Source organism: bacterium, assembly GCA_022763185.1.
Lineage (GTDB): Bacteria > Bdellovibrionota_G > JALEGL01 > JALEGL01 > JALEGL01 > JALEGL01.
In genome coordinates this window covers 288357-403699 of the sequence record JALEGL010000006.1, presented here as the reverse complement: position 1 = coordinate 403699, position 115343 = coordinate 288357, and the positions used below count along the sequence as shown (strand labels likewise).

The 115343-nt window shown below is 37.5% G+C and carries 114 protein-coding genes, 3 tRNA genes, 1 other RNA gene, 1 pseudogene and 1 riboswitch (2 of these 120 cut by a window edge); of the genes and pseudogenes, 52 read left to right on the top strand and 67 right to left on the bottom strand.

Features of this window, described 5'->3' with window-relative positions; translation table 11 throughout:
• The 7 genes from MRY82_04645 to MRY82_04615 all read right to left on the bottom strand — a co-directional run.
• Window positions 1-427 carry the 5' portion of a lytic murein transglycosylase gene (locus MRY82_04645; protein ID MCI5072217.1) on the bottom strand. Its footprint begins 524 nt before the window's first position, so only the first 427 of its 951 coding nucleotides appear in the window; its start codon is at window positions 425-427; its stop codon lies off the left edge, out of view.
• Window positions 420-797, bottom strand: coding sequence for a DUF309 domain-containing protein (locus MRY82_04640; GenBank protein ID MCI5072216.1), 378 nt, complete (start codon window positions 795-797; stop codon window positions 420-422). The genes MRY82_04645 and MRY82_04640 overlap by 8 nt, the downstream gene beginning before the upstream one ends.
• A gap of 129 nt (window positions 798-926) precedes the next feature.
• Window positions 927-1961 carry a response regulator gene (locus tag MRY82_04635; GenBank protein ID MCI5072215.1) on the bottom strand — a complete coding sequence of 345 codons (1035 nt, stop codon included), beginning with the start codon at window positions 1959-1961 and terminating at the stop codon, window positions 927-929.
• 164 nt (window positions 1962-2125) lie between these two features.
• Window positions 2126-3064, bottom strand: a complete 939-nt coding sequence (locus MRY82_04630; GenBank protein MCI5072214.1) for a hypothetical protein — start codon at window positions 3062-3064, stop codon at window positions 2126-2128.
• A gap of 7 nt (window positions 3065-3071) precedes the next feature.
• Window positions 3072-3413: a PadR family transcriptional regulator gene (locus MRY82_04625; protein MCI5072213.1), complete on the bottom strand. Its 342-nt coding sequence runs from the start codon at window positions 3411-3413 to the stop codon at window positions 3072-3074.
• Between the two features lie 75 nt (window positions 3414-3488).
• Window positions 3489-3929, bottom strand: coding sequence for a hypothetical protein (locus MRY82_04620; protein ID MCI5072212.1), 441 nt, complete (start codon window positions 3927-3929; stop codon window positions 3489-3491).
• On the bottom strand, window positions 3926-4597 hold the full coding sequence (locus MRY82_04615; protein ID MCI5072211.1) for a hypothetical protein: 672 nt from the start codon (window positions 4595-4597) through the stop codon (window positions 3926-3928). Before MRY82_04615 ends, MRY82_04620 begins: the two co-directional genes overlap by 4 nt.
• Window positions 4598-4736: 139 nt before the next feature.
• Between MRY82_04615 and MRY82_04610 the strand changes: the two genes are divergently transcribed.
• Window positions 4737-5351 (top strand): thymidine kinase, encoded by a 615-nt coding sequence (locus tag MRY82_04610; protein ID MCI5072210.1) that lies wholly within the window; start codon window positions 4737-4739, stop codon window positions 5349-5351.
• A 58-nt stretch (window positions 5352-5409) separates the two neighbouring features.
• Here the strand turns inward: MRY82_04610 and MRY82_04605 are convergent, their stop codons facing one another.
• On the bottom strand, window positions 5410-7245 hold the full coding sequence (locus MRY82_04605) for a hypothetical protein (GenBank protein MCI5072209.1): 1836 nt from the start codon (window positions 7243-7245) through the stop codon (window positions 5410-5412).
• A gap of 182 nt (window positions 7246-7427) precedes the next feature.
• Between MRY82_04605 and MRY82_04600 the strand changes: the two genes are divergently transcribed.
• From MRY82_04600 to MRY82_04585, 4 genes are all read left to right on the top strand, one after another.
• Window positions 7428-8129 (top strand): succinate dehydrogenase cytochrome b subunit, encoded by a 702-nt coding sequence (locus tag MRY82_04600; protein MCI5072208.1) that lies wholly within the window; start codon window positions 7428-7430, stop codon window positions 8127-8129.
• A gap of 27 nt (window positions 8130-8156) precedes the next feature.
• Window positions 8157-10073: a fumarate reductase/succinate dehydrogenase flavoprotein subunit gene (locus MRY82_04595; protein MCI5072207.1), complete on the top strand. Its 1917-nt coding sequence runs from the start codon at window positions 8157-8159 to the stop codon at window positions 10071-10073.
• Window positions 10073-10819, top strand: coding sequence for a succinate dehydrogenase/fumarate reductase iron-sulfur subunit (locus tag MRY82_04590; protein ID MCI5072206.1), 747 nt, complete (start codon window positions 10073-10075; stop codon window positions 10817-10819). Before MRY82_04595 ends, MRY82_04590 begins: the two co-directional genes overlap by 1 nt.
• 103 nt (window positions 10820-10922) lie before the next feature.
• Window positions 10923-11513: an iron-sulfur cluster assembly accessory protein gene (locus MRY82_04585; protein MCI5072205.1), complete on the top strand. Its 591-nt coding sequence runs from the start codon at window positions 10923-10925 to the stop codon at window positions 11511-11513.
• Between the two features lie 6 nt (window positions 11514-11519).
• On the opposite strand, the gene MRY82_04580 is transcribed toward MRY82_04585, so the two are convergent.
• Entirely contained in the window at window positions 11520-11834 is a 315-nt protein-coding gene (locus MRY82_04580) for a 4a-hydroxytetrahydrobiopterin dehydratase (protein MCI5072204.1), read from the bottom strand.
• Window positions 11835-11914: 80 nt separating this feature from the next.
• Window positions 11915-12259 carry a DUF2853 family protein gene (locus tag MRY82_04575; GenBank protein ID MCI5072203.1) on the bottom strand — a complete coding sequence of 115 codons (345 nt, stop codon included), beginning with the start codon at window positions 12257-12259 and terminating at the stop codon, window positions 11915-11917.
• A gap of 255 nt (window positions 12260-12514) precedes the next feature.
• Here MRY82_04575 and MRY82_04570 point away from each other — a divergent pair, with 255 nt between their 5' ends.
• The 10 genes from MRY82_04570 to MRY82_04525 all read left to right on the top strand — a co-directional run bounded on the left by MRY82_04570 (window position 12515) and on the right by MRY82_04525 (window position 19585).
• A complete protein-coding gene (locus MRY82_04570; protein MCI5072202.1) occupies window positions 12515-13024 on the top strand; it encodes a Na+/H+ antiporter subunit E in 510 nt (169 codons plus the stop codon).
• On the top strand, window positions 13021-13317 hold the full coding sequence (locus MRY82_04565) for a monovalent cation/H+ antiporter complex subunit F (GenBank protein MCI5072201.1): 297 nt from the start codon (window positions 13021-13023) through the stop codon (window positions 13315-13317). The genes MRY82_04570 and MRY82_04565 overlap by 4 nt, the downstream gene beginning before the upstream one ends.
• Complete coding sequence (gene mnhG / locus MRY82_04560) at window positions 13314-13628, top strand: monovalent cation/H(+) antiporter subunit G (protein ID MCI5072200.1); 315 nt, start codon at window positions 13314-13316, stop codon at window positions 13626-13628. Before MRY82_04565 ends, mnhG begins: the two co-directional genes overlap by 4 nt.
• On the top strand, window positions 13625-13879 hold the full coding sequence (locus MRY82_04555) for a DUF4040 domain-containing protein (protein MCI5072199.1): 255 nt from the start codon (window positions 13625-13627) through the stop codon (window positions 13877-13879). The genes mnhG and MRY82_04555 overlap by 4 nt, the downstream gene beginning before the upstream one ends.
• Window positions 13876-14187, top strand: a complete 312-nt coding sequence (locus tag MRY82_04550; GenBank protein MCI5072198.1) for a hypothetical protein — start codon at window positions 13876-13878, stop codon at window positions 14185-14187. Before MRY82_04555 ends, MRY82_04550 begins: the two co-directional genes overlap by 4 nt.
• Entirely contained in the window at window positions 14184-14606 is a 423-nt protein-coding gene (locus MRY82_04545) for a cation:proton antiporter (protein ID MCI5072197.1), read from the top strand. Before MRY82_04550 ends, MRY82_04545 begins: the two co-directional genes overlap by 4 nt.
• Window positions 14603-14950 (top strand): cation:proton antiporter subunit C, encoded by a 348-nt coding sequence (locus MRY82_04540; protein MCI5072196.1) that lies wholly within the window; start codon window positions 14603-14605, stop codon window positions 14948-14950. The genes MRY82_04545 and MRY82_04540 overlap by 4 nt, the downstream gene beginning before the upstream one ends.
• Window positions 14951-14954: 4 nt before the next feature.
• Window positions 14955-16451 (top strand): hypothetical protein, encoded by a 1497-nt coding sequence (locus MRY82_04535; protein MCI5072195.1) that lies wholly within the window; start codon window positions 14955-14957, stop codon window positions 16449-16451.
• Entirely contained in the window at window positions 16448-17878 is a 1431-nt protein-coding gene (locus MRY82_04530; protein ID MCI5072194.1) for a hypothetical protein, read from the top strand. The genes MRY82_04535 and MRY82_04530 overlap by 4 nt, the downstream gene beginning before the upstream one ends.
• Before the next feature lie 126 nt (window positions 17879-18004).
• The gene (locus MRY82_04525; GenBank protein MCI5072193.1) at window positions 18005-19585 is read left to right on the top strand and encodes a hypothetical protein; all 1581 of its coding nucleotides are present in this window, start codon (window positions 18005-18007) and stop codon (window positions 19583-19585) included.
• Between the two features lie 12 nt (window positions 19586-19597).
• On the opposite strand, the gene MRY82_04520 is transcribed toward MRY82_04525, so the two are convergent.
• A complete protein-coding gene (locus MRY82_04520) occupies window positions 19598-21280 on the bottom strand; it encodes a tetratricopeptide repeat protein (GenBank protein ID MCI5072192.1) in 1683 nt (560 codons plus the stop codon).
• A 129-nt stretch (window positions 21281-21409) separates the two neighbouring features.
• Between MRY82_04520 and MRY82_04515 the strand changes: the two genes are divergently transcribed.
• Together MRY82_04515 and MRY82_04510 are read left to right on the top strand one after the other, a co-directional pair.
• Window positions 21410-22537, top strand: a complete 1128-nt coding sequence (locus tag MRY82_04515) for an alpha/beta hydrolase (GenBank protein ID MCI5072191.1) — start codon at window positions 21410-21412, stop codon at window positions 22535-22537.
• Between the two features lie 10 nt (window positions 22538-22547).
• A complete protein-coding gene (locus MRY82_04510; protein MCI5072190.1) occupies window positions 22548-23918 on the top strand; it encodes a PilZ domain-containing protein in 1371 nt (456 codons plus the stop codon).
• Window positions 23919-23949: 31 nt separating this feature from the next.
• On the opposite strand, the gene MRY82_04505 is transcribed toward MRY82_04510, so the two are convergent.
• The 5 genes from MRY82_04505 to ileS form a co-directional block, all read right to left on the bottom strand.
• The gene (locus MRY82_04505; GenBank protein ID MCI5072189.1) at window positions 23950-25281 is read right to left on the bottom strand and encodes an OmpA family protein; all 1332 of its coding nucleotides are present in this window, start codon (window positions 25279-25281) and stop codon (window positions 23950-23952) included.
• Between the two features lie 110 nt (window positions 25282-25391).
• On the bottom strand, window positions 25392-25772 hold the full coding sequence (locus MRY82_04500) for a hypothetical protein (GenBank protein MCI5072188.1): 381 nt from the start codon (window positions 25770-25772) through the stop codon (window positions 25392-25394).
• 104 nt (window positions 25773-25876) lie between these two features.
• Window positions 25877-26689, bottom strand: coding sequence for a DUF481 domain-containing protein (locus tag MRY82_04495; protein ID MCI5072187.1), 813 nt, complete (start codon window positions 26687-26689; stop codon window positions 25877-25879).
• A gap of 126 nt (window positions 26690-26815) precedes the next feature.
• On the bottom strand, window positions 26816-27754 hold the full coding sequence (locus tag MRY82_04490) for an L-threonine 3-dehydrogenase (protein ID MCI5072186.1): 939 nt from the start codon (window positions 27752-27754) through the stop codon (window positions 26816-26818).
• Window positions 27754-30909, bottom strand: a complete 3156-nt coding sequence (gene ileS / locus MRY82_04485; GenBank protein MCI5072185.1) for an isoleucine--tRNA ligase — start codon at window positions 30907-30909, stop codon at window positions 27754-27756. The genes MRY82_04490 and ileS overlap by 1 nt, the downstream gene beginning before the upstream one ends.
• 166 nt (window positions 30910-31075) lie before the next feature.
• Here ileS and MRY82_04480 point away from each other — a divergent pair, with 166 nt between their 5' ends.
• Window positions 31076-32758: a formate--tetrahydrofolate ligase gene (locus tag MRY82_04480; GenBank protein MCI5072184.1), complete on the top strand. Its 1683-nt coding sequence runs from the start codon at window positions 31076-31078 to the stop codon at window positions 32756-32758.
• On the opposite strand, the gene MRY82_04475 is transcribed toward MRY82_04480, so the two are convergent.
• Complete coding sequence (locus MRY82_04475) at window positions 32755-34158, bottom strand: sodium:solute symporter family protein (protein ID MCI5072183.1); 1404 nt, start codon at window positions 34156-34158, stop codon at window positions 32755-32757. The genes MRY82_04480 and MRY82_04475 overlap by 4 nt on opposite strands.
• Window positions 34159-34283: 125 nt before the next feature.
• Window positions 34284-34395, bottom strand: a riboswitch (TPP riboswitch).
• Window positions 34396-34486: 91 nt separating this feature from the next.
• Window positions 34487-35116 carry a thiamine diphosphokinase gene (locus MRY82_04470; protein ID MCI5072182.1) on the bottom strand — a complete coding sequence of 210 codons (630 nt, stop codon included), beginning with the start codon at window positions 35114-35116 and terminating at the stop codon, window positions 34487-34489.
• A gap of 157 nt (window positions 35117-35273) precedes the next feature.
• Here MRY82_04470 and MRY82_04465 point away from each other — a divergent pair, with 157 nt between their 5' ends.
• Window positions 35274-35417, top strand: a complete 144-nt coding sequence (locus MRY82_04465; protein MCI5072181.1) for a hypothetical protein — start codon at window positions 35274-35276, stop codon at window positions 35415-35417.
• Window positions 35418-35419: 2 nt separating this feature from the next.
• Here MRY82_04465 and mazG read toward each other — a convergent pair whose 3' ends face one another.
• The 6 genes from mazG to MRY82_04435 form a co-directional block, all read right to left on the bottom strand.
• Window positions 35420-36202, bottom strand: coding sequence for a nucleoside triphosphate pyrophosphohydrolase (gene mazG / locus MRY82_04460; protein ID MCI5072180.1), 783 nt, complete (start codon window positions 36200-36202; stop codon window positions 35420-35422).
• On the bottom strand, window positions 36199-36939 hold the full coding sequence (gene recO, locus MRY82_04455) for a DNA repair protein RecO (protein MCI5072179.1): 741 nt from the start codon (window positions 36937-36939) through the stop codon (window positions 36199-36201). The genes mazG and recO overlap by 4 nt, the downstream gene beginning before the upstream one ends.
• Window positions 36932-37861, bottom strand: coding sequence for an NAD(+)/NADH kinase (locus MRY82_04450; protein ID MCI5072178.1), 930 nt, complete (start codon window positions 37859-37861; stop codon window positions 36932-36934). The genes recO and MRY82_04450 overlap by 8 nt, the downstream gene beginning before the upstream one ends.
• Window positions 37862-37868: 7 nt before the next feature.
• Window positions 37869-39491, bottom strand: a complete 1623-nt coding sequence (locus MRY82_04445) for an NAD+ synthase (protein MCI5072177.1) — start codon at window positions 39489-39491, stop codon at window positions 37869-37871.
• A gap of 115 nt (window positions 39492-39606) precedes the next feature.
• Window positions 39607-39921, bottom strand: coding sequence for a helix-hairpin-helix domain-containing protein (locus MRY82_04440; GenBank protein MCI5072176.1), 315 nt, complete (start codon window positions 39919-39921; stop codon window positions 39607-39609).
• A gap of 193 nt (window positions 39922-40114) precedes the next feature.
• Window positions 40115-41104 (bottom strand): hypothetical protein, encoded by a 990-nt coding sequence (locus MRY82_04435; GenBank protein MCI5072175.1) that lies wholly within the window; start codon window positions 41102-41104, stop codon window positions 40115-40117.
• A gap of 144 nt (window positions 41105-41248) precedes the next feature.
• Between MRY82_04435 and MRY82_04430 the strand changes: the two genes are divergently transcribed.
• The 6 genes from MRY82_04430 (at window position 41249) to arsB (ending at window position 44272) form a co-directional block, all read left to right on the top strand.
• Window positions 41249-41343, top strand: a tRNA-Ser gene (locus tag MRY82_04430).
• Window positions 41344-41590: 247 nt separating this feature from the next.
• Entirely contained in the window at window positions 41591-41899 is a 309-nt protein-coding gene (locus tag MRY82_04425; protein ID MCI5072174.1) for a lysozyme, read from the top strand.
• A 131-nt stretch (window positions 41900-42030) separates the two neighbouring features.
• The gene (locus MRY82_04420) at window positions 42031-42360 is read left to right on the top strand and encodes a metalloregulator ArsR/SmtB family transcription factor (GenBank protein MCI5072173.1); all 330 of its coding nucleotides are present in this window, start codon (window positions 42031-42033) and stop codon (window positions 42358-42360) included.
• 14 nt (window positions 42361-42374) lie between these two features.
• Window positions 42375-42827 (top strand): DUF6428 family protein, encoded by a 453-nt coding sequence (locus tag MRY82_04415; GenBank protein MCI5072172.1) that lies wholly within the window; start codon window positions 42375-42377, stop codon window positions 42825-42827.
• Between the two features lie 48 nt (window positions 42828-42875).
• Complete coding sequence (locus MRY82_04410; protein MCI5072171.1) at window positions 42876-43238, top strand: arsenate reductase ArsC; 363 nt, start codon at window positions 42876-42878, stop codon at window positions 43236-43238.
• A complete protein-coding gene (gene arsB, locus MRY82_04405; protein MCI5072170.1) occupies window positions 43235-44272 on the top strand; it encodes an ACR3 family arsenite efflux transporter in 1038 nt (345 codons plus the stop codon). The genes MRY82_04410 and arsB overlap by 4 nt, the downstream gene beginning before the upstream one ends.
• Window positions 44273-44869: 597 nt before the next feature.
• Here the strand turns inward: arsB and MRY82_04400 are convergent.
• Window positions 44870-46036, bottom strand: a complete 1167-nt coding sequence (locus MRY82_04400; GenBank protein MCI5072169.1) for a hypothetical protein — start codon at window positions 46034-46036, stop codon at window positions 44870-44872.
• A 118-nt stretch (window positions 46037-46154) separates the two neighbouring features.
• Here MRY82_04400 and MRY82_04395 point away from each other — a divergent pair, with 118 nt between their 5' ends.
• Complete coding sequence (locus MRY82_04395) at window positions 46155-46859, top strand: hypothetical protein (protein ID MCI5072168.1); 705 nt, start codon at window positions 46155-46157, stop codon at window positions 46857-46859.
• A 664-nt stretch (window positions 46860-47523) separates the two neighbouring features.
• Here the strand turns inward: MRY82_04395 and MRY82_04390 are convergent.
• Window positions 47524-48498 carry a hypothetical protein gene (locus tag MRY82_04390; GenBank protein MCI5072167.1) on the bottom strand — a complete coding sequence of 325 codons (975 nt, stop codon included), beginning with the start codon at window positions 48496-48498 and terminating at the stop codon, window positions 47524-47526.
• Between the two features lie 222 nt (window positions 48499-48720).
• Between MRY82_04390 and MRY82_04385 the strand changes: the two genes are divergently transcribed.
• On the top strand, window positions 48721-49536 hold the full coding sequence (locus MRY82_04385; GenBank protein MCI5072166.1) for a M48 family metallopeptidase: 816 nt from the start codon (window positions 48721-48723) through the stop codon (window positions 49534-49536).
• A gap of 11 nt (window positions 49537-49547) precedes the next feature.
• On the opposite strand, the gene MRY82_04380 is transcribed toward MRY82_04385, so the two are convergent.
• Window positions 49548-50165: a hypothetical protein gene (locus MRY82_04380; protein MCI5072165.1), complete on the bottom strand. Its 618-nt coding sequence runs from the start codon at window positions 50163-50165 to the stop codon at window positions 49548-49550.
• A gap of 2 nt (window positions 50166-50167) precedes the next feature.
• Complete coding sequence (locus MRY82_04375) at window positions 50168-51235, bottom strand: PLP-dependent cysteine synthase family protein (GenBank protein MCI5072164.1); 1068 nt, start codon at window positions 51233-51235, stop codon at window positions 50168-50170.
• Between the two features lie 205 nt (window positions 51236-51440).
• On the opposite strand from MRY82_04375, the gene MRY82_04370 reads away from it, so the two are divergent.
• Together MRY82_04370 and MRY82_04365 are read left to right on the top strand one after the other, a co-directional pair.
• Window positions 51441-51989, top strand: coding sequence for an ATP-binding protein (locus MRY82_04370; protein MCI5072163.1), 549 nt, complete (start codon window positions 51441-51443; stop codon window positions 51987-51989).
• 97 nt (window positions 51990-52086) lie between these two features.
• A complete protein-coding gene (locus tag MRY82_04365) occupies window positions 52087-52521 on the top strand; it encodes a high-potential iron-sulfur protein (protein ID MCI5072162.1) in 435 nt (144 codons plus the stop codon).
• Window positions 52522-52547: 26 nt separating this feature from the next.
• Here MRY82_04365 and MRY82_04360 read toward each other — a convergent pair whose 3' ends face one another.
• The 4 genes from MRY82_04360 to MRY82_04345 form a co-directional block, all read right to left on the bottom strand.
• Entirely contained in the window at window positions 52548-53429 is an 882-nt protein-coding gene (locus MRY82_04360) for a hypothetical protein (protein MCI5072161.1), read from the bottom strand.
• A gap of 135 nt (window positions 53430-53564) precedes the next feature.
• A complete protein-coding gene (locus tag MRY82_04355; GenBank protein ID MCI5072160.1) occupies window positions 53565-54230 on the bottom strand; it encodes a hypothetical protein in 666 nt (221 codons plus the stop codon).
• On the bottom strand, window positions 54223-55179 hold the full coding sequence (locus MRY82_04350) for a rhodanese-related sulfurtransferase (GenBank protein MCI5072159.1): 957 nt from the start codon (window positions 55177-55179) through the stop codon (window positions 54223-54225). Before MRY82_04350 ends, MRY82_04355 begins: the two co-directional genes overlap by 8 nt.
• A complete protein-coding gene (locus MRY82_04345; GenBank protein ID MCI5072158.1) occupies window positions 55172-55792 on the bottom strand; it encodes a glutathione S-transferase family protein in 621 nt (206 codons plus the stop codon). The genes MRY82_04350 and MRY82_04345 overlap by 8 nt, the downstream gene beginning before the upstream one ends.
• A 60-nt stretch (window positions 55793-55852) precedes the next feature.
• On the opposite strand from MRY82_04345, the gene MRY82_04340 reads away from it, so the two are divergent.
• A complete protein-coding gene (locus MRY82_04340) occupies window positions 55853-56539 on the top strand; it encodes an RluA family pseudouridine synthase (GenBank protein MCI5072157.1) in 687 nt (228 codons plus the stop codon).
• Window positions 56540-56590: 51 nt separating this feature from the next.
• Window positions 56591-56929 carry a hypothetical protein gene (locus MRY82_04335; protein MCI5072156.1) on the top strand — a complete coding sequence of 113 codons (339 nt, stop codon included), beginning with the start codon at window positions 56591-56593 and terminating at the stop codon, window positions 56927-56929.
• Window positions 56930-56941: 12 nt separating this feature from the next.
• Here MRY82_04335 and MRY82_04330 read toward each other — a convergent pair whose 3' ends face one another.
• The 10 genes from MRY82_04330 to rho all read right to left on the bottom strand — a co-directional run bounded on the left by MRY82_04330 (window position 56942) and on the right by rho (window position 67262).
• The gene (locus MRY82_04330) at window positions 56942-57553 is read right to left on the bottom strand and encodes a M15 family metallopeptidase (GenBank protein ID MCI5072155.1); all 612 of its coding nucleotides are present in this window, start codon (window positions 57551-57553) and stop codon (window positions 56942-56944) included.
• Window position 57554: 1 nt separating this feature from the next.
• Complete coding sequence (gene dut, locus MRY82_04325; GenBank protein ID MCI5072154.1) at window positions 57555-57971, bottom strand: dUTP diphosphatase; 417 nt, start codon at window positions 57969-57971, stop codon at window positions 57555-57557.
• A 478-nt stretch (window positions 57972-58449) separates the two neighbouring features.
• Window positions 58450-58539, bottom strand: a tRNA-Ser gene (locus tag MRY82_04320).
• Window positions 58540-58567: 28 nt separating this feature from the next.
• Window positions 58568-59857 carry a serine--tRNA ligase gene (gene serS / locus MRY82_04315; GenBank protein ID MCI5072153.1) on the bottom strand — a complete coding sequence of 430 codons (1290 nt, stop codon included), beginning with the start codon at window positions 59855-59857 and terminating at the stop codon, window positions 58568-58570.
• A gap of 36 nt (window positions 59858-59893) precedes the next feature.
• Window positions 59894-63253, bottom strand: a complete 3360-nt coding sequence (locus tag MRY82_04310; protein ID MCI5072152.1) for a tetratricopeptide repeat protein — start codon at window positions 63251-63253, stop codon at window positions 59894-59896.
• Between the two features lie 8 nt (window positions 63254-63261).
• Window positions 63262-64146, bottom strand: a complete 885-nt coding sequence (locus MRY82_04305) for a hypothetical protein (GenBank protein ID MCI5072151.1) — start codon at window positions 64144-64146, stop codon at window positions 63262-63264.
• Between the two features lie 14 nt (window positions 64147-64160).
• A complete protein-coding gene (locus MRY82_04300; GenBank protein MCI5072150.1) occupies window positions 64161-64772 on the bottom strand; it encodes a hypothetical protein in 612 nt (203 codons plus the stop codon).
• Window positions 64763-65179, bottom strand: a complete 417-nt coding sequence (locus MRY82_04295) for a hypothetical protein (protein ID MCI5072149.1) — start codon at window positions 65177-65179, stop codon at window positions 64763-64765. Before MRY82_04295 ends, MRY82_04300 begins: the two co-directional genes overlap by 10 nt.
• Before the next feature lie 119 nt (window positions 65180-65298).
• Window positions 65299-65616: an integration host factor subunit beta gene (locus MRY82_04290; GenBank protein MCI5072148.1), complete on the bottom strand. Its 318-nt coding sequence runs from the start codon at window positions 65614-65616 to the stop codon at window positions 65299-65301.
• A gap of 398 nt (window positions 65617-66014) precedes the next feature.
• Window positions 66015-67262, bottom strand: coding sequence for a transcription termination factor Rho (gene rho / locus MRY82_04285; protein ID MCI5072147.1), 1248 nt, complete (start codon window positions 67260-67262; stop codon window positions 66015-66017).
• Between the two features lie 412 nt (window positions 67263-67674).
• Here rho and MRY82_04280 point away from each other — a divergent pair, with 412 nt between their 5' ends.
• Window positions 67675-68502: a hypothetical protein gene (locus MRY82_04280; GenBank protein MCI5072146.1), complete on the top strand. Its 828-nt coding sequence runs from the start codon at window positions 67675-67677 to the stop codon at window positions 68500-68502.
• Between the two features lie 14 nt (window positions 68503-68516).
• On the opposite strand, the gene MRY82_04275 is transcribed toward MRY82_04280, so the two are convergent.
• Together MRY82_04275 and MRY82_04270 are read right to left on the bottom strand one after the other, a co-directional pair.
• A complete protein-coding gene (locus MRY82_04275) occupies window positions 68517-69122 on the bottom strand; it encodes a CvpA family protein (protein MCI5072145.1) in 606 nt (201 codons plus the stop codon).
• On the bottom strand, window positions 69122-70564 hold the full coding sequence (locus tag MRY82_04270) for a Do family serine endopeptidase (protein MCI5072144.1): 1443 nt from the start codon (window positions 70562-70564) through the stop codon (window positions 69122-69124). The genes MRY82_04275 and MRY82_04270 overlap by 1 nt, the downstream gene beginning before the upstream one ends.
• A gap of 252 nt (window positions 70565-70816) precedes the next feature.
• Here MRY82_04270 and MRY82_04265 point away from each other — a divergent pair, with 252 nt between their 5' ends.
• Both MRY82_04265 and MRY82_04260 read left to right on the top strand, forming a co-directional pair.
• Window positions 70817-71221 carry a PilZ domain-containing protein gene (locus MRY82_04265; GenBank protein ID MCI5072143.1) on the top strand — a complete coding sequence of 135 codons (405 nt, stop codon included), beginning with the start codon at window positions 70817-70819 and terminating at the stop codon, window positions 71219-71221.
• Between the two features lie 32 nt (window positions 71222-71253).
• Window positions 71254-71664, top strand: a complete 411-nt coding sequence (locus MRY82_04260) for a PilZ domain-containing protein (GenBank protein MCI5072142.1) — start codon at window positions 71254-71256, stop codon at window positions 71662-71664.
• A gap of 38 nt (window positions 71665-71702) precedes the next feature.
• Here the strand turns inward: MRY82_04260 and MRY82_04255 are convergent, their stop codons facing one another.
• Window positions 71703-72164: a peptidylprolyl isomerase gene (locus MRY82_04255; GenBank protein MCI5072141.1), complete on the bottom strand. Its 462-nt coding sequence runs from the start codon at window positions 72162-72164 to the stop codon at window positions 71703-71705.
• Between the two features lie 218 nt (window positions 72165-72382).
• Here MRY82_04255 and tkt point away from each other — a divergent pair, with 218 nt between their 5' ends.
• Window positions 72383-74359, top strand: a complete 1977-nt coding sequence (gene tkt / locus MRY82_04250) for a transketolase (GenBank protein MCI5072140.1) — start codon at window positions 72383-72385, stop codon at window positions 74357-74359.
• A 90-nt stretch (window positions 74360-74449) separates the two neighbouring features.
• Here the strand turns inward: tkt and ftsY are convergent, their stop codons facing one another.
• Complete coding sequence (gene ftsY / locus MRY82_04245; GenBank protein ID MCI5072139.1) at window positions 74450-75307, bottom strand: signal recognition particle-docking protein FtsY; 858 nt, start codon at window positions 75305-75307, stop codon at window positions 74450-74452.
• A 125-nt stretch (window positions 75308-75432) separates the two neighbouring features.
• Between ftsY and MRY82_04240 the strand changes: the two genes are divergently transcribed.
• The 4 genes from MRY82_04240 (at window position 75433) to MRY82_04225 (ending at window position 78233) form a co-directional block, all read left to right on the top strand.
• Window positions 75433-75663 (top strand): KH domain-containing protein, encoded by a 231-nt coding sequence (locus MRY82_04240; GenBank protein ID MCI5072138.1) that lies wholly within the window; start codon window positions 75433-75435, stop codon window positions 75661-75663.
• Between the two features lie 131 nt (window positions 75664-75794).
• The gene (locus tag MRY82_04235; protein ID MCI5072137.1) at window positions 75795-77201 is read left to right on the top strand and encodes a hypothetical protein; all 1407 of its coding nucleotides are present in this window, start codon (window positions 75795-75797) and stop codon (window positions 77199-77201) included.
• A 54-nt stretch (window positions 77202-77255) separates the two neighbouring features.
• Complete coding sequence (locus tag MRY82_04230; GenBank protein MCI5072136.1) at window positions 77256-77645, top strand: hypothetical protein; 390 nt, start codon at window positions 77256-77258, stop codon at window positions 77643-77645.
• 63 nt (window positions 77646-77708) lie between these two features.
• On the top strand, window positions 77709-78233 hold the full coding sequence (locus MRY82_04225; protein MCI5072135.1) for a hypothetical protein: 525 nt from the start codon (window positions 77709-77711) through the stop codon (window positions 78231-78233).
• 187 nt (window positions 78234-78420) lie between these two features.
• Here MRY82_04225 and MRY82_04220 read toward each other — a convergent pair.
• A pseudogene (locus MRY82_04220) lies at window positions 78421-78747 on the bottom strand (single-stranded DNA-binding protein).
• Between the two features lie 327 nt (window positions 78748-79074).
• Between MRY82_04220 and MRY82_04215 the strand changes: the two are divergent.
• From MRY82_04215 to MRY82_04195, 5 genes are read left to right on the top strand one after another with little or no spacing between them, the layout of a single operon-like run.
• Window positions 79075-81237: a protein kinase gene (locus MRY82_04215; protein MCI5072134.1), complete on the top strand. Its 2163-nt coding sequence runs from the start codon at window positions 79075-79077 to the stop codon at window positions 81235-81237.
• A gap of 6 nt (window positions 81238-81243) precedes the next feature.
• Complete coding sequence (gene alr / locus MRY82_04210) at window positions 81244-82344, top strand: alanine racemase (protein ID MCI5072133.1); 1101 nt, start codon at window positions 81244-81246, stop codon at window positions 82342-82344.
• 4 nt (window positions 82345-82348) lie between these two features.
• Complete coding sequence (locus MRY82_04205) at window positions 82349-83173, top strand: ABC transporter permease (protein MCI5072132.1); 825 nt, start codon at window positions 82349-82351, stop codon at window positions 83171-83173.
• 18 nt (window positions 83174-83191) lie between these two features.
• A complete protein-coding gene (locus tag MRY82_04200) occupies window positions 83192-83935 on the top strand; it encodes an ABC transporter ATP-binding protein (protein MCI5072131.1) in 744 nt (247 codons plus the stop codon).
• Window positions 83935-85320 (top strand): MlaD family protein, encoded by a 1386-nt coding sequence (locus MRY82_04195; GenBank protein MCI5072130.1) that lies wholly within the window; start codon window positions 83935-83937, stop codon window positions 85318-85320. The genes MRY82_04200 and MRY82_04195 overlap by 1 nt, the downstream gene beginning before the upstream one ends.
• Here MRY82_04195 and MRY82_04190 read toward each other — a convergent pair.
• Both MRY82_04190 and MRY82_04185 read right to left on the bottom strand, forming a co-directional pair.
• Window positions 85317-86102 (bottom strand): phospholipase A, encoded by a 786-nt coding sequence (locus MRY82_04190; GenBank protein ID MCI5072129.1) that lies wholly within the window; start codon window positions 86100-86102, stop codon window positions 85317-85319. The two genes, MRY82_04195 and MRY82_04190, sit on opposite strands and share 4 nt — an antisense overlap.
• Window positions 86092-87588, bottom strand: coding sequence for a carboxypeptidase M32 (locus MRY82_04185; protein MCI5072128.1), 1497 nt, complete (start codon window positions 87586-87588; stop codon window positions 86092-86094). Before MRY82_04185 ends, MRY82_04190 begins: the two co-directional genes overlap by 11 nt.
• Window positions 87589-87757: 169 nt before the next feature.
• Between MRY82_04185 and purH the strand changes: the two genes are divergently transcribed.
• The 3 genes from purH (at window position 87758) to purD (ending at window position 92729) form a co-directional block, all read left to right on the top strand.
• Window positions 87758-89347: a bifunctional phosphoribosylaminoimidazolecarboxamide formyltransferase/IMP cyclohydrolase gene (gene purH / locus MRY82_04180; GenBank protein MCI5072127.1), complete on the top strand. Its 1590-nt coding sequence runs from the start codon at window positions 87758-87760 to the stop codon at window positions 89345-89347.
• Window positions 89348-89697: 350 nt separating this feature from the next.
• Window positions 89698-91383: a hypothetical protein gene (locus MRY82_04175; protein ID MCI5072126.1), complete on the top strand. Its 1686-nt coding sequence runs from the start codon at window positions 89698-89700 to the stop codon at window positions 91381-91383.
• A gap of 56 nt (window positions 91384-91439) precedes the next feature.
• Window positions 91440-92729, top strand: coding sequence for a phosphoribosylamine--glycine ligase (gene purD / locus MRY82_04170; GenBank protein MCI5072125.1), 1290 nt, complete (start codon window positions 91440-91442; stop codon window positions 92727-92729).
• On the opposite strand, the gene MRY82_04165 is transcribed toward purD, so the two are convergent.
• Genes MRY82_04165 through MRY82_04145 form a run of 5 tightly spaced genes read right to left on the bottom strand, consistent with a single transcriptional unit; the run spans window position 92721 to window position 97835 of the window.
• Complete coding sequence (locus MRY82_04165; GenBank protein ID MCI5072124.1) at window positions 92721-93482, bottom strand: uroporphyrinogen-III synthase; 762 nt, start codon at window positions 93480-93482, stop codon at window positions 92721-92723. The genes purD and MRY82_04165 overlap by 9 nt on opposite strands.
• Complete coding sequence (gene hemC / locus MRY82_04160; GenBank protein ID MCI5072123.1) at window positions 93469-94413, bottom strand: hydroxymethylbilane synthase; 945 nt, start codon at window positions 94411-94413, stop codon at window positions 93469-93471. The genes MRY82_04165 and hemC overlap by 14 nt, the downstream gene beginning before the upstream one ends.
• Window positions 94406-95671 (bottom strand): glutamyl-tRNA reductase, encoded by a 1266-nt coding sequence (gene hemA / locus MRY82_04155; protein MCI5072122.1) that lies wholly within the window; start codon window positions 95669-95671, stop codon window positions 94406-94408. The genes hemC and hemA overlap by 8 nt, the downstream gene beginning before the upstream one ends.
• Window positions 95668-96471, bottom strand: a complete 804-nt coding sequence (ccsA, locus tag MRY82_04150) for a cytochrome c biogenesis protein CcsA (protein MCI5072121.1) — start codon at window positions 96469-96471, stop codon at window positions 95668-95670. Before ccsA ends, hemA begins: the two co-directional genes overlap by 4 nt.
• The gene (locus MRY82_04145; protein MCI5072120.1) at window positions 96471-97835 is read right to left on the bottom strand and encodes a DnaJ domain-containing protein; all 1365 of its coding nucleotides are present in this window, start codon (window positions 97833-97835) and stop codon (window positions 96471-96473) included. Before MRY82_04145 ends, ccsA begins: the two co-directional genes overlap by 1 nt.
• 79 nt (window positions 97836-97914) lie before the next feature.
• Between MRY82_04145 and trxA the strand changes: the two genes are divergently transcribed.
• The gene (trxA, locus tag MRY82_04140; protein MCI5072119.1) at window positions 97915-98250 is read left to right on the top strand and encodes a thioredoxin; all 336 of its coding nucleotides are present in this window, start codon (window positions 97915-97917) and stop codon (window positions 98248-98250) included.
• Window positions 98251-98314: 64 nt separating this feature from the next.
• On the opposite strand, the gene rodA is transcribed toward trxA, so the two are convergent.
• From rodA to MRY82_04115, 5 genes are read right to left on the bottom strand one after another with little or no spacing between them, the layout of a single operon-like run.
• A complete protein-coding gene (gene rodA / locus MRY82_04135; protein MCI5072118.1) occupies window positions 98315-99412 on the bottom strand; it encodes a rod shape-determining protein RodA in 1098 nt (365 codons plus the stop codon).
• Window positions 99405-101231, bottom strand: a complete 1827-nt coding sequence (gene mrdA, locus MRY82_04130; GenBank protein ID MCI5072117.1) for a penicillin-binding protein 2 — start codon at window positions 101229-101231, stop codon at window positions 99405-99407. The genes rodA and mrdA overlap by 8 nt, the downstream gene beginning before the upstream one ends.
• Window positions 101218-101808: a hypothetical protein gene (locus tag MRY82_04125; GenBank protein ID MCI5072116.1), complete on the bottom strand. Its 591-nt coding sequence runs from the start codon at window positions 101806-101808 to the stop codon at window positions 101218-101220. Before MRY82_04125 ends, mrdA begins: the two co-directional genes overlap by 14 nt.
• Window positions 101805-102614, bottom strand: coding sequence for a rod shape-determining protein MreC (gene mreC, locus MRY82_04120; GenBank protein MCI5072115.1), 810 nt, complete (start codon window positions 102612-102614; stop codon window positions 101805-101807). The genes MRY82_04125 and mreC overlap by 4 nt, the downstream gene beginning before the upstream one ends.
• Before the next feature lie 9 nt (window positions 102615-102623).
• A complete protein-coding gene (locus tag MRY82_04115) occupies window positions 102624-103583 on the bottom strand; it encodes a rod shape-determining protein (protein MCI5072114.1) in 960 nt (319 codons plus the stop codon).
• A gap of 337 nt (window positions 103584-103920) precedes the next feature.
• Between MRY82_04115 and MRY82_04110 the strand changes: the two genes are divergently transcribed.
• A complete protein-coding gene (locus MRY82_04110; protein ID MCI5072113.1) occupies window positions 103921-105795 on the top strand; it encodes a SurA N-terminal domain-containing protein in 1875 nt (624 codons plus the stop codon).
• Between the two features lie 49 nt (window positions 105796-105844).
• Here MRY82_04110 and gpmI read toward each other — a convergent pair whose 3' ends face one another.
• Window positions 105845-107431 carry a 2,3-bisphosphoglycerate-independent phosphoglycerate mutase gene (gene gpmI, locus MRY82_04105; protein ID MCI5072112.1) on the bottom strand — a complete coding sequence of 529 codons (1587 nt, stop codon included), beginning with the start codon at window positions 107429-107431 and terminating at the stop codon, window positions 105845-105847.
• Between the two features lie 14 nt (window positions 107432-107445).
• Between gpmI and MRY82_04100 the strand changes: the two genes are divergently transcribed.
• A complete protein-coding gene (locus tag MRY82_04100) occupies window positions 107446-108243 on the top strand; it encodes an alpha/beta fold hydrolase (protein MCI5072111.1) in 798 nt (265 codons plus the stop codon).
• A gap of 22 nt (window positions 108244-108265) precedes the next feature.
• On the opposite strand, the gene MRY82_04095 is transcribed toward MRY82_04100, so the two are convergent.
• The 5 genes from MRY82_04095 to ffs form a co-directional block, all read right to left on the bottom strand.
• Window positions 108266-108853 carry a GTPase domain-containing protein gene (locus MRY82_04095; protein MCI5072110.1) on the bottom strand — a complete coding sequence of 196 codons (588 nt, stop codon included), beginning with the start codon at window positions 108851-108853 and terminating at the stop codon, window positions 108266-108268.
• Between the two features lie 3 nt (window positions 108854-108856).
• Window positions 108857-109342 (bottom strand): roadblock/LC7 domain-containing protein, encoded by a 486-nt coding sequence (locus tag MRY82_04090; protein MCI5072109.1) that lies wholly within the window; start codon window positions 109340-109342, stop codon window positions 108857-108859.
• A gap of 174 nt (window positions 109343-109516) precedes the next feature.
• A complete protein-coding gene (recR, locus tag MRY82_04085) occupies window positions 109517-110122 on the bottom strand; it encodes a recombination mediator RecR (GenBank protein MCI5072108.1) in 606 nt (201 codons plus the stop codon).
• Complete coding sequence (gene dnaX, locus MRY82_04080; GenBank protein MCI5072107.1) at window positions 110119-111804, bottom strand: DNA polymerase III subunit gamma/tau; 1686 nt, start codon at window positions 111802-111804, stop codon at window positions 110119-110121. Before dnaX ends, recR begins: the two co-directional genes overlap by 4 nt.
• Window positions 111805-111840: 36 nt before the next feature.
• An RNA gene (gene ffs / locus MRY82_04075) (signal recognition particle sRNA small type) lies at window positions 111841-111938 on the bottom strand.
• 297 nt (window positions 111939-112235) lie between these two features.
• Between ffs and MRY82_04070 the strand changes: the two genes are divergently transcribed.
• Window positions 112236-112327, top strand: a tRNA-Ser gene (locus MRY82_04070).
• Between the two features lie 204 nt (window positions 112328-112531).
• Here MRY82_04070 and MRY82_04065 read toward each other — a convergent pair.
• Window positions 112532-113449, bottom strand: coding sequence for a M15 family metallopeptidase (locus MRY82_04065; protein MCI5072106.1), 918 nt, complete (start codon window positions 113447-113449; stop codon window positions 112532-112534).
• Window positions 113450-113578: 129 nt separating this feature from the next.
• On the opposite strand from MRY82_04065, the gene MRY82_04060 reads away from it, so the two are divergent.
• Entirely contained in the window at window positions 113579-114187 is a 609-nt protein-coding gene (locus MRY82_04060) for an alpha-ketoglutarate-dependent dioxygenase AlkB (GenBank protein MCI5072105.1), read from the top strand.
• Window positions 114188-114424: 237 nt separating this feature from the next.
• Here MRY82_04060 and MRY82_04055 read toward each other — a convergent pair whose 3' ends face one another.
• Window positions 114425-115343, bottom strand: partial view of a DEAD/DEAH box helicase gene (locus MRY82_04055; protein MCI5072104.1) — the 3' portion only. Its footprint extends 176 nt past the window's final position; only the last 919 of its 1095 coding nucleotides appear in the window; the start codon falls outside the window, past its right edge; the stop codon is at window positions 114425-114427.

Here is a 115343-nt window from a genome sequence, read left to right as displayed (position 1 = left end):
ATGCATTGTAGGCGGTTTCAATATAGAGCACACCTGCTATACCGGTTGCATTGACCTGATATTTTTTTTCACTATCTTCAAAAGCTCTCTGGTGTTGCTGTAAAAAACTTTTAATCCTTTTTTGTGACTGTTTATTGATATATGAATCTAAAATATCACCTCTAGGGGCCCCCATGATATGATTCATAAGTTTAAATTTTAAAGCTACTTTTTGAAAAAAGATCTTGTCTGCACTTAAGGCATCAATTTGGGCATCTTTTATTTTCCCTTTGTATGGACGTTTTTTTTGTTTTTTCTTTAACTCAGACTGAACTGTTTCAACCGCCTTCTGCCAGAGAGCTTTATCTACTGTATGATACTTGGCCTTGGCAGAACAGAGCAAAGGCAAAAAAACTGCACAGACTGTCAACAAAACAGATTTATGCATTGTTGATGTTTTGCAAAGTTTGAATTTTTGGGACCAGTTTAACCAGATCTCCAGGTTCCATTTCCGTTAAGTCTGAGCGCTGATAGAGCGCATCCAAGGCATCTCTAAGTTTTTTTAATGCAATGTCATTGTGCTCATCCCCATACTTTAAAATCATATCTCTTGCTCTAGAATATATTTTTGCTGCACCCCTGGGATTGTCTTGGGTAAGATGGTACAAAGAAACGGCTATTTGAATTAAACCGCCATAAAAGTCTTTATCTTTTGATTGATCTTTTAACCATAATTCATCCAAAGTTGTCTGAGCTGACATAAACTTAGATTGATTAAAATATTCTATAAACAATAGATAGCGATCTTGGTAAGCCACGTAGATCTATTATGCCCTAAAAGTCAGAATATTCAAAAAAAAAGTATGCTATTTTATTTACGGACCAAGCTTATCAACACCAACCTTGGCGTTGCACTCTAAATAGCTGGGCATGTTTTTGGAACATGTTCAAGCTGCGATACTTTGGATAACCTCTTCCAAGGCTTTTTCACCAATGAGTTTTTCTTCTTTAAGCACATCAAACAGAGCATCAACAACACTCCCTTTGAATTGTGTGCCTTTGTTTTTTGCAATTTCAGTAACAATATCTTTAATGGCCCAGGGCTCTTTATAAGGACGCTTGGCACTGAGTGCTTCAAAAAAATCTGCCAAAGCAACAATAGAAGTTAATAAATCAATTTCATCTTCAACTAGGCCACGAGGATAACCTTTTCCATCTGGACGTTCATGGTGGTCTCTGGCCATGGGAGCTAAATCTCTTAACTGCGGTATGCTTTCTAAAATATCTCCACCTCGGCCAGGATGTGTCTGAATGATTTTTCTCTCTAAAGCACTGATCCGACCAGGTTTCTTTAAAATATCATCGGGAATACTGATCTTACCAATATCATGGACCATGGCGCCTTCTTGCAAACGCATCAACTCTGTTTTACTTAAATCCATTTTTTTACCAATTTTCATTGCCCATTCACAGACACGTTTGGAATGTCTATGGGTATGACCATCTTTATCATCAATGAGCATGGCTAAAAGTTCAAAAGTACCTTCTCTGTAATCTAACTTGGTTTTTTCCAGTACATATTTCTCTAAACCTCTAACCAATTTTTGACTCATTTCAAAGGAACCAAAGTCAACAGGCTTTTCGACAAAATCCCAAAAAGTATTGTCTTTGACTGCTTCAATGGCTAACTGCTTGGTTGCATTACCGGTTATCATCATACAAATCATCAAAGGATTGTTTTCTTTGGCCTGCCTTGCCAACTCTAAACCACTCAGTCTAGGCATGACCTGGTCAACAATTAAAATAGCTACTCTAGGTTCATTTTGAACATAGTGTAAAGCCTCGATTGGATCTGCAAAAGTTTTAATGACAAAATCCATTTCTAGATGCATTTCAAAGCTGGTTAAATTGTCTTGCTCATCATCTACATAAACAATGATATTATCGGTAAATTTTGATGCGGTTAAATGGGCGTCTTTCATGCTTGTCGATCTCCATAGGTCTGTTGCACATTCTATACCCATTATACATAATTTTTACATTTATCGTAACTTTTATTAAAAATAATAATTTTATTAAACCAATAAAATTAGTAACTTAAAAAAATACTGTTTATTTTTATATAAAGCTGTCTATTTTTTACCCACTATTTACTGATAACGCCGTTTTTTACCCTAACTTTTATTTGCACAGCTTCTTTGCTGGATGAAGACACAAAGTCATCCATTTTTCCTTGATTGACTTGTAAATCATAGCGATACTTAACTCCATATTCAGGGTCAATCTCACACTTACCGTTAAGTAAGGCTATATCTGCATCCTGCTTGGGCTCAATCAATTCAACCTTGCCATTTTTACCTTCAACTTTTAATTTTAGGTCTTGCGGCATACGAATACTGCATTTGGCTTTTTCAGAGCTTGTTAGGTCTATCAACAAAACCTCGCCTTCCTCCTTAACAGTATTATTTACCGGCTCTCCTCTTAATTTACATTTCCATGCAAGCTCGGCTTCATCATGATTGCTCAACTCCATCATGCCGTTGTTGAATAAAATATGTAAAAGCTTAAATTGCTGTATATCAACTTGTCGAGCATCTTTTAGCCAATGATGATCATCATCATCTGAACTAAAGTTAAACTTAAAGTCAACATCATCACCATCAAAAGAGAATGTATCTTCATCAACGTCAACTTTAAGCATCCCTCCCAAAAGCTCTACTTTTTCTCTACCATCAACATCATGCACTTTTATCAAGGGTGTAAACTTCCAAATAAGAACCAGTGCAAACAACAACACCATAGCAACCGTCCCCAAAAAACCAAGCGTTAGCCATTTTACAACCTGTCGTTTAGCGGGTGTAGCCGGCTTTAAACCTCTCTCTGTTAAGTAGCGCGTGGCCACCGCTTCTGGTTCACCAAAAGACTTTAAAATAGAGGACATGCTTTTTTCTGGATTGTTTTCTTGTGCATCTAAAACATGACTTTTTATTTCAGAAACAATCTCAGCTTTTTCACTGACAGAGATTGGCCCTAACGCTTTATCCAGCTGGGTTAAGTACACTTCTAATTTTGGATTGATGGACATATTCACCTTACCTTTTTTTTGTTAACTGTTTGAACACCTTGGACATACGGCTAAACTCTTCTTGCATCAACTGCAAAAATGCTTCACCTTCAGCTGTCAAGGCATAAAACTTTCTTGGGTGACCCTTATTACCTTCTGTTTGCCAATGGGTTTTAAGTATTCCTTCACTGCTCATTCTATTGAGCAATGGGTACAAGGTTCCTTCTTTGACATTTAAATCCAAGTTATGCAGCTTTTCTATTAAGTCAAAACCATACAGGCTCTTATGAGTTTGTATCACCAACAAGATGCACATTTCCAAGTAACCTTTTCTAACTTGTGTTTTCCAATTGTCTAAACCGCTTGGCATAAAAAGATACCTAGCATTACAAAGTATAAGGTGTCAAAAGGTTTTTTATGTTTTTTAATTTTTTATCGATTGCACTTATAGGTTTATTTTTTTACTTAAATAAACAGGCTTAATGTTTGGGATTGTCCAAGCTTCTGGGCTTTTAATCTCATATTCATCACCATCTATTTTAAGCCACACCGTAAACTGCCCAAATAACTCATAACGTAATGGAACCGCGGTATACTCCGCATAAACCGAACCTGGTTTCAAACTCAGTGCAGTATAATTTTGTTTCTGATTAACCCAATAGTTTGGATCAGCGCACATAGGAGAGTTATGATGAAATTTAGCAAATATTTCTTTTGGCGCCTCTTCCTTTGCAATTGGCGTTTTTCTATCCGCATCTTCATACAAAGAAATGCTAACATTCATTTTAGGATTATTGTGGGGTCGATTCACTTTGATAGAAACATAAGTTTGAGCGCTCACATGCCCCAAAACCAGTAAATTCAATACTAAAAAAAACTTTTTCATAACCCCTCCCAATGATAGTCAATATCTTTATCGTCAACATTTAACGATGTTGTAAATTCTGATACGACATCTCCTTCGTAATTCAAAGTAAATTTGGTTTTCCACACGCCTTTCATGGCAAAGTTAATGGAGTACAAAGAATAAATATTGCTTTGTAGAGTTTCTATCTTTGCTGCAAAGTCATTATGCCCCATGGCTTGCGCATCTCCATCCATAGAAAAATTCACGGTTAAATCATAATCTAAATGCACATAATCTGGCTTTTGACCGGGACTATCAAGGTTCCAAAAGTACAAACATAATATTTGATTTTCACCAACAACGTCCTTTTGGCTTGATTGCCAGTATAGGTCAGCACATAAGCCAACATCATCAAATAAAAGGTTGCAGTTTAATTGATCTTTATCTTGACCAAATTCCTCAAAGTTTTTGGCGTATTCCAATTTTGGACAAACGGTTTCAGGCGCTTCACCATTATCAGCATGTTTTTTGTGCATTGGCATTGCATCGTTATCTTTCCCATCATCTTCTAGACAGTCATCTCCCCAACAAGGCTTATCTTTAACAACAACATATTTTATGACTGGAACCGTCACTTTCTTTACCCGCTCTTTTGGGGTTTTCTCATTATTACACGCAGTCAACAGCACCATCAAAAGTCCACACATGCACACCTTTTTCAACATAGCTTGCTGATGACACGATACACAATAATTGTCAACCGTCTTTACGTCGCAGCATATAATTTTTTTTTAATGCTTTAAGAAAGGCTTGTGAAGAAACCTTTAATATCTTATAAGCATTTTTATGCTTAATTATCAGACAGGGTGGATAGAAGTCATTTGTGGCAGCATGTTTTCTGGAAAAACTGAGGAGTTGATCCGGCGCATACGCAGGGCCAATATTGCTAGGCAAAGGGTCATTTTATTCAAACCTGAAATTGATAATCGCTATGCTGAAAGTTTGGTCGTAAGTCACAGCCAACAAAAAATTGAAGCGGAAGTGGCACGCAACACCCAAGACATTATTGAAAAATCTCGCAGCTATGAGGTTGTAGGCATTGATGAAGCACAGTTTTTTGGCTTATCTTTGGTAGAAACCTGTCAAGCTTTAGCAGATGAAGGTAAACGCGTGATTGTCTCTGGATTGGATCAGGATTACCAGGGCAAACCTTTTGAACCCATTCCTCAACTTTTAGCCATTGCGGAGTATATCACCAAAAACCTGGCCATCTGCATGCGCTGCGGCAACCCTGCCAACCGCAATCAACGCTTAAGCAAACACAAACAAAGAGTCATGCTAGGTGGCCAAGACAGTTATGAAGCAAGGTGCCGACGTTGTCATAGCGTAAGCCCTCATTCAAAAACTTCCTTATCTGAAGGGCAAACAGAAAAACACGATACTTCATTATTAAAAGCTTAATAAAACATAAGGCTAAACCTTGGGTATTCGTGCTGCATCACTTTTAATCAAAGCAGGATTAAGCTTTAGGTTTATTGTAAGCACAATAAAGTTTTAATTCCATTGAGCAGCTCATAAGACCTGTTACACTGGAAAGAAAACTGTTTTTAACTCCTTCTAGAGAGAGCCTTAAGTAGCTGTCTAATGCAATGCCCATGGTCATGATATTGTCTTCTTGAGCTGATGTCCATGAGTTGCAAGTCGCATCTTTTTCAAGTTCACCCGAACCATTACTCCCGGTAAAAACTAGATTTGAAAGGACATCATGGATAATCATTTCTTTCATCTGATCATCGTTTTGATAGTCATCTTCAGAGTAACGCTCATTTTTTAAGGCAAGATAACTCCCCTGCTCAGTCATGGTTACTGGAGCTTGAAGTACTGTTTTTGGGTCAAAAAAACTTTTTAATTCATCAACTAACTTTACACCATTGGGAAGGTGATACGAGCCCGCCTTATAAGCTGCTGGAGTAAATCTATCTTTTGCATTTTTATCCTTTCCATCTTCTTGGCCGGATAAAACCGCAATATAGTGCTTATAATTTTTCTTAAAACTAGCCCTAGCGGCTTCAGGCAACCGATTGTCTGTATCATTGGCAGCTTCTTTAACCAAATTAGAACAAACAGCATCTGCGGCTTTCAAACCAGAAAGGCTGGCATCGCCACCTAGTGCGGCTAGCGCTTCGCCTAAATTAGCGCTCACATTAACTGAACTGACGAACATATAATTATCCCCGGTATAGTTTTGGCCATCTTCTTTAGGACTCCATGCCGCTGATTCACTATTTTCAATAGCAGAAGCAGATTGAAGACAAATAATTCTTGCCTTTTTTGCACAATTGCATGTTTCTGATGCACCAAAAGCAAACAATGGGATTTTATTTCGGAACAGTGAACCTGTTACATTATAATCATTCGCTGTATTCCAGTTTTCATCCTCACCGCAAACCTCATCTTCAATATCAGAATAAGCCAAATTAAACCCAGTAAAGGCCATAAAACTCTCTTGCATGGCCATTCCATCACCATTAAAACTATATGGAACCGACTGACCATTGGCCATAACATCAATAGGCAAAGAAAAAGACGGGTGCAACATGCCATCTGTTCTACTTAACTTAACTTGCCCAACTCCATCAGCACGAACATAATCTGTCATGGTATCAAGAAATGCATAATCATCTTTTTGCTCTTCTAACAGCATTGGATGCAAAAACAAAGCTCGGTATTGCCCCAGCAACCCATGTTGACTGGCTTCAGCTTGACAAAGCTCATTAGGGACTTGGTAGCCTTCCGATGCAGACGGGGGCGACATGAGGTTTTTCAAATTTCCATCGGAGCTGGCTTCACTGACAAAAATCATACGCGAACCTTCTGGAATAATTTCATGGCTGGCTGATGTTAGTTTTGCTGAAGATGTTTCTAAGCCATTGATGATTAATGTATATTTCATGGACAAAAGACGTTTGCTCAAGGTCAATTCAAGTTTTTTAGGCTCTAAAACGTTTACAGCAATCACCTTGATATTTTTTGCACCAGGGTTTCCCTTTTTTGCCGCCTCTATTTTATACACATCAAAATTGGCTGCTGCGTCTTGATCTATTTCATGGCTTAACTCAATCTCAATACTTCTGTAACCTGTGGCTTTTGCATTGACTAAAGTCATCGATTCTTTTGACTTGGCTACAACTTTATTGATTTTTGGGATAACAATACTCCCACCACCGTCTTCTGTGGGAGCAAGCTTGGTGTTTGTACATTGCGCTATTAACACACACAACACCATCGCAAAAAAACTCTTTAAATTATTGATTATTAACTGTTTTCTAAAAGATTTTGAGCTATTAATTTTCACTGTATCACCTCGTCAAACTTAAAATACTCAAGATCCATAGCAAAGCAGCTTTAATAATGCAAGGCATTATTTGCTGTTTTGCAGCATTGCTCAATAAAAAAAAAGTTTGGTATAAAGCTTAGAAATTATCATCATTACCAAGATTCACTTTTCTTTTTTAGCAACTTAGGTATTAAGGGTGCATGATGAAAAATCTAGGATTATTGTATTGTCGATTTTTAAAGTTTTATAATTCTTCTATTGGTAAAAAGTGGATTGTGGCCATTACCGGGCTAGCCATGGTTGGTTGGCTTCTAGGGCATATGCTAGGCAATTTACAAATATACGCCGGTCGAGGAGCCACGCCTGAAGATACACTTATCAATCAGTACGCGGCCATGCTTAAAGGTAACATTGTTTTATTATGGGCTGTAAGAATTATCATGCTTAAAATGATTGTTCTGCATGTGGTGTGCACCATTTCTCTGACCAGACACAACCGTGCAGCCAGACCCGTTGGCTATCAAAAAAATACTCCTACCAAAGCAAGTTTCGCTTCGAGAACCATGATTTATGGCGGTCTTTTTTTGTTGCTCTACGTTATTTATCACTTGGCGCATTTCACATTTGGACAAGTCCATAGCAGTTTGCTCAATCACCATGATTTATACAGCAGCATGATCAATAGTTTTCAAGTTCCGCTTATAGTTGCTATTTATTTAGCTGCTCAGATTTTTTTAGGTTTACACCTTTATCATGGTGTTCAAAGCACAGCTAGAACACTTGGTTTAAGCCACCCTTTCTATCTTAAGCTTGTCAATAGCTTGGGAGTATTTATAGCACTACTAATATCACTTGGCTTTGCCTCTATCCCTATTGCTGTCTTGAGTGGAGTCATTTCTTAAAGTTTTAACAGGAGTAAGGAGTATACGATGTCATTAAAATCAAACTGTCCAACAGGTCCGGTTGAAAAACGTTGGGAAAAACATAAATTTAATATGAAGCTGGTTAACCCAGCCAATAAGCGTAAATATGAGGTTATTGTTGTAGGGACTGGTCTGGCTGGAGCTTCCGCATCTGCCAGTATGGCTGAACTGGGCTACAATGTTAAAACTTTTTGCTTTCAAGACTCTCCGAGAAGAGCTCACTCTATTGCTGCTCAAGGTGGCATCAATGGTGCAAAAAACTATCAAAATGATGGTGATAGTGTTTATAGGTTGTTTTACGACACGGTCAAAGGTGGAGATTATCGATCCAGAGAGTCAAATGTATACAGACTTGCTGAAAACAGTGTAAAAATTATTGACCAATGTGTTGCTCAAGGGGTTCCTTTTGCCAGGGACTACAGTGGACTCTTGGATAATCGATCTTTCGGTGGCGCACAGGTCTCTCGAACTTTTTATGCTCGAGGCCAAACAGGCCAGCAACTATTATTGGGAGCTTATCAAGCTTTGGCAAAAGAAATAGACAACGGTAAGGTTCAGATGTTTCCTCGAACTGAAATGCTGGATGTTATTGTTCACGATGGCAAAGCCAAAGGAATAGTGGTTAGAAACTTGGTCACAGGCAAAATAACGTCTCATACAGCAGACGCAGTGGTCTTGGCTACTGGCGGATACAGCAACGTATATTATCTAAGTACCAATGCCATGGGCTGCAACGTTACAGCAACTTGGCGTGCTCATAAAAAAGGTGCTTTTTTTGCTAACCCAAGCTTTACACAAATTCATCCAACTTGCATTCCAGTCGCAGGTGAGCATCAATCAAAACTTACTCTAATGAGTGAGTCATTACGTAACGATGGAAGAATATGGGTACCTAAGAAGAAAGGGGATACTCGTAAAGCTAAAGATATTCCGGAAAATGAGCGAGATTATTACCTGGAACGTCGTTATCCAGCTTTTGGGAACCTTGTTCCTAGAGATGTGGCTTCACGCGCTGCCAAAGAACGATGTGATGCCGGCTATGGCGTAGGTAAAACAGGATTAGGTGTATATCTTGATTTTGCTGATGCAATTGCACGCTTGGGCAAAGAAACCATCTCTGCCAGATATGGAAACCTATTTGATATGTATGAAAATATCACTGGTGAAAATCCTTATGAAACGCCTATGCGTATCTTCCCAGCCCCTCACTATACCATGGGTGGCTTATGGGTCGATTACAACCTCATGAGCAATATTCCCGGCTTATTCGTGATTGGTGAAGCAAACTTCTCTGACCATGGTGCCAACAGACTTGGAGCAAGCGCACTGATGCAAGGCTTGTCTGATGGTTATTTTGTTTTGCCTTACACCATAGGTAATTACCTTGCTGATGTTGATCCCAAACAGCGTCTAAATGATGACTCACCTGAAGCAAAAGCCGTTGAACAGACTCAACTGGACAAAATCAATTCTCTGCTTAATATCAAAGGATCCGTATCGGTTGACAGTTTTCACAGAGAATTAGGACGTGTCATGTGGGATTATTGTGGTATGAGTAGAAATGAAGAAGGACTAAGAGGTGCTCTAGGAAAAATAGAAGATGTTAGAGATCGCTTCTGGAAAAATGCTTCTGTTACAGGCACCGGTGAAGAGCTCAATCAAAACTTAGAAAAAGCTGGTCGCGTGGCCGACTTTTTAGAATTTGCTGAACTTATGGTTCATGATGCTTTAGATCGTAAAGAATCTTGTGGCGCTCACTTCAGAGAAGAAAGCCAAACAGAAGATGGTGAAGCCAAGCGTGATGATGAAAACTACTCCTATTCTTCTGCATGGGAGTTTAATGGTGTTGGAGAAACTCCTCAATTGCACAAAGAAACACTAACATTTGAAGATGTTCAACCAACACAAAGGAGCTACAAATAATGAAACTATTGCTTAAGGTATGGCGTCAGAAAAATGCTGCAGCTAAGGGTTATTTTCAGGACATTGAAGCTAACGATGTAAGTGAAGACAGCTCTTTTTTAGAAATGTTGGATATTGTCAATGAAAGTCTTGAAGCAAAAGGGGAAGAACCTATTGTTTTTGATCATGACTGCAGAGAGGGAATTTGTGGATCTTGCTCTTTAGTGATCAATGGCGTAGCACATGGCCCCAAAAAAGCTACCACCACCTGTCAATTGCATATGCGTACTTTTTCTGATGGAGACACAATTATTATTGAACCTTGGAGAGCAAGAGCCTTTCCAGTGATTAAGGATTTGATGGTTGATAGAAGCGCCTTTGATAGGATTATTCAAGCTGGCGGTTATGTAAGTACATCTACGGGCAACGCTCCCGATGGCAATGCAATTCCTATTAAAAAAGATATTGCCGATGATGCTTTTAATACCGCAGCATGCATTGGCTGTGGAGCTTGCGTTGCAGCTTGCAAAAATGCCAGTGCACAACTGTTTGTATCTGCAAAAATCAATCACCTTAATAGCTTACCGCAAGGAAAAGTAGAAGCGGAATCAAGAACATTAAAAATGACTCAGCAAATGGATAAAGAAGGTTTTGGCGCCTGCACCAACACGCAAGAATGCGAAGCTGTTTGCCCTAAAGAAATTGAAATGCGCAATATCATTAAAAACAACCGTTGGTTTACTAAGTCGTTTTTCAGCCAAGACTAAGTTTGTCTGGGGACACACACGTGTCCCCCATTTAGAGTTAGCGTATAGACAAAAACAATCTGGTGCCTAAATTGGGTTGATTAAGAAAAAAGAGACCATGACCATGAAGAATACTTTAAAAATAGATTTCACAGATAAAGCAACAGAGAAGATTTTGGCCTTCATTGAAAAAAGAGCTGAGCCAGAAAATACTTTATTGAGGGTAACCATTCCCAGTGCCAACGCTTCAGGTTACAATTATCAATTTTTTTTAGATGAAAAATCCAAGCTTACAGACCACGATGTTACACTTGAATTAGAAAAATTTAATGTTGTCCTTGAAAAAAAACTGACTGAAAAAATGGATGGCGCCACAGTTGATTGGGTAGAAAGTGTTTCTGGATCAGGTTTTAAGGTCGATAACCCCAACAGACCCCATATTGACCCTGATCAAAGCAGTGAAGCTAAAATTCAACAGGTTTTTGAACATGAGATCAACCCGGCCTTGGCATCTCATGGTGGAAAAGTGGAGTTGGTTGAAATTAAAGACCTTAAAGCCTATGTTAAGCTTAGTGGTGGCTGTCAAGGCTGCTCAAGCTCTACAGCAACGCTCAAACACGGTATTGAAAAACGGATTAGAGAACTTGCACCAGAGATTATCGAGGTGGTGGATATCACTGATCACGCTTCTGGTGAAAACCCTTATTTTAAATGAGCCGCCTCAAATCAGTCGATCTATCTTTGAGGCCACAATAAAGTCGTTGATACTTAATCCCCCTCGATCATGGGTGGATAACATCAATAAAACCCTGCCCCAAGAAAGATAAATGTCTGGATGGTGATTTTGCTCTTGGGCAATGGCTCCCACCTGATTGACAAAATTCAGAGCTTGCTGAAAGTTTGCAAAACTAAACTCTTTCTCAATACAAGATTGATCTCCAGAAATCTCCCATGAATCAAGCTCTTTAAAGTATTGATGAATGGCTTGCTTATTTAACTTTTGTGCTGCAGGCGTGCATTGATGATTATTTAACATTCTTACTCCTATGCTAAAGAATATTGCCATAAAAAAAGGGGGCCTACGCCCCCTTTTTTAATCAATCGTTCATCCGCAATTTATGCGTAAATTGACTCTTTGTTGAAGTGTTTGGTTAACATGTAATAAACCACTGGACGATATTTATTTCTGTTAGATTGTCCGTAAGTATTCATGACAGTTTCAATGGCTTGATCCAGCTCTGGACCATCAGTTAAACCCAATTTGTTGATAAGAAAGTTTTTTTTCACCGTTTCAAGTTCTGATGAGTCTGAAGAAGATACCGTTGCTGCATCTGCATTAAAAATTGTTGGCCCACATGCTACAGTTACTTTTTCTAGCAAATCCATATCAGGGGTTACACCACATTTTTCTTTTAAATCAACCGCAAACTTTTGAATCAGTTCATCTCTTTTTTCGCTCATTATTCTTTCTCCTTGATACGTTTAAATATAGACAGCTTATGCTGTGCAGTCAAAACTAGATATATTGGCTCATTGTTATTCTGTCAAATCCTTACTTTCACTTTTTAACTTTGCTTCAGTTCTTATCATGAAGATTTTATTTAACGATTAACCTATTAAAAACTATAATAAAACCATTGATTTTTCTATTGAAAAAACTTTTCAAATTATTGTTTTAGACTTTATCTTTTTTTTGACTTCCATTATGAAGCAAGCGTGTTTACTTTTTTAACATTGTTTGGTTTTTGGCTAACGCTTTCACAAAAATTTGATCTATTGCACGTTTCTGAGGGGTTTATTCTTTGTGCAATTGTTAGTTTTATTACGCTAAACTACATCTTTCCAAAATCGCAAAGGCCTCCATTTTCATTGCTAAAAAGTCTTGCATTCCTTCGCTATTGTTTATGGCTCATATGGCAAGTGATTGACTCTAATCTTAAGATGATACCAGTCATTTTAAAACCCATCATGCCCATCAATCCATCAATCATTAAATTTGATCAAAAGTTGCCACATGTTTTTGCCCAATTGACACTGGCCAACTCAATTACACTGACCCCAGGAACCGTTACCCTGGATATTGAAGGTGATACATTTGTGATTCATGCATTAACCCATGATGCGGTCAAAAGCCTTTTACCCGATGGTTTACAAGGAGAAATGCAAGAAAGAGTGCATAGACTTTTTGAACACTCGGATCTTCATAACAAAAAGGAAGTGGCATGAGTTTCTTTCAAATCATGCTTTATATTTTATGCGCCGTTATGGCCCTTTCACTCTATAGAGTTTTTACTGGACCAACCTTGTTTGATCGATTGACAGGCATTGGCTTAATTGCAAGCAAAACGCTGGTTATTCTTTTACTGATAGGCATTGTCACCAATCAACTCACCTACTATATTGATATTGCCTTAAGCTACGCTATTTTAGGCTTTATAGGCCCCTTGGTTCTGGCTAAATTCATGCAAGACAAACAAGACCTTGAGCAGGATACACAGATAAAGGAAAACATAAAATGATTGCTCTACTTGGGAAAGTACTTTTTTTGATTGGCTTCTTTTTCACTTTTTTAGGCATCATTGGCGTTTTACGCTTTCCCGATTTTTATTCACGATTACATGCCGTAGGAAAATCAGATACTTTAGGCATAGCTCTAATGCTTATTGGCATTGCATTGCAACATGCTTTTAGCCTTGATACTTTAAAGATCTTATTCATTCTTGTTTTTATATTTTTTGCCAACCCTTTGCTAACGCATGCACTTTCCAGAGCAGCTTTAAAGTTTGGCTTAAAACCCTGGAAATTAACCGATGAAGAGAAACTTAAATGAATATTGATATTATCCTAGATCTGCTTTTGATTTTTCTGTTCTTGTGTGGAGCTTTTGCATTGTATGGCTCCAGTCTACTTAATGCAGTGATTATTTTTGGTGCTTTTAGTTTCTTCTCCGCGCTTATTTTTACTCTAATGGGCGCTTTAGACGTAGCCTTTACAGAAGCTTGTATTGGAGCTGCCATCACCACAATCTATTTTGTTACTGGGATATTTAAAACATCCAAACACAATGAGGTAGAATCGTGAAGCCAGGCCTATTTTTAAACTACGTCAGCAGAATAGGTAAGTTTGTCTTGCTCACAAGTTTTTTTTTGGTCCTGGCTTATGCAGCAAGTCAATTGCCAGATTTTGGTGACGCACAATCTCCTGCTTCGCGCCACGTTTCCCCCCATTATATCGAACATGGTTATGAACAAACTGGAGGTCCCAATCTGGTTACCGACGTACTTGCAGACTATAGATCCTTAGACACCTTGTTTGAAACTGCAGTTATCTTCACCTCAGCACTGGCTTGCTTGCTGGTATTGGGTTTTAGAAGGGATCGTCAACAATGAAATCATTTGATAGCAACATACTTAATCTTGGTGCAAAAATAGTCACACCACCCATGATTGTCTTTGCGTTCTATGTCTTTTTTCATGGCCACTATGGCCCTGGTGGAGGTTTTCAAGCTGGTGCTATTTTAGCTGCCGCTTATATGCTCAATAGAATGTGCTTAAAACCTCAACAAAACTTTGCTATTCCTTTACGTTTGCTCTTATTTGGTGCAGCTCTTGGAACTTTGACTTATTTTTTCGTTGGTGCCTTGAGTATGCCAACGTCTTTTCTGGATTACAGTATTCCTTTTGGTAGTGGTAAACACCGTGCTCTAGGTAGTCTACTTATTGAGTTGGGGGTTACTATCACCGTACCCAGTGCTCTGTGCTTAATTTTTGAATTATTAACCCGTGCCGCGATGGATTCAGAATCATGACTCAATACTTACTGATTTTTTTAATTTTATGTTTAGGGTTAAGTGGAGTTCTGTTTTGCAAAAACCTGATGAAAAAACTGATGGCGCTTAATATCATGCAAGTATCCATTATTTTGTTTTTTATAGCTATGGCTTACAAGAAGCATGGTTTAGCTCCTATAGCTCAGCATGCTCATGATATCAGTCATATTATCAACCCTCTCCCCCATGCCCTCATGCTAACAGCTATTGTTGTTGGGGTTGCAACCACAGGCTTAGCCTTAAGTTTATTGATTAGAATTCACCGTGCTTATGGCACCTTGGATGAGCAAGCGCTCATTAAAAAAGTACAAAAGGAATCATAACGTTATGGAATCACAACTGCCTATTGTTATTTTATCTATCCCTTTTATTGTTGCTCTTGGCTCTGCTGTTTTGGGCGCATTAAAAAAATCTAATGTCTTTCGTATTTTGTCTTGGGCTTATTTAATCAATATCGTTCTATCTTTTAAACTGTTGCAAAGCTGTTTATCCTATGGTTTTGTTAGCAATCATTTTGCAGGATGGATAACCCATCTGGGCATAAGTTTTAAGGTTAATCCAATTTTTGCCGTCTTGGCCATACTCATCAATTTCATTGCTTTTATAGTTGCGCTTTTTGCGTACCGTCGCTGGTCAGAGTTAAGCTTTAGTTTGTTTTCTATTTTATGCACGGCCTTTTTAGGTTTACTGTTTAGCAATGATTTATTCAACATTTATGTATTTATAGAAGTTTCAGCATTGAGTGCTTACGCACTTATGGCCATTGGAGGGGACAAAGCCACCTTGGCTGTATACAAATACTTGATTTTAGGTGTCTGTGCAGCTACCTTCTACCTTCTAGGTTTAGGCTTACTTTACTCACAAACGGGTTACCTTAATATTGATGCCACTGCTCACTTCTTGAGAACAGAAGTCATCAACTTAAGCATTATCCATATTTCTATCCTATGTTTCTTTGTTGGTTTAGCCATTAAATCCGCTCTTTTCCCAATGCATACCTGGATGCCTTCTGTCTACACATTTGCTCCAAGCTATATGGTGGCTTTTATTTCATCTTTGATGACTAAAATGAATATTGTGGTTTTTTTTAAATTATTTTTCATTGTTTTTCCACAAAACCTGATTCCGCACACGTTTTGGCCGGTTGTTCAAACATTGGCTTTACTTGGTGTGTTCTATGGTGCTTACCACGCTTACAAAACATCAGATGCCCGGCAAATGTTTGCCTACTCCAGTATTTCACAAATTGGCTTAATCTTTCTAGGTTTTTCTTTACAGTCTGACCTTGCGCTTTTTGCGGCTTTTTTTCATATTGTTATTCACGCTTTGATGAAAACAGCATTTTTTCTTATCAGTGAACAAACCATCAGCCATTCAAGAGATCAAAACTTATCTGACTTTAAGGCTCTATCTAAACAATCTAAATGGTTAGCAGGCCTAGCCATTATCAGTGGGGCTTCTATGGTTGGCTTACCACCATTCCCTGGCTTCTTTTCAAAGTTTTATTTGGTTTTAACTGCCTTAGACCAACACAATTATATCTTATTGGTACTCTTGGTTTTTGCCAGCTTAGCAACAGCCAACTATATTTTTAAATTCATTCAAGTTTGCTTTGAACCCAGAGAAGAAGCTGAAGAAGAAACCGTCCATAAAAGTTTAAACCTATCTAAAAAACTTATTTTTTCATGTTTGTTTTTTATTTTATTAGGAATTAGCGCTTATACCCCATCTTTGAAAAAACAATGGATGCATTATATAAAAAAACATAACCCTTCTTCTGTTACGCTAAATTCAACAGAGCATAATGTGGAGCATAGACCATGATATATCTATTGATTATTTTAATGTTGTTTGTTTCACTCATTGCCACCAGTACAATTCTTGAACGCAAACAGTTGAACTTGTTGCATACTGCCTTTGCCAGCATCATCACTTGTATTTTAGCCTACCTTTTTTATAACTTTCACTTTTTTCAATACAGTGAAATAAATTTACTCAACTTCTCTAAAAACTTCTCACTTGGTTTCTTTATGGATCGTCTAGGGCTTAGTTTTGCTTTACTGGCCAGCCTTTTGTGGACACTGACTTTGCTGTATGCCAAACCTTATTTTAAAAAATACATCGATGCCCCATTAAAAACTTTTTATATTTGTTTTGCGCTTTCTTTAATGAGCCTCTTTGGTATGTGTTTTTCAAAAAACCTATTCAGCTTTTTTATCTTTTTTGAATTACTCAGTTTGGTCACTTACCCACTGGTTATTCATAAACGCTCAGAAGATGCCTTTAAAGCTGGACGGAAATACCTAAGCTATACTTTAATGGGAGGGCAAGCCGCTTTGTTAGGAATGCTTTTTCTCTCGCAATCTATTGACTTAAGCTTTACACAAGACCCAACAATTGATGCTTCATTGGTTTACAATAAAGTTTTTATTGCTGGTTACCTTTTACTTTTCTTAGGTTTCTCAGTTAAAACAGCCTTGATGCCCTTTCATGGTTGGTTACCTTCGGCCATGATAGCACCCACGCCTGTATCTGCACTTTTACATGCCGTGGCCGTTGTAAAAGCCGGAGCTTTAGGTATTTTTCGACTCAACATTAATTTATTATCACCGGATATCATTGCTCAACTGCCTTACTATTATATTTTAATCATGCTGACAGCAGTCACAATTGTTTTGGCATCTCTGATTGCCATGACCCACCAACATATTAAAAAACGCTTGGCTTATTCTACAATTGGGCAAATCTCATACATTACTTTGGGTACATTGATTGGGTCTCCTTTAGCCATCATGGGTGCTTTTTATCACTTTTTTGCGCATGCTTTACAAAAAATCACCTTGTTCTGGGTTGCTGGTATCTTTCAAAGTCAAGAAGGGAAAAACTATATTGAGGAACTCAAAGGTTATGGTTATGCCTATCCAGTAGTCAGTATTTGCTTTTTTATCTGTTCTTTAGGTTTAGCTGGTTTGCCGGGAATGATTGGCTTTATCAGTAAAGAAAACTTGTTGCATGGTAGCATAGAGGCACATAAACCTTATTTATTGGCCGTGTTTTTGATCAGTGGTTTTTTAAATCTTCTATATTTAATACCCATCACCTTAAAATCTTTTGAAACCAGTGCAAACCAAGAAAAACCTCAAAAAGTTAAACTTGCTTTAGGTATGCTGGTTCCACCTATTATAACCACATTGATTGCTCTTGTTTTTGGTTTCCACCCAGAACTCTTAGAAAAGGTTTTATTGCCATGAGTCCATTCATCATAACGTTGCTTAAACAGTTTATTTTAGGTTCTAGCGTAATGCTTGCCATTATGATCCTGAGCAATTGTTTAATCTGTAAAAAACAATCTTCTAATAATGCCGAAGGTATAGACCATGATTAACTTGATTCACTATTTACCTGTTATTTTTGTTGTATGTCTATTTGTCAAACCTCCTTATTTTTCATGGCTATGGTTAGGCAATTGTTTGTTGCTTGTAGCTACGGTTATAGCTGAACATGCAAGCGGCTTACAAAACCTTATCTTGCTAAATTATACAGCTGTTGCTCCTCATCATTATTTCCAACTGACACTACTTATTGCTCTATCTTTTTCAGCCCTGATAAGTTTTAAACAGGTCAATAAACTTGCTGCATTGGCTGCTTACTTTATTGCATACTATGCTTTTGAACTATTAAGCACCTCAACATGGACTGAGTTTATTTTACACTTTGAACTGGTTGCTGTATTTTCTGCCTTGCTTATTTTTTCACGCAATACCTATACTGCTCAAAAAGCTGCATTTTCTTACCTATTGTTACAAGTTTTTGCCGCTTCTTGCTTAATTGCAGGCAGTTTAATTGTTCATGACAATACCTTGTTACACTTTAAATGGGGATATGATTTACCCACTTATCTTATCTTACTGGGTTTTTTAATCCATGCCGCTGTTTTTCCCTTTCACTATTGGTTCATTCATACTCAAGAAAAGTCTTGTATCAACAGCAAGCTACTATCTCACATCACCTTACCGCTACTAAGCATTTTTGCCATGACCCAGCTTCTCTCTGGTCACCCTTACCTTATTTATGTGGGAATTTTATCCAGTCTTTATGCTGCAATTTATTTATTGATGCAAAACACTTTGCCAGCAATTGTTTCTTATTTTAGTCTTGTTTTACTGGGTTTGGTTGTAAGCGCTGTCGGTGTTGGAACTGCTTATTCTACACAATCAGCATTTTTTTTAATTATTACCACTTGTTTTTCATTTTTGGGTTACTCAGCACTTATAAAAAATCAGGATTCTGAAGACCAAAAATCTTCTGATTTATTTGAACTAGACAACAAACAACAGACGCTGTCTCCTCTTAACAGCGTTTTTTGGCTTGTGTTTTCAGTCTCTGCTCTCGGCATTCCTTATTTGGGTTACGGATCTACTGCAATCACATGGTTTTACAAAGCTTTAGATGCTCAAGAAAGCTTAACCTGGCTCAATTATGCATTGGCCTTTATCTATATAACTTTACTTTATAGTTTGGTTTTAAAACCGATGCGCTTTTTCAATTTTAAAAGAATTTTAAAGCAAGGGTCTCTCCATAGAGCTTTGGAATATATCTTGGCGGTATTACTTTTGTCGCTTACTGTTTATACGCATATCAATGCCCCACAAGATTATCTTACCATTTTCTCTGAATATGCCGCCAAACATTTTGCCCTTCTTTTTGGTGCTTTACCGCTATTTTTTATCTTTAAAAAGATGCTTACACAGTATAGCCAACAAAGTCCTACAGATATTTTTACAAAACTAAGACTACCCATAATCAGCAAAGACCCAACAAAAGTGAGACGTTTTCTCTACTCACCCAAAATATCTGCGCCTCGTGTAAAACTGTTTTACTTTGAATCCATTGAAAATAGCATGAGCTATGTATTGGTTGTTTTTATTGTCTGTATGGTTTTATTTTTATGGCTTTAAATAAGTTATCTCTTACTCAGAGACCTGCTGACGCTTGATTTGTTGTAAGTACTGCTGGGCAAAGCCATTTTGTGGGTTAATTTTTAACACTTGTTGAAAAAAAACACTGGCTTTTTTATAATCTTTTTGGGCATGGTAGAGTTTTCCTGCGGTATACAACAACCGTTCATTATTCTGAAAGCGGTTGATGACCTGACCCAAAAGCCACTGCGCTTTTTCAAAGTCCTTCATCATAATAAATAAAGTTAAAAAATCACTAAACTCTTCAATATTCAGTTGCTTATAATCTAAAGGCTTTAGTACAGCATACACTGCTTTTTTATTGTTTTCTTTTAACCAGACTGATCGTGCAATTTTAATTCGATAATATGGCTTAGCACTTATGGCTAAAGATTTTTGATAATGTTCAATAGATTTTGCATACTGTTTTTGATTAAAATAAATATCACCCAACTCACTATGCGCAAAATCACTATGATCATAGGCTGATGCAACATCCGACCAGATGACCTGTGGACTGTAGTATTTTATATTTTGTAAACAAGTTAAGGCGATAAAAACAACAGTGATCGGGATAAACACGTATTCAATGGATAGCTTACTTTTCCATTTTTTCAATGCCCCTTCAACAAGCAACACGCTTAACACAGCCAAGGAAGCAACGGCAAAATACATCCTGATTTGATCTTCTATATTGTACAAGGGATAAAAGGAAGTATGTGGCAGCATGGACAACCAAAAACCAATAATAAAAAACTTGGCAATAGGTAAAACGTTTTTCTTAAATAGCACAAAAAAACTGACGCCAATTAGTATAGTATACAGCGGAGTATAGCCGTTGATCAACTTGGTCACAGGTAAGGGATCATTCATTAAAAAAGGCTCAGGATTAAAAAACCACATGATATAATGCAACACAGAGCGCATTGAACTTAAAAAATAAATATCTTTATCAAACACTCTATTTTGAGTCATTTGCCCTAAACTTGGTGCCAACAATTCTTGAATGTAAAACAATCTAAACCACAACAATATTCCTGCAAAAATAAAAAGACTTAAAAACAGGAACCTTTTTTGTGCAAACGTCTGCTCCTGATTTTTTTGATTCAATACCGCATAGCTAAACAATAATGCAGGGTAGATAATGGCTATTTCTTTACAGAAAAACGCCAGTGAAAATAAAACCACTTGCAGCAATACAGAAACATACTTATACCAACGACAATAAGCATAGTGACACAAACCTAAAAACATAAAAAAAACAGCAAAACTTGTACTGCGTTTCCACACAAACTGTACTGCCAGAGTCTGTATAGGGTGAATTAAAAAAAGTAAGGCCATGTAAAAAGCATATTTAGGCTTCACTTTAAAAGAACGGATAAAGTAATACAACAAGATACCGTTGCTGATATGCACCAACAAATTAATCACACGCCATGAAAAAAAGTTAGCGCCAAAAAGTTGAGTATTCCACTGTGATAGTTGCATTAAAATAGGTCTGTAGCCGGCAAAGCTTTGCTGACCATCTAAAAATAAAACATGAAACCAAGATGGCTTTGGTCCGGATAGCAGCCAATGGTTGTTTTGAAAAAGAACAATGTCATCAAAGTAAGCTGGAGCATTTAAAAAAAAGACATAAGTCAATAACGGCGTTAAAAAAAGTAAGTATTTGTATTTATTTTCTTTTTTAAACATAGCGTGCCCAATCAATCTAAAGCATAAAAATCTTTACTGTTAAAACTTGTCACCAGGATAAAACAATAAATATTGATCAATTGCCTACTCTGAGGAATAATGGCATCCATGATCAGAGAAAAGCAATTTTTGATAAAATTAACAATTTTAGCATTGTCTCTTTGTTTGTCCGCATGTGCAAGTAAAGCGCCTCAAAAGCATAATATTTTTAAACGCCACTACGGCAATGATGCCATAAAAAATGAACTAAACCAACTGCTTGAAGATAATTATGCTGAAACTCAAGCCATTTCTGTCTACTACATGACCAATAGAAAACAAGGTGATTTTAGTTATAACTGTGGCCCCAACACTTTTGAGAATAATGTCGATAAAACAATTCATTTTGGTGCGTGTAAGGTAAGTGTCCCCACCAACCATCTTGTGGGTGATATCAGTTACTCTCAAGACCCAAGAGCCAGCTCTCATCAGAATTATAAATTTTTGCAACACAATGCTATGCAAGAACATGAGCTAAGTTCACAATTGAGTACTTTTCAAAATGATATTCTGGTTTTCGTACATGGATTTAATGTTCCCTTTGAACAAGCTGTGTTAAGGGCAGCACAAATTAAATATGACCTAAAATTTAAAGGCGAAATTGTCCTGGTATCATGGCCGGCCGGCGCCGAAGGTAGCAGTTATATGATTCATAAAACTTATGCCAAAAATAAAGACAACAGTTTAAAATCATATGCCTTGATTCATCGCATGGTAGATATTTTAGTACAATCCCAACATAAAGCACATATTTTAGTTCACTCGATGGGACATCAAGTATTCTTGCCTGGATTGGTGAGTTATTCTCAGAAAAACCCTGAAATCATTAAACAGGCACCCATCTTTGCAGAAGGTATTTTTCATGCTCCAGATATTGCTACCCAAAAAGCTGTTTTGTACTTTAAAAATATACGTCAATATTTTGATAGAACGACAGTATATTGTTCGCACAAAGATTATGCGATTACAGCTTCAAAAATTTACAATGAAAATCAACGTCTGGGACACTGTTTTAACCTTGCAAATACTGATGTTATTAACGTATCCTTGTTGCACGAGCAGTTGCAAAGCTTAGATTATTTGGGACATAGTTATTATGCTTCAAGAGCTCTTTTAGGTGATATGTTTCAAGTACTCTTAAGTTTAGATGCAAAAAAAAGATTGTTTATCCGTAGTGCGGAGCCATATGCTCCAGAAAATTATTTTTTAAGACCTTAATATAATAACTTTGACTGTTCTAAGAAAAAGTAAACGTTTTACAAGTTCAATTCCAGCATACTTTTATGCCTATGGGAAAAAACGATCTGCTGTTATTGAAAATTTTTCACATACAGGTATTTTTTTAAACGCTCAAACTATCTTGAAAAATAACAGTTCTATTACCGTTTTTTTTAGTCACAATGGTTTCCAACACAAAGTACAATATAAAGTGGTTCGCCCACAACTGGAAGTTAATTTAAAAACCAATAAAACCTACCCCAGAGGAATGGGCCTTGAACTTAACGATCACAAAAACCCTTTTCCTATTTTTGCCAACTACACAAATATTACACCTGATACTCAACAAATCTCTAAGCATGAATCCTCTCATATCATAGTTTTTAACCATGTTTTTGATTTTATTAACCTTTACCATGCACAAATTACCAATCTAAATTTAACATTTTTAAACAAACAAAAAATTCCTGTAAGAACAAACATCAATATTGTTATCCGAACTAAAGATCAAAATTTTAGCTGTAGTTTTAGTGTCTCGGTTACCAAACTTGTTAAAGACATTTATAGTAAGCACTACTATGTCTACTGTGAGGTTGATCAAAATACTCAAAAACAATTGCAATTGCTTGTTGATGAAACACTCAGTCAACATAAGCTATACAAAAATCAACCTATTGCCAATAAAGGTAACTTACTTCAACATCCTTTGGCTAAAATAATCTTAAACTCTATTGACATGAAATACTCCGGGATGCTCAACATCTCAAATTTTGAAAAACAAAGCATCGCATCTTTTTATTTTAAAGATGGTCAATTGCTGCATGTGGAAACCAATAGCAAACAACGTTTATTAAAGGTTATTCTCAACTCAAACTCCATTTCTGCTAAATCAAAGCAAAGTATCTTAAAGCAAAATTTGAATTTAAAAAAGCCTATAGATCTTAGAGATTATCTCATTAGAAAAAACATTCTGTCTGCTGATTTAATGTTTAATTTATGGAAACAGTATTTATTAAAAAACTTTCGCCACTTGGCCAATATGTTGAACTTAAATTACTACTTTATTAAAAAGTTACCCAAAGAAATCATTGCGCTTAATGAAACTTTAGAAATTAAAAATAATATTTTTGCTCTACTCAATGGCTACGATGACATCTTCTTAAAACATTTTAGTCATTTCTCAACTGAAAAACATTTCACTATACACAAGCAAAAACTTTATCTTTGGCCACAAATGATTTTAAACCTTCATCATCTAATTACCGAGCAAACAATTTATGATCAAGAAAAGCTAGCCAAGGCGCTCTCTATCTCACAAAAAGAAAGTCGCGCCTTGATTTGCTATTTAAGTTTTATCAATGAACTTATTGTCATTGACTAAAATAACTATGTTATATCCTCAAAAGATAGGATCAATCAACCCACTTCAATTCAACTCTTCTGTTTTGAGCTCTGCCACCGGCTGTTTTATTGCTTGCTATAGGCTGACTTTCACCATAGCCTTTGGCAACCATTCTATCCTGCGGTACACCTTTGCTAACCAAATAAGTCATCACAGACTTTGCTCGTGCATAAGAAATTTTTTGATTAAATTCTGCGGCACCAACGCTATCGGTATGACCTTGTATCTCAATACGCACCCTTGGAAATTCTAAAAGTTCTTTTGCCACATCTTCTAAAATAACCATTGAGTTTAAAGTGAGTTCTGAACTTCCAGATTTAAAGTTAACTCCTTTTAAAACACCTCTTGATTTAACCACTTGGGGACAACCCTTGATATCCACGGATTGACCTTGTTCTGTGTTTGGACATAAATCTTCTACATCAGAAACCCCATCTTTATCACTATCTCTTGGACAGCCTTTTTCATTAACGGCAATACCATTGGGCGTATCCGGACAAGCATCGTCTTTGTCTTCCACCCCATCTTCATCTGCATCCAATAGACAGCCTTTTTCATTCACTTTACTACCTGCAGGTGAATTTTCACACTGATCAATACCATCAAACACACCGTCTTTATCCGTATCAATGCCACAACCTTTGGTATCGACTTTAGCTCCTTGGGGTGTTTTATTGCATTGATCAATACCATCAAATACGCCATCTTTATCCATATCTATTCCACAGCCTTTGTTATCAACTTTAGCACCCATGGGTGTTTTTAGACATTGATCAACATTATCTCTGACTTTATCTTTATCTGCGTCTTTATGACCACCGGTTAAGTAAGAAATACCTCCAGTAAATTCATAGTTCTGCTGATGTTCCGTTAACACTTCAGCATAAACATAACGCGCGTCTGCTCTAAATGCCCAATTTTCACTGAAGAACACTTTAAAACCCAAACCAGTATTAATTGCCAAATCATTACTTTGATTGATGATTGGATCAATATCGGTTCTTAGCCACCCCATACCCAAAGTAAGGGTGGGTGTGAATCGTACATTTCTAAAAAAATGGTACATATAATTAACATTGAGTGTATTTAATTTTGCATTGGATGTGGTTAATGCCTCTGTGGGTAACATCTGGTAAGCCAATTCAAAACTGGTTTTATCTGAAGCAAAAATTCCAAAACGAAGACCATACAAAGCCGCATCTTTAGGCTCAGTTTGACTAAAAGAGTCTAACGTCGCATAACCACCATATGCACCAAACTCCATTTTTCCCTGAGTTAAATATTGAGCAGGCGCATTGACTGCCAAAAGAACGATTAAACCATAGATATATTTTTTAAACATTTTAAAACCTTTCAATGTGTTTTGTACGCTCAGAGTCTACTATATTCACTGCAGAAATAAAAAATTTTAAGCTCTCTACAAAAAATGATTTTGCCATTTAAACCAACAGCCTAATACTTTTTACCTCCATGCCGATATGCTCTAAAAATGTTGTAATCCATTTTAAGCTGTAAAACTTGTTCCAAATCCCAGTCTTTATACGCAAAATAATCGACAATACGAATCAAAGCATCCACCAATTCAACAGCCTCGCCTTCAGGCTTTAAGCTCTGCTTAGCAATAGCCTCTATATCGGTGACCTTTACCCCGGATTCTGTTTGAGCATAAACCGATGGAAGGTCCTGACGCACACACTCTGTGGCTTCAGACAACTCCGTTACCATTAACATATGCATTTCTAAAGACGACCTGTCCTTGTCATACCAACCTTTTTCTTTGGCTGTATCATGGACAGCTTTGGCTAATTCATTGATTGTCATGACTATAAACATACTTAAAAATAAGTTCTTGGTCTAATTTATCTTTTACTCAATAAAAAAGGGCCTAGCAATAAAGCGCTAGGCCCTTAAACATAATTAGAACAATGTATTATTTTTTATAAAAAGTTAACCGTCAAACCTGCTTGCGTTTGAGTGTCTAATTTTTCGGCTCCAGTCACTGGATCATTGTCAAATCTCATGGCGTAACCTACTTGGAAACCAACTTTATCTGTTAGTTTCGTAATGAGGCCCGTTAAAGTATTAAACCTAAAGTCATCACTTTTTTCCAAGTTGTACAATAATTCAACGGTCTGAGAAAAGTCTGCCCAATCAGAAATTTTACGTTTGTAAATCCCAAATACACGGGCAGAATGAATATCCGCTTCTACGCCAGTTGTTCGATCTTCACGGGTATAGTCATAACCCAGTTCATAACGTAAAAAGTCTTTTTCTTTTTTAATGACTTCATGAGCAAAACCAGAACCACCACCAAAACGCCATTCAAATCCGGCAGGTCTATCTTGACCCAAATGCCCATAGCCAAATACGGCCATGCTGTCATTCAAATAACGATCATATCTTAGTTGTGTTCTCCAGTTTTCCGTGTTGGTACTGGTCACACCTGCATCGTCTTGTGCACGACCATAGGCACCAATACCCGATAACTCAACCTTATTCATTCCTGCTCTGTTTACCACAGAAAATGATCCGCTAACCGTTTGGTTAACAGCGTTACCCGTGTTAGCTACACCACTTAAACCTGCATTGGCTTTCCAACCCATATCATCTGCTTTAACTTCTGGAGCAACTTCAGTTTGCGTTGCAGCTTGAGTTGCCGTTTTTTCTGAAAGATCTTCAGTGGCTTCCTCATCTTGAGCGTAGGCAGCTGCACCAAGAACTAAAATTAAACTTAATAAAATTTTTTTCATTTTCTTTATCCCTTTCAAAAATACATCTGAATTTTTTATTTATAAAGTTTGAAGCAGATACAATACAGCGCCTTAATTGTCCAACTATTTATAGCGCTCACAAGCGAGCTGTTGAAACCTTGCTGACTAAACTTTTTCAAGCATTTCTTGGGTCATTTTTTCCAAATTGTATTTTGGATTCCAGGCCCACTCTTCTCTAGCGGCTGAATCATCCATACTGTTGGGCCAGGAGTCGGCGATGGCTTGTCTGATTGGATCTATGTCGTATTTGATTTCAAAGTCCGGAATGTACTTCTGAATTTCTTTGGCCAACTCATCTGGCGTAAAATGCATGGCCGTAATGTTAAATGCATTACGGTGTTTTAAACGACTTGCATCTGCTTCCATCAACTGTACCATGGCATCGATGGCATCTGGCATATACATCATATCTAAAGAAGTATTGCGCTTTAAGTAACTGGTGTAGGTGCCGTACTTTTTGGCTTTTCTAAAAATTTCAACCGCATAATCTGTGGTTCCACCACCGGGACGCGTCTCATAAGAAATCAAACCTGGAAAACGCACGCCACGGGTATCGACATCAAATTTATTGTAATAATAATCACAGAGCAATTCACCGCTGACTTTGGTAATACCGTACATGGTTTTTGGACGCATGATAGTTGTTTGTGGAGTATGATCAAGTGGCGTTTCTGGACCAAAAGCACCAATAGAACTGGGGAAAAATAAAGCACACTTGTATTGACGTGCACTTTCCAACATGTTGTACAAACCATTCATGTTTAAATCCCAGGCTAAATTGGGTCTGGTTTCTCCAATAGCAGAAAGCAATGCCGCCATATGGTAAATGGTGCCGACCTCATGAATTTGCATCACACGCGTAATTTGATTGGGATTGAGCACATCTAAAAATTCAAACGGACCGCTGTCTAGCAGCTCTTTGGATTCGGGCATCCGGATATCTGTGGCAATAACCTGATCTGCTCCATAAATATTACGTAAACGGTAAATCAACTCGGTTCCAATTTGCCCTAAGGCACCGGTCACTAAAATTTTTGTTTTCATCAACTTTTCTCCAATCCAATGTGAACAACAACATCATCAATGTTCTCTTGAGTATGATACGATAACTGTTCTATCCCCTCTTTTTTGAGTTGCAAATTAGATAAGGTTTCTTGTTCAATTTTTTTTATGTAGGTTGAAAATGCATGTACAACTTTTTCATCCTCTGCGTGAACAGCTAAATTGATTCTATCTTCTACGTTTAAACCGGATTCTTTTCTAAAATTTTGTACTCTATTGATCAGCTCTCTGGCTTGGCCTTCCTGAATCAAATCTTCACTTAGGTTTTCATCAAAGGCTATCACAAACTGATCTGCAACCGAGCATTCATGTTTAAAGTGACTTTCTTGCGCAAGCTCTAAAACAAAGTATTCATTGGGGTACAGTTCTCCATCAATTTCAAGTGCTTCTCCCGCGGCAATTGTTTCTATTTGTTCAGTGGATAAGTTTTTACACGCTTGGGCAAACGCTTTCATTTTTGCACCCAAAGCTTTACCTACTTTCTTAAAATTAGGCTTAATGGCTTTGGACACCATATTAGAAAAGGTTTCAAACTGAATATTTTTCACATTGAGCTCTTCCTTAATTGTGTCCAGCATGTCTTCAATTAAACTTGCATCACTTTCATTGAGAAAGCCAATATACAAGGTTGCCAAGGGCTGTCTTACTTTTATTTTAAGTTTTTCTCGCAGCTCCCTTCCTAAAGCACTCAACTCACGGGTCAAATCAATTTTTCTTTCTATTGTTCTTTCTTCTTCCGTCAGTTCTAGAGCATCAGAAAAATCTTCCAAGTGGACTGATATTTTTGCTGCCAGTGCATGTCCTAAAGATAAGTTTTGATACAAATAATCTGAGAAAAAGGGTGCCGATGGCGCCAAACATTTACTCAACTCAACCAAGACGGTGTAAAGGCAGGAAAAAGCTTGTTGTTTATCACCATCATTTTCACTTTTCCAAAAACGTCTGCGGCTTCTACGAATATACCAATTGTTTAAGCAGTCTAAAAAGGTGTGAATGGCTGGCATCACGCCTTGCAATTTAAACTCAGACAAATTGTTATTGATCTCATGTTGCATGTTTTTTAGTTTCAATAAAATCCACTGATCCAATTCATGCTCAAAGTTTTGACTAAAATCTGTTTCGGGGTCCCACTCATCCACTGCTGCATAGGTGGCAAAAAAGCTGTAGGCATTCCATACTGGAAGCAACACCTTACGCACCACTTCTTGCATACCTTCTTTAGAAAACTTCATGTCTTCAGCAGCAACGGCACCACTTTGCATCAAATATAAACGCAAAGCATCGGCGCCAATCTCATCTAAGACCACGCTGGGCTCAGGATAATTCTTAAGACGCTTAGACATTTTACGGCCATCTTCTGCCAAAACAATGCCGTTGACCACAACATTTTTGTAAGCTGGTTTATCAAACAAAGCCGTGGATAAAACCATTAAGGTATAGAACCAACCGCGCGTTTGATCCAAGCCTTCAGCAATAAAGTCTGCGGGAAAAACTTTATTCAGTTGTTCATCACTCATCTCAAAGGGGTAATGATTCTGGGCATAAGGCATAGATCCAGATTCAAACCAGCAATCTAAAACATGAGGAACCCGTTTTAAAATATCTCCTGTTTTGGGTGAAACAATCTCTAAATCATCAATAAAATGTTTATGAATATCATTAACTTTTTTACCTGTTAACTGCTCAAGCTCAGCAATACTGCCCACACACAGTTTCTCACCAGTTTCTTCATTGACCCAGACAGGGATAGGATTGCCCCAAAAACGATTGCGCGAGATCGCCCAGTCTTTAACGTTTTCCAACCATTTACCAAAACGACCATCTTTGACATGCTCTGGCACCCAATGCACCTGTTGATTGTTGGCAATCAACTTGTCTTTAATACTGGTGACATTGACAAACCAGGTAGAAATCGCTCTATAAATAAGGGGTGTATCTGAACGGTAACAAAAGGGATAGCTGTGCTGTATGGTTTCTTGCAGCAATAACTGATCTTTATTTTTTAACTGAGCTATAATTGTTTTATTGGCATCTTTAAAGTACTCACCGGCAGCAAGATTATTGTCGGCAATAAAATAACCTTGATTATCCAAATGATCTAAAACTTCTAAGCCATGATTTTTTCCAACTGCGAAATCTTCTTCACCAAAGGCTGGCGCAATATGAACCAAACCTGTTCCAGAATCTGCGGTCACATAGTCTGCTGGATACACCGTAAAACTTTGCTCGTTGCTTAAATCCTCAAAACCAGGAATCAATTGCTCATATTTTAGACCCAGTAAATCTTTGCCTTTTAAAGTTTCAACGATTTGTGCATCTTTCTGACCAGCTTTTTTCTTAACCACAGATTCAAAAAGATCGGCATGAATGTACCATTGTTCACTCTCAACTTTAACTTTGACGTAGTCCATATCTGGATTGACCGCAATGGCCAAGTTGGCCGGTAAAGTCCAAGGCGTGGTGGTCCACACCAAAAAGAAACTATTATCTTGGTCTTTCAACTTAAACTTCACATAGACTGACGGATCTTGCACATCCTGATAATTTAAGTTGGCTTCAAAGTTAGATAGCGGTGAAGCAATGGGCGTAGAATAAGGCAAAACTTTTTTATCTTCATAAATTAAACCCTTTTCCCATAATTGTTTAAATACCGCCCAAACAGACTCCATAAACTCAGGGTCCATGGTCTTGTAATCATTATCAAAGTCAATCCAGCGCCCCATGCGTTCTACGGTTTCACGCCACTCTTGAGTGTAACGCAAGACAATGCTTCGGCAGGTTTCATTGAACTCGGCCACACCATGTTCTACAATATCTTGTCGGCCTTTTAGACCTAGCTGCTTTTCAACCTCAAACTCAACCGGCAAGCCATGGCAATCCCAACCAAAACGTCGCTCAATTTTTTTGCCTTTCATGGCCCAAAACCTGGGAATGACATCTTTAATCATTCCGGCCAATAAATGGCCATAATGCGGTAAACCCGTAGCAAAGGGCGGGCCATCATAAAATGACCAAGGTTCTGCATCTTGGCGTTGTTCTATGCTTTTTTGAAAAACTTGGTTCTCTTTCCAAAAATTTAAAACAGTTTTTTCAAGCTCAGGAAAGTTGATCTTTGATTGTGGCTTTTGTACTTTCACATGCTCTAAATCGCTTAAAATAGTGTTTTGGTCAAGCTTGAACCCCGATCAAGCTATTTTCATCTCTAAATTTTACTCAAGCTATGTCCACATAACCATTTATGTGTTATCCAACATAAATCTGTTGCATATGAATCATAAAATTTAACATTACTGAGATAAAATCATGAAACAAACCAAGCCTCTTTCTGACTTACATATTGCTCAAGCCTGCCAGATGCAGCCTATCAACACAATTGCAGCAAAATTAAATATCGCCCCAGATCATTTGCAACATTATGGCAAATACAAAGCAAAATTACCTTTGGATTTGATTGATGAAGAAAAGATCAAGCACTCCAACCTGATATTGGTTACCGCAATAACCCCCACTCCCGCCGGGGAAGGAAAAACAACGGTATCCATTGGTTTAAATGAAGGGCTTAATAAAATTGGTTGCTCATCTACAGTTGTTTTAAGAGAACCTTCTTTAGGTCCAGTTTTTGGTATCAAGGGTGGCGCAGCTGGTGGAGGGTATTCTCAGGTTGTGCCCATGGAAGATATTAACTTACACTTTACTGGCGATTTTGCTGCCATTGAAAAAGCCAACAATCTGCTTTCAGCACTCATTGACAATAACCTCCAAAGTAAAAAACGCAGTTTAAATTTAGACCCCAGACAAATTTATTGGAAGCGGGTGATGGATATGAATGACCGGGCCTTACGTGAAATAACCATAGGTCTTGGTGGAAGCAGCAATGGTATGCCAAGACAAGAAGGGTTTAACATTACTCCAGCATCTGAGATCATGGCTATTTTGTGCCTGGCTAAAAATAGAAGTGACCTTAAAGAAAAGCTGGGTAATATTTTTGTTGGTTTTACAATGAATGGAAAGCCAGTCTTTGCCAAAGATCTCAATGCCCATGGCGCCATGGCTTTGTTATTAAAAGATGCTATTTTACCCAACTTGGTTCAGAGCTTAGAAGGCAATCCCGCTATTTTACATGGTGGCCCTTTTGCCAACATAGCCCAAGGCACCAATAGTATTTTGGCCACCAAAATGGGCATGTCCTTGTCTGACTATGTGGTCACAGAAGCTGGCTTTGGAGCTGATCTGGGTGCAGAAAAGTTTCTCAATATTAAATGCCCTTATGCTGGCATTGCCCCCAAAGGCGTTGTGATTGTAGCAACCATCAGAGCCCTAAGACACCATGGTGGCGCTAAAAAAGAAAAGCTTAATTCCCCCAATGTAAGTTTAGTCCAAAAGGGTTTTTGCAATCTTAAAAAACATATTGAGAATATTCAGCAGTTTGGCCTTCAACCGGTGGTTGCCCTCAATCACTTTGTTAGCGATAGCCCAGAAGAAATCCAGTATGTGATTGAACAATGTGAGCGGTTAAACATTAAGGCTGTTTTATCCAAAGGTTGGGAACACGGTGGTGAAGGCACAAAAGCCCTAGCACAAGCCGTGGTTGATATGTGTCAATCCAACAATAACTTTAAACCCTTGTATAATTGGCAACTGCCTATTGAAGAAAAAATTCAAATCATTGCACAAAAAATATACGGTGCTTCAACCGTTTATTATGAAAAACAAGCGCAACTGGATTTGAAAAAAATCCAAAAACTGGGTTTGAATGCGCTGCCCGTGTGTATGGCCAAAACCCAAAAATCACTTTCAGATGATGAGCGTTTGATTGGCCTGCCCAAAGATTTTAGCATCACTGTTAGGGAATTTGAATTTGCTGCCGGCGCAGGCTTTATTATCCCTATATTAGGAAAAATGATGCGCATGCCGGGCTTACCAGACACTCCCGCCGCTGAGCATATGGATATAGATGCGGATGGGCAGATTTTTGGTTTGTCTTAATTTGTTTTTTTCATCCCGCATAAACGAAGAACCAACAAAGAGCCTAAGCTGAGAATTAAACCTGGATACATGGGTTCTAAACCAAATGGATAGTGATCATACGATCCAAACTCATGCCACCAGCCAATACTTAAACAAACAAAAGAGACCATGGGTGCTGCCAACATAATGTAAGCTGCACTATGTTGCGGGTAACGCAGTTTAGGATAGTAACAGCCTATAACAGGAATCAGTAAGCCTGGAACCATCACACTGGCAATGCTGTACCAAAGCTGAATCACAGAAGGAACGTAGAGTGCTAAGCTCGCTGCAAAAAGTAAAGAAACAATGAGTCCGAGTTTGGTCAATTGCGTTTCTGAATACCTTTTAAAGTATGTTAATCTCCCCAAAATATCTTTACCCAGTGACATGCCAGAAATAAAGCCCGTGGTATTTAAAGTAGACATCACCACCGCAAACATCGCCACCCAAAAAATGCCTAGTAAACCCGCAGGTAAAATATTTTTTGCTAAAATTGGATAGGTCCATAAGGCATTCTCTAAATCAGGGTAAGCCGCTTTGGCATACAGTGCCGTAGAAATACTCATGCAGTCAAAGATAAACCAAAACACAATAGAGCTTAAAATACCTTTAAAGGCGGTACTGGTATTTTTGGCTGCCGCGCAACGTTGATAAAACGAGGGCTCTACCAAGGTCCATAAGGCAATAAAAAACCAGACCATGATAAATTGCATAGAATTACCGCCGTGCCATGTTTGATGCACATCCGGCAAGTTGCTTTTTAAAAAATCTAACCCTCCAAAACTTTTGATACTGAAAAAAAATAAGACCGCAAAACCTAAGTACATCAAAACAAACTCAAAGATATCTGTGTACAAGTCTGACAAAAACCCACCTTTAAATAGGTATACCGTTGAGAAAATTAGGCCAATCAGCATACAAAACCATGGCGACCAGCCACTTAAAGTTTGCAATAAAACTGAAAACATTAAAACATAAGGGGCAGGGCTACTTAGAAAAAAGACCCAGGCACTGGCAAGCATAGCCGCTTTTTTTCCGTAAACGGCTTCTACTTGATCCGGCAAACTAATATGTTGATTGCCTCTTATTTTTCTAGCCAGTAAAAAAGCAAAGACAATAGCAAATATATAATACGGTAATCCTTGAATCACCCAGTTGGAAAAGCCATAAAGATAAGTAAACTCACCTACACCCAATATACCCCCATACCAAGATGAGGTTAAGGTCATTACAAACAAGGGAAGCGTTAATTTGCGTCCCCCCAATAAAAAGCTTTCACTAGAATCGTGCTTTGCTTGGGCAAAAAACCCTACGCCCACGAGTACTAAAAAATAAAGGCTTATAATGCCGTAATCAATACCGTTTAACTCAATACTCATGTTACGTCCGGGATTAAAACCTGTAATGTATTGAAATCTGCGGCAAGTGTGAACATATTTAACATACAGCTCGCTGAACAATACCGTTTAAAAACGCTAGGACTGTTATGATTTTTCAGCAACAATGTTTGATTCATGTCTCTCCTTACGCCGGTATCACCCGGATCAAGTTAAACGGTCAATGCATGCAATTTGCAATTTCTCAGACTCAAAGCAGAGTCTCCCGCGGAATAATGTGTATCTGTCCCCTACCCTTAATTAAATTCACTTGCTCTGTAAAGTAAAAAGTACCCAAAGATACCGGCTACCTTTGGGTACCATCACTCAATTATTTTTTACTAAAACTAAAAATGCATGCATAACCAGACTTTATGTTAATGCTTACATCTTCATGAGTCACTTCATTACTAACACCAATGTCTCCTGGTTTCATCACAGCATTTTCAAGTTCGTATTTTAGGCCCTTTAGGGTTATGCCATCACACTGGCCAAAAGGAATAAAGCTTAATGTCTGCCCCACCTTACATTTTTTTTGCCAGTGCCCAATCACGGGATAAGCAACATAATCTTTACCTATAACCTTAATATTTAATTGTTCGCAGTAATGTTTCAAGACAATAAAGTTGGCTATGGCGTAATCGGCTCTTCCACCTTCTAAACCCAGTATATTCACATTTTTAACACCCTGATCTACGCAATAATCCAAAGCTTTTTCTAAATCACATTGGTATTGAGACGGTTTATGAATGATCTCAGTTGTATCTTGAAAAAAATCTTTGGTTTTTGAGGTCAATGAATCTAAATCACCAATGATAACTTTAGGTGTACAGTTGATTTTTTTCATCTCATTGGCAGCCCCATCACAACAAATTATAAAATCAAACTTATGTACTTGCGCTTGCAAAAAGTCTAAATCTTCAAAAACATGATTGGCTATTATTAAAACAGATTGTTGCATATAAAATTCTGAAACAGGAGTTTATCATTTGATACAAAGATGTCCCAACAAAGTCCATTATAAAATAAATGAGCATAAAATCACCAAACACAGAACAAGATAAGTATCTGATTTTATTTGCTTTATTTATGGCACACGCTTTGCTCTTTAAATAACCATGAACAACAACAAACCAAGTCTTAGTGAAACCATCGATGCTATTTTTTATGATTTAGAATTAGATCTTCATCAAGCTCTGCGTAATTACGAGCAAGATTTGCAAATCATTATGCAAGACACCAAGAAGCAATTAAAAAAATGACGCTAGTCTTGTTTTACTTGCTGCCAAAGCTGATCCAATTCATCAAAGCTGCTTGAAGTAAAATCTTTTTGCTCAGCTTTTAGTTTGTCTTCTACAGCATAGAAACGTTTTTGAAACTTCTTTATGGCTTCTTGCAGAGCTCCTTCGGCATCAAGACCTTCGTGTCTAGCTAGACTGCATAGAGCAAACAACATATCGCCTAATTCTTCATTTTTTTCAGCTTCTGTTTGCGCTTGTGTGAGCTCTAATAACTCTTCTTTTACTTTTGCATAAACATCGTCTTTACTTTTCCAGTCAAAACCAAACTTGGCCGCTTTTTTAGATACTTTTTGTGCCTTGCTTAATCCTGGTAAAGTTTGACATACATGCAATAATTTTTTATTCTTTTTTAAACCTTCTTGGTCTTTGATCAATTCCCATTGCTGCTCAACATCTTGTTCAGTATCAATACCTTCAGTATCACCAAACACATGCGGATGCCGTCTAATCATTTTTTCACAAATGCCCCTTGCAACATCTTCTATAGCAAAGCTCTTTCTTTCACTGGCCAGTTGCGCATGAAAATAAACTTGCAGTAACAAGTCACCCAATTCATCTTTAATGGCAAGGTCATCTTCACTATCAATGGCTTCAACAACTTCATAAGCTTCTTCTAGGCAATATTGTTTTAAGCTTGCATGTGTTTGCTCTTTATCCCAAGGACAACCTTGATCACCTCTGAGCTCTTGCATGATAGTTTCAAGTTTCTTCAACCAACTTTTATTTTTACTCTCTTCTGCACTCATAATTGCATAGCATCCCATCTAAAGTTTTGACTTTTGGGTTCATGGCCAAGCGTATGCACCATAAAACGGTGCACCAATTGCCCCAAAAAACGAACATCTTGTGAACTGTAATTCAATTGGCCCTCATGATGAATCATTTTTGCCAGCATAGGGTTAACCCACATACCCTGCCCTGCAACATAACACTGTTTGCACAACGTTCCGCCTTTTTCGAAAGAAAAATAAAACCGTTCATGCTGCTGTTGTTCTTTTGCACAATGGACACAGTTGTATAAATGCGGCTTATAACCTAACATAGATAACAATTCAAAATCCATTTTGAGATAATCAATACTGCTCTGACAATGCCCTTGAGCAACTTTGTTTAAAGTTTCTTCCCACCACATAAAAAGGGATTCTTGCTTTTGTTCATCGGCCAAAAGTTTTTTTAAACACTCTGATAAATAGCTCATACTGGCCAAGGCTTTTAAGTTGGATCGTAAAGGGTAAAATGCGTTGATCAGTTGGGTTTTTTCCAGTCGCCACAAAAAACTACTTTTAGATTTAGGCGGTTTAATTTGAATCTGCAAAAAAGAAAAAAGATCAATCCCTCCAGCAAAACGCTTTTTGCTTTTTTTTGCTGCCACAGCAAATGCAGAGATCTTGCCAAAGTCTTTGGTTAAAAGTGAAACAATCATATCACTTTCACCATACACACTATTGGATAGAACAATGGCTTGCGTTTTTTCTTCAGTCATTCGCTCGTCTTTTTAAACTGGTGTCTTTATCAAACTGATGTCGCCTTTGACTGTCATAAGCAAAAACTTTAAGTTTTTTAGGGTACAATTGAATGCTTAGCTGATTTCCATTTTTAAATGAAATCTTTTTATGGGCTCCATCAAAAAAAATCATCCCTTGCCGCATCTTAGAAACAACATGCAACACGTCTTTTTTATTCAATACTGCCCTGGAAGGTTTTCGTTTTTCTAACGGTGCATGGTAATTTTCTCGGACATAAAACATGTAAGACTCATCTTCAAGCGGGAGAACCTCCCCTCCTGTACTACGCATAGCTCCTGTTGAACCAGCGGCTGTTGAAACCCACAAACCAGAAGATTTATAACTGTATTTATTTTTACCAAATTTTAAATCAAAGCGAGATGTTTCAGCCGGGTTTGTGCTAGTGATGAGACAGTCATTCAAAACAGGGGGCATAAACGTATCTTCATTAAGACACATTTGAAGACGAGAAATATGATATTGCGGTATATTATTTTGCATAATTCCGTTAAGTGTTTTTTTGAGCTGCTTTACATTAATGGCACAGTACATTCCCACACTTCTTTTTGGATCAGAGTTTATGCCCAGCATAGGCTTTTCAAGGGTATGACGAGCAGCATCTAAAAATGTCCCATCCCCGCCAATGGTTATAATAAGATCTGCCCAATCTTCATTAAATTTTCTTGCTCTATGAATAAACTTGGTTTCAATATTGAGTTGGCTTAGTACTTGACGCGCATAGTCTATGCTTTTGTGATGTGCCTCATGACTTGGGATAAACTGAGCCACTGAAGGATGTTTTTGCTTTAACAAATTTAAAAAATGTGGATCTTTTTTTTCTAAAGCATACAACTCATAACTGCTTTTTTTATAAACAACAACTGCTCGCTTAATATTCATATACCCTTTATCCAATCGCTATATTGTGCCTGCGCCCAATACCAAATGCTTTTTGTGAGACTTTCAAAATGGGTGGCGCTTGCCTACGTTTAAACTCACTTCTCTTAACCAAAGCCACTATTTTTTTAACCACTTCTTCTTCATAGCCTTGTTTCACAATATCATTGACAGACTGCAACTGCTCTAAATACATATACAGGACCTTGTCCAAAATATCATAATGTGGCAAGCTATCAGAGTCTTTTTGATCTTCCCTTAACTCAGCTGAGGGTGCTCTCTTGATAATAATTTGCGGAATAATTTCGTGATCTTTATTGCACCACTGAGCCAATTCATAAACCTGATGTTTGTATAAATCTCCAATAACAGACAAGCCTCCAATCAAGTCACCGTATAAGGTAGAATAGCCCACAGCCAGTTCAGATTTATTGCTGGTATTTAAAACCATACCCCCAAACTTATTGCTGTACGCCATCAACAAGGTGCCTCTGATTCTTGCCTGAATATTTTCTTCGGTCACGTTGGCTGCTTGATCTAAAAAAACAGACTCTAAACTTTGATCAAAGCTTTTTCTCAAGCTATCAATAGCAATACATTTTAACTCTAGCTCAAGGTTTTTACATAAGCTTTCAGCCCCTTCTTGTGAAATCTGAGCCGAGTATTGAGAAGGCATGTAGATTGGGATTACATTATTTTTACCCAAAGCTTCACAGGCTATGGCCAAGACCAAAGCAGAATCAATGCCACCAGATAAGCCAATAATGGCTTTGGATTGATGGGTTTTAACAAAAAAGTCTTTTAAGCCCATACATAAGGCCTGCCATAGCAAGGCCACAGCTTGCTGAGAGCTCGTTTGCGTTAAAGCTACATTTTCTTGTGTTAGATCATAACTTGAAAAATCTTCGCTAAACTTTGACGAACGGTGTAACACCTCCCCCTGGGCAGACATAACTGTACTCTCCCCGTCAAAAAGTATTTCATCATTACCTCCCACCAAGTTCACATAAACCATGGGGCAATTCAGTTGTTTTACAGCTCTGTGCAGGACCTGCTGGCGAAGTTTTTCTTTACCCACGTAATAGGGTGATGCCGATATATTCACCAATAAATCAACTTTGTTTTCTTGCAATTGATCCAATGGGTCACTCTCATATTTAAAGTGCTCTTCTTCCACAAAATCTTCCCAGATATCTTCGCAAATCAAAACGGCTATTTTTTGATCTTTGTAGTTGAATACCAAAGGTTGCGTATGATCTGGCGAAAAGTAACGCCGTTCATCAAACACATCATAATTAGGTAGTAAGCTTTTATGCGCAATATGCTGAATTTTTCCTTCACCCATAACATACGCAGCGTTATAAATTGCAGAAGAAGTTTTATGGGGTGCCCCTACAATAAACCACATGTCTCCACTGTTTTTGGCCAAGCTTTCTAAATGCAATTCAAGCTCTCTTAAAAAGCCAGAGGAAAACCTTGCATCTGTCAGAGGATAGCCAGTCAAACTTAATTCAGGAAAAATACATAAATCAACATTTTGACTGTGCGCCTTCTCCAGCATAGACAGTATTGCGTCTTTGTTAAAAGCCAAGTTATTTACACGTGTATTGATTTGGGCAATGCCTATGCGCATGGTTCAAACCTTATACTCCATGTCTATTGTTATATCAAACAAGCTCTGCAATTCCTCAAGCTTCTTAAACTGAGCAAGTTGTCAAATACCTTTAAAAACCATTCAGCTTTTAGCCTTATTTCACAGCAATCATGGTTTTAATTTTACTGAATTTTTTCTCTCCAATGCCATCAACATATTTAAGGTCATTGATGGATTGAAAAGGTTTTATTTTGCGACGTTCAATAATACGTATCGCTAAAGTTTTTCCAATACCTGGTAAATACTCCAAATCTTTTAAACTTGCTGTGTTCAGGTTAATTAACATTTTTTTCTGCTTTAACACTTTAGCCGGTTTAATGGACTCTGTATTTTGCCCCAGAACTATAGGGTCTTGAAACATTTGTGTTAAGGCCAACAAAGCCAACAATGATACGTTATTTACTTTCATTTTATCCTCCTTAAATTTTTCAATTTTTAAAGAGTATTCAATTTTTATACCATGGTTGCTTGAAGTATTAAGACAACTCTTGGCATCTAAACAGCAATCCAGTGACCGATTATCCAACAGTATCATCTAAATCAGGTCAGTATAAGTCTGCAATCATACAGCGAAAAAAACACAAGCCAGTGAGCCACACAAACTATTCTCTTCGTTGCTGGCCCATGCTCAGCGGAACGCAATCTGAATCAAACGTAGAATCTGGACTTAAACAATCTAAAACATCCTCTGGCAACTCTTCAGATTTTAAATTGTTTTGACGTTGCAAAGCATGATATTTAAAATAACCCATCGTATGCAACTGCAAAATCGTACTAAAGCTATAAAGAATATCTTTATTGGCATACTCCATATAGACATCTCGAGACCGTTTAATTCTGGCAAAAAGTATTTCAATTGTATACTTTTCATTCTTAACCAAAGTTTGAGCAACATTATTTAGATCCCATTGTCCAGATGAGTTTTGAAATGCCTTGACAATGTCTGGGTTGTTCACATAGCCATCGATTACAAAACTCAAAGCTGTAAAAAGACCAAATTCAGCTATACCTACGGTTGAAAATATCCAGTGATCTCTGCCATTGCGGGGTGCATTATCGGGTTGTTGACCGTCTTTTTCTAAAACTCTGTTTTCTTGAAATATTTGAAAAAAATAAGCTAAATCACGATTAGCAATAGCTTCTGAACGATCGTACTTATCTTGAGCAACAAAAAGTGGCGTATGTATAAAAGCATCTGGACCGACATTTTTTTTATCGAGATTAGGAAAAAAGCCTTTTATTCCAAGGGGTAGCAACCTATGCTCAGCTAACCAGTCTTGCGCAAAATCTTTAATTTCATCATCATAGTATTCGTAGCATAAAATATAACGTCCAGAATCTGCAAGAACGCCATATTTATCAGCCATTGCTTTTATATGTGTGTTATTGTCCTTGATAACGTCAATATCACAATGTTGTCGCCAACCCTTTAAGCTACCATCTAAAAATGATCGAACAAGATTTTTCTTATGATGCATTCTCGCCATACTATGGATAGCAGGTGCTTGAGCCAAAGCTATAAATGAAAATAACAAACCAAAGTACAGTATTGATTTAAAAATATTTTGTTTTAATAGATAGTTTTCCCTCACTCTATGTATCGAATTACATAGTTAAGGACTGGATGCAAATAATTTATTTATGTATATACTATTTTCACCCCCATCTCTTTAGACTTCCAATCAGGGAACTTGCTCAAATTTACTGACTGTTGTATATAGCTCAAGCAAAAAATTGGAGAGGTGTCCGAGTGGCCGAAGGAGCTCGCTTGGAAAGCGAGTAAACGGAGAGAACCTCCGTTTCGGGGGTTCGAATCCCCCTCTCTCCGCCATTGAAACATGGACGTTCCGTTTCAATGGCCTTTAACGACTAATCCCTAAGCCTCAAACCTTTCTAGAGACGGATTCGAACCTCGCGCCTAAGGCGCGATTCGTTCAAGCAATATGGCTTTGAAGTCTTTACGCTGATAATCATGCGCAGAAAGACCTCAAGCATGAACAAAACCATGGCGTTTTTGAATATGGAAGCAAAAATCTCAAAGTTATAAGAACACTGAAAAGTGAAACCTATCACAGGAAATGAATTGGACTGTTTATTTTTGTCCGGCGGGTTATCCCACAATCGGTTACGGTCAAGTTGTCAGAAACGACGAGGACTTTGCAGCAGACATCGATGAAACAAAGGCTGAGGAATTACTGCGCCAAGATGCTCAGATTGCAGAGCGTGCTGTTCTGTTCTTGATTAACGTGCCGCTAACAGACAGCCAGTTTGATGCGCTGGTTATTTCCAACCCCAAGCTGCTGGAAATCCCCCTGCAACACTTTAAGCAGATGAAATTAGTCAATACATTTTGCTGGCTGGATGAGTATACTCAAGCATTTGCATGAGCATATTGCTGACCTCTACAAAATAGTTATTCAGTTGCTATGCGGTGAATAACACCCTTAATTAATCGCATTTTCTACGGCAATTATACTTTTCATTGACTCACACTTCAAATATCCATATATCTAGTTATATGGATAAATTGAATGTTATAAATACATTAGATGCGCTGGCTCAGGAAAGCCGTTTGGATATTTTTCGCTTGCTGGTGGAGAAAGGGCCTGATGGCATCATGATGGGTGCAATTGGAAACAAGCTTGGACTACCCCATGCAACATTGTCATTTCATTTGGATAAGTTGCGCCAGTCAGGTTTGGTCGAAAACGAAAAGCAGGGCCGGGCAACCATCTATCGTGCAAATTACGATGTCTTGGTAGGGACCATTCAATACCTAACCGATAATTGCTGTAAAGAAAGCGATATGACTTGCCGCATTGAAATCAAAGAGAAAACCTGTTGTTAGAAAAGGAAATCATCATGAAATTATCAGACGTTAAAAAAGTATTATCCGAATTGTCAGCCGTTAGTTTCAAATTACCCGATGGCAGCTATGTGCCGCAGCATTTTCATGTGACCGAAGTTGGTCTTGTTACTAAGCTTTTTATTGATTGCGGTGGTGTGGAGCGTAAAGAAACGGTTGTGAACTTTCAGCTATGGGAAGCTGGTGACTATGACCACCGTATTGCCCCACAAAAGTTCCTAAGCATTCTTGATATCTCTAAAAAAGTGATTGGCGATGCCGATGATCTCGACATTGAAGTAGAATATCAGCAATCTACTATCGGCAAATTTGGTCTCATGTTTGATGGCACTGATTTTATTCTGGTGAATAAACAAACAGACTGCTTAGCCAAAGATGCGTGTGGCATTCCTGAAAAAGAAGATCAAGTTCAGGACTCATGTTGTTCAGCAAAGAGCGGATGTTGCTAAATGAAAAACGTCCTTTTCCTCTGCACTGGTAATTCATGCCGTTCGGTCATGGCCGAAGCGTTAATCAATAGCCTTGGCGCAGGACAATATAAAGCCGTAAGTGCCGGTAGCAAGCCCGCAGGTTATGTGCACCCTAAATCCATAGAAACGCTCAAGCGCCATGGAATTGAAGTGGGAAGTCCGCGTAGCAAATCATGGGATGAATTTGAAGGTACAAATTTTGATCTGGTGATTACGGTTTGTGATGCCGCTGCCGCCGAGAGCTGCCCAGTATTTCTGGGCAAGCACGAAAAGTTGCATTGGAGTACGCCTGATCCTGCTGCAGTAACTGGTAACGAAGAAGAAATAAACGCCGCATTTGACGAGGCTTACGACAAACTAAAGGCAAGAATAGAAAGTGAATTACTATGAGTACAGAACCATCTCCTATGGGTATCTTCGAACGCTATCTTTCCGTTTGGGTTGGCTTATGTATCGCCGCTGGGGTTGGACTTGGTTTACTTGTGCCAAGCGCATTCCAAACCATCGCATCCCTTGAATATGCCAGCGTCAATATGGTCGTTGCTGTGTTTATCTGGGTGATGATTTACCCGATGATGGTGAATGTCGATTTTGCCAGCATCAAAGATGTGGGCAAGAAGCCTAAGGGACTGTGCATTACGCTGGTTGTGAACTGGCTGATTAAACCCTTCACTATGGCAGCGCTTGGCATTCTATTCTTCGAATATATCTTTGCCGGGCTAATCGATCCACAAGATGCCAAGGAATATATTGCGGGGATGATCCTGCTTGGTGTTGCACCTTGTACAGCGATGGTGTTTGTATGGAGTCAGCTTGTAAAGGGTGATGCCAATTACACGCTGGTGCAGGTGTCTATTAACGACATCATTATGATTTTTGCCTTTGCGCCGCTGGTGGCGCTGCTGCTGGGTGTGACGGATATTATCGTGCCTTGGGAAACGCTACTGCTCTCAGTTGCGCTTTATGTGCTGATCCCATTGACAGCTGGCTATGTGACACGCAAGAAGTTCGATGGTTCGGGTAACCACGAACGCATTGATAAATTTACCGCGCAGATCAAGCCGTTCTCGATTATGGGGTTATTAGCTACAGTCGTCTTGCTCTTCGGTTTTCAAGCGGAAACGATTATCGACAAACCTCTGGTCATTGCGTTGATCGCTGTACCTTTGTTGATACAAGGATACGGCATTTTTGCCATCGCATATGGATGGGCGTATTTGTGGCGCGTGCCATTCAGCACTGCTGCACCTGCTGCGCTGATCGGCACATCGAATTTCTTTGAACTCGCCGTCGCGGTTGCCATCAGTCTGTTTGGCCTGAACTCCGGCGCAGCTCTTGCCACAGTGGTTGGCGTACTGGTAGAAGTGCCTATGATGTTATCATTGGTCGCTTTTGCTAACCGAACACGAGGTTATTTTAAGTAATAGTTGTTTCCAATGAAGGCAAACGGGATTCGAACCTGCGGTATGGTACCGTATCAGCTTGCATTAAAGGGTTAATGCTACCCAGTATTAAAGGTGCGAACCGTCAGTACCGTAGCAACAAAAACCTTGATTTTGTTATCTTTCAGGACGATTATTGTTGCAACTCAATGGTAGGTGTAGAGGATTCGAACCCCAAAGGGGGTCAATACACCGCCATTTTTTTCACTAACCCTATTCAATATTCAATCAAATTACTTAGCTACGCGCTTCAATCTTTTTAGAGGGATTCGAAGCTCGCGCCTTTGGCGCGGTTTGTTTGTCTATTTGGCTCGCTACGCGAGCATGGCCCTCTCTCCGCCATTTGATTTTGAAAGTTGAAACGAAAAAGCCATAAGTAGCTCAAATAATAACTTAAAGGTTTATGTAACTTAGCTGAATCACTCCGTAAGAAGCGTCAACAAAAACATACAGCATCACACAACTAGGCTACTTTCTGGCTAAGAACTGGTTATTTCTTTCTTGCGAAAAATGGGGGATAGACAATTTTTGGACTAATCAGTTCTATCTGGTTTTTAAGTTGCACTCCATATAGAAAACTCAATGGTTTACTGTAACACTTGGTCGTGTCCGCTTTAGTTGCTCATATAAGAAAGGCTTATCTACTTTATTTTCCATTCCATACTCCCTAGCCCTAACCCCCCAGGTCAATGGTGACCAGCGCAACCAAACTGGTATAGAATCTATATATGTTTCTACGATATAATGCTCATAGGGAGCGAAATCTGTAAAGCTAGTTGTTTCATTGGAAATATATCTATTCGATAACTCATTCTCTGGATAATTAATTAATCTATATTGAATGTTGATACTTGAAGGAACTAGGTTTTTATTGCCAAAGTATCCATCCAATTTTCTAAGGTAGGCTTTGATAGAAACATCATCTAAAAATATTCGTTTCGCTGCAACACCAGCTAAGACTTCTCTTGAGAAGTACTCTCCTCCATTCAAATAAAAATCAGGATTAAGCAATTCACTGAGCGTGTAATTTTGTTCATAACTATTATTTTCCATATGAGCATTAACGCTCTCCTGATATTCGTCTTCTACCATGATAAATACCGGTATCGCAGTAGCTATACCCCCTACAAAAGCAAAAACCGAAGGTAGCCCATTGCTTACCCACTGTACCTTTTGAGTAACGCCTGCATACCTTAAAATTTTAGAACCTATTTTAACAAAATAAACTCCGGCTATTGATATAATCTTACCAGCAGCTAATGATATTCCACCGACAGGTATAAAAATAATCGCATGTTTTGTAACAACCACTGCAAGACTTTGAGTTAGAGGCAAATCGAAAATTAGGTCGGTACTGTCCGAAAATTCCAAATAAGCGTCACCTAAAAACCTTCTACACTTCAATCCGTTAGAATCTGTTTCAACAACAACACCATCAACAACTTCTGTTTCGTTAAAAGCATTATCCCGAAAAAAAACTCTATTTCCATCGATCATTTTTGATGTACAAGCACCGTAACGGTGAGCTACATCTGGCGTAATATAAGAAGCTTGCCTGTGCAAATATGTAGAATCATGGTCCCAATTATATGGAAAAATTCCATCAGGCAGCGTTGAATTTGAACTCACTGCCAGAATAGATTCAAAGGTTTTGTCCCAATCAAATTGTTCTTCGGATTGAGCATAAAGAAGCGGCCCAAAAAAAGATAATAAAAATATCAACAAGATAAAATGTTTTTTCACCATTCATTTCCTCAAACAGCTTAATAACACAACGCGGTAATTATTACAATAAAAACATTGACAAATGTTTTGCATCGCAGTAATTGCGACACATAAAAATTTAACCAAGTAGAGGGAAACGATGAAAAAATTAAATTTTTGTATAGCTTTTCTAATGACGTGTTTTACCACATTGTCTTTTTCACAGAATATTAATGAAATGAGCATTGCATTTCTGGAAGCAAGAAATGAATTAGATCGAGCATTAGATTGCACAAGTCATACTTATTATATAGGAACTGGTTTAGTAGTAGCTGGCGCAATTACCGCTTATCACAATCACCGTATTGTTAGAAGTGCTAGCTCTCAAGTTCAAGCTAAAGTTCAAGCTAATCCAGCATATGAAATTTTTCACCAAGTGATACAAGATTCAGATGTACCAGTCTATGGAAACAAGCCAATGCAAGAATATACGGCAGCAAAAAATCAAATAAGTGCAACAAAAATCTGGAGAGCCGTAGGAATTGCAGGGATTTTTCTTGGCGCTAGCCTTGAATGGGCTGATAAAGCAAGCTTTGTCGGGAACGTAGATATATTAGATATGTCTATTAATAAATATGCTAGCAGTGAAGCTAGGGATGAATTCATTAGACGCCAATCCAAGAATATTATCCCAAGCGAGTTAAAAGTTTTGAATTCAAATACTACTGATCAAGACAACCCTCTAATAACAGAAGAAATAGCGAGATTAGAATCTTTAGAAGATACTGACGCGGGAGCGCTATACTCTTTTAACAAGGTAAAAGCTTCGCTTAACCTTATAGCAAATCAGTTTTGCAATAATTAGAAATTTCTTCGATAATTAAAATCGAAAAATTAAATGAAGGCCTATAGTACATTCACTTACTATGGGCCTTTTTCTGTTTTAAATACTCTACTTATAGCCGCTTGTAATTGGTAATATATTTTATCTGAGAACTATAATCACTACGTTGGAAAATTGCACGGACGGTGAGTTCTTACTGATGGAGCAGGTTCCAGGGGAGTAATCCTTTAAAACGAAATATGGAGATATGATAACTTTCACTATAAACTTTAGCCCCATCAAAGTCACGCACAGCAATTATCTTGAAAATATAGGTCATGCGGTCAGAGAAGCGTATAGCGGGGAGGATTGTACGATGGGCATAGTTTTATAATGTTGAGAGTAACAACAAAACATCTCTTAGCAGAGAAAATTTGTATAAAAGCCTTTCAAAAACAGACAACCCAAAAATTAAAACCTTGCACATCTTGCTTGGTTCAATTGGTCTTAAGCTTTCAGTTGAACCCAAAGAAGTTGTCCATTAAAAACACACCTAAATCTTAATGCTAAATTGTAAAAATGTGTACACTCTATTAAGTGTTGATAAAAAAAACCGGAACTTTCAATAAAGATTCCGGCATTTTAAAATCAATTTAGATTTTAATATAGTGTCGCATAATTTTTATACGACTGCTTTTAAGAGATGTTAATATCTAATTTCTAGTTCATATTCTTCAGCATCTTCAGGACATATTGTTGCCTTGATAAGTTCAAGGTTACCCTCATCAACACCTAAAAGAGAACAATTTAACTGTCTTTCCGCTTTATATGTGGAAATCATATTTTTAAGGTCTTCATTAAATGTTGTTACTATTTTAGCAACATCAGGATGGCTTTCAATGATGGACCTTTGTTGATCCAAAGATAAATCAGGAAATATCCATGGCTTTTCCCTTACATGATTCATGGGATGAGAACTTCCTTGTAATGGCGCCGTTAATAAGGTCAAAGCAACTCCAGGTAAAAATCCTTTTGATTTTGATATTGATGAAAACAATAGAGATCTTAGACCACTTCTGGCAGATAAAACTGCTAAAGTACCCGCACCAACGCCGGTTACAATGAGAGACTGTTTTGCGTCAATCTCTATCAAGTCTAATCTTAAAGCCTCTTTTAAGTTTAAATGTATTGCTGCCGCTAAACCTATAAAATAAGGAGCTGTATTGTAGTTCAGATATTTTTCTATGCTCTCCCAGTCGTAAAATTCAGCCGGTCTCTGAAAAGAGCTTGTCTCTTTGTCTACTATGAGGCTTCTAGATGGAGTATCCCCATCATTGCAATCTTCACACGATGTCACCTCACCTGAGAAAACAAAGTGTTGACCAGTTAACCGGCTCATTTCTATTGATCTATACACCCCAAAAGCTTTACAGATTGCTTTACAAGCAATGTTCTTATTTGCATAATGGGAAGGAAAACTTGGAAAATAATAGCTATCATACCTTTGGTCGTTCATATACGACATGAAAAAAGACTGCCCAGGACCTCCACCAAATATATGGGATTGCAAGTCACCTGTTACGACATTGTAGTCACACTTGACTCTAAGACCAGCAAATGCATCCGAAACAAAAAAACATAAAATTAAAGTGAAGAGTAAGTGAAGTGTGTATTTTTTCATCGATAATTTCCCCTGAGTAGATTTTATTTGCATATACAAAAAAAAACACTGCACTGCAATAAAAATATTTATTGAAATAAACATTCATTATTGATTCTCAGCAAGAAATGCTTAGTAAATTTATATATTAGTTATTTACATTCAACATTTAGTTCTATTTTTTATATTCCGCTCATCAACACAAAACATGACCAGATTGTTTTTTTTTGCTAATTAAGCTTCATGTACAAAAAGTTACCTATCCAGAAAACCATTCTTTTTTTAATTTTTAGTTTTTTTGTCACTTCCTGCGTTGAGATTCCAGAAACGGGTGAAAAAACCTTAATGCTCACCACACCCGCTGAAGAAAAGAAAATGGGTGAACAAGCCTATGCTGAAGTCATGCAAAAAGAAAAAATCAATAAAAACCCAAGGCTCAATACTATTTTAAAACGCGTGGGTTACAACATTGCCCAAGAAGCCTCTCAGCCTAATTTTAACTGGGAATTTAAAATTATTGAATCAGAACAAATCAATGCCTGGTGTATGCCCGGCGGTAAAGTGGCTTTTTACACCGGTATTTTTCCTTATCTCAAAAATGAAGCCGGCATGGCTACCGTCATGGGGCATGAGGTTGCGCATGCGGTGTTAAGACATTCTGGCCAACGTATTTCTCAGCAGATGAAACAACAGCTTGGCTTGGGTCTCCTCAGTGGAGCAACCTCAGGCCTGTTTAATAACCCACAAGCCCATGATCAAATCATGGCTATCTTTGGTGCTGGATCAAATGTTGCTTTTGCACTGCCGCACAGCCGGGAAAGTGAAACTGAAGCAGATGTTGTTGGTTTAAAGTACATGGCCAAAGCTGGCTATAACCCAGAAGAAGCGCTTCGCTTTTGGCAGAGGTTCTCTCAAGCTGGTGGACAAGCTCCTCCTGAATTTTTGTCAACGCACCCAGCCGGGATAACACGAATAAACACAATCAAAAGACTTTTGCCCGATGCAAAACATTACTACCAACAAGCCGCAAAAAAATATGGCTTGGGTGAAACGCTCTAAGAACCATAAGTTTATTCCATGGTCATCATTAAAAAACCCGTAAAGGCGGCATTGCTGGGTGCCAGCCTTGGATCAACGTTTTTTTTCATTTGATCTAACTCACCGCGCATGGCTTTATAAAATGCCCAATTGGGCAAAGGCTTATAAATCAGATCTAAGTCAAAATTCTGTATAATTTTTTTCACCGTTGTTGGCTTGATAAAGTATTCTTTTTTGGGTTTATAATACACGGGCAAAACCGTTATAATTGTCCATTTGGCAAGCTTGGCTTTAACCAGTTGGTCTACAATGATTTCAAAACCCAATTGCATCTTACCATGGATGAGTTCATACAAGCCTTGACATAAATTTTGTTTATCTTCCTGGTATATGCTTTTTAAATGGTCTCTTAATTTTGCTTTTTCAAAAACCGAAACCATACTGGATTTCCCAACAAGCTTAGCAAAATTGCTCATCAATAGGTCTACATCATCAAAACTTTTTTTAGTGAATGCTGTTTGCACATAATCGATGGTTTTTGGCATTTTATGTTTTTTAGCAATTTCTTGCATTTCTGGGTTTTCAAAACCGCCAGGGTAACACATAAAAAACTGTTTTTCATAAGACTTGAGTTTTTTAATATTAACCATCTTTATTTTAACCAGGTTAATTTATGATAAAAATTTTCATAGGCCTTGTACCATTGATTAATATCATAACCCTTGAGTTTAAGCCAAGTTGGGTTGTAGTAGGTTTGTAAATACCGATCGCCATTGTCACACATCAGACCTACAATAGAGCCTTGTTGTTTATTTTTATACATTTGATGGGCCAAGTGAATCATGCCAAAAAGGTTGGTTCCCGTTGATCCACCATACTTTTTGCCCAGTAACTTTTCTAAAAAATGAATCCCGGCAATTGAAGCTGCATTGGGCACTCTAATCATCTCATCAATAACGCTGGCAATAAATGAGGGTTCTACTCTTGGCCGGCCAATGCCCTCAATCCCCGAAGCATGTTCAGAACACAGTGATTTGTCTGCGGTTTTATAATAATCATAAAACACACTGTTTTCCGGATCTACCACACACAGCTTGGTTGTTTTTGACAGATAACGAATATAACGGCCTATGGTTGCTGATGTTCCGCCCGTTCCGGCGCCTACAACCACCCAGGTAGGTTCAGGAAAATCTTCTTTTTCCATTTGTTCAAAAATAGAGTCTGCAATGTTATTGTTGCCTCGCCAATCGGTAGCCTGTTCGGCATAGGTAAATTGATCCATATAATGGCCATTCAGTTTTTGCGCCAATTGCTCCGCTTGGGTATAAATCTCCCGGTGATCATCCACCATAAAACATTCTCCACCATAGAACTTGATTTGTTCAATTTTTTCTACCGAGGTGCTTTTGGGCATCACCGCAATAAATTTTAAATTGAGTAAACGAGCAAAGTAAGCTTCTGATACCGCGGTGCTTCCTGAAGAGGCCTCTACAACAGTAGTATTTGCAGTAATTTTGCCATTGCATATGCCATGTAAAAATAAAGACCGTGCTAATCTGTGTTTTAGGCTCCCGGTAGGGTGAATCGACTCATCCTTAAAGTATAAGTGGATATTTTCTAATTTAGGAATACTCAATTTAAATAAATGCGTGTCTGCTGAGCGTTGAAAGTCTTGCTCAATTGTTTTAATCGCTTCACAAACCCATGTTCTACATTGCATGCAGCTTATCTATCTGATTTTTCAAAATTTCAAAAGACAAAATTTAAGGTCGCAACTTTGAACTCATAAACTTTACAGAAGCATCTCTATATCTATCTAACAAAAAGAAAAAAACTCTATAAAAGCACTCTTTTTTTACAGTAAAATTTTGTTTTTACCTTAAATATTTTTATTTAAACCCTGATTCAGATAAGAAAACTCTACTGTGATTGAGACCAACTGGCATATCATTACCGGTGCTCCTAGCTCCGGGATAACAAGCTTAGGGAACTACTTACGTTTAATGGGTTTTAAGGTTATCCCAGAAGTTGCTAGAGGTCTTATTGATATTGGAAACAGTCAAAGTTTGAGCACTCAAACTTTACGTGAAGATCAAGTTGAATTTGAACGCGATATTGTTAAATTTCAGACACATATAGAAAGTCAACTTGACCCCAAAGAGTTTGTTTTTATTGAGCGTGGTCTTTTAGACTGTGCTGCTTATGGTTTACCCATTGATGATATCAATTCTGCATCCAAGTTTAGATACCAACATATTTTCTTTTTACAATCCCTTAACTTTCAGCAAGATTATGCAAGAATTGAAAACTTTGAGCAAGCCAAAACCATTGGTGAACACATTCAGCAACTTTATTTAGACGCACACTATCCACTGACTCAAGTGAAAAAAATGCCTCTGGCTAAAAGAGCTCAAATTATTTTACAACACTGTAAAAAAACCCCTCCCATTTCACTCTTAGATATTTATGCTTAAAACCCTATTTGGGCCAGAGGAGCTGTCTCTTAAAAAGCATCTAATCCAGTAAAATATATTATCAAATGCTCTATTTTGAGTTATATAGGCAAACATTATGAATAGACGTGATTTTATAGAAAAAAGTTTTTTTGCAAGTTTTGGTGCATTTTTTTTAAGTGCGTGTACGAGTTCTGAAAAAAAAGAGCTTCCTAAACAAACAACTGAACCACAAAAAAACACCTCAAATACAGAAGCAACGCCTGAGGCAAAAGCCACAGAAGCTGTTCCCTCAGGAGCACCTAAAGATTCTGTCCAATATGTAGACCCGCAAAGTAAAATGGCAGTCAACCTAAAGTATGTTGAAGATGCCAAAAATGCAGACCCAGCTCTTAGAATTAAGCGTGGAGATGTAGAGAGCAAAGATCAATTGTGCTCAAACTGCAGTTTCTACACACCTGAGGCAGGTAAAACTTACGGTAAATGCACACTTTTACCTGATGGTTATGTTCCAGCTAAGGGATGGTGCAGCACCTGGGCTAAAAAAGCATAATCGTTTACTTTACGTCAACCCTGCTTTTACTTTGAATACCAAGCCTCTTGGTACTGTTTTTGGGCGCTTTCGTATAAGTTTGCGTATTGACGTAACTTATGGCCTATACTATAGCCTCCGCATCCACCAGATGATGATGCTGGGTAAACTTCTCTTCCATCATCTCCCATTAACATAGGCCTACTGGTTGATGTACCGTTGTAGTTTTTTGCGCATGCCATTTGATATTCTATGCCTAAAAGTGATGAAGCTCCTCTTAAAGTCGCTAAAGCATTACTGATTTTTGCTATGGGGCACATTTCCATATTCCAAAATAAAACCGGCACATCTCCCAATTGATGTTCTCTTTGACAATCATCTATGGATCCATCAGCTTTTTCTTTAAGTCGCAATGACAATTGTAACACTGATTTTGTTAAAAAAACCAAAGGTGTGGCATGATGATATTCAAAGCCTTCATAGCTATTGCTGGCTTCATCAAATTTAATATCTTCAGAAAAGCGTAAGTATGAATTGTACATACTGGCAAATAAAGTGTCCAACTCCTTACAACTGCTGATTTCTGGTAAAACCTCTTCCAAGCGGTGCCCCGTCTGGTCGCTGAACAAGTCTAAGCTGTTAAGCATGGGTTCGTTTTGATCGGCAAACAAGATATCAAATAACAGTTGGCCCTTGTTATCAGTAATTTTAAAGTGCAGAGAACACTTTTCAGTTTCATTTGAACATCTTACAGCAAAAACATAGTTTTGCTGTGCCGTCTTTAAGTAACTCACGTTATATTCTAAACCGACATGATATGTTTCTACATCTGCATCTACCTGTTTAAAATCAGGTTCTTGCCCATAAACATTAAGCGTAATTGCAAACATAATTAATGCAATAAGGTGCATTAAGTTTAGATTTTTCATATTTCCCCCTAGAAAAAACCTTAAAATTAATTTTAATGCAACGTATTATACCGCATCACTGATACACAAGCGCCTTTTTGTCGCACGCAACAAAAACAGGGACTTATTTTAAATAATTATTTATCTACAGTGATACTAATTGCTTTGAGCAAGAGTCTCAAACTCTTGAAGACTAGCTTTAGAAAGGTCTAATTGACCCTCTTTATGTCTATGCAACATGTTTTGAGCTATGCTTTTCCCTGTACTTAAACACAGATAAGGGACATTTAATGTGGCCAATTCTTTTTCAACATCTATATTAGGATCATCCATTCTATTGGTTAAGGCAATGGCTCCAATAACATCGACTTGCGCTTCTTTTAGTTTTTTTATGGCGAGAACCAAAGACATGCCAGTTGTAGTCACATCTTCAATGACCAGGGTGCGTCCTTTAGGAACACCTAAGAAAAATTGATCCTTAGGACTTCCATGCGCTTTTACTTTTCCTCTGCCCATAGATAAGACATGCGACCCTGGAGCAAAGTTGCTGGATTGCTTAGCATATTTGTACTGACATAAAAAACCAAGTTTACTCGCTCCCTCTGGAACGCCATAATATGTATCCACTTGCAAATCCTGGCTTTGGCAAAAAGCCAAGACTTGATCGCAAAGCAAATCTAATGCATAGGCATCAGCAGCAATATCTCTCCAGTTGACATACCAATTGGAGTAGCGCCCTGAATTGAGTTGTATGGCTTCATCAAAAGTCCCCACCACTTTATGTTTTAACATAAAATCAATAAATGCGTTTTGATCAAACATGAACTTTTTCTCCTAAAATAATATTTTGACATTGTTCACTGCAGCACCCAGAAAATTTTTCTGCGCAACTCGGACATTGAATCATCAAGCTGTGACATTTAACATTAGCACAATCGCTATGAACATCATAAGCTGCATCACATTGATGACAGTGACTTAAAACTTCATTTACAGTTGGTTCAGCCATTCTGCCATCAAACACAAATAGACTACCTTTAAACTTAGAATCTTTACCTTCACGCTCGACCGTATTAAGGTAATTGATGATCCCACCTTTAAGTTGATAGACGTGATTAAAGCCTTCTTTTTTCATATAAGCACTGGCTTTTTCACAGCGAATGCCACCAGTGCAGTACATCAAAACAGTTTTATCTTTATCTTTGGCAAACTTGGTCTTAATTTCCGGTAAAACCTGACTGAAGGTTTTGGATTCTGGGCAATAAGCCCCTTCAAAATGGCCAGTTTCACACTCATAGTCATTGCGCGTATCAATAAGAACAACATCACCACGCTCTAATTTTTCATGAAAATCTTTTGGCGATAAATGCTCGCCTGGAGTCACTTCATCAAATAAATTACCCTTGATTCCGTCTGCTACAATTTTCTCACGCAATTTAATATCCAGTTTTAAAAAAGCATCATTGCCTTGATCTCTCGAACGATTCACCATGGTTTTTTTAAGAAGAGGAAAGTAGTGAACTGTTTCTACAAACTCATTCCATAAAAACTCTGGCACGCTCACTTGCGCATTAATACCTTCTTTAGAAACATAAACCCTGCCAAAAACACGCATGGGATACCAGAATTTATACAAATCATTGCGGAAGTCTTGTGGATTCTCTATTTTTCCATACTTGTAAAAAGAAGCTGGAATACGCGCAAAATTTTCTGCTGCAAGAGATTGTTCAAGCTCTTCTCTTTCTTTCATGTTGTGCATGTATTTAAGCATTTTTTTTCTCCATGGTTTTTTCAAATGCTGGACGTGCCAATAGTTTTTCTAACCACTTTAACGTAGCTGGGCAATCATCCAAGTAACTTAATCTGGGGGTAACTTTATTAAGCTGCCTTAAAAATGGAAATACATGAATATCCGCTAAACTTAATTTATCTCCCAGTAGGTAATGCTGCTGACTTAGCGTTGCTTCAAGTTTATGCAGGTCTTTTTTTAGATTTTCTGGTGCTTGTTCAACATCTTCTGCTTTTGACCTGGCTGTTCCGTACTTGTAATGATCTACATGCGGCTTAAACACATGATTACACCAATAAGTCCAAAGGCGCATCTGGGCCCTCTGGCTGGGATCTTGACTTAACAAAGCATGCTTGGGAAAAGCATCTTCAATGTATTCGGTAATAATAGCAGACTCATAAATAACCGTGTCCCCATGCACCAAAACCGGTACTTTGGCTTCTGGATGTTTTTCTTTTAACTCTTGAGAAAAGGCGCCCCATTTTTCTTCTCGTGTCTCAAAAGCAATCCCTTTTTCATGCAGCGTCATACGCACCCGCATAGCAAAAGGACAGCGCCGGTAAGAAAAAACTGTTATTTTTTTTGTTGCATCCATGATCTATAGCCCTTATAAGCTGTGCATTAACAACTTGCAAGCTGAAATGATAATTTACTCATGAGTTACATACACACATTCAATCATGTCGATACCCTTTATCAAGACCAAAATATTTTGGTTGTCGATAAGCCTTCTGGCATGTTGGTGCATCCTGCCGGCAAACCTGGACAAGATAACCTGGTTGATTTTTTTAAAAAGCAACTAGATGATCCAGAAATACGACCAGTCCACCGCCTAGATCGCCTAACTTCTGGTGCAGTTATTTTAGCTAAAAACATTGAAACCGCACGCTTTTATGGCAAAGTTTTTTCCACTGCCCGTCTAGAAAAAATCTATCTTGCTCAACTTAAGGGTCTTCTTGAACAAGATAAAGGAACTTTAGATAATTTTTTGGCTGATGATCTAGAAAGTACGGTAAAAATCAAACGCAAAGTGGCTCAAGAAGGGCAAAATGCTGTAACCCATTTTGAAACTGTTAAAACTGATGCCCCGTACAGCTATGTCAAACTTTACCCAAAAACCGGACGTCGTCACCAATTGCGCGTGCATATGGCACACTTGGGTTGTCCTATTGTTGGAGACCCTATTTACGATTTAGGTGATGATTTTTATTTAAGTTTGATAGAGAGTACAGAGCCCTCGCCTCCTATGCACTTGCATGCCTGGCAAATTACCGTGCCCGTTCCTGATAAATCAGAAAACATGACGTTTCAGAGCCCTTACCCTTCGTTTTGGCAAATATAATTTATATAAGGTCAAGCTTTGACCTATTGTAAAGCTTTGCTATAGTTGATCATGATGAATAGTAGATTAATAACGCACTTGTTATTTGCTCTTTGTTTGATTACCCTGATTCACTGCTCGGGAGACGACGGTTTTTTGCAAGTTCCGGTACCAAGCAACCTTAGTTTTGATTGCGGAGGGTCAGCCACATGCAACGTGTTTCTTCCGGTTTGCGAAGCCACAACCGGCGGCGCCAATCCTTCTCCCACAAACTACAGCTGTCAAGGCTTGCCTGAACTCTGTGTAGAAAGTTACAGCTGCGAATGTCTAGAGCAGAGCCAGCGTTTTGAAGGCTACAGCTGCCAAAGCAATGAAAACGGTGAAATCACCGTCAGCATTCAATTTCCTTAAGTAAAGTTACAATCACTTAATGACAAAGTCAAAATAGGTATCTGGATGCGGCTCATCAACTAAAGAAAAGTGCCACCATTCTCGGTGATAATTTTCAAAACCGTGTTTTTCCATGGCTTGCTTTAAAATCAAACGATTGTTTTGCGCTTGTTCAGATATGTTAGGGTTATGCGTGTGTGATTGCTCATCGAGATAATCAAACTCTGTGCCCATGTCCAATTCTTGGCCTTGACTGTTGATTAAAGTCAAATCCACACTGCTCCCACGGCTATGTCCAGACTTGCAGGAAAGATAACCATTAAAAAGATCTTTTTTTTCAAGCTTAGGGTAGAAGCGTTGCTTCATATCATTTTTATCATCTTGTTTTGACCAGGCAATAAAGTGATTGACCGCAGTTTGTGGTCTATAGGCATCAAAAATTTTTAAACCCAGCCCCTGTTTTTTTAAGTCTTTTTCAACTTTTAATAGAGCTTGCGCTGCAGCTTTACTTAAAAAACAGCGCGAGGCTTCATAGCCAGGCACTTTTTCACCGGTGAAATTGTCCGTGCTATGGTAGCGTAACTCACATTGAATATCTGTATCCAATGTGTCCAAAGCAACAAAATGTTCTTTTCCATTATTCATGTTAGTTACCCGTGCTACCAAAGCCCCCTTGAGCACGTTCAGAACTGCTTAATTCAGAGACCTCTTCAAATTGGATTGATGGGTAAGGCATAATCAACAATTGCCCTACTTTATCCCCTAGTTTATACGTTATATCTGTGTTGCGTGCATAGTAGCGTAAACGCAGCTCACCTCTATAACCGGAGTCCACCAATCCAATAGAGTTGCATAAAGATTGACCCGTTTTAGAAACACTGCTGCGGGGAAACAAAAGACCACAGTAGCCGGTAGGTATTTCCAAGGCCAAACCCGTACCGTACTCAACAAACATCTCTGTTTGATCAACAGACACACAAGTTAAATCCATCCCGGCATCACCTTCTTTGGCATAAGCAGGGATCACAGCTTCATTGGTTAATTTCTTAATCTTAACATTCATCCGCTTTCAATAACCCATGCGTTGTTTCTGTCAACGATTAAGTTTTAGTATCTGATAACTGCATTCAAGCTCATTATAGGCGAACGCTGGTTACAAAATATGCCTGGCACCTCAGCTAACTCTTTATCTTGGATAGCATTACAGTATAACAATCACTACTATCATTTGGCAACAATGGAGGATGAGCCATGTGGGCGGAGCCCACACAAAAAATAGACGAACCGCGACCAGAGGGAGCTGGGTTCGAATCCAAGCACAATCTACTAAGAACAACCGAACTTACCCTTACTACAATTTTGAGGTGAAAAAGTGGCGGAGGATGAGGGATTTTCGCACTGTCTCGGTTTGCCTCTTCGGCAAACCTCCCAGCATTCCGTCACAAAAAGCAGTGCTTTTTGTTCCTCCTAACCCGGGATATGCGTTCAAATCTCAAACAACTCAACATAAAAATTTCATCCCTAAAGGGATCAAATTTTTATGGCGGAGGATGAGGGATTCGAACCCCCGAAACAGTTGCCCGTTTGCCGGTTTTCAAGACCGGTGCCTTCAACCACTCGGCCAATCCTCCGCTTAAAAATTAAGAGCTTAGATGCCCCTTATTTTTGAAGTTGTATCTTTAACATATCTTGCATGTAAGGGGAAAGAATTTTTGGTAATTCTATGCTTCCGTCTTCTTGCTGATAATTTTCAAGCAGGGCCAATAAGGTTCTGCCCACAGCCAAACCCGAGCCATTAAGGGTATGGACAAACTCTGGTTTTCCACCATTTTTGGACTTAAAGCGAATATTGGCCCGTCTGGCCTGAAAATCTTTAAAATTAGAGCAGGATGAGATTTCCCGATATTTTTTTTGACTGGGCAACCAAACCTCTAAATCGTAGGTTTTTGCTGCTCCAAAACCCGTGTCCCCTGCGCAGAGAAGCATTTTTTTATACGGAAGTTCCAAAGCTTGTAAAACAGCCTCAGCTTGCATGGTCAATGCTTCATGTAAGTCTTCAGATTCTTGTGGATGGGTAAAACGCATCAACTCAACTTTATGGAATTGATGTTGACGAATCAGGCCTTTGGTATCTTGTCCATATGAACCCGCTTCTCTTCTAAAACAGGGACTGTAAGCAACATACGATAAAGGCAGTTGCTCAGCGTCTAAAATATCATGGGCATAAATATTGGTGACGGGAACTTCTGCTGTAGGAATGAGGTAATATTGTGGATCAACAAGGCTGAAAGCATCTTCACTGAACTTGGGCAATTGACCGGTGCCGGTCATGGCTTGGGCATTGGCCAGATAAGGTACAGAGATTTCGCTATAGCCCGCTTTGCGATGCATATCCAGCATAAAGTTTACCAAAGCCCTTTCAAGCTGTGCTGCCCAGCCATGCAATACGGTAAACCTTGAGCCGGTAACTTTTGCACCTTGTTCAAAGTTTAAAATACCCAAAGCCTCACCCAAATCTTCATGCGCACGTGCATTAAAGCTAAATTGTCTAGGCTCACCCCATGTCATCACGGAGTGATTATCCTGTTCATTTTGACCCTGGGGAACGCTCTCATCAAGGATATTTGGCATAGCCAGCAAAGCGCCCACCAACTCTTTATTAAGGGCTTCATACTGTTCTTTAATCTGCTGAAGCTCTTCTTTGAGCTGAGATGCTTTATTTTTTGCTGTCTCTATGGTTGCTGCATCTGCTTTCTGCTGAAAAAGCTGTCCAATTTGACCCGAAGCTTCTTTTGCACTTGCAGCTTTTTCATCATGCTGCTGTTGCAGTTGATTACGCTGCTCAACTTTTTGTTTTACACCCTCAATATCAAAGTCACTGTTTCTTTTCTGAAGTGAGTTCTCAATTGCCTGTAGGTTATCTATAAAATATTTATGATCTATGGCCATAAGGCGTATTAAACGTCTGCTTTAAGATTGGTCAAACTAATTCATATTTTTTCTAAGAAAAGTAATCTCATCTTCAATGGCTTGCTTATCCTTAGCATTGGGATTTAAATCCAAATATTTTTGAAAATGTTGTATTGCTCTTTGATAACGTCCTGATTGTCTATACGATAGACCTAATAAATAGTAAGGCTCTGGATTATTGGGATCTACTTGCTTTGCTTTTTCAAATAGTCTTTGTGCAACAGAAACATTTCTGCCTTCTTCCTCTAAAATACCCAGTGCAATATAGGCTTGACTATTTTTTCTATTCAACTGAATTGCTTTCTTAAAGTAGCTTTTAGCTTTATCTGTATTGCGATTAAACTTTTCAATAACTGCTAAGTTATAATATGCCTGCTCTGCTTTTGGTTCTATTTGTATAACTTTCGTATAAAGAGGTTTAGCTTTGCTATACAAGTTGGACGAAAAATAATAATCCGCCATACTGATATAGGCAGGTAAATATTGCGCATTTTTATCTATGGCTTGTTTAAAATAAAATGCTACTTTTTCTTGATTATCCTTGGCAATGTGCGCCTTTTGTAACTCAAACCAGATATTGGGTACTTTACTTTGAATTTCACTGGCCAACAATAATTTTTCTATTCCGGCATCCAACTGTCCAATATCAATCAAAGCTTTTCCTAGTAAAAATAAGGTTTCAAAATCACCTCGGTTAATTTTCATTGATTCTTCTAAAACTGCTATAGCCTGTTTTGGGTTGTTGCTTGCAAAATAGATTTGACCAAGCAAGGCATTCAGTTCAATGTCTTTTTTATCTTTTAGTTGATGGCTTTTTAAACGCTCTAAGGCTTCTTCATATTTTTTGTTTTCCAATAATTCTTTACTCAACAACATATCTTTTTCATAAGCATTGAGGTCTGTCTTTTCTACTTCACGCATTAGACCGGTTAAGTCTGTCTTCTTATCAGTTGCCAAATAATAATCTGCAAAGGCCTGATAAACTTGATAAGCATTAACATATGGTTTTTTTATTGATGTTAAGCTTTTCTCTGCTAAACCAAAAACATGATACGCTGTTAAGATTTTGCCCTTATAGATGAGAGCCAACTCATTTTGACTATCTTTTTCTAAAATTTTTCCAATTGTTTTATAGGCTTGATCATAATCATCTTTTTCCATATAAATCGTTGCAATTGCAATATCATACTCAATTTTATCACTTATTTCTTTTGCTTGTTCTAGGTGTTCAAGTGCTTCATCTGTTCTTAGTAAACCTTTTTTAATCAATGCATATTCATATAAAAAGTGTCCTGACTGTTTATATTTTTCACTATTTTCATCTGCAAGGTTAATCGCTTTTTTATACTCTCCTGATTTTCTCAGCGCATATAAATATTCAATGAGATACTTTTCATTATTGGATGACAGCTCATAGGCTTTTTGAAATGAAGCAATCGCTCCCTTTGTATCTCCTATTTTTTTCTGTAGAAGCGCCATCTTAAAAAAGGTTTTGTCATCTGTTGAATTTTTTGTAGCATTTTTTAACAATAGTACCGCTTTTTCTATGTCTTGGTTTTCAAGAAAAACTTCAGATAAAATAACATAACTTGCAGCCAATAATGACGATGGATACTTTGCTGTATTATTTTTTAAATTATTTTCAAATTTGCTGATCAATTCATTGTCCAACAATTCATTATTATGCTGCATTTTAAGTTTTAAAAATTCTAACTTGGGATGGTATGAACTTATATTATCAATTGATTTCATATAAATCTCATAAGCTCTTTTTGTATCAAGCTGACTGAGACAAAATGCTTTTAAAAAGTGGACTCTTCTGTGGCCTGAATTGATTGATGCTAAGACTTGATAGGCTTCATCATACTTATCCTCTCTAACTAAGGCCTCTGCGTACCCCATGCTTAGGTCTATGTTTTTTGGGTAAATCTTTTTTAATTTTTTAAACTGAGCCAAACTTTTTTCTATTTGTTCAGAAGCCAGCAGTGAATAAGCTTCTGCAATTAAAAACTGCTCACTATCAGGAAAAAACTCATCCAATACAACCAAAGCATTACCATTTTTAACTGTCTTTTTTACTACTGCCTCATCAATAAGCATTTGCGCTTCGACCAGAGCTTTGAGATATAATGTCTCTTTATGTCTCGGATCAATCAACAGACTTTCATTAAGGTACGAGATCGCCTTTTTTTGTGAAAGTACATGATCATACAGGTACTCTTGTTTTGCTTTGCTTGTAATAATAGATATTTTTTGAAGTTGTGTTTCTGTTGGCGGACTATACGGAGTACGATTAAACACCACTTGTTCAATCGTTTTTCTATAGAAAAAAGTGACCGTTATTAAAGATGCCACAATCAATGCAACAACTGGCCAAATCGGTATCTTGGGCATCGAAATCTGACTTAACCATGCTGGCAACTCAAACTTTAGTTTCTGCTCAGCCAAATCTTCCACGATCTCAGAAATTGGATCTTCTTGTTCCTCCTGTTCAAGCTCCTCTTTTAAGAAGCTTTCAAAAGCATCAAAATCTTCTGCTTTACCACCTGAACTTACGCCAACTACGGTTGATGTGTCATCTTGCTTAACTTGATTGATATTGTCCTTAGTTTCATCCGATACTAAATCTTCTTTTTCATCATCACCAAAATCTATACCTTGACTGTCTTTCTTAGAAGTGTTTGACGGCTCTGTATCTAAAGTTTCTATATTGCTGAACAGCTCACTTTCATCTAAATTAACAAACAAGTTATTTGTCGTTTCAGGACTCTTCTCTTGTGCCTTTTCATTTTGAGCTTGACTTAAAATTGATTGAGCTGATTTTTCTAATACAGAATTGATTCTTTGTTGTTTTTCTTCTTCGCTTAACTTCAAAGATTGTTTAATTACACTTGAATTCTCATCCAACTGCTCATGCTGTGGAACTTCTTTAAGGTCAATATCTTCTTCATCATGCTCTATATGCTTAAAGGTTTTTGTTTCCTGCCCCTGCTCTTCAGACTGATCATCTGAAGAAAAATCAACTTGCGCCATACTGGCAGTTTCCTCTATAGAGGTGCTGTCTTCTTCATCAAAAGAAATATTATTTTGGGTAGATTCAAGTTCTTTTTGGTCAGGGCTTGCATCTGCAGCATTTTCAACATTTTCGTTATCATCTTCATCAAAAGAGTAGCCCCCAGTAGCTTCAATGGCTTCCAGGTCTATCATTCCAGGAGACATATCGTCATCATCAGTTTTATCTTTGGCTACGGCTTCTGTTTTCTGAACTTGTTCTGGCTGCTTGGGTTTTTCTTGCTTATTCTTTGCTGCCGTTTCTTTTTCATTGTCTTCGGTTAAAAGCTCATCATCTTCAAAAAAATCTTCAAAATCACCCATCTTTGCACCTAAAAAAGAATATCTGCGCTAACGCCAAATGTTTTATCTACTGGATTAACTGTCTGTGAATACACACCCACCAAATTTATCTTAGGCCCTTGCAAAACCAAACCGGCACTGAAAAAATCAGCTTCTCTAACATTATCAATCCCAAAGCCTCCTCTTAAAAAAAACCCATCCGTTAATAAAACTTCTCCACCAAAGTAGGCATTAAAACTATTTTCATTAGGTTTTGAAACATCTTTTTCTAAATCTACCAGTAATTTACCCGTACCTTCGAGTTCTAAAGCAATTCCTCCAGCAACCAATAACGGAAACTCTTCAAAGTTTCTGCCTTGGAAAATATGATTCATGGCAAAAGCCAAGGTGATGTATTCGGATGGCTTAAATTGGATACCCAAATCAGCATCTATCCCATCTGGACCACCTGTCTCCATTCCTGAGTATTTGGTCTTATAGCCTTTTATACTGGTGCCTACAAAAAGCTGTGGGCTAATGTCTTTGGCTATTGCAATGGCTGCATAGTTAATTTTAGCTTCTGTACCTTCAACCGTAGCTTTCTCATAACCATAGTATGCCCCAAAAGAAACTGCTTGAGTTGCTCTATAATCTGTTGCAAACAATGAAATTGGAGAAGAATCCGTTACACCTGCTGACATGTAAGAAGCACCAAAACTCACTTTGTTTTTATGCCTTGCTATCATCGCAGGGTTTAGAATCATATTTTGACCAGAAGAATAGGTTGCTCTTCCAGCTCCTCCAAACGATAAGCTATCTGGATTGTAAAAAAAGTTTTTTACTAAAGATGTTTCAGAAATACCTTGAGCCAGTCCTAAGGAAACATAGCTACAAAAAAACAAGCCGTAACAAATCTTCAATAACGAAGGCTTCATGTTAACAAACCGGTTTACTCATCTCCAAACAAGTCTTCTTCAGAAAATAAATCTTCTTCACCTGATCCACCCGCATCATCAAAAATATCGCCACTTGAATCATCAGAAAAGTCATCAAAGCCACTTTCTTCTCCCGCATCAAAACCATCGTCTATGCTAGGATCAGAAAAATCATCAGCTGGAGGTGGTGCTTGATCGGCATCAAAGCCAGAGTTTTCAATAGGCACATCAGAAAACCCACCGTTATCAGCGGGCAATGACGCTCCAGCGCCTGCCTGAGTGTAATTGGTTAAAATCCGTATATTTTTACGCTCGACCCAGCCAAAGCCTTCCGTATCTGATGGGTTTCTACTAATTTTAACCCAACCTTTTCTATTTCCGCCGCGAGGGTTGGTTATAACATAAACCACATCTTGCAAACCTAGTCTGTCTGGCAGCAGTGAGTTGTCATCACCGGTTACATCAACTTCTCTGGCACTGATCAATGCTTTAACAACAGGCCTATCACTTGGAATACCTTCTAAGCCTCCAACAGCTGCGCCGCCTTTACTTCCCGAACAAGACGTTAGTAATAAGCTGACTGCAAGACAAAAACAAACACCTGAAAAAAATCTTTTTATTCCCATTCTAATGAATCTCCTGGCTGACGTTTATGCGAAACTACAACATCACGAATAAACTCTGAACTGTAAGGCACGTCTCTACCGAGCACCTTTTGATGACAATTGTTGCATGTTTGATCAATGTTTTCTGGAGCTTGTGGGTTACGAATCAAACCATCATGAGCATCATCTTTTTCCTCAGCCCAAGGGTTACCCAAGTGACATGTGTCACAACGATAGCTATGTCTACGTGCAATAGGTTGTTGAAAAGCATGGCAGGGTAAGCATACTCGCTCATTTCCCCATAATTTTTCTGCCTGTGATCTTGAACCACCTTGAATACCACCGCTGGTTTTAGATGAACATCCATTAATAAAAAGTGCTAACCCACATAGAACAAACGCAAAACTTAATTGTGTAAAAAACCTCATAGCTTTAAGTGTAACAAATAATTGAGAAAAACCACAAAAAAAACTATTTTTATTTTATAATTTTATAAGGAAGATCCTAAGTCGTCAGCCAGCTTGTCACTGATAGCCTATTAAAAAGACTAAAAGTCTTCAGATACCTCTGACTTTAAGCTCTCTAAATAAGCCTCGTTAACAGCTTCTCTAAGTTCTTTGCCGACTTTAAAGAATGGCCGCTTTTTAGGTTTAACAGAAACTTTCTCACCTGTTTTTGGATTGCGACCCATGTAAGCCTTATAATCTTTTATTTTGAAACTACCGAAACCTCTAATTTCAATACGATCACCGCTTTGTAAAGCCTCTATCATTGAGTCAAATATCAACTCAACAATCATTTCCGCTTGACGTTTGGGAAGGTTAATTCTTTCAGATAGATTCTCTATTAAATCAGATTTTGTCATGCACCCTTCTTTCGCAATCTTCTTTACTTTTTCTATAATGACACAATAAGCCCCTGATATCAAAAGAAAAATTATTTATTGGGTCAACTTCCTGATATGCATCAGCACAAAACAGTGTGAGCAACGCAAGGGTATTATTTTGACCAATCTGGAGCTGTCGCTGCGCAAGGCTAACCACAAGCTCAATCATTACAATAACGTTCTTATAATTTTTTTCAAAGCAAGCTAAAAAGTTAAATTCTAGTTTTTAAAGGTTTTATAAAAAATAAATCCAGATTGTCATTGACCAAAAATAGCGCTTAAATTTGGACAGAAAAACCTTCCACTTACTTCCTAAAGTTTTTTCTAAAAACTCCAGCGATGAGAAAAGTTTTACTCGTGTTATATTTTAAAGACGACTACTGGTTCATCGATTCCAAAAACTCTTCGTTAGACTTACTTTTTTTGACTTTATCTAAAATAAATTCCATGGCATCCACTCCATTAAGTGGCTGCAAAAGTTTTCTTAACACCCAAACTCTATTTAGTGTTGTTTCTTCCAACAACAACTCTTCTTTTCTGGTTCCAGAACGGTTGATATCAATTGCAGGATAAATTCTACGATCTGCAATCTTGCGATCCAAAACAATTTCCATGTTACCGGTACCTTTAAATTCTTCAAAAATGACTTCATCCATTCTTGAACCGGTATCAATTAAAGCTGTAGCCATAATGGTCAAACTACCGCCATCTTCAACATTTCTTGCAGCACCAAAAAACCGTTTAGGTCTATGCAAGGCATTAGAATCAACACCTCCGGAGAGAATTTTTCCAGATGCAGGAACAACAGAGTTGTATGCTCGTGCTAGACGTGTAATAGAGTCTAATAAGATAACCACATCTTTTTTGTGCTCCACCAGACGCTTTGCTTTTTCAATCACCATCTCAGCAACTTGCACGTGGCGTTGAGCTGGCTCATCAAAGGTAGAACTAACAACCTCACCTTTAACTGTACGCTTCATGTCGGTCACTTCTTCAGGACGCTCATCAATCAACAGCACCAATAACTCAACTTCAGGGTGATTCTTACTGATAGACTTGGCTATATCTTGTAAAATAGTTGTTTTACCTGATCTTGGTGGTGACACAATTAAACCCCGTTGTCCTTTACCAATAGGACACATCATATCCATGATTCGTGTAGAGTAATTTTTTGGATTGGATTCAAGTTGAATTCTTTCTTCTGGGTAAAGGGGTGTAAGATTATCAAAGTGCACTTTATTTCTAAACTTCTCCGGTTTATCACCATTGATTGTTTCTAATTTATGCAGTGCAAAATAACGCTCAGAATCTTTTGGCGGACGAATAGTGCCGGTAATGGTATCCCCTGTTTTAATATGATAGCGCTTAATCTGTGCTGGGGACACATAAATATCATCGGGGCCAGGGATATAATTACAATCCGCTGAACGTAAAAAACCAAATCCATCAGGCAAAATTTCTAATACGCCTTCAGCATCAATGGCTTCTTTTTTTGCTGATGCTGCTTGCAATATAGCAAAAATCAACTCTTGTTTTCTTAACGCACCTGCGCCGTCAACTTTAAGTTCCTCAGCCAACTCGTTCAACTGACTTACTTTTTTCTCTTTTAATTCACGTAAATTCACAATAACCCCATATCAATTATTTATATTCAATTAACTTTTTACCATCAAAATTTAATGATTGAACTGTTTACCTCATTTGCCACAGTGGCCATTTACACAATGTATTGGAATACTTTTACAGAGGCGAGACGCTTGCAGGATTATCAAATCCATCACAAGATCTACAAAGCACCTTTAATCAAAAAATAATATAAAAGCAACTGTTTTATATTTTATTCTTCGATATGAAAGACCTGCTTCGGAAAAAAATCTACAGCCAGTGCTTAACTAAAGCTTCTTATGATTATTCAAAGCTCTTCATTTTCTGTGTTTTGAGGATAATAAAGCACCACCCTCAATTTATAGTTACTGTAATCATTTTGTCTTGGAAAAAATTATGTTAGAATACGCACTTATGCGTCAAAACAAGCTTATGTTTCTGTTACTTATTGCCATGCTTTTATCTGGTCCATTGACTGTATTTGCCTATGATGACACAACGGCCTACAGTAACATGCTAATCAACATGCGAGACTTAAGTCTTGAAAAACGTCTAGAAGCTTTAGAAACCTACCTCAAAGAAAACCCCAACAGTCTGTACAAAAAAGAGCTTGAACATAACATTGCATCACTTCAACAGCTAGTACCCAAAGAAAGCTTAGAAAATCAGGAAAACCAAAAAGCCAAAGATACTGCGTTATTTTTTAAAGCTCAAGGTTTAGCAAAGACCCTCTCCTTAACAGAAAAAATTCAACTATGGCGGCAGTTTATTGATGAAAATCCGCATTCTATTTACCTTAAAGATGCACAATACAATTTAAAAAAATTACAAGAACGGGAAAAAGCCTCCAAACCTCAACCCCCTGTTAATGTTGGCATTGCTCAACAAGATACTCTCGTAGCTAAAAACTTACCATACAAAGACCCTAAGCGCGCCATGACCTTAGCAACGACTGCTGGAATTGTTGTTCCTGGCATGGGCCATTGGTATACAGAAGACTATATCCCTGCAGGCATCTTTACAGGATTAAGAGTTGCAGGCATTGGACTTTTTGTTAAAGGCTACTATGATGACTCTAGATCAACACAAGTCACTGGCTTTCTCATTGGACTGTTTTCTTATATTGCCGATATTGCCGACGCTCCATTTTCCGTTGAACGGTACAACGATAAAATAGATCAGGAAATGAATCAACAGGTCTTACAATTTCAAAAACAGAGTAGACCGATGCATAATTTTGTTATTTCATTTAAATTTTGATCCGGGACTTAACTTCAATCCATAGTTTCAAGAAGTTGATCTAAAGACTGATTGGCCAACTCCGATTGAATGTGCTCAGTGACTTTTTTTTCTACTTTTTCTCTACCTTCAACAACTTTTTTTTGGATGGTCTTTTGTTTGGCTTTAGAAATTACTGGCTTTGCAAACCTTCTTTGTAGGGGTGAATGCTCAATCCAAGTCATAACTTGGGTATTGGCGTAAATATTATTGGCGTCAGGATGCCATGAAATAAGGACGTATAGCAGATAAATAACGCAAACACCTTTGGCGATACCTGTTAAAAAACCAAGAAATCGGTTGGCATATTTTGTAATACTTAAGGAGTTAATGACGTGGTTGTGAACCAGCTTAGAAAAAAGTTGTACCCCCATAAAGATAGCCAAACCTGCTATCAGTAAAGCTATTCGAGAGCCAACTATATCCGGTAATTTTACAAAGCCGTTGATGAAATGCTCTATTCCTGGAGAAAGCTTAGGCGCTCCAATATAAGCAAATACAATTGCCAAAAGGCTCATGGCTTGCGTAAAGAAGCCTTTAAAAAACCCATAGATGGCAAACAAAGCTAAAATTACCAGACATAACAGATCAAGTTGTGCCACTAATCTTTTTCTCCTTCAAAACGAAATGCAATAAACAAGGCTCTTTGCTGTTTTTGAACACGCATTAAAATATAATCTCCAGGACGTATATCCTTAATCAGTTTTGCATATTTTTCAGTGCTGGTCATGTTTTGCTGATTAAGCTGTAAAATAATATCCCCTTTCCTTAAGCCTTCTTTAAAGGCTTGGCTATTTGGTTTAACTTTTACAATTTTTAAGCCTTTTTCTTTTGCCCCTTTATTTAAAGGCTCAACAACCAAGCCCAAAGCATCATAACCTTGTTTTACAGACTTCTCAACGCTGCTCTGTGGTTTCAGGTCTTCTTTGCGTTTTTCAAGTTTAACCTTGGGAAACACGACTCGGCCATCACGAATAATTTTCATTGTTATTTTTTTATTTGTACTTGATGTTGCCACCACGGCGCTCAACTGCGTCCATTTTTCTATGGTTTTATTGCCAAATTTAACCACAACATCACCCGCTTTTAAACCGGCTTTTTCTGCTGGACTCCCCTTAATTACTTCCGCAATCAGAGCACCTTGATTACTTTTGAGACGCATGGCTTTAACATGGTCTTGCGTCAACTGTTGAATTTGTACACCCAACCAAGCTCTTTCCACTTTTCCTGTTTCTTTTAAACTTAATAGAATGGTTTTGGCCATATTAATGGGGATAGCAAAACCTAGTCCCTGCCCAGAAGCAATGATGGCTGTATTGATCCCTACGACTTCACCATGAATATTGAGCAAAGGACCTCCTGAGTTTCCTGGATTAATGGATGCATCGGTTTGGATTAAATCATCATATTCACTGATACCAATGGAACGCTCTTTGGCGCTGACAATACCTTGTGTAGTCGTATGCGACAAACCAAAAGGATTACCTATAGCAACAACCACATCACCTACTTCTAACTGATCTGAGTCTCCCAAAACCACTGCAGGAAACTTTCTTTTCTGATCTGTGATTTTTAAAAGCGCTAAATCGGTTTTAGCATCTTGTCCAATCACTTTTGCTTCATATTCTTTTTCATCAGAAAAAATAACAACAACTCTATTGGCACCCTTAACCACATGATTATTGGTCACAACATAGCCTTGCTCACTGATCACAAAACCGGACCCTAAGCCTCGTTGTTCTTGCTTTGGCATCTCTTGCGGGTTTTTAAAACCAAAAAATTTCTCAAAAAATTCTTGATTGAGATTGGGGCCAAATGACTTGATATTGCCTTGGCCATTGCTAACGAGCTTTTCAACTCTAATATTAACCACTGCATTGGCATTGGCTTTGGCAACATTGACATAAGCTTTGGGAGATAGGTTTTTTAAATCCTTATTCACCAAGCGATCACGATGATCTTGACCATTATGCCAAAAAGCAGCTTGTGCGCTATGTAATCCAATTAAAGTACAGGCAAGCCCCACCTTAAATATATTCTTCATTGTTTTCTCCTTATCGAGCATCCACATAATTAAACCTAAATGATCATAGACATTTATCTTACTTCGTCAATACTGAGCAACAAGAAGATATCTTGACAAATAATGCGTTGTGTTATAATTAATTGAAATTGGATAGATGATATTCCTGTGGTTGTTTTATGAAGGGCGGTTTACCTAGCGTTTCAAACTGTAAAAAACAACTGAAGTTAATTTTATCTTGTATTTTTAACCCTTTAGTAATAGGAAATGTATATGGCTTCATTTAAAGAACAAGTATCCGCAGACAAATTTGAAAAACGCCGCATCCCCAGATTCCCAGTCCAACTCCCAGCTCAAATTGGCAAAGAGGCTGATTTATCTTCCATTTGCACTGACTTAAGCTCGCAAGGTCTTGCTATGGAAACCTCTTTGGATATTTATGTAGGACAACGTGTTTCTGTAAAAGTCTTCATTGCTCACAACCAACTTCCCTTGCAAATGCTAGGTCAAGTTGTTTGGAAACATGACAGCGATGCTTTAGACACCTCAGAAAAGCCTGTTTACGAAATTGGTGTCCGATTTGTCAAGCCTATGCCCAATCCATGGAAACTTCCACATGATCCTGGCTCATTTGCCGACACACCTGAAGATTTCTTTGGCGAAGAAATTTCCTTTTAGTTTACAAATAGACTAATTTTTTTGGAGGCTTTATGACTTTAGCACCTCAAAACAATGCACGACAAAACCTTCGATTGAAGTACAGTTCAGCATTGCATTTCACTAAAAACGCTGACATTACTGCTCAAGAGCAGGATGGTCAGCTTTTCCAGGCACAAACTAAAAACTTTTCTGCGCACGGCTTACAAATTGTATGCGCCAATAGTTTGGTTCCTGGCCAAAAATTGAAAATTTATCTCAACCTAGAACCTTATGGCATTATTCCAGTAGATGTTGTGGTTAAATGGACTCGCATTGAAACATCTCCAGAAGCAAGCCCTTATTGGCTGCGCTGTGGTTTAAATATTGATTATAGCCATGGGTTTGAGTCAAAAAGAACCATTCTTTCTTATTTAAAACAACGCTTCCTGCAAGCAAAAATCATGCTGCACGCATACGCTTAGGTGAAGAGGGGGGAAAGCCCCCTACTCTTCTATCATTATTACTTAATGGTAATGTTTTTAATCTCAATTTTTTCTAGGGGATTATCTCTAGCGTCACGTTCAGCAGCAACAATCTTGTCCACAACATCCATACCATCCGTCACTCGACCAAAGGCTGTATATTGTCCATCTAAATGTGACGCATCATCAACCATGATAAAAAATTGGCTCCCAGCACTATCAGGGTCTGAGCTTCTAGCCATAGACAAAACACCTCTAACATGCTTGGTATCATTAAACTCGGCATCTACTGTGTAGCCAGGGCCACCTGTGCCGTGCTTACTCTTATCGTCCAGCTTACTGTTGGGGTCTCCGCCTTGAATCATAAAACCTGGAATCACTCGATGAAAACGGGTTCCATCATAAAATTCATCTTGAGCAAGCTTAATAAAGTTTTCAACATGCTTAGGAGCTTTATCTGGGAAGAACTCCAACTCTATGGTTCCCATTGTTGTTTCCATGATTGCTTTAGAATGTTCAGACACTGCTTTACCCTTTCCTTTTTTGTCACACCCAATCAACAATACCAGACTGAATATCAAACTGAATGTAGCTATTTGTTTAAATTTCATATTTGCACACTTAACCAATAGCAGCTTATTTGCCAAGCAAAAGCTACTTTATAAACTGAGCAATAATATTGATCGACATCTTTTTTTCTTTGCATTAAAGAGAAGGTATGAACAAAGCTGCAAATATTGATCAATTATGTGTAAATACCATTAAATGTTTAAGTATAGATGCTGTTGAAAGAGCTCAATCAGGGCATCCAGGCATGCCCATGGGTATGGCTGACTGTGCCTATATTTTATGGAATGATTTTTTAAACTTTGATCCGTCTCAACCCCATTGGGAGGGAAGAGATCGCTTTATCCTTTCTGCTGGCCATGGTTCCATGCTGCAATATGCACTCTTACACCTTTATGGCTATAAACTTTCTATGGATGATATCAAGCACTTTAGACAACTTGGTAGCCTAACACCTGGGCATCCAGAATACAAACATACTGAAGGCGTTGAAGTAACCACAGGGCCCTTAGGTCAAGGTTTTGCCAACGGTGTTGGTATGGCTTTAGCCGCTAAAATGCAAAGCAGTCAATTCAAACAAAAACATTTAGAAAGCACCATCTATGGCATTGTGAGTGATGGGGATTTAATGGAAGGGATTTCTTCTGAAGCTGCTTCTTTGGCCGGGCATTTAGGCTTGGGCAATTTGAATTATATTTACGATAGCAACAATATCAGTATTGACGGCTCTACTGACATCACTTTTGATGAAAATATTCGTATGCGCTTTGAAGCACAAGGCTGGCATGTTCAAGAAATTGACGGGCACCTACATTCTGAAATTAGAGAAGCCCTCACAGAGGCAAAAAATGAAAAGTCTAAACCATCACTCATTATAGCCAAAACAATTATTGCCCATGGTGCGCCAAACAAACAAGGCACCAGTGGTTCGCATGGTGCACCTTTGGGTCAAGAAGAAATAGCTGCTTTTAAACAGCTGATAGATTGGGACTACCCTGAATTCACCGTACCTGAGGTGGTGCATCAACACTGTCAAACAGCTCTTGAACAAAAACAAAATGCAAAAAAAAATTGGTTAGAACAGCATGCTGCTTTCAAAAGTTCTGACCCAGAAGGATATGAAAATTACCAAAATTTCAATCAAAAAAAGTTTGATGTCAATCATGATGACATTCAAAAAGATACCGATGCCACTCGCAGCATTAATGGGCAAATCCTGCAATACTTAGGCAAAAAAATCTCTAACCTGTGTGCAGGTTCTGCAGACTTGGCTGGCTCAACCAAAGCAATTTTCAAAGATAGTGCTTATGTGAGCAAAGAAGACTTCAGCGCAAAAAACATTGCCTTTGGTATTCGTGAGCATGCCATGGCGGCCATTGCCAATGGTATGGTCTTGCATGGTGGTCATATCCCTGTCATTTCTACCTTTTTAGTTTTTTCAGATTATCTTAAACCCTCATTAAGATTATCTGCTTTAAGTGGTCTGCAAGTGATTTATGCCCTTACCCACGACAGTATTCATGTCGGTGAAGATGGCCCAACTCACCAACCCATAGAACATATCAATGCTATGCGATGCATTCCTAATGTTAATGTGTACCGACCGGCCAATATTGAAGAGTCCCAATGGGCTTGGGACAAAGCCTTGGCAGACAAAGCTACACCTAGTGTTTTCTGTCTCAGTCGACAAAATCTACCCATGCAAGCTTCTTTGTCTGAGCCTGTTTCTGACCGAGGTGCTTATATTTTTGCGCAGCACAGTGATGAAAGCATTGCACAAGATAAGCACCTTATTATTGCTGCCAGTGGCTCTGAGTTGCATTTGGCGCATGAGGTTTTTGACACCATCAAAAATGATTATGCCAATATCAAACTGATATCGGTTCCATGCTTGGATCGTTTACAAGCTTTAAAGAAACCTGAACAAGAAAAACTATTCCCAACTACATGCCCTACAGTGGTTATTGAAGCTGCCAATGCCGATGCTTGGCATAAAACCATTGGCCGACCCAATCTGGTTATAGACATGCAAAGTTTTGGTGCCAGTGGACCTGGTCAGGCGGTGGCCAAACATTTTGGTTTTGATAAAGAAGGTATTCTTGAGAAAATAAAAACTTGGCAGCATTAAAACAAAGCAACAAGCTTTAGAACTCAATGCATGGTCATGTTATATGGCCATGCATGCAAAAACCAAAGCCTTAACTTATAAAACCAAAGATCAGTCAAACATGGCATCAACAAAACTTTTGGCATCAAAGGGCTTAAGATCTTCCATGCTCTCACCTACGCCAACAAAACGAATGGGCAAGTTCATATTTAAAGCGCTGCAATAAATAGCGCCGCCTTTGGCACTACCATCCATCTTTGTGGCTACAATGCCAGTTAACCTTGTTGTTTGGGCGAAGGCTTGCGATTGCAATACGGCATTCTGACCGGTGGTGCCATCAAGAACCAGTAAGGTTTCATGCGGTAAATGCTCGTCATGTTTTTTTAAAACTCTGATCATTTTATCCAACTGCTGCATCAAAGGTTCTTTGGTATGCATTCTACCGGCTGTATCTGCCAACATAATGCCACCTTTATTTAAAGTGTTTACCCAGGCATCATAAACCACAGAGGCCGGATCCGCGCCCATCCCTTGAGAAATCAAATCAACACTCGCCCGTTCTGACCACAGCTTAATTTGATCAACAGCACCGGCTCTAAAGGTGTCAGCAGCGGCTAAAGTAATATGATGTCCCTGCTTTTGCCAAAAATGCGCAAGCCTACCGGCAGTTGTTGTTTTACCTACACCATTGATTCCGACCAATAACACGCAAAAAGGCTTATGAATTTTGATTGGCTGGGCATGTAAAGTTTCAATTTTTTTAAACAGAATTTCTTTAAGATTTTGAATGTAGTCATTGGCATGACTAACCTTACAGGCTTTCAATTCTTGCAGTACACTTTCAATAACATCGTAAGAAAAGTCTGCTTGAAACAATAGCGCTTCAAACTGTTCTTCATCAAATTCAATTTTAGAAAAAACCTGTCTGATTTTTTGCTTCCACTGACTGGCTTTAAGATTATCAAACATGTGCTCTGGTATAAAACAGCCCCGACATACAAGCAAGAAATACCCGCCAGAAGGCTACAATAATCACCTGATTCTGATTGCATTATTTTATTTTTTAAAAACGCCCAATATGCTAGATTATGTTCATGAAATCACTTCTAGAAACCATTGTTTGTGCCATCGTTGACCAACCTGACGCAGTCAATATTGAACAACATGACGGTTCTAGCACCTGTATATTAGAGCTTAGTGTCCATAAAGATGATATTGGCAAAGTGATTGGTAAAAAAGGCAGCCATGCCAATGCCATTCGGACCTTATTGGACGCCTGTGGAGGAAGAGATAAAAAAAAATATATCCTAGAAATACTAGAATAGCTTCATGCGCTTTACAATGAACCAACATTGTCCCATTATTGACTCCTCTGTGAAGGTCATACTAAATAATAAACCTTACTTTTCAGCAGCTTAGCCAGGCATGATTTTTGCTCTTAATTTAACCCAACAACATGCTTTATTTGTATAAAATCAAAACCTTACATAAGCGATACTTTCGTATCACTGGACTTAGCATGGTCTGTGCTTTTTCTCTATTGTTGCAATCCTGTTTTGAAAATACTGAGTTCTTTGTCAATTTCAATAGTCAACATAATATTCCCTTAAACGTTGTCATCCCACTTATTTACGAAGGGACCACACCCATTAAATTGGATGAATTACACAACAAAGAAAATTACTCGCTCCTGGGCAATTGTGCGCCAAGTCAGACCAGCAGTAGCTTAAGCACAAATCAATCTGAAAAAAGTGCAGAAAACTCATCGCCCGACCAAAGCCAAGATAAAGAAGATGAAATCAATCTATCTACCGAGCTTTCTGGAACTCCCATACCCTTATTTATTATCCCCACTGAAGGTTATGAAACGCTTTCTGATAACAGAGTTAGACAACACATTTACATTATGCCTGAAGCTTTAGCTCCGGGAGAGCATTTCTGTTTAACTGTACAGCCCATGTACAAACAAACCAAAGATTTAAGCGAAATCACACAAGCCTTTACTTTTGAATTTGATACTGTGGGCAAAAAAACAAGCCCCAATAATGAATATTCTGGGCCAAAATACTCAGACCCTGATTTTTTTGAACTTAGCTTTCCTATGCCATACATTCCTTCAGATGATCAACAACAAGAAAATTACTTATTGCCTGTTCATCATTTAGCCTCGAAAACTTTTTCACCTCTATTCAAATTTGCCAAACAAGGTATGCCAGATGATGCTTTTTTAGCCGACCCAAGAAAAGTGCATGATAGCATCAGTGTATGTGAAATTTTAAAAACACCTCAAATCAATGAAGGGAATGATAATAAGAACAATTATATCACTAAAAACAATCAAGACTGTAACCCAGTTCAAGGTTTACAAGTTAGGATGATTGAAGACCTCTCTTTTTCTGAAGACGGAAAATATACTTTGTCTAACTATGCTTACTTTACTATTTCTGGAGGCGCCTTAAAATTAAACACCCCTTACCAAATCAAAGTTTTGTATCCCTTTGGCGACAGCAAAGAAAACATTTCACTCAGCAATCAAGTCCATAGTTTTATGATGGTTGACGACGATCTTATCATATCTACATTGGCTCCAGATATAACTTCTGAATCAAAAGAGCAAAGCTCTGATACTCAAGAACCAGAAGAAACTGACGAAATCAGCGCCTCTGAGCCTGAACAAAAACCTGACAATTCTGATACAGAAATATCTTCATCGGATGAAAATCAGGACGATGCTTCAGATACCCTTTCCTTAAGCCCTAAGGACTTATTTGACCGTTTTAAACATGCACATGGACAAGTTCCAGGTGAAGGCTATATTGAAATTCCTATTCGCTCATCTTCTTCTACTCAAACAAAAAAATAGTCTCTTACAAAACTCTTTTTAGCCAAATTAAAAAAAGCATGCCATATTAAAGCTATGTTTAATAAAATTGCGGGGCTTTTTTTATGCGGTCTGTTTATGCTTGCCTGTTCACCGTCTAATACTGAAAGCTTAAACCAACAAAACCGTCGCTTTAGCCAACAGTTGATATGGAATGATTTAAAAACAATTCAAGTTTTTTTTAAAAAAGACAAGCACGCGCAACTCAGTTTGCATTTGAATGAATACCTACAAAACAATAAAATCATTGATGTTTCTACTTTAAGTATGGAAAAAAATTCGGATAACAATACAGCTCTTATTACTCTCACCCTTCAGTGGCACGGTGTAAATGATGTAACAATTCAGCAAAGTCTATGGCAAGCTCAATGGGAGTATGTTAGTTCAAGAAAAAATTGGTTTCTCAGTGACTTAAAAAAACTATAGAATTGATTTAAAACAATTTTTTTTTGACAAGGATACGGATTTTTGAAATGTGCCCCTTCCATTATGTGGGGAAATATTTTTAGCAGCATTCTTTTATTGTTCTTAATTCTTAACAGCGCCTTCGCCCAAACGCCTAATAACAAAAACTTTTCTGACTACAACAATGAATCCTCATTTATCACAGCCAAACAAAACGATTTTGCACAAACAAGAATACATCACGAAGAAAACAAACTACTCAACTTTTTTCAAGGTTATGTTTTAGATATTAAATGGGTTGGTCTTGTTGGCGATGATACTTGCTGGCAACCTTATCAAAAATATTTAGCGCTTATTTTTTTACAAGAAAAATACAAAAACTTAAAAGCTCGCTATGCTCCAAATAATGAGCCCACAGACCAATGGTTGGAAATCATCAATGCTTTTGACTCGATCGTGATTTATTTTGGCTCTCCACAACAACACCCAAACTATACCCCCCATCAAAACCCATACTTAAAATACCAAGATAACTTTTTAGAAACTTTAAAAGAACAATACGGTGATTCCATCATCAATTTTTATCCTTTTACGTCTGATGAATATTAAAATAAAAAAAGAGGGGCTTTGCCCCTCTTAATTAAAGTTATATCATCATGCTTTTGATTTTTGCCTAAAAAGGGATATCGTCATCAACGTCGTTTTGACTGCTTCCACCCATAGGCACATCTGTTGGAGGCGGTAAATCTGGTGGTAATTGGCTGCTGCTGTTTTGAACACCTTCAGATACAGGCGATAAAAACTGCATTGAGTTGCCAACAACTTCCGTTGTATAACGCTTTTGACCGTTTTGGTCTTCCCATGAACGGGTTTGTAAACGTCCTTCAATGTATACTTGTTTCCCTTTGCTTAAATATTGGCTGGCCAACTCAGCAAGTTTAGACCAGAGGACTACTCTGTGCCACTCGGTTTTTTCTTCTTTTTGGCCATCTTTGTTTTTCCAATATTCATTGGTTGCAAGGCTCAAATTGGCAACTGCCGCTCCGGTTTGCGTATACTTTACTTCTGGATCAGCTCCCAACCGACCAATCAAAATCACTTTATTGACACTTCCTCCAGCCATAATTTATTCCTTTCATTGAATGCTTAACTAAAAAACCTGTATCAGATTATTCCCAATATGAGAATACCTATAAAAATATGCATAAACGGAGCCAAAACTCTACTTGAACGCAATATTTAACCCATATTAGATCGCGACATTGCGGCGCTCCTGGGTATCCCTTACCTTCATTGATCTTGCTTGTAAATCATTTGTTGGCTTTCGTTTACAAGCACCTGACTTATCTGTTAATACTGTTGTGTAATGCTTAAGCTTTTTCATCCGAAATACAAGCACATAGAAAAGCTTCTAAAAAATCAGCAATTTTTGGAAGCCGGTCAAGCATATATGGAACTGAACCTACCTAAAAAAGCCATAGCAGCATTTAAAGAAGGTCAGCATTTAGAAAAATTAGCACAAGCCTATCTAAAAACAGATCAATGGCTAGATGCGGCACAGATTTATTTGCGAGAAAATCAGCCAATCAAAGCCGCAGATATTTTTTTTGAACACGGAGACTTTGAGCAGGCGGAAAAAATCTATCGTCAGCATGATCAATTGAAATTGCTTGGAGAACGTTATTTTTCTATTGAATCGTATGAGCAAGCAGCCAAAGCCTTTTTAGATGGAAACAATTATGAGCAGGCAGCCAAAGCTTTACTCAAAGCAGATAAGCTTTATGAAGCTAGCGTTTCCTTACAAAAAGCTTACGCTTACTGGCAAAAAAAAGCCAACACCCAAGAAAATCTAGAAAAACTCAAAAAAATTGGTCTTAACCTGGCCAACTTACTCAAACTCACTCAGCAGTATCAAAAAGCCGCTAAACTTTATATTGACTTAGATTATCAACAGGAAGCTTTGATTTGTTTTAGTCAACTTAAGGACTATGAAGCCGCAGCTAAACTTTCAGAAATGATGCAAGACTATGATAACGCTGCTGTATACTGGAAACTGGCAGGAAACTTGAGTCAATATCAAAAGTTTGATGCCGAACGCTTGGCCAAAAGAGGAAAGCTTCTAGACGCTGCTAAAAAGTTTTTAGCGGCCAATGAACTTTCCAGAGCTGCCGACTTGTATCTGGAGCTCAATGATGTCACAAAAGCGGCCAGCTTGTATGAGAAAGCCAAACAGTGGCGTTTGGCTGCTCACTGTTACAAACTTTTAGGACGTTATGAAAAAGCGGCAACTCTTTATGAGCAAAGTCAAAATTTTACAGAAGCCATTGCCTGCTACCAACTGACACCACAATTTGATAAAGAAATTTTTTTAAGAACACAAATTGGTGATTACCTGGGTATCGCAAAACGCTATATTGACATGCAAGAAGTCACTAAAGCACTGGATATTTTAGGTCAAATCACCCCCACATCTCCACATTATCAAAAGTCACTCCCTTTAAAAATGAAAGCCTACCTATTAAGTGGGCAGAACAATTTGGCTGTTGATGTTTTAAAACAACTGCAGCAATCAAGTCATACGCTGGCAAAAATTGACCTTGATAATCTCACGCGTCTAAGCCAAGACAAGCAATACCAAAGTGTGATTCAAGCGTATCTCAGCAACAGAATTAATAAACAATCGATTGAAGATAACTTAATCAGCCGTGCTAAACAATTAAAAAGTGCTCTGGAATTGAGCAGCGTTGATCAACTCCCAGAAAAAGAAATGCCCAGTTTGGAAATCATGATCAATCAGTATCCAAACCATCCGTCTATGCATGCCAATGCTGTTCGATATCAAAAGGTAGAAGAAATTGGCCGAGGGGGCATGGGGTTAATTTATAAAGCCACCGATTCAGTTTTGGGGCGAACAGTGGCTTTAAAAATCCTTTCTCCAAACTTTAAAACCAACCAAAAAAGTATAGATACTTTCTTTAGAGAAGCTAAATCTGCGGCTTTACTCAATCATCCCAATATCGTGACTGTCTATGACTTTGGTATTCAAAAAGGCGAGTACTATATAGCCATGGAGTTTGTTGTTGGAAAAACTTTAAAAGACTACATCAGACAGTCCAAAAGAGTGGATATTGCTTATGCTTTAAAACTTTTCAAACAAATGCTTGATGCCCTGGCTTATGCTCACACGCAAGGTATTATTCACCGTGATCTAAGCAGTACAAACATTATGCTATCTCAGCATGAGAACATTAAAGTGATGGACTTTGGTTTGGCAAAATTGGTCAAAGATCTCCTTAATGAACAATCTATTATTGGAGGGACGCCTTCTTTTATGTCTCCAGAACAAACACTGGGAGACCCTATAGACCATAGAACTGATATTTACTCTTTGGGCATTTTGCTCTATGAAATATTAACCCTTCAGTTACCCTTTAATAAAGGTGACTTGGGATACCACCATATCCATACGCCAGCGCCAAAAGCATCTTTAAAAAATAAAGCTATCCCAGCAGCTTTGGATCGATTTATTTTAACCTGCATGGAAAAAAAACAAGAAAATCGTTTTCAAACCATTGCCCAAATGCAAGAATATTTAACATCAATTCAACTGTAAGCCCTTATGCGTACCCGAGCCCTCATTAACACCACCCAACTCAAAGAAAATTATATGGCTTTAAGCCAAATGCGTAAGCCTGCTTATCAAGTTATGCCCGTCCTGAAGGCCAATGCCTATGGTCATGACGTATCTATTGTTGCAAAGACTTTAGATTATTTAAATCCCATTGCATTTGGTGTGGCAGAGCTCAGTGAAGCCCTTGAAATTGGTCAGCTCAAGCTTAAAACACCCTGCTTTAACTTTGGCTATATTGACCCCACCCTCTTGCATGAAAGTATTCAACAAAAAGTGATTTTAAGCGTGTTTACTGATGATGACATTGTTTACCTAGGAAAAACATCGCAAAAACTCAAAAAACAACTCAACTTACATATTAAACTCGATACTGGCATGAACCGGCTTGGTTTTAAACACTCTCAATGGCAAAAAGCTTTAGACCTCATCCATGAATATGACCTTGCTCACGCAGTTAAAGGAATTTTTACCCACTTATCTGACAGTGATCAGCTAGACTTTGAACACAGTCAACGTCAAGTCACAGAGTTTGCTCAAGGAAAAGCATTGTTTGAACGGGCACTTCAAAAACCTTTAATCAGTCATTGTGCCAGCAGTTCTCCACTGCAAAGCCTCCCGTCTTTGGTCGAGTCTTTTGATTGGATTAGACCGGGCATTGCCCTATATGGTTACCCTTATCAGAACATTTCAAACATCAAGCCCGTTTTATCCTGGAAAGCTAAAATTATTCAAATCAAAGACATTTTGGCTGGAGAAACTGTTGGCTACAATCAAAACTTTAAGGCTTCAACGGCAATGCGAATAGGCGTTATTAGTGTAGGCTATGGTGATGGCTTTTTTAAAGCCTACCATCAACACCCTATTTACTACCAAGATCAAGCCTGTCCGATTTTAGGACACATATGTATGGACATGTGTATGATTGATTTAAGCCATTGTCCAAGTGCTCAGCCCGGCGAAGAAGTGTTTTTAATTTCAGAAAAAAAAAGCAATGATACCTTGCATTTAAGTCAACAAAGCAATAAAAGCGTATATGAAATACTCAGCTCTATTGGTAAAAGAGTGGTAAGAGAAGCTACATCAAATTAACCTTATGAATACATCAGAAAAATATCATCAAAATATTTTATATCGCTTGGTGGCTATGTTTGGCCAGCAAGTAAAGTTGCTACTGCATTACTTTGTACCTCCTCTTTCACAAGCAGGAGCAATGTGCATCCTTTTTTATAAGTCTATGCTTTATCTGTTTAAGCCGCCTATTCGCTGGCGTGAACTCATGAACCAAATGAAATTTGTTGGGGTCAACTCTTTATTTATTGTGGTTTTAACCGGAGCTTTTACGGGAATGGTGTTTGCTTTACAAAGTGGCCGTTCTTTTGCTTACTTTGGCGCTGAATCCTTAACTGGTTCCGTTGTTGCCCTGACTCTGTCTCGTGAAATTGCCCCGACATTAACTGCTTTAATGGTTACTGCTCGTGCTGGATCAGCCATGGCAGCACAACTCGGTACCATGCAAGTGACTCAACAGATTGATGCTTTAAGAGCTATGGCCGTTAGCCCCACCGACTATTTGATTGCACCTCGTTTGGCAGCATCTGTTATTGTGATGCCTTTTCTAACTTCAATTTTTAACTTTGTTGGTCTTGCTGGTGCCTATCTTGTAGGAATTTATTTATTGGGTATTGATGAAGGTAGTTTTGTTGAAAAAATTCGTTACTACACGGATGTTCCAGATTATGTCCAAGGCTTATTTAAATCTATTTTTTTTGGTCTTATCATGGCGATGGTCTGTTGTTATAAAGGAAGTTCAGCTCGAAGAGGCGCAGCTGACGTAGGTCAAAAAGTAACAGAAGCCGTGGTTATTTCATCTGTTGCTATTTTAGTGGCAGATTACTTCTTAACTGCAATCTTTTTCTAGAGTATTGGAAAGAAGACAATGATTTATTTTAAAAATGTAAATAAAGCCTTTGGAGACCAAGTTGTTCTAGAAAACTTAAACCTTGAAGCAAAAAAAGGTGAAATCACCATTATTATGGGACCCAGTGGAGTAGGTAAGTCTGTATCGTTAAAATTACTGATGGGTTTATTAAAACCTGACTCCGGAGAAGTCATTATTGATGGACAAAATATCAATGAAATTTCTTACAGTGAGATAAAAAAGATACGAAAAAAAATTGGCATGCTATTTCAAGATGCTGCGTTGTTTGACTACCTCAATATTTATCAAAATGTAAGTTTCCCCATGTTTGAGCATACCAATCTACCCGAAGAAAAGATTAAAGATCAAGTCAAAGAAAAACTTTCTGAGGTCGGTTTGTCTGATATCAATGAAAAACTTCCCAGTGAACTTTCCGGTGGAATGAGAAAACGAGTTGGTCTAGCACGTGCATTAATGCTGAATCCCAAAATTATTTTATTTGATGAACCAACAACTGGCCTTGATCCAATTACCACCTCACAAATTGGGGATTTAATTTTAAAAACTCAAAGAAAAAGAAATGCTACTGTTCTCATGATTAATCATGACTTGGCATTAACTTACAAAGTTGCTGATAAAGTCGCAATGCTTTATAAGGGAGAAATTGTGGAATACTGCACGCCAAAAGAATTGAAAAAGTCAAAACATCCTTTTGTTCAGAATTTTTTAGAGGCACATATCAACATGGAGAACCATAAATAATGAAAAATAATTTAACATCTGACTTTAGTGTTGGTTTATTTGTACTGATTGCTCTTCTGGTTATTATTTTCTTATCTTTAGAAGTTAACGATAAAGGAAAACTCGGTGCCAATGCCAAAACGTATTACGCACACTTTGAATCTGTTTCCGGTTTGGTTGACCGAACCCCGATAGAAATTGCTGGAATTATGGTGGGTTACGTAGAAAAAATTGAGCTTGATGGTCAAAAAGCTAAAGCGACCCTAAGAGTTCAACGTAAAATGAAACTGTATAATGACGCGCATGTTTCTATTAAAGACAGAGGCGTTTTAGGCGACAAATATTTAGCTATTTCACAAGGTACCCCTGAAGCTGGATTACTAAAAGATGAAGCTTTTATCAAAAACACCTCTTCTAAAAGTGACTTTGATGAATTAACTTCTACCGTTAAAGAAACCGCAGTCATTATCAAAGAGCTCTTATCATCAGATAATCCTCAAGGTGCTTTAGGCGAGACTTTGGTCAATTTAAGAGATACAACCGAACGTTTAAATGCAATTATGGAAGCCAACCAAAAACAAGTCAATGCCATCGTTGACAGCGTTGATTCTTTCTCAAAAGATTTGGCTATGGTGATGCGAGACAATAAACAGGCCATTTCTGACACACTCTCATCCGTACAGGAAACTTTTGGAGAAAACGGGGAACTCACTGAGGCTCTTGCTTCCTTGAATAAAATTATGAGTAAAATTGAAGAAGGAGAAGGAACCATTGGTAAGCTTGTTAATGATGAAAGCACCATCAATAAAATCAACGATACGATTGATGGTGTCAATGATACGATAGGTTTATTTAGAAAAATGCAGTTGGGTATTCGCTATAGAGCTGAATTTTTACAATCAGACAAAGAACTTCAAAACTTAGTGGCTATTGCTATTGCACCAAGTCCAGATAAATATTTAATGTTTGAAGTTGTAGATTCACCTGTTGGCAATATTCGAAGAAACACAACCACGGTCAGCTCCGGTGGCAACGTTATCAGCAGTACTCAAACAGTCAATCAAAGTGATAATTTGGTTTTCAATGTTCAGTTGGCCAAACGCTTATGGAATGTCACATTTAGAGCCGGTCTCTTTAGAAATACAGGTGGTTTGGGTATGGATTTACATTTACTGAACAATCAGTTTGTATTGTCCAGTGAATTATTTAATGCTTCAAGACAAAACGACGCCCTCCAATTTAGAGCCTATGGATCATTGTATCTTTACAAACATTTCATGTTAACTGCGGGGATGGATGATATTTTATCAGAACAAGATAGACAAAATCTATTTTTTGGCGCCGGTGTCCGATTTACTGACAGTGATCTTAAATCCTTTATTCCAGCCATGGGTGCAGCATTTTAAGGACGAATACCAAACCCCAAGGAAATGGATTGCGTAATTTGATTGTAGCCCAGTAGGGTTTCTCCAAAGCCATAATATGCTTGCAACCAAAGTGACGTCACGGTTTTATCTTCTAGGTGTTTAAAAAACACTTTCCATGGAATATTAAAGTGCGTCTCTACAGAGTACTTATCAAACTTTATTCCTGGATGAACCACAGCCGACCACTCAACATCGTTGGACCATCGATAGCCCAGATTTAGCTTTAAAGGACCATAATACTGCCTAAGATCAGGATTATTATCTTGGTCGAGTAAAAAAGCCGCGATTAATTTTGGTTCAAAATAAAAACCTCCTTTTGAAAAATAAAGCTTTAAATAAAAATAATTCCATCCTCTTGAGTTATCGCCATCTTTACCATTGGATGAATGTAAAAACCCCAGCTGCATCGCCTGAAGCATTGTTTTCCCCGCGATTGCTTGAATATAAAATAACTCAGGACGATAATTATGGTCATAAAACGGAAACGAATAGCTTGCGATATCCATAAAAGATCGCTGAGTATAAGCAAAGAAAAAAGGTGACTCGAGAATTTGTAATTTTGCACTTAGTTGGAATTTAAACACAACATTTTTTGAATAGGGTGAATTTTCAACTCCAGTAACTAAAAAATTGTTTTTATATAAGCTTAAAGGTGAATCATCTCTATCCAAAGAAAAAGCAACGGTGTGTTGGCTTAGTAGAAAAAACAAACTCAACTTAAAACAAATAAAGAAGAGCTGTTTCTTAGCCTTATGCTGCATATCTTTGCTTTAAATGCTTGATAAAGTAATCCGCATTTAAAACTTCCCCTGTTGCATTTAATAATAGATCTTTTTTTGATTTTAAAGATGCTTGCTGCCAAACATTCTTTTTCAACCAATCTCTAACAGCATCAAACTTTCCTTGTGAAAAGTCTTGATCAACATTAGGACAACTCATCTTTAAGCCATGGAACAGTTGCGCGGCTGTCATTGCCCCTAAAGTATAGGATGGAAAATAACCAAATCCCGCACTTGGCCAATGAACATCTTGCATACAACCATCTTTATAGTTACCTTTGGTGTTTACGCCTAAATAACTTTGCATTTTTTCATCCCAGGCTGCAGGAATATCTTTAGTCTTTAAATCTCCTTCAATAATCTCTTGCTCAAGCTCAAACCTTAAAATAACATGCAATGGATAGGTAACTTCATCAGCACTCACTCTAATAAAGTCTGGTTTCACTCTACTGTACAGTTTAATAATATTTGCTATAGCCCAAAAGTCATCTTGTTTTTGTCCGTCACCCAAGTACTTTTTAAATAAAGGTGCTAGATATTGCAAAGTTGCAGGATTCCTGGCCACCTGCATTTCAAAAAACAAGCTCTGACTTTCATGGATACTCATTCCTAAAGCTTTACCAACAGGCTGACCATTCCATTCTTTGGGTAGACCTTGCTCATAGCAAGCATGACCTGTTTCATGAATAACTCCCATAACGCTTTCAACAAAGTCAGTCTCCTGATAGCGTGTTGTTATTCTGACATCACTGGGTACCCCACCACAAAAAGGATGATGACTCACATCTAAACGACCATGATCAAAATCAAAACCAAAAACCTTCATCAGCTCAAGGCAAAGTTGTTTCTGATCTTTAGTGGTAAAGGTTCCATTGGGTTGAATACATGCCTCACTTTTTTGTTTCTCCATCACGGTTTGAATAAACTGCGGAAGGAAGCTTTTTAATTGATCAAAGACATCTTTTGTTTCTTCAACACTCTGACCTGGATCGTATAAATTAACCAAAGCTTGATAAGGGCTCGTTCCAGTGACTTGTGCCCTCATTGTTGCTTCTTCTTTAGTTACCTTAATCACTTCATCCAACAGGGGGGCAAAATCTTGCCAATTGTTTTCACCACGCATCTGTTTCCATGCTTGCTGACAATTAGAAGTTGCTTTAATTTGAGCATCAATAAGCTTGGGCGTTAAACATGTTGCATTTTGCCATACCCGTTTTATTTCTCTAATATTGGCTTGCTGCCAATGATTAAGATCTTCTGTACTGGCTTGATCTATCCAATCCTTAACTCTAGGGTCAATCATTAAGCTGTGTCTTGCCTGTTGCAACTTGGAAATAGACTTTGCCCGTTGTGTATGACTTTTAACAGGCATATTTACCTGCTCATCCCAACTACATATAGATAAAGCATGCCCATAGGCAGATATTGTTTCAAAATGTTCATGCAGTTGTTGATATGCTTTTGCCATATTTATTACCTCTCAAGCTGTTTATAGTAATGAAAAATTAAGCTAAATATAAAACTTGTAGCCATGATTTTAAAATAATATAAACGAGGCCCTGGTATAGCGCAATAATTACTCTTCTTAGTAAAAATAATTCTTTAGTTTTTATTGGCAAGCAGTTATACACGCAAGCATGCAAGATAACTCAAAAAAACGTGCTTTAATCAGCGTCACCGATAAATCAAAGTTAGATCAATTATGCACTGTACTTCAGCGCTATAATTATGAAATTTATTCTTCGGGTGGAACTCGTAAGCACATAGAAAGTCTTGGTTTTAAGGCTGTAGAAGTTAGCCAATACACCGACTTTCCTGAAATCATGTCTGGTAGAGTCAAAACCTTACACCCAAAAATTCATGGTGGACTTTTGGCTTTACGTGAGAATGAAACACATATGCAACAAGCCCATGAACACAATATTTTGATGTTTGATTTGCTCGTGGTTAATTTGTATGCCTTTGAAAAACATGCCTGCAACCCGGATCTGAGTCCCAGCCAGGTTATAGAACACATTGATATTGGTGGTCCAAGCATGCTCAGATCAGCTGCAAAAAACTTTAAACATGTCTGTGTTTTGCCGGGTGTCGACTATTATGAACCCTTCATGAAGCATATTGATGAACACAAAGGAGAAATAAGTCCAGCTTTTAGGCAAGCCATGTCAGGTGAAACCTTTGCACTCACTCAACGCTATGATCAAGCCATCAGCACCTATTTTCAATCAATTCAAACTAAATCAAAAACTTCTGAGCTAAGTTCAGACACAAAAGATATTCAACTAAACTTACGCACAAAATACACCCTACGCTACGGTGAAAACCCACACCAGTCTGCAGGCTTTTTTACTTCTGTCAACAGCCAAAGCTCTATTTTAGAGCAAGATATCTCAGGCAAGACTCTTTCCTACAATAATATCTTAGATTTGCATGCAGCTTTAAAGCTTATTGCTGACTTTCAAGATGATACAGCTTGTGCCATTTTTAAACACAACAATCCTTGTGGCTTGGGTGTTTCCGGCAATCATTCTATTTTAGATGCTTATGAAAAAGCTTTGTCTGGTGACCCAGTCTCTGCTTTTGGCGGCATTGTGGCCTTTTCAAAACCTCTAGATGGCCCGACCACAGAAGTCATGTTAAAAACATTCACCGAGTTGGTCGTGGCTCCTGATTTTACTCCAGAAGCAGAAGCCTTACTTAAGAATAAAAAAAACCTGCGCCGTTTACGTTACTCGCAAGAGCACCTCAAAGCCTTATTACAGCAAAACAATATTAAAACCGCTTTGGGAGGTTTTCTGATTCAGGAACAAGATCTTAAAAGTTTTGATTTGAGTACAAGTAAGTGTGTCAGCAAAAAACAACCTTCAAAACAACATTTAAAAGCACTATCCTTGGCTTGGAAAGCTGTAAAACACATCAAATCCAATGCTATTGTTATATGCAATGAAAACCAAATTCTAGGCGTTGGCGCTGGTCAAACCAGTAGAGTTGACTCATGCCATATAGCCATGAACAACGCCCAAAAATGCAAAGCCAACAAAGATATTTTGGTTGCTGCTTCGGATGCATTTTTCCCCTTTAAAGACGGTGTTGAAACTTTAGCAAAAATGGGCATCCAAAGCATTATTCAGCCGGGTGGATCTATTCGAGATGAAGAAGTAATTGATGCTATCAATCAGCTCGACATGTCTATGTTATTCACAGGAGTAAGACACTTCTACCATTAAATAAAAACAACCCTGCGCAACTTAAGGTCAGCTAAAGAGCAATAATATTGACCTATTCTATTCTCTTAGTAAGATATGATGCATTCATGTTCAAAAATAAATTTCGCAGTATAAACATAAAAAACATTTTAAGTTTTCGAGCTTACTTGCGAACTGTCATTTTGTTGATATTTATTTTTTTTGCATCACTCATCTATTTACAAGTTGATCAATCAATTCAACAGTATCGCTTTCAAACGCTTATATCTTACTGTCAAACACAGCATTCCTCAACAAAACTCAAGCCGTCTGAACAAGATATAAGTAAAGCTAAAGAGATTCTTAAGCATGTCAGATATGAACATATGGCAATGGCAAGTCAAATATTTGAACGCGCTGTAGCTCACAGTCCAAAAGGCATGCAATTTATACCAGATCTTATCAAAAGCTATCTCTTTAGAATCCCAATTGAAAGCAGCCATAGCTACCACAGTAACTTAGAAAGTCTTGCCCAAGATTTAATTGCAAAACATAAAAAAAGTAACCCTGGACATGCACTTTTGAGCGCATTAGAACTCAATAAAAATAATACAATTCAAGCAGTTAAACATTTTTCTAACATTTCATCAAAACATGAACTATCTGCAATTTTAGATCTTAAAATTAACTTCAATGATTCACAACAGCCCCAAAAAATATTGCTTGATAAGCTTGATCAAATAAAAAAACACCCATCGCTAATTCCTTTTTACCATATGATGCAGTATGAGTTGCAAATTAGATCAGGTAACTATTTTGCTGCAAAACCTATTTTAAATGAGCGCTTGCTGCAATTTCCAAAGGACTATTGGGGACAAAATCAAATCGGTCATATCTTAAAGAAAGGCCAGAGTCTCAAAGTATTTGAGCATGCTTTAAATAACAAACTCTTAAACCCGCGCTATGCATCAATACAATCGATGCATGCTAAACTGCTTTGTTTTTATCAAGAAACACAAAAGTGCTTGGCTATTTACCAAAAACTGGCTGGTAACCAATATCAAATGAACAATCCTCAGCTCGTTGCTGATGCTCAGTTTCAACGCTTATTTTACTTTTTAAAACAACAGCAATCGAATAAAGCTGCTCAGCTGATTAAAGCCATGAAACAGTCTTCTTTTTATGATATCAATCAGGTCAATCTTTACTCTGCTTTAAATTATGACCTTTTAAATCAATCCTTGCCCGCCAAACTTATTATAGCCCTTCAAGAGCAAAAACTTCCCAATGCAGAAAAAACTTTAGCACAATTCATTTTAGCTAAACATTACTACTCAAAAAATAGATTCGATGCTTTTGAAAAAACAATCATCAATCTTATTGAAAATAACCCTCAATTTGTAAGCGCACATGTTTTTTATATGGTGTACTTGGTTCAACAAAATAAAAATAAAAAAGCCGTAGACTTTGCTAATAAGTTTATTTACGGTCAACCTATCAGTTCCTATCACATATACCCTCAAGATATACCGTATGACTCACTTTACTTGTTAAAAAGCTTAAGACTCTTAGAGCAAGTAAGACGTAAAAATCCTAACATCTCAAAGTCTAGTATTGTTTCTTCATATATTGGCTTGAATTATCTTATTAGCCATATGAAACACAACCATAAAAACGCACTAAATAATGCAGAATTTCATTTAAAAAAAGCTATTGGCAGAATAAGCACACATGGAAAAACATATTTGTTTTTGGGTATTCTTTTTCATTATAAAAATAATATTCAAGCATCCAATCGTTATTTAAATAAAAGTTATGCGTTACAGGAGAATGATAGTAATATTCTATTTTGGTTTGCAAAAAACAATCTTGCCACACAAAAAAACATTCTTGCCGAAAAAAAACTAAATCAGTTAAAGTATAATAAAACTTGGCAATGGCCGGCAACAAATCTTCTTGCACTTATTCTCATCGAAAGAAAGCAATATGCAAAAGCTCTATCCATATTGGGAACATTGCTACAACTTGACCCTAAGCATTTTAGTGCTTGGCACACACTCAATATTATAGAGTTTTAATAGCGTATTTTCATTTTGTTTTGACTTCGTACATGCTTTCACCTAAAAGAAAATCCATGAAGATCTTGGTTATTGGTAAGGGGGGGCGAGAACATGCCATATGCTGGGCAGTCAATGATGACCCTTGTGTTAGCACTGTTTATGCATACCCTGGAAGTCATGCTATCTTTGAATTAGATAAGTCTAAAAAAGTTGATATCAATGAGCCTGCATCCCATCAAGATCTAGCCTTATGGGCTAAAAAAAATAATATCGACTTGACCATTGTTGGCCCTGAAGACCCTTTAAACAATGGCATAGTCAATACTTTCAAAAAGTATAATTTAAAAATTTTCGGTCCAAGTAAAGAAGCCGCTCAGCTTGAGTCATCAAAATATTTTGCAAAAAAAATAATGCAAAAAGCCAATATACCTACAGGTGCTTTTGAAACAGCAACAAACTACCAAGAAGCCAAAAAATATATTCAACACAATGAAACTTACCCGCAAGCACTAAAGTATGACGGTTTAGCTGCAGGAAAAGGTGTAGTTATATGCCAATCAAAACAAGAGTCGTTGGATTTTTGTGATAAAGTCTTCAACCAACTTATCTTTGGTGAAAACCCAAGTGCTATTATTTTTGAAGAGTTCCTTGTTGGCCCTGAACTTTCATATTTTGCACTTTGTCATGAAAAAAGTTTTTATTTTTTTGGTGATGCACAAGACCATAAAAGATTACTTGATAATGATGAAGGTCCAAATACTGGCGGCATGGGGGCATACACCCCTACACACTTCATGAATAAACCGTTAAAAGAAGAAATAGAACAAAACATTGTACAGCCTTTGCTCAATCAATTAGATACAGATGATACTCCCTATACAGGCTTTCTATATGTTGGCTTAATTTTAACAGAAAATGGTCCTAAAGTTTTAGAGTTTAATGTACGTTTGGGTGATCCTGAAGCTCAATGTTTGTTGCACAGGTTACAAACACCTTTTGCACAGCTCTGTATGTCAGTTTTAGCCCAAGAAAATCTATCCATAACCTGGAACAACAAAAAGTCTTTTGTCTTAACGCTTGCTTCAAAAAATTACCCTTATCAACCTTCTTCACCACAAGCTATTTCAATATTACAGCCTATTCCAAATAACTGTAGAGTTTATCACTGCGGCACAGAATTCATCCATGATGAATTAATGGCCAGTGGTGGGAGAGTTCTTTCTATTGCTAGCTTAGGTGATAGCTATCAAAATGCAGCTCAAATCGCATACAGCTGTGTTAAAGAACATATAAACTTTAATGGTATGCAGTATAGAACAGATGTGGGTGGACAAGCTATTATGAACGAAAAAAAATCACCCTGAAACATCATATTTTTCTAAAAATCTAACCACTGTTTCAAAGTAATCTTTACTATTTTCTTCAAAAAAGCATCTAATAGCTAAGTCATTGCAGGCTTGTTGAGTTGATTGGCCAAATGCCAAATAATGCATCCCTTTTATATTGGTCTTCTTTATAACCTTCTCGTTATAAATATGAACTGCTGATGGTGATGCAAAAAATACAACTTTTTGCTTTATGGTATCATTTTTAAGATGTTGTAATAAGCTTTGTGATACGATCTCATTACCGTTTGTCTCATAAACAACTTTACATTGCCCTTGAATATTCATGTCATTAAAATATTTTTTTATGTGATCTTCAGCTCTATTTGAATGCAAATAAACAACCCAATCCCGACCTTTAACTATTTTTGATAAAACATCCATCACTCCACGTTGACCTTGGTATTTTTCTGAATAATAAGAGTTTATTTTAAGTTGTTTTTTAAGAAAATTAGCAACTTTAACACCTGAGACCACTAGTTTTTTTTTTGATAAATCATGAGCAATTTCAGGGTACTGTGAAATTATTTCTACTGTTTTTTTACTTGTTATACAAATAATTGTAGATTTCTGAATAAGGTCAGCGTAACTATGTACATTACTACTATTGATTACCGGTGAAAACTGAAGAAGATCAAATTGCTTAACATCAATGCCATTATAAGTTTTTAAAATTTTATCAATATACTGTGAATCTACTTTTCCAGTAAAAATAATTTCAATCTGTTTCATAAGGTATAGCAAAATTTTTCATGGCATTACAGATTGATAAAGCGTTATTTTTATCCATCATATTTCGGAACTTTTCTTCTAATACACTTAAACCATCATTGTCATACAACACAGAAAATCTAACTTCTGTACCCTCTACAGCATTTCCAAGGTATACATTAAAACACAGCTTATAACCGTTCACTTGAATATCCAAACCAAATGGCAGTGAACACCCACCTTCATAACTAGAAATAATTTTTTTTAGACACATCACCGCATCAAAATAGTTGATATTTTTATCTTTATTTAGATATTGAAATACATCTTCATTATTTCTGGTAACAATCGCAATCAAGCCTTGACCTAAAGGCGGTGTAAAAATACTTTCATCCAAACTAGATGCTATTATTTTTTGCTTATTCAGTCTTATCAGGCCAGCTTTTGCCAATAAAATCGCATCATAATCACCTTTTTGCATTTTGGATATTCTTGTATCTATATTGCCTCTAATAGGTTTCACTTTTAAATGCGGAAAGTGTTTTTTTAAAATTGTATATCGGCGAATACTCGAAGTTCCAACAACTGCGCCCGGTGGCAAATCATCAATTTTTTTAAATTTGTCTGAAACAAAACAATCTCTGGAGTCGACTTGATTGCATAACATTTGCAACTTAAGACCTTGTGGAATTTCACCCGTAAGGTCTTTAAAACTATGTATAGCAATATCACACTCGTGATTCAATAAAGCTTCATCCAGTTCCTTACTAAACAGCGCTTGTCTACCAAACTCAGAAAATGTCTTATTTTGATCTGCATCCCCCGTGGTTGTAATTTTTTTTAACTCATACTCACAGTCATTGTTAAAAACCATTTTACAGGTTTGTTCAGTTTGAGTGGTTGCTAAGAGGCTGGCTCTGGTTCCAACGATTATTTTATTTTTTTTAGTCATCGCCAATATTAAAAATTTTTCTCAGTTCTGATATTTTTTCTTTACTGGGTTTTGCTTTAACATATTTAATTGGATTGGCGAGGATTTTTTTTTGTACAGCTTCAAAGGTTTTTTGTATTTTTTCTACATCATCATCTTTAACTGATTTTATTGTTTTTAACATTTTTTTCATTTCATGTTCAAAAATTTTGTTATAGTGCTTTCTTAACTCAACGATACTCTCTTTATTTGCTTCTTTTTCTTGTAAATCAATAAATTTACTCACTTCATCGCTAATAATCAAATCTGCTTTTAAAGCTTCATCTGACCTAATTTTTTGATTATTAATCGAAATCTTTTCAAGATCGTCAACATTATAAAGATAAACTTCGCTTAGTTGTTCTACGTTTGGATTTACATTTCTTGGAACCGATATATCAATAATAAAAACAGGATTATTTTTTCTTTTATCCATGGCATGTTTCATATCTTCATATTCCACAATAAACTTACTAGCTCCTGTAGAAGCAATAACGATATCAAACTGGTGTATTACTTTATGAAACTGATCAAATGCTACTGTCGAAGCTTGATATAAAGAAGATAGGTTAATTGCTTTCTCTAGTGATCGGTTAGCAATGCTGATATTTTTGACATCCTTTGCCTGTAAATGCTTTAAACACAGCTCTGCCATTTCTCCTGCACCTAGTAATAAAACTTTGCAATTTTTCAAATCATCAAAAACTTTTTTTATTAGCTCTATGGCAACATAACTTATAGAAACAGCATGTTTTCCTATATCTGTATTTGATTTTATTTTTTTAGATACAGATAAAGCTCTATGAATGAATTTATGCATTTCTCCTGAAACAAAGCTATCATCATGTGCCTGTTGATATGATTTTTTTAACTGCGCAGTAATTTGAGGCTCACCAATAACAAGAGAATCTAAACTGCTGGCCACTTTAAAAACATGCTCTATAACATCTTCTTTTTCTTTTGTGTAAAATGCATCATTAATATCACTTTGATTAATCTCAACTGAAAAAAAGTTGATCAATTCATTGATAAGATTTTTTTCGGTATTTTCTTTTTCATAATAAATTTCAACTCTATTACAGGTGCACAAAGAAAAACCACCTTTGATATGTTTTTGACTTATTTGTCTATCAATAAATTGAGTTAATTTTTCTTCAGATGAAAATGCCTCTCTAAGAGCTAGTTTGGCTGTTTTAAAACTCAAGCCAATTAAACCTAATTTTTTATAAAATAAACTCATTTTATGAATGACAATAGTAAAAGTCCCACCAAAACTACTTCACAAGCAAAAAGGCCTTGAACAAACTTTTTGCCTCTCCAGCCCTTTTTTAACCTACCCCAAACTAGAATAGCAAACATCCACCACATAAGCGCTGATACAATAAACTTAGGATTGCTCAACCAAGAACTATCCCATAAACTATGCGCTAAAACAATGCCTGTAAGTAAACTGATATTAATTGCAGCAAATACCACAAATAATAATTTAGACATCATATGGTCGATCCTTGATAGAGATAAAGTTACAAGATCCAACTGATTAAAATCACTATGTCGCTTAATTAAATTTTGGTTTCGTATATAATTAGCCCCAAGAATTAAGGACATACTTAAAAATATTACCCCAGTACAATTTGATGACATATGCACCAGCCAAACAGTTTCTTGTATATAGTTTTGATGTAAAAACTGCTCTTTTTGAGACCACAGTAAAAAAAACACTGTTAGACATGAGAAGAAAATATTCAATACAATGCATAGCTTGCCAATAAGAAACCGCATGCTCAATGATAAAAAAACAAAAACAACTGAAAAAAGTACTGCGCTAAAAAAAACATAGTCTACAGCCAGCTTAAACACTCTATAACCAGATAGTATGTTTAAACATGCATAGAGATAAAAACTTAAAGCTTGAATGACCAGTAAACTTTTAGTTCCCCAACGTTTACGCTGTTTAAATGACATTTGATAAAAACATCCAAAGCACAGAAAAACAGATATAATCGATGACAGCAGTAATATACCTTGTGCAATCATCATTATACTCTCTTGTTAATTAAATTTAATTCAACTTTTGCATTCATAAAATATGGATCTCTATCAACGACTTGAGACAAGTATTTTTTTGCTTGTCTATAGTTGCCCAAGTTTTTTTCTATACTGGCTAAGTAAAACAAAGCTTCTAGCATAGGCATATCTTTTAAAGTTTCTTTTTTCAAATTTTCTCTAGCTTCTTCAATGGTTGCTCTAGAGTTATTTTTTACTCCTAAACGAAAATAACTCCACGCAGCATAAATGCGGTATTTTTCATCTGGTAAGATCTTGTTGCTTTCATTAAATTTTTCATAGGCACCATCAAAGTTTTTATTTTTCATCTGTGCTAAACCTTCAAAAAAAATGGTTTCAGCTTTTACTTTTTTTTGTGCTTTTTGACTTTCTTTTATTTTTGATAGTTCTTTTATATACTCTTTTCTCTGTTCAGCAGTACTAATCTTTTTATAGGCCAGTGTGATCTGAGAAAATATTTTTTCAATAGTTCTTTTCTCTTTTTCAGGTAAATTGCCATTTTTATCTGGATGATGCGTGGCCACCATTTCCATGTACTTTTTCTTTATTATTGCGCCACTTGCAGTTTCATCTAAACCAAAAACCTCAAAGGCATTTTTATTAAGCAAATCTTTTTCACTTGTAATTTTATATTTTTGTTCAATTTTTTCAGAAAACATCTCTAAATCAACAACTTGGTATTCTTTTAAAAGATACAAATCTAAAACCAGTTCTGATTGAGGGTGCATAACGTAAAAAAGCTCTTTTTTTTTGTCATAAACAATAGATTCATGGCTTACATACTTTTGATAAGCGTCAAATACATCCTTTTTTTTAACCTTGATATTGACTTGTTCATATTGATTTACAGCTTCAATCTTTATGGTTTGTTTCAATGCCTCAAACACTATTTTAAAAGGCGCAATACTCAACATATGTTGATGTTCTGCCTCAACATTGGACACTCTCAAAGCATTTGTTTCTTTACTACTATAATGCGCCAAAATAATCGATGAACAATCTTTTTCTAAAAAGTCCTGGTAAGCGGATTCTTTGATAAGATTTTTATTGTATAAATAGGCCCACTGATCAAAGGGTGATAACTGATCTAAACCATGCTGAATAAATGTTCTTTGCTCTGCATCCAAGTTTTCAATAAGTTGGTTTAAATGATGTTCTCGTTCTACATTACTTTTGTGGGCAATAATACGTCCTTGCTTTAAAAAAAACAACGATTTGACTTCACCCGATACCAAAACAATATTAGCACTGATTGCCTTTTTCTCCATTATTGCAAAAAAATCTAAAAAATCACTTTTTTTTAATGCTGTTACTTTATGACTCGAATGACGCACCATTTGACCTTTAGTATAATATATTTTGCTTCAATCTTTAAGCCAAGTTGACACTCAGTGCATTTTAATTTATTCCAAAAAAATGGCACATGCAGAAATTATCAATATAACCGATGACAGTTTTGAAAAAGCAGCACTTCAATCACCCATTCCTACTTTGGTTGATTTCTGGGCAGAATGGTGTGGCCCATGCTTAGCCATAGCTCCAATATTGGATGAATTAGCTGAAGAATACAAAGGTAAAGTTCGCATTTGTAAACTCAACACCAGTGATAATCAAGCTGTGCCCGTCAAATACGGCATACGAAGCATCCCAACCATGATTCTATTTAAAAATGGTGAAATCGTTGAACAAATTGTGGGAGCTGCCGGTGTAAAAGAAAAACTATCTGCAGCCTTCGATCAAGCCTTGGCTTAATAAACGTTTACTTTAATACTATAGCCTCTAAAGTATATTTTTTATGTTAGGGTGGCTAAGCAGTTTAAAATAGATATCGCCTTAGACTTACATTCATTAAAATACCTACACCAACAAAAGTTGTGAGCAGCGAGCTGCCACCGTAACTTAAAAAAGGTAAAGTCATACCTACAACCGGTAACATTCCTATTTCCATCCCAAGATTAATGATGGTCTGAGTTAACAGTAAGGCTGTGGTGCCCAATGCTAAAAACAGCCCAAAACTGTCTCTTGCATGCAAAGCAATTGAAAAGCCCAATACGCCAAGCGCTGTATACAAAGCAATGAGAAAAAAGGAACCTAAAAAACCAAACTCTTCTGCAAAATTTGAAAATACAAAATCTGTATGCTGCTTGGGCAAAAACTGTAATTTACTTTGCGTTCCCTTTAAATACCCTTTACCAAAAAATTGACCCGACCCAATGGCAATTTTAGATTGAATCACTTGATATCCCTTGCTTAAAGGGTACTTTTCAGGATTAAGAAAAGAAATCACCCTATCTTTCTGGTATGGACGCAATACATACTTCCATGCAATAGGCCCTGAAGCCAACATCAAGATGATGGTTGTTATAATTATTTTTTTCTCTACACCAACAAATAAGGTCATAATTACGCCTGAGCCGGCTAAAATCAACGCTGTTCCTAAATCTGGTTGTTTTAATACAAGCAAAAACGGTAACAGCATCAGCAGCAATGGCTTAACCAAATGAATAATCCCCATGGCCCCAAAATCACGTTTCTCAGAATAATACTTTGCCATAGTTAACACAATAGTAATTTTTGCTAATTCAGAAGGTTGGAAGGCAATGCCAGCAACCCTTATCCAACGTTGTGCACCTTGGGATGTCTTACCAAAAAACAAAACATACAATAAGATCAATATCGTCACAGTATAAATAGGATAAACATAACGACTCCATAAACGATAATCGAATAATGCGATACCGGCTGCAACCACTATGGATAGGACCGTCCAAATCACCTGACTTTTAAAATACTTTGCCGTACTCAAGCCCAAAGTTGCACTATAGAGATTAAACAATGAAATAATCAATAATGCCATCACTAAAGAGAACAAGCCCCAGTCAAAGCGTCCAGATTTACTCAAATATTTACTCATTGATATAGTACTCCTCATATGCATCCATCACTTGCCTTATAATCGGAGCTGCAACAGCTCCTCCGTGACCACCATGCTCAACAATAACTGCAGCAGCAACTTTAGGGTCTTGAGCTGGAGCATAAGCTACAAACCAAGCATGATCTTTTAACTGCTTTTTTGCTTTGAAGGAGACCACTTGTGCAGTTCCCGTTTTACCAGCAATTTCTATTTTACTGCTTCTTCCTCCCCAATAAGCCGTTCCACCCGGGGTATTGACCACCTCATACATTCCTTGCAGAATTATTTCCTGTATCTCGTTAGGCAGATCAACCTTTTTCTTTTCCACTTCTTGCTCAGACTTTTGATAGTCCAATGTGGGAGACACCAAGTAGCCTTTGACCAGTCCCCCAACCATTCTTGCCATTTGTAAGACGGATGTTTGCAAATAGCCCTGCCCTATAGCCACTGATAGTGTTTCACCGGCCACCCACGGTTGCTCATAAACTTTTTGTTTCCATTGTGAATCAGGAACCAAACCTTTGGCTTCAGATTGATATTGAATACCGGTCACTTGGCCAAGACCATACCTTCTTGCATATTCAGCAATTTTATCTATCCCAAGTCGTTTACCTACCTCATAAAAGTAAACATCACATGAGTGTTTGATTGCATTTTTTGCATCCATCCAGCCATGTCCCCCTCTATTCCAGCAGCGTTTAACTTCTCTACCCAAGCGATAATATCCTGGACAAAATATTTTTTCTTTAGGGTCAATAACTTTTTCTTGTAAAGCTGCATGAGCGGTAACCATTTTAAATGTTGAGCCAGGTGGGTAAACACCTTTTACAGCTCTATTGTACATTGGGTTTAAATTGTTTTTATTGATTTGTCGCCAATATTTTGTTGATACGCCTCTGGCAAACTCTTGTGGTTTAAAGCTTGGATAACTGAGCAAAGCTAAAATTTCACCTGTTTCTATGTTAAATAAAACAGCCGATCCTGAATCATGTTTTTCAAAAGCGTCTTCAAGAACTTTCTGCAAACGACTATCTATAGTTAACTTTACATCATCACCTGAAATGGGCTTTTGCTCTTGAAAAGACGGTAGTAAATCATAGGCTTTTTCATCACTTAACTCTCTACCCCTAGCATCTTCAACCACTGGCAAAGTTCCTTTTTTACCTTTTAAAACAGGCTCATATTTTTTTTCAATACCTGATACGCCCCAATAGTCCCCCAAGTCATACTTGCTATTATTATCACTATCTTGAAGATTTATTTTCTTCAGTTCCTTTTTTCCAATTTCGCCCAAATAACCTAAAATATGACTGGCTAAAACTCCATAAGGGTAGATTCTTGTTGGTTCATAACCAATACTGACACCATGCAATTCATATTGATGGGTAAGAACTTTACTCATCTGATCAAAATCAATATTGCGTTCAATCGTAATCTTAGACTGATATTTATTATGTGCAACTTTAGCTTTAATGATATCTTTTCTTTTATCCGACCATTGAAACACACCTGCTAAAAAATCTAATATTTGCTCCTTATCACTGTTGGCTATTTTTTGGGTATTGATCATTAAATCAAAAGATGGACTGCTTTTTGCTAAAATAACACCATTGCGATCGACAATCTTGCCACGTACAGCAGGAACTTTTTTTAATTCTATCCTATTGGCTTCTGAAAAAACTCGCCAACGCTTACCATTAAAAATCTGTAGATGCCAAACACGCGCTAAAATAATAAAAAACAAAAACGCAAATACAGCAATACATATATAAATTCGTATTTCAAAAAACTCTTTGCGATTATCCTCAGAAAGTTGCAATCAGACCCTCTCTTTGTTGAGCAAAAATAACATTTTGTTCTTGTAACTGAAGCTTTGATAATGTTTTTGCATCCAGCCAAATCATAATATTAAATATTATAGGCGCACATACCGCATACAATAAACACTGGCTTATCATCATAAAAAATGTTCCCGCTAGCATAGAGCTTTTCCTCTGAAATAATCCTCCTAACCAGTGCTCTAATAAAAACATAAGCAAACCTAAAATAAAACATAACACAAACTTTTGTCCATACCCTGAAATAAATATGCTCTGCCGAAAAACAAGACAAAGTAAAACCAATGCAATATATGCAAGGCTTAAACTGCTGCTCCATGCAATCCCAAAAGCGTTGGTTAAAGAAAATAAAAACAAGCTCCACAACATTGCTTCATAAGGCTTACGTGTAAAAGCCAAATAACTAGCAATAACAATAATTGTATTAAAATAAAAACTCATGAAAAATATTTTTACAAAAAACACATCTTGCATTAGCAGCGCAACTCTTGGCATGACTGATGTTTGAACAACCAACCCTAATAAAGATATACCTATGATAGCCAGTATATTTTTCATTCTTCGCTAACCACTATACCTACTTCTTCAATATGAAAATAGTCAACATAGGTTTTTACATACACATCTAAAAATAAATCATCATTTCTTTCTTGAACTTGTGAAACAAATCCTATGGGGAGGCCTTTTGGGTAAACATCATCCAGACCTGAGGTAATAAAAATATCTCCTACTTTTATATCTTCTGTTGCAGGAAAATATTCAGACTTAAGTTGATCAATTTTATAGCCTCTTAACAATGCTCGCCTACGAGTTCTTTGATTAATCACATCAACAACGCTGGTTTTATCAGAAAGAACCAGAATATCGCTGTGACGAATAGAGCTTTGTAAAACCAAACCCACTAAACCTTTGGAGTGAACAACTGGCATACCTTTTTCTACACCATAGGCACGCCCTTTTGCCAAACGAATCATCCGCTGATTGGGTGACGCCCCTAATGCCACTCTTCTTGCACCCAAAACGACATAATCTCTCAATGGCTGAATATTTAAAAGGGCTCGTAACCTTTCTGCCTCAAGTAACAATTCATCATTTTTTTTAATTTTAGCCTGTAAACGGTTAATTTTCTTCTTAAGCTCGTCATTTTGTTTTGCCGTTTGAGTAAGAAAAACATAGTATTTAAATGTTGAGCCTATCTTATCAACAATATGTTCCGCTGCTTTTTGCAACGGCAAACTGATAAAAACAATGCTTCTTTCTATAAAACCTAAACTTTGTTTTTTTTGTATACCAACAGAAATAATTTGAATACCCAAATAACTGACTAGGAAAATAGCAATAACAATTCTTAAGGGCTTATTCACTGAACTTTATCAAACGCTTGTTACCACTGCCATCAAACGATCATCATCTAACACTTTACCAGAACCAATAACAACTGAGGTTAAAGGGTCTTCAGCAATCATCACAGGTAAATTTGTTTCCTCACGTATCATGGCATCTATATTTTTTAATAATGCTCCACCCCCGGTTAACACAATACCCTTATCAACGATATCGGCAGCCAATTCAGGAGGAGTCTTTTCCAAAGCCAATTTAATGGAGTCTACAATCACTTTAAGACATTCTTTAAGTGCTTGCCTAATTTCTTCAGAAGAAATGCTCATTGTTTTAGGAATTCCTGAAACCAAATCTCTACCTTTAACTTCCATGGTTTCTTCTTCACCATCAATACAGTATGCTGATCCCAAAGTTAGTTTAACTTCTTCAGATGTCCTTGAACCCACTAAAATATTGTATTTGCGTTTCAAAAATTGGGTGATGGCTTCTTCCATTTTATCACCAGCCATTCTAACCGATTGAGAATAAACAATCCCAGAAAGAGAAATAACCGCAACCTCAGTGGTTCCACCACCAATATCAACAATCATATTTCCAGAAGGTTCAGTAATAGACAACCCAGCTCCTATCGCTGCTGCCATAGGTTCATCAATAAGATAAACTTCCCGAGCTCCAGCTGCTGCAGCTGACTCTTTCACAGCCCTGCGCTCTACATCCGTAATACCAAAAGGGACACAAATGATAATCCTTGGCCTTACCCAAGAGTTCCGATTATGCGCTCTTGCAATAAAGTGCTTTAGCATGGCACCAGTGATTTCAAAGTCTGCAATCACGCCATCTTTCATGGGTCTTACAGCCACAATTGAACCTGGAGTACGGCCTAACATCTCTTTGGCCTCTTTGCCAACCGCCACAACTTTTTTGCGCTTACGCCCATCCATCGATACAGCAACAACAGAAGGCTCATTGATAACGATACCTCGGCCTTTCATATAAACCAAGGTATTGGCTGTGCCTAAATCAATAGCTAAATCATTCGAAAAAAATCCTATAAACTGATCAAATACCACGTAGTTCACATACCAGAGACCATCGTTCTATCCAATAAATTAATGCATTTTGATGCATTCTTTTTCATAAAAACGGTGTTTTTTCCAACACTTATTGGTATACGAGTCATGGTCTATCGTGCAAAGTGGCTATTTAACCCTTCAAATCAATATATTTGGCAAAAGCCCTAAAAATAAGTTATATCTGGCCATTAAAGTTAACTGTCAATAACCATAAAGCCAAAACTGCTTTGGCACTAAATTTAAGGAGCTTTACACAATGTTACAATCCATGAGAGACGGTATGGTTTCACCTTTTGCTAAATTCTTACTTTTTATCCTTGCCGCAGCCATGGTCGGTTTTTATGGTTTTTCAGGTTCTTGCGGAGGTGCCATATCTGAAAACATCAGCGCCACAGTTGATGGTACCGAAATCAGCCAAGTCGAGCTTTCCAGAGCATTTCAAAATATGATGGCCTATCAGCAGAGTCAAGGTATGGATTTTAATAGCCTGCCTCCAGAAATGATTAACATGTTACAAAAACAAGTGTTGCAAGGTTTAATTCAACAAAAACTTCTGCTTAAACAAGCACGTGCATTGGGCATGACCATGCCTAAAAAAGCAATTAAAGAGAGCATTCAAAAACAATTTACCCAAGGTGGACAGAGCTTCAGCTTTGAACAATACAAAAATATTCTTGCACGCTTTGGACAAACCCCTGCTCAATTTGAAAAAGAGCAAGGGGAGAAAATCATGGTTAACAGTTTGTATCAAGCCATCAACGCTACAAGCAAAACACCTTTACATCTTTTAAAAGCCAACTACGCTATTGATCAAACCAAAGCAAAAGTAAGCTACATTAAGCTTAACAGTGAGATCCTTGAAAATAAACTGGATATTGAACAAGCCTCGCAAGAAAATCTCCAAAATTTTTATGAACAAAACAAAGAAAACTACCGTATTCCAGAACAACGGAGCTTTTCTTTATTTTGGCTTGATTTAAAAAACTTTTTACCTCAACCCAACAACGATGACCTTAACAAAACATTAAAGTCCGCCTACAGTCCAGAGCAAAGAGAAAAGCTTTCACAAGCCCGCTATCATGCTCGTCACATATTAATTAGCGGTGATAACAGCAAGAATAAAGCCCAAAAAATTTATCGTCGTCTACTAGCTGGAGCATCTTTTAGGTCTCTTGCAATGGCAGAAAGTGAAGACCCAGGTTCAAAAACTAAGGGGGGTGACTTAGGCTATTTTGCTGCCGACACCATGGTTCCAGAATTTAAGCAAGCCGTTGAATCATTAAAAGTGGGGCAAATCAGCGCTCCAGTAAAGTCATCTTTTGGCTACCACGTCATTGAACTTTTAGATAAAATCAAACCAGGCCCAAGTACTGTTGAACGTTTAAATAAAGAGCTCAGCTTTAAATGGCAATCTGTTGCTCTAGAACAAAAAAAATATAAGGACAGTGCTTTAGATGCTGCTAAAAAAGTTTTTGCTAAGCAGGCTACCGAACGTAACTATAAAAACATTAACCAAAATGACAACTTACCCCAAATCCCAGACAACAATGATACAAGTATCATTATGGGTAAGGTAATGAGTGCAAAGGTAAATGAAAAAACTGAAATGTTTACAGCGGCCTCTACCGATTACCTTTATCAGATCCAGTTAAATCAGGTCAATGAAAGCTATATTCCTAATTACAACACGCTTGCTAAAACCGTCAAAGCCGACTATTTGCAACAAGCTTATCAAAAAGCTTTTGCAACCCTGATTGCACAAAAAAACCAAGCACTTCTTAAACAAGAAATCACTGATTTACAAAGTTTAGCCAATGAACTGGATTTAAGCGTACAAACCAGCAATTGGTTTTCAGCCAAAGACGCCTCAAAACTAAATTCAGACCTGAGCCTAGACGATCTTAAACCTGCGCTTTCTATGCAAAAAAACACACTGTTTCCAAAAACCATTGTCAAAGGTAAAGATCACTACATTTTATCTGTTACCGATATCCAAACGCCAGATTGGAGTCAATTTGATACTACAGCCGCTGAAACTAACCGGCAAGACTCACAAAAGGTCAACCAATGGATTGATGCTTTAAAAGATAACGCAGAAATAGAAATAGCGCCAGAACTACAAGGCTCCTAAAATTCTTAGACTACTAAAGGGCTTCTAAAACAAAAAAAACAGAGGCCTTTTATTTTTTTACGATCAAACCTTTGCTCTTCATTTGAGTTGGAATATCAATATTCATCATCTGTAACACAGTTGGCGCAATATTACTTAGTGTACCAGAGGATTGTAATCTAATATCCTCTGCCCCATGTCCAATAACAATAAATGGTACTGGATTGAGCGTGTGCGCAGTATGGACATTGCCATTTGTATCTAGCATTTGTTCTATGTTTCCATGATCCGCTGTAACAAAAACTGTGTAGTTGTTTTGTAATGCTTGCTCAGCAATTCTCTGTAAACATTCATCTGTAGCTTGAACAGCTTTTAGCGCAGCATCAAAGTTACCGGTGTGGCCAACCATATCTGGCTGAGCATAATTTACCACAATCAAATGTTCTTGTGTTTGTTCAATTGCAGAACACAGATGATCTGTAACAATTGATGAATTCATTGCCGGCACTTCATCATAGGTTTTCACCTTTGGAGAAGGAACCAAATGTCGCCTTTCTTGATGATAAGGATCTTCTCGTCCTCCATTTAAAAAGAAGGTAACATGGGCATATTTTTCTGTCTCAGCAATACGAAACTGCTTTAAATGCTCATGTTCTATGGTTTCGCCTAGACACATATCAACTTTTTGTTCATCAAACATGACTGGAAAAGCAAAGCCTCTATTGTACCTAGTCATGGTAAACAATCTTTTAGGGTCAACAGTACCCGAAGCATTCGCGTCTAACCCCAGCTTTTTCAAGCATTGCTGCTGTACATTTTTCTCAGACAAAGCACTGCATATCTGCCGCATACGATCTGCACGAAAATTAAAACAGAAAATTGTATCATGCTCTTCAATTTTACCTTCAAAAACGGAGTCGTTGTTGATTATTTGACAAGGCTCAAAAAACTCATCGCCAACACCTTGAGCATAGGATTTATTGATTGCTTGAATAGGATCAACACAGGTTTTATTTTGACCTCGATCCAATAACACAGCCAAAGCCTTAGCTGTTCGCTCCCAACGTTGATCTCTATCCATGGCAAAAAAACGACCACTGATACTTGCCAGTTTGCCACCCCACTGAGCTAAGGTTTTTTTTACAATATCTATATAGTTTAGTGCAGAGTGCGGTGCTGTATCTCTCCCATCCAAAATAGCATGAAAAAAAACTTTTTTCATATCCACGCCTTGCTCATAAAGAATCTGTATAATATTGAGATAATGTTCTTGCGATGAGTGAACACACCCATCAGACAACAAACCCAACAAATGAATTTTTTGACCTGTTGCTTTGTGTTGCGTAACCATTGTTTGAAAAGTCTTACTTTGAGAAAATGTTTTATGCTCAAAAGTTTCATTGATACGGACCAAATCTTGTGCAATCACTCTACCTGCTCCAATATTCATATGACCCACTTCAGAGTTGCCCATGACACCTTCTGGCAAACCAACATGGCCACTCGAAGCCTGCAATAAAGTCATTGGATATTGTTTTAAAACCCGATCATAAAAAGGGGTATTGGCTTGAGCAATCGCATTACCTTTTATTTCATTGCGAACACCCCAACCATCTAGAATAACCAAAACTGTTTTGTTTACATTTTTTTTTGTCATGATAGTTTTCTTCTATGCTTTCTAATTCTTTTACTCCTACGCCAGCAAATGTATCCAAGCATAGTGCAAATGCAAATTCTTTTTTAAAAGGAGAAAAAGATATTACCTTAATTTGCATTCATGGGTTTACAGGTAGCAGCAGTGACTTTTCTATTGTTGCCTCTTATTTAAGTGACGAATTTAAAATCAATTGTCTTTCTCTTGGTTTGCCCGGACATACTGGAAAAATTTCAGACCTAAAAAACATACACTATCAAGACTGGTTACACTACATTGAAGACAATATTCAATCTTATATTAACAAAGGTCACGCTATTCATATCATGGGTTTATCCATGGGTGCTTCTTTGAGTATGATCATAGCAAATAAACTACACAATAAAATCAAATCCATAACTCTATTTTCTCCTGCACTTTGGACCTTGAACCGTATGAATGATTTTATACTGCATTGTTTAACAAAGTTGCCCCGATGTTTAATACCCAATATCAATATAAAAAAGAATAAAAAGCAGGATGAAGTTTTATTATTTGATGCTTATCCTTTACATAGCCTCACTGAATATAAAAAAGTCACTCTTTTGGCAGAAAAAGCTCTTGCAACCCTCAACTGTCCAAGCTTATTGGTTTATTCTGAGGATGATGATGTTATCTCTCCGCAATCAAGCCAGTTTATATACAAACACAGTAAAAATCCCCATAAAAAAATCATAAGGCTAAAGCATGCTGGGCATATAATCCCTAAGATACAAGATCAAGAACAACAACTACTGCTAAAAGAGCTTAAAGAATTTTATATGAATTTTTTTTGATGCCTGCGGCTTGAAATTTATTTTATTGACCTTTTTTTAATTCAAGCAGAACCAGTTTTGCAATTGATTTGAGCGTATCAAACACGCCCTGTCCTTCTATTGCAACTGCTTCAAACTCGGGGACCTTATAAAAGTTTAAATCTCTTCGCATTTGTTCTATGTCCATTGCCGATGGTAAGTCACGTTTATTGTATTGCATAACATGAGGAATGCTATCCAAGGATAAACCATTTTCTTTTAAATTGACTTTTAAGTTTTCAAATGACTCTATGTTGGCTTCTCTTCGTTCTTCTTGCGAGTCTGCCACAAAGACAACACCATCTGTTCTTTTTAAAACCTCTTTACGAGTTAAGTCATAAAAGACTTGTCCAGGCACAGTGTACAAATGAAACCGTGTTTTAAAGCCACGAATGGTTCCCAAAGATAAGGGTAAGAAATCAAAAAACAAAGTTCTTTCTGTTTCTGTAGCCAAAGAAATCATTTTTCCCTTAGCTTCAGGTTTGGTTTTCTTATGTATAAACTGAAGGTTGCTGGTTTTTCCGCCTAAACCAGGTCCATAATATACAATTTTACAGTTAATTTCTTTTGCGTAAGAATCTATATACATAATCTTTTAGTCACCAAATAATTGATCAATATCTTGATCTGAAATCTCCTCAAAAACAGACGCCACCGCTGACTTAGGATCTGCTTTACTGGCCAATTTATTAAACAAATCTCCCAACTCTCGACTAAACTTTTTCACACGCAGTCGAACCAAACCAAGACTTGAACTATCATCAAATAAAACCACCAATATCACTCTTTGGTCAATTAATGACAGATGAATATTATCTTTTTCACCTTCATGAAACACAATAGAAAACTCTTTTTCACCTAACAACTTTGCTATACCAGCAGTTGCTGCAAAATTACCAGCCGTTAAAGAGGCTAAGCCAATAGAATCAATTTCTTGCGTATTTCCAGTTGAGGCAATCAGCTGTCCATTTTTATCGACTAAAAAGCATGCTTTTGCATGCGCTTCTTTGTTCAAGTTTTCAATGATTGAAAAAATTTCAACCATTTCTTTCTCAAACACAACCATTGGAGAATTATCCATATCTGTATTTTTAGCAGCTTATGTTATGAAACACAAAGATTTTCATACTTTATAGCTTACAGCTTGCCACAAACATGCTTGTATTTAGCTCAGCAGTTTAAGGTGAGGGTTAAAAACAGTTCCCTAAGACATCGTTCGCAGCGAAAAAGCAAAAAAATCTCTTGAAGGTCTATGTTATTTGTATTGTCTTCTTTCAGCAATGGCTCTGCCCAAAGTAATTTGATCCGTATACTCTAAACTACTACCCATAGGAACGCCCATAGCAATTCTGCTGCTTTTAACCGCATATTGCTTGGATAGTTTGTTTGCCACATACAGAGCTGTTGCATCTCCTTCAACATCAGGGTTCATTGCTAGAATAACCTCTTGAATTAAACCTTTTTCAACCCTTTTAAACAACTGATCCATTTTAATCTGCTCTGGACCAATTCCTTCCAAAGGGGATAGACGCCCATGCAAAACATGATACACTCCCTGATATTGAGCGCTTTCCTCTATTGCAAAGATATCCGTTGGATTTTCCACAACACATACCAGAGTTTCATCTCTTTTTGGGTTTGAACATATTTGACAAACACTGTCATCACTATACGCATAACAAGATTCACATAAACGAATGCTTTGTTTAACTTTTAGCAGCGCTTGGGCAAAGTTTATGGTTTTTTCTTCTGGCAGCTTTAATAAATGCATGACCATGCGTTGCGCTGATTTTTGACCAATACTGGGCAGCTGACTGAAGGCTTTAACTGCCTCTTGGAAAGACTTGGGAATATAACTCATTTTATAATATTCACCTCGTCCACTTTGGCATCAAACAAGGTAAGCGTTTCTTGAACTTTTTTATCTTCAAGAACTGACTTTTCCGCCTGTGCTTGTTTGACTGAATGAGGCGTTTCATCCTGACGGGGCTCACCACTTTCACAAACATTCAATTGCAGTTTTTTTCCAAAAAGCGTCTCGCTCAAATCTTCCATGTATTGTTTGAACTCTTTTTCTTTTGCTCTTTCAATATAAAAAGAACCTTTCGGAAATTCCAATACAATAGCATGATCATCAATTTTATTCAGGTTGCTTTGCAACAAAATTGCTGCATAAGAGGGTTTATTTTTTTTGGTCACCTGCAATAGCTGATCCCACTTGGACTGAGGTGGATTGGCTTGGGCTTCTACTGGCTTTGGGGCCGCCTGTTCAACATCAAGATTTCTTTTTTCTGATGAATCTACTGGCTTTGCTTCTTGGACGATGGGTTGCTCAGATGGAGCTTTTGCATACGTTTGAGGCTGTCTTTGTTCCTTCATTTGCACACTTGGCTGTGTAGAACTTTTTTTAGCATTAATTTGCTCAAGTAAATCATCTACATTCACCCTGGGGACATATCGCGCAGCTTTAATCATGGTTACTTCAAGTAAGCGCTTGGCAAAATTACTGCGCCCCAACTCATTGATGGTGTTTTTAAATAAATCAAACCACCGTTCCAGCTCTTCTTCAGCAATGTCACCCGCCATGGTTTTAAGCCTTGTTAGTTCTTCTTCTGTAGCCCGCACTAAATGGTCAGCGCCACCGGCCTTAATGACCAACAAGTCACGTACTTTTTCAAGTAAATCTGTGAGATAGTTTTTTGGATCAACCCCAGTTTGAAATACTTTTTCAAGCACGTGTAAAACGCCTTCAACTGAATGTTCACTTAAACACTGCAAACTCTCATCTAAAATAGATTTGTGGGTTAAGCCCAAAATATCAATGACATCTTTTTCTAAAATGGTTTCATCCAAGCTGGAGATCAAGGCAATCACTTGGTCCAGCAAAGACAAGCCATCTCTAACACTCCCTGCAGCTTGTATAACCAACAAGTCCAGGGCTGCTGGCTCCATATTAACTTTTTCTTGCTGTAAAATAGTTTGCAAATGTTGTTTTAGATGTGTCTCAGCCACTTCTTTAAAATCAAAGCGTTGGCACCGGGAATGAATGGTGTCTGGAATTTTCTGCGGCTCGGTTGTGGCAAAAATAAACTTCACATGCGAAGGCGGTTCTTCCAAGGTTTTTAACAGGGCATTAAAAGCACTGGTCGAAAGCATATGCACTTCATCAATAATAAAAATTTTATACTTGGATTTAGACGGTGCGTATTGCACATTGTCTTTTAATTCACGGATATCATCCACGGAGGTGTTGGACGCACCATCGATTTCAATCACATCAATATTTTGACTGGCGGATATCTCTTTACAATTGGTGCACTGATTACAGGGATTGATATCTTGTGGATTCTCACAATTTAAAGCTTTAGCAACAATTCTGGCCGAAGTTGTTTTACCAACACCACGAGTTCCAGTAAACAACATGGCATGCGGCACACGATTGAGAGCAATGGCATTTTTTATGATTTTTACAATGGTTTCTTGTCCAACCAAATCATCAAAACTTTGTGGTCGCCATTTTCGCGCCAATACCACATAACTCATACAAGACTCTCCTTAAAGCACACCAAGAAATAAAGTGATCGCCAGAAAAAAGCGGCACCCAAAGAGGGCTCCGTGCCGCTGCTTCCTTCCGGACCTGACGGAATTGGGAGTCATTTGTCGCGCAAATTCCGGCGATCACCGCAGTGTATAACATTAAGATTCATTTTTTTAAAGGAGAAAAGCAGAAAATAAAGCAAAATCATTTACCGGCCCTTGGACACTTAGATTTTATTGACAGTATAAAAAAATATGGTAGAAAAGCATACTTCGCATAGCGGACAAAAAATAAAGTTGTTCGTATCCATATAATGGAGAGGTGGCCGACATACACATTCTTGTGAGCGAAGCGAGCTAGAAAGTGTTATGTTAAAGTTATCCCTTGTGAAGACACGTATACTTGCTCCATGCAAAACTAGGCATGGAAGCACAATGGAGAGGTGGCCGAGTGGCTTAAGGCACAGGTTTGCTAAATCTGCGTACGGGTTAAACTGTACCGGGGGTTCGAATCCCCCTCTCTCCGCCATAAAAATTTGATCCCGCTAGGGGTGGAATTTTTGTGTTCAGATGTTTGAGATTTGAATGCATATCCCGGGGTAGGAGGAACAAAAAGCACTGCTTTTTCTAAAACTACTTAATACAATTGGTTTGTCTTTTTGGCATGCTCTGTATACATGAGCGCTCTGTTCACAATAATTAAGCCCATTGTGCAAACTTGATTTAATCTGTGTTAATGTGAGTGCAATGACTTCACTTCGGGTCGAATTAAGGTTGAAGGTAGCGGTTGAATTGCTGGATTTTCTCTAGCAAACTCTTGACGCCTTAATTCTAACTCATGCTGATCTAAATCAACGATACACGCATCTCTACTGGTAAAAAATTCAGGTCTGTATTCAAAGTGCATGGTATCATGACGTTGCCAACGACCGCCCCAGATAAAACAGTACTTTTCAAACGTATCAATTATCTCTTTTGGATAACCCAAGTGACATCTTCCTCTATCTGGTGAAGCTCCTCTAGGATAATGCCACTTGTAATAACAGCCTTTGCCTCCTTGGCTATTTAAATCAATGGCAGCACCATAACTGTGCATACTTCTTTGATTGGTCCCTGCTATTTTTCTCCAATGAAACGTTCCTCCTATCGGGGTCAAATAGTCTTTGAATGCATTGTAATTATCCATAGCCAACAATTCATCTCTTATTTTCATCAACCTTTGATCAATGGCATTGGCTGTTGTTACTTTAATTTCTAAGCCAAACCAATCAATCTCTGTAATTTTTTCTTCAACTTCATCGTAGTTATGCCCATACATGGCCATGAAAAATTGATGATCTCTTAAAATTCCGGGGTTATGATAATCCGGGATCATTGAATCTTTATCAATGGCAAAGTAATCTTGACGGACGGTTCTTAACATACCTGCGGCTGCTATACGTTTACCAGATGCAAGTAAAAAACTCCCAACACTTTCATCAAACTGACCTGGAACATACTCTACTAGAATATCTGGATAGGCTTTCAAAAAAGATATTGCCTGCTCTGGTGTACGTTTGGCTTGCGCCCATGCTAGCCCGTCGCTTATCAAACACATCAATAGCAATAGTCTTGCATAATATTTCCCCCTAGAAACCATAGACACGTTCATACCTTATATTCTCAAACGATTTCAAGCATAATTTTTCTAAAGTCAACACAATACAGTTACATAAAAACAGAATACTTCTGTATTTTTTTACTGACTTCTTTTAAATATAGGGACAGGACTTTGACCTTGATGGACCTTTTTGAACAACTTACTAATCAACCGCGGAATGTGTTGCCTTATGATGGGACGGTTCATTATTACGGCCCCATCTTTGCTGCCGATGAAGCTCAACATTATTTTGATTGTTTAATGAAAGAGGTTTTTTGGCAGCATGATCAGGCCATTATTTATGGAAAAACAATCACTACCAAACGGAAAGTTGCTTGGTATGCGGATCAGGCATTTACTTATACCTATTCTAAGACAACCAAAACTGCTTTACCTTGGCTATCTGTTCTTCTTGAAATTAAATCGCATGTAGAAAAGATAAGTCAAGCACGCTACAATGCTTGTTTACTTAACCTATACCACGATGGTCAAGAAGGCATCAGTTGGCACAGTGATGCCGAAAAAGAACTGGTCGCAAAAGCCGCTATTGCCTCTTTAAGCTTTGGTGCTGAACGGAAGTTTTCTTTTAAACATAAAACAAACAAAGAAAAACGCTCTTGTCTTTTAGAAGCTGGCAGCTTATTGGTCATGAAAGATAAAACTCAAAGTCATTGGTCTCATAGTTTACCCACCACAAAAACAGTTTTAAAACCAAGAATTAATCTTACCTTTAGATTAATGCGCGGTTAAAAAGGTAATACAATTTGGCACCATTGCTGTTTAAGATCTTCAAGTCTTTGTGCACCAATGCTTAACAATTTAAGTGGTGTATTTAGGCTTTATGGCAGACTTGATATTGTTGTTGTCTTAATACTAAAAGCATTTTGTAAAAAAATATAAATACGCTCATCATTATGCTCTATCAACAAGCATCAATTGAAAAATATGATCTGCAATCAATTGATTCATCTGCTTGCAGTATCTAAATTAGTGCCTGGTAGTTGTATCAAGCAATTTACTGATAGCATTCCATTTTTTCATATCTGACGGGCTAACTAGGTTGAGAGCTTCACCTTGAGCTCCGGCTCTACCGGTTCTTCCAATTCGGTGGATATAGTCCTCTGGGCACTGAGGTAAATCAAAGTTAATCACGTGTTCAATATGTGAAATATCTAAGCCACGAGAAGCAATATCGGTAGCTACCAAAATACGATATTTTTTATTTCTAAATTCTTCAATAATACGATTACGTTTGTTTTGATTTAAATCACTATGAATCGCTTGCGAATGATGTCCCGCTCTTACAAGCTTTTGTGACATTCTTTCTGTATTATGTTTGGTTTTAACAAATACAATAATTGACCCTGTTCTATCTCTTAACTGTGCCAACAGCTTAGAGTATTTATCCATATCATTGGTTTTAATGGTATTTTGTTTTATGTTTTTAACTGCTGAACAACTTGCATTCACTTCAATACGCGCTGGATTTGTTAAATATTCATTGGCAATGTTGATAATATTTTTTGGAAGTGTTGCAGAGAACAAAAGCGTTTGACGTTTACGCGTTAGGTACTTCATAATATTTTTGATTTGAACCGAAAAACCAATGTCTAACATACGGTCTGTTTCATCTAAAACAAGAAAGTCCGTATCATGAAGCATTAATCCTCCACGATCTAAATGATCACTGATCCGCCCTGGTGTTCCAACAATTAACCGAGGACGTTTTTTTAACTGCTCTATTTGTTTGGGCATTGCTTCTCCACCAATAAGAAGCGATGTTTTAATTTTTGAATGGGCTCCTAACATAGTTTCTAGTTGCTCCATAATTTGGCTGGCAAGCTCGCGGGTTGGTGTCATAACCAATGCTGAGCCTCGTGAATTTGACATAAGCTTAGCCACAAGA

Coding starts and splice junctions, on each gene's coding strand:
- MRY82_04635 (MCI5072215.1), bottom strand. CDS start 1,961: ATGAAAGACGCCCATTTAACCGCATCAAAATTTACCGATAATATCATT.
- MRY82_04630 (MCI5072214.1), bottom strand. CDS start 3,064: ATGTCCATCAATCCAAAATTAGAAGTGTACTTAACCCAGCTGGATAAA.
- MRY82_04625 (MCI5072213.1), bottom strand. CDS start 3,413: ATGCCAAGCGGTTTAGACAATTGGAAAACACAAGTTAGAAAAGGTTAC.
- MRY82_04620 (MCI5072212.1), bottom strand. CDS start 3,929: ATGAAAAAGTTTTTTTTAGTATTGAATTTACTGGTTTTGGGGCATGTG.
- MRY82_04615 (MCI5072211.1), bottom strand. CDS start 4,597: ATGTGTGGACTTTTGATGGTGCTGTTGACTGCGTGTAATAATGAGAAA.
- MRY82_04610 (MCI5072210.1), top strand. CDS start 4,737: ATGCTTAATTATCAGACAGGGTGGATAGAAGTCATTTGTGGCAGCATG.
- MRY82_04600 (MCI5072208.1), top strand. CDS start 7,428: ATGATGAAAAATCTAGGATTATTGTATTGTCGATTTTTAAAGTTTTAT.
- MRY82_04595 (MCI5072207.1), top strand. CDS start 8,157: ATGTCATTAAAATCAAACTGTCCAACAGGTCCGGTTGAAAAACGTTGG.
- MRY82_04590 (MCI5072206.1), top strand. CDS start 10,073: ATGAAACTATTGCTTAAGGTATGGCGTCAGAAAAATGCTGCAGCTAAG.
- MRY82_04585 (MCI5072205.1), top strand. CDS start 10,923: ATGAAGAATACTTTAAAAATAGATTTCACAGATAAAGCAACAGAGAAG.
- MRY82_04580 (MCI5072204.1), bottom strand. CDS start 11,834: ATGTTAAATAATCATCAATGCACGCCTGCAGCACAAAAGTTAAATAAG.
- MRY82_04575 (MCI5072203.1), bottom strand. CDS start 12,259: ATGAGCGAAAAAAGAGATGAACTGATTCAAAAGTTTGCGGTTGATTTA.
- MRY82_04565 (MCI5072201.1), top strand. CDS start 13,021: ATGAGTTTCTTTCAAATCATGCTTTATATTTTATGCGCCGTTATGGCC.
- mnhG (MCI5072200.1), top strand. CDS start 13,314: ATGATTGCTCTACTTGGGAAAGTACTTTTTTTGATTGGCTTCTTTTTC.
- MRY82_04555 (MCI5072199.1), top strand. CDS start 13,625: ATGAATATTGATATTATCCTAGATCTGCTTTTGATTTTTCTGTTCTTG.
- MRY82_04545 (MCI5072197.1), top strand. CDS start 14,184: ATGAAATCATTTGATAGCAACATACTTAATCTTGGTGCAAAAATAGTC.
- MRY82_04540 (MCI5072196.1), top strand. CDS start 14,603: ATGACTCAATACTTACTGATTTTTTTAATTTTATGTTTAGGGTTAAGT.
- MRY82_04535 (MCI5072195.1), top strand. CDS start 14,955: ATGGAATCACAACTGCCTATTGTTATTTTATCTATCCCTTTTATTGTT.
- MRY82_04530 (MCI5072194.1), top strand. CDS start 16,448: ATGATATATCTATTGATTATTTTAATGTTGTTTGTTTCACTCATTGCC.
- MRY82_04525 (MCI5072193.1), top strand. CDS start 18,005: ATGATTAACTTGATTCACTATTTACCTGTTATTTTTGTTGTATGTCTA.
- MRY82_04520 (MCI5072192.1), bottom strand. CDS start 21,280: ATGTTTAAAAAAGAAAATAAATACAAATACTTACTTTTTTTAACGCCG.
- MRY82_04505 (MCI5072189.1), bottom strand. CDS start 25,281: ATGTTTAAAAAATATATCTATGGTTTAATCGTTCTTTTGGCAGTCAAT.
- MRY82_04500 (MCI5072188.1), bottom strand. CDS start 25,772: ATGTTTATAGTCATGACAATCAATGAATTAGCCAAAGCTGTCCATGAT.
- MRY82_04495 (MCI5072187.1), bottom strand. CDS start 26,689: ATGAAAAAAATTTTATTAAGTTTAATTTTAGTTCTTGGTGCAGCTGCC.
- MRY82_04490 (MCI5072186.1), bottom strand. CDS start 27,754: ATGAAAACAAAAATTTTAGTGACCGGTGCCTTAGGGCAAATTGGAACC.
- MRY82_04480 (MCI5072184.1), top strand. CDS start 31,076: ATGAAACAAACCAAGCCTCTTTCTGACTTACATATTGCTCAAGCCTGC.
- MRY82_04475 (MCI5072183.1), bottom strand. CDS start 34,158: ATGAGTATTGAGTTAAACGGTATTGATTACGGCATTATAAGCCTTTAT.
- MRY82_04470 (MCI5072182.1), bottom strand. CDS start 35,116: ATGCAACAATCTGTTTTAATAATAGCCAATCATGTTTTTGAAGATTTA.
- MRY82_04465 (MCI5072181.1), top strand. CDS start 35,274: ATGAACAACAACAAACCAAGTCTTAGTGAAACCATCGATGCTATTTTT.
- mazG (MCI5072180.1), bottom strand. CDS start 36,202: ATGAGTGCAGAAGAGAGTAAAAATAAAAGTTGGTTGAAGAAACTTGAA.
- recO (MCI5072179.1), bottom strand. CDS start 36,939: ATGACTGAAGAAAAAACGCAAGCCATTGTTCTATCCAATAGTGTGTAT.
- MRY82_04450 (MCI5072178.1), bottom strand. CDS start 37,861: ATGAATATTAAGCGAGCAGTTGTTGTTTATAAAAAAAGCAGTTATGAG.
- MRY82_04445 (MCI5072177.1), bottom strand. CDS start 39,491: ATGCGCATAGGCATTGCCCAAATCAATACACGTGTAAATAACTTGGCT.
- MRY82_04440 (MCI5072176.1), bottom strand. CDS start 39,921: ATGAAAGTAAATAACGTATCATTGTTGGCTTTGTTGGCCTTAACACAA.
- MRY82_04425 (MCI5072174.1), top strand. CDS start 41,591: ATGAATTGGACTGTTTATTTTTGTCCGGCGGGTTATCCCACAATCGGT.
- MRY82_04420 (MCI5072173.1), top strand. CDS start 42,031: ATGGATAAATTGAATGTTATAAATACATTAGATGCGCTGGCTCAGGAA.
- MRY82_04415 (MCI5072172.1), top strand. CDS start 42,375: ATGAAATTATCAGACGTTAAAAAAGTATTATCCGAATTGTCAGCCGTT.
- MRY82_04410 (MCI5072171.1), top strand. CDS start 42,876: ATGGCCGAAGCGTTAATCAATAGCCTTGGCGCAGGACAATATAAAGCC.
- arsB (MCI5072170.1), top strand. CDS start 43,235: ATGAGTACAGAACCATCTCCTATGGGTATCTTCGAACGCTATCTTTCC.
- MRY82_04400 (MCI5072169.1), bottom strand. CDS start 46,036: ATGGTGAAAAAACATTTTATCTTGTTGATATTTTTATTATCTTTTTTT.
- MRY82_04395 (MCI5072168.1), top strand. CDS start 46,155: ATGAAAAAATTAAATTTTTGTATAGCTTTTCTAATGACGTGTTTTACC.
- MRY82_04390 (MCI5072167.1), bottom strand. CDS start 48,498: ATGAAAAAATACACACTTCACTTACTCTTCACTTTAATTTTATGTTTT.
- MRY82_04385 (MCI5072166.1), top strand. CDS start 48,721: ATGTACAAAAAGTTACCTATCCAGAAAACCATTCTTTTTTTAATTTTT.
- MRY82_04380 (MCI5072165.1), bottom strand. CDS start 50,165: ATGGTTAATATTAAAAAACTCAAGTCTTATGAAAAACAGTTTTTTATG.
- MRY82_04375 (MCI5072164.1), bottom strand. CDS start 51,235: ATGCAATGTAGAACATGGGTTTGTGAAGCGATTAAAACAATTGAGCAA.
- MRY82_04365 (MCI5072162.1), top strand. CDS start 52,087: ATGAATAGACGTGATTTTATAGAAAAAAGTTTTTTTGCAAGTTTTGGT.
- MRY82_04360 (MCI5072161.1), bottom strand. CDS start 53,429: ATGAAAAATCTAAACTTAATGCACCTTATTGCATTAATTATGTTTGCA.
- MRY82_04355 (MCI5072160.1), bottom strand. CDS start 54,230: ATGTTTGATCAAAACGCATTTATTGATTTTATGTTAAAACATAAAGTG.
- MRY82_04350 (MCI5072159.1), bottom strand. CDS start 55,179: ATGCTTAAATACATGCACAACATGAAAGAAAGAGAAGAGCTTGAACAA.
- MRY82_04345 (MCI5072158.1), bottom strand. CDS start 55,792: ATGGATGCAACAAAAAAAATAACAGTTTTTTCTTACCGGCGCTGTCCT.
- MRY82_04340 (MCI5072157.1), top strand. CDS start 55,853: ATGAGTTACATACACACATTCAATCATGTCGATACCCTTTATCAAGAC.
- MRY82_04335 (MCI5072156.1), top strand. CDS start 56,591: ATGATGAATAGTAGATTAATAACGCACTTGTTATTTGCTCTTTGTTTG.
- MRY82_04330 (MCI5072155.1), bottom strand. CDS start 57,553: ATGAATAATGGAAAAGAACATTTTGTTGCTTTGGACACATTGGATACA.
- dut (MCI5072154.1), bottom strand. CDS start 57,971: ATGAATGTTAAGATTAAGAAATTAACCAATGAAGCTGTGATCCCTGCT.
- serS (MCI5072153.1), bottom strand. CDS start 59,857: ATGGCCATAGATCATAAATATTTTATAGATAACCTACAGGCAATTGAG.
- MRY82_04310 (MCI5072152.1), bottom strand. CDS start 63,253: ATGGGTGATTTTGAAGATTTTTTTGAAGATGATGAGCTTTTAACCGAA.
- MRY82_04305 (MCI5072151.1), bottom strand. CDS start 64,146: ATGAAGCCTTCGTTATTGAAGATTTGTTACGGCTTGTTTTTTTGTAGC.
- MRY82_04300 (MCI5072150.1), bottom strand. CDS start 64,772: ATGGGAATAAAAAGATTTTTTTCAGGTGTTTGTTTTTGTCTTGCAGTC.
- MRY82_04295 (MCI5072149.1), bottom strand. CDS start 65,179: ATGAGGTTTTTTACACAATTAAGTTTTGCGTTTGTTCTATGTGGGTTA.
- MRY82_04290 (MCI5072148.1), bottom strand. CDS start 65,616: ATGACAAAATCTGATTTAATAGAGAATCTATCTGAAAGAATTAACCTT.
- MRY82_04280 (MCI5072146.1), top strand. CDS start 67,675: ATGTTTCTGTTACTTATTGCCATGCTTTTATCTGGTCCATTGACTGTA.
- MRY82_04270 (MCI5072144.1), bottom strand. CDS start 70,564: ATGAAGAATATATTTAAGGTGGGGCTTGCCTGTACTTTAATTGGATTA.
- MRY82_04265 (MCI5072143.1), top strand. CDS start 70,817: ATGGCTTCATTTAAAGAACAAGTATCCGCAGACAAATTTGAAAAACGC.
- MRY82_04260 (MCI5072142.1), top strand. CDS start 71,254: ATGACTTTAGCACCTCAAAACAATGCACGACAAAACCTTCGATTGAAG.
- MRY82_04255 (MCI5072141.1), bottom strand. CDS start 72,164: ATGGAAACAACAATGGGAACCATAGAGTTGGAGTTCTTCCCAGATAAA.
- tkt (MCI5072140.1), top strand. CDS start 72,383: ATGAACAAAGCTGCAAATATTGATCAATTATGTGTAAATACCATTAAA.
- ftsY (MCI5072139.1), bottom strand. CDS start 75,307: ATGTTTGATAATCTTAAAGCCAGTCAGTGGAAGCAAAAAATCAGACAG.
- MRY82_04240 (MCI5072138.1), top strand. CDS start 75,433: ATGAAATCACTTCTAGAAACCATTGTTTGTGCCATCGTTGACCAACCT.
- MRY82_04235 (MCI5072137.1), top strand. CDS start 75,795: ATGCTTTATTTGTATAAAATCAAAACCTTACATAAGCGATACTTTCGT.
- MRY82_04230 (MCI5072136.1), top strand. CDS start 77,256: ATGTTTAATAAAATTGCGGGGCTTTTTTTATGCGGTCTGTTTATGCTT.
- MRY82_04225 (MCI5072135.1), top strand. CDS start 77,709: ATGTGGGGAAATATTTTTAGCAGCATTCTTTTATTGTTCTTAATTCTT.
- MRY82_04215 (MCI5072134.1), top strand. CDS start 79,075: ATGGAACTGAACCTACCTAAAAAAGCCATAGCAGCATTTAAAGAAGGT.
- alr (MCI5072133.1), top strand. CDS start 81,244: ATGCGTACCCGAGCCCTCATTAACACCACCCAACTCAAAGAAAATTAT.
- MRY82_04205 (MCI5072132.1), top strand. CDS start 82,349: ATGAATACATCAGAAAAATATCATCAAAATATTTTATATCGCTTGGTG.
- MRY82_04200 (MCI5072131.1), top strand. CDS start 83,192: ATGATTTATTTTAAAAATGTAAATAAAGCCTTTGGAGACCAAGTTGTT.
- MRY82_04195 (MCI5072130.1), top strand. CDS start 83,935: ATGAAAAATAATTTAACATCTGACTTTAGTGTTGGTTTATTTGTACTG.
- MRY82_04190 (MCI5072129.1), bottom strand. CDS start 86,102: ATGCAGCATAAGGCTAAGAAACAGCTCTTCTTTATTTGTTTTAAGTTG.
- MRY82_04185 (MCI5072128.1), bottom strand. CDS start 87,588: ATGGCAAAAGCATATCAACAACTGCATGAACATTTTGAAACAATATCT.
- purH (MCI5072127.1), top strand. CDS start 87,758: ATGCAAGATAACTCAAAAAAACGTGCTTTAATCAGCGTCACCGATAAA.
- MRY82_04175 (MCI5072126.1), top strand. CDS start 89,698: ATGGCAAGTCAAATATTTGAACGCGCTGTAGCTCACAGTCCAAAAGGC.
- purD (MCI5072125.1), top strand. CDS start 91,440: ATGAAGATCTTGGTTATTGGTAAGGGGGGGCGAGAACATGCCATATGC.
- MRY82_04165 (MCI5072124.1), bottom strand. CDS start 93,482: ATGAAACAGATTGAAATTATTTTTACTGGAAAAGTAGATTCACAGTAT.
- hemC (MCI5072123.1), bottom strand. CDS start 94,413: ATGACTAAAAAAAATAAAATAATCGTTGGAACCAGAGCCAGCCTCTTA.
- hemA (MCI5072122.1), bottom strand. CDS start 95,671: ATGAGTTTATTTTATAAAAAATTAGGTTTAATTGGCTTGAGTTTTAAA.
- ccsA (MCI5072121.1), bottom strand. CDS start 96,471: ATGATGATTGCACAAGGTATATTACTGCTGTCATCGATTATATCTGTT.
- MRY82_04145 (MCI5072120.1), bottom strand. CDS start 97,835: ATGGTGCGTCATTCGAGTCATAAAGTAACAGCATTAAAAAAAAGTGAT.
- trxA (MCI5072119.1), top strand. CDS start 97,915: ATGGCACATGCAGAAATTATCAATATAACCGATGACAGTTTTGAAAAA.
- rodA (MCI5072118.1), bottom strand. CDS start 99,412: ATGAGTAAATATTTGAGTAAATCTGGACGCTTTGACTGGGGCTTGTTC.
- MRY82_04125 (MCI5072116.1), bottom strand. CDS start 101,808: ATGAAAAATATACTGGCTATCATAGGTATATCTTTATTAGGGTTGGTT.
- MRY82_04115 (MCI5072114.1), bottom strand. CDS start 103,583: ATGAAAGGCCGAGGTATCGTTATCAATGAGCCTTCTGTTGTTGCTGTA.
- MRY82_04110 (MCI5072113.1), top strand. CDS start 103,921: ATGTTACAATCCATGAGAGACGGTATGGTTTCACCTTTTGCTAAATTC.
- gpmI (MCI5072112.1), bottom strand. CDS start 107,431: ATGACAAAAAAAAATGTAAACAAAACAGTTTTGGTTATTCTAGATGGT.
- MRY82_04100 (MCI5072111.1), top strand. CDS start 107,446: ATGCTTTCTAATTCTTTTACTCCTACGCCAGCAAATGTATCCAAGCAT.
- MRY82_04090 (MCI5072109.1), bottom strand. CDS start 109,342: ATGGATAATTCTCCAATGGTTGTGTTTGAGAAAGAAATGGTTGAAATT.
- recR (MCI5072108.1), bottom strand. CDS start 110,122: ATGAGTTATATTCCCAAGTCTTTCCAAGAGGCAGTTAAAGCCTTCAGT.
- dnaX (MCI5072107.1), bottom strand. CDS start 111,804: ATGAGTTATGTGGTATTGGCGCGAAAATGGCGACCACAAAGTTTTGAT.
- MRY82_04065 (MCI5072106.1), bottom strand. CDS start 113,449: ATGAACGTGTCTATGGTTTCTAGGGGGAAATATTATGCAAGACTATTG.
- MRY82_04060 (MCI5072105.1), top strand. CDS start 113,579: ATGGACCTTTTTGAACAACTTACTAATCAACCGCGGAATGTGTTGCCT.